Annotated in this window: 91 protein-coding genes (2 of these 91 running past the window's edge); 50 read left to right on the top strand and 41 right to left on the bottom strand. The window is 45.3% G+C overall.

Going from position 1 to position 115,343, the window contains the following annotated elements:
* The 4 genes from DF182_RS23285 to DF182_RS23300 all read left to right on the top strand — a co-directional run.
* Positions 1-585 carry the 3' portion of a fasciclin domain-containing protein gene (locus DF182_RS23285; RefSeq protein WP_113618187.1) on the top strand. The gene continues 417 nt to the left of window position 1, outside the view, so 585 of the gene's 1,002 nt are visible here — the last part of the coding sequence; the start codon falls outside the window, past its left edge; its stop codon occupies positions 583-585.
* A 27-nt stretch (positions 586-612) separates the two neighbouring features.
* Positions 613-3,873, top strand: a complete 3,261-nt coding sequence (locus DF182_RS23290) for a TonB-dependent receptor (protein ID WP_113618188.1) — start codon at positions 613-615, stop codon at positions 3,871-3,873.
* Between the two features lie 25 nt (positions 3,874-3,898).
* Positions 3,899-6,085, top strand: coding sequence for an IPT/TIG domain-containing protein (locus DF182_RS23295; RefSeq protein WP_113618189.1), 2,187 nt, complete (start codon positions 3,899-3,901; stop codon positions 6,083-6,085).
* A gap of 221 nt (positions 6,086-6,306) precedes the next feature.
* Positions 6,307-8,046 (top strand): tetratricopeptide repeat protein, encoded by a 1,740-nt coding sequence (locus DF182_RS23300; protein WP_113618190.1) that lies wholly within the window; start codon positions 6,307-6,309, stop codon positions 8,044-8,046.
* 100 nt (positions 8,047-8,146) lie between these two features.
* Here DF182_RS23300 and DF182_RS23305 read toward each other — a convergent pair whose 3' ends face one another.
* Positions 8,147-8,578, bottom strand: a complete 432-nt coding sequence (locus tag DF182_RS23305; protein ID WP_113618191.1) for a hypothetical protein — start codon at positions 8,576-8,578, stop codon at positions 8,147-8,149.
* Between the two features lie 288 nt (positions 8,579-8,866).
* Positions 8,867-9,652 (bottom strand): AraC family transcriptional regulator, encoded by a 786-nt coding sequence (locus tag DF182_RS23310; protein ID WP_113618192.1) that lies wholly within the window; start codon positions 9,650-9,652, stop codon positions 8,867-8,869.
* Between the two features lie 141 nt (positions 9,653-9,793).
* Between DF182_RS23310 and DF182_RS23315 the strand changes: the two genes are divergently transcribed.
* The 4 genes from DF182_RS23315 (at position 9,794) to DF182_RS23330 (ending at position 15,510) form a co-directional block, all read left to right on the top strand.
* Positions 9,794-11,131: a TolC family protein gene (locus tag DF182_RS23315; protein ID WP_113619699.1), complete on the top strand. Its 1,338-nt coding sequence runs from the start codon at positions 9,794-9,796 to the stop codon at positions 11,129-11,131.
* 5 nt (positions 11,132-11,136) lie between these two features.
* On the top strand, positions 11,137-12,201 hold the full coding sequence (locus tag DF182_RS23320; protein WP_113618193.1) for an HlyD family secretion protein: 1,065 nt from the start codon (positions 11,137-11,139) through the stop codon (positions 12,199-12,201).
* A complete protein-coding gene (locus DF182_RS23325; RefSeq protein ID WP_113618194.1) occupies positions 12,194-13,783 on the top strand; it encodes an MFS transporter in 1,590 nt (529 codons plus the stop codon). Before DF182_RS23320 ends, DF182_RS23325 begins: the two co-directional genes overlap by 8 nt.
* A gap of 164 nt (positions 13,784-13,947) precedes the next feature.
* Positions 13,948-15,510, top strand: coding sequence for a GMC oxidoreductase (locus tag DF182_RS23330; RefSeq protein ID WP_113618195.1), 1,563 nt, complete (start codon positions 13,948-13,950; stop codon positions 15,508-15,510).
* On the opposite strand, the gene DF182_RS23335 is transcribed toward DF182_RS23330, so the two are convergent.
* Genes DF182_RS23335 through DF182_RS23360 form a run of 6 tightly spaced genes read right to left on the bottom strand, consistent with a single transcriptional unit; the run spans position 15,507 to position 22,301 of the window.
* Positions 15,507-16,346 (bottom strand): alpha-1,2-fucosyltransferase, encoded by an 840-nt coding sequence (locus tag DF182_RS23335; protein WP_113618196.1) that lies wholly within the window; start codon positions 16,344-16,346, stop codon positions 15,507-15,509. The genes DF182_RS23330 and DF182_RS23335 overlap by 4 nt on opposite strands.
* 25 nt (positions 16,347-16,371) lie before the next feature.
* Complete coding sequence (locus DF182_RS23340) at positions 16,372-17,814, bottom strand: LicD family protein (protein WP_113618197.1); 1,443 nt, start codon at positions 17,812-17,814, stop codon at positions 16,372-16,374.
* A 35-nt stretch (positions 17,815-17,849) separates the two neighbouring features.
* The gene (locus DF182_RS23345) at positions 17,850-18,590 is read right to left on the bottom strand and encodes a glycosyltransferase family A protein (RefSeq protein ID WP_113618198.1); all 741 of its coding nucleotides are present in this window, start codon (positions 18,588-18,590) and stop codon (positions 17,850-17,852) included.
* A gap of 27 nt (positions 18,591-18,617) precedes the next feature.
* Positions 18,618-20,528, bottom strand: a complete 1,911-nt coding sequence (locus DF182_RS23350; RefSeq protein WP_113618199.1) for a galactosyltransferase-related protein — start codon at positions 20,526-20,528, stop codon at positions 18,618-18,620.
* Entirely contained in the window at positions 20,503-21,267 is a 765-nt protein-coding gene (locus tag DF182_RS23355; protein WP_113618200.1) for a galactosyltransferase-related protein, read from the bottom strand. Before DF182_RS23355 ends, DF182_RS23350 begins: the two co-directional genes overlap by 26 nt.
* Positions 21,264-22,301, bottom strand: a complete 1,038-nt coding sequence (locus DF182_RS23360; protein WP_113618201.1) for a hypothetical protein — start codon at positions 22,299-22,301, stop codon at positions 21,264-21,266. The genes DF182_RS23355 and DF182_RS23360 overlap by 4 nt, the downstream gene beginning before the upstream one ends.
* 1,045 nt (positions 22,302-23,346) lie before the next feature.
* On the opposite strand from DF182_RS23360, the gene DF182_RS32160 reads away from it, so the two are divergent.
* The 10 genes from DF182_RS32160 (at position 23,347) to DF182_RS23400 (ending at position 34,821) form a co-directional block, all read left to right on the top strand.
* Positions 23,347-23,541, top strand: coding sequence for a hypothetical protein (locus DF182_RS32160; protein ID WP_147243521.1), 195 nt, complete (start codon positions 23,347-23,349; stop codon positions 23,539-23,541).
* 108 nt (positions 23,542-23,649) lie between these two features.
* Entirely contained in the window at positions 23,650-23,844 is a 195-nt protein-coding gene (locus DF182_RS32165; RefSeq protein WP_147243522.1) for a hypothetical protein, read from the top strand.
* Positions 23,845-23,953: 109 nt separating this feature from the next.
* Positions 23,954-24,142 carry a TIGR04149 family rSAM-modified RiPP gene (locus DF182_RS32895; protein ID WP_113618202.1) on the top strand — a complete coding sequence of 63 codons (189 nt, stop codon included), beginning with the start codon at positions 23,954-23,956 and terminating at the stop codon, positions 24,140-24,142.
* Positions 24,143-24,219: 77 nt separating this feature from the next.
* Entirely contained in the window at positions 24,220-25,422 is a 1,203-nt protein-coding gene (locus tag DF182_RS23370; RefSeq protein WP_113618203.1) for a TlpA family protein disulfide reductase, read from the top strand.
* 33 nt (positions 25,423-25,455) lie between these two features.
* Positions 25,456-27,096, top strand: coding sequence for a vitamin K epoxide reductase family protein (locus tag DF182_RS23375; protein ID WP_113618204.1), 1,641 nt, complete (start codon positions 25,456-25,458; stop codon positions 27,094-27,096).
* Positions 27,097-27,189: 93 nt separating this feature from the next.
* Positions 27,190-29,382 (top strand): peptidase domain-containing ABC transporter, encoded by a 2,193-nt coding sequence (locus DF182_RS23380; protein WP_113618205.1) that lies wholly within the window; start codon positions 27,190-27,192, stop codon positions 29,380-29,382.
* A 53-nt stretch (positions 29,383-29,435) separates the two neighbouring features.
* Positions 29,436-30,722, top strand: a complete 1,287-nt coding sequence (locus DF182_RS23385) for an HlyD family efflux transporter periplasmic adaptor subunit (protein ID WP_147243523.1) — start codon at positions 29,436-29,438, stop codon at positions 30,720-30,722.
* A gap of 4 nt (positions 30,723-30,726) precedes the next feature.
* Complete coding sequence (locus DF182_RS23390; RefSeq protein WP_113618207.1) at positions 30,727-31,749, top strand: hypothetical protein; 1,023 nt, start codon at positions 30,727-30,729, stop codon at positions 31,747-31,749.
* Positions 31,746-32,984, top strand: a complete 1,239-nt coding sequence (locus tag DF182_RS23395) for a glycosyltransferase (RefSeq protein ID WP_113618208.1) — start codon at positions 31,746-31,748, stop codon at positions 32,982-32,984. The genes DF182_RS23390 and DF182_RS23395 overlap by 4 nt, the downstream gene beginning before the upstream one ends.
* A gap of 52 nt (positions 32,985-33,036) precedes the next feature.
* Positions 33,037-34,821 carry an aminotransferase class I/II-fold pyridoxal phosphate-dependent enzyme gene (locus DF182_RS23400; RefSeq protein WP_113618209.1) on the top strand — a complete coding sequence of 595 codons (1,785 nt, stop codon included), beginning with the start codon at positions 33,037-33,039 and terminating at the stop codon, positions 34,819-34,821.
* A 52-nt stretch (positions 34,822-34,873) separates the two neighbouring features.
* Here DF182_RS23400 and DF182_RS23405 read toward each other — a convergent pair whose 3' ends face one another.
* Positions 34,874-35,734 (bottom strand): glycosyltransferase family 10 domain-containing protein, encoded by an 861-nt coding sequence (locus DF182_RS23405; protein ID WP_113618210.1) that lies wholly within the window; start codon positions 35,732-35,734, stop codon positions 34,874-34,876.
* Between the two features lie 196 nt (positions 35,735-35,930).
* On the opposite strand from DF182_RS23405, the gene DF182_RS23410 reads away from it, so the two are divergent.
* A complete protein-coding gene (locus tag DF182_RS23410; RefSeq protein WP_113618211.1) occupies positions 35,931-36,767 on the top strand; it encodes a hypothetical protein in 837 nt (278 codons plus the stop codon).
* A 79-nt stretch (positions 36,768-36,846) separates the two neighbouring features.
* Here the strand turns inward: DF182_RS23410 and DF182_RS23415 are convergent, their stop codons facing one another.
* Complete coding sequence (locus DF182_RS23415; RefSeq protein ID WP_113618212.1) at positions 36,847-38,217, bottom strand: FAD-dependent oxidoreductase; 1,371 nt, start codon at positions 38,215-38,217, stop codon at positions 36,847-36,849.
* A gap of 179 nt (positions 38,218-38,396) precedes the next feature.
* Here DF182_RS23415 and DF182_RS23420 point away from each other — a divergent pair, with 179 nt between their 5' ends.
* Positions 38,397-40,007 carry a hypothetical protein gene (locus DF182_RS23420; protein ID WP_147243524.1) on the top strand — a complete coding sequence of 537 codons (1,611 nt, stop codon included), beginning with the start codon at positions 38,397-38,399 and terminating at the stop codon, positions 40,005-40,007.
* A gap of 64 nt (positions 40,008-40,071) precedes the next feature.
* On the opposite strand, the gene DF182_RS23425 is transcribed toward DF182_RS23420, so the two are convergent.
* From DF182_RS23425 to DF182_RS23440, 4 genes are all read right to left on the bottom strand, one after another.
* Positions 40,072-41,892 carry a RagB/SusD family nutrient uptake outer membrane protein gene (locus DF182_RS23425; RefSeq protein WP_113618214.1) on the bottom strand — a complete coding sequence of 607 codons (1,821 nt, stop codon included), beginning with the start codon at positions 41,890-41,892 and terminating at the stop codon, positions 40,072-40,074.
* 11 nt (positions 41,893-41,903) lie between these two features.
* A complete protein-coding gene (locus tag DF182_RS23430) occupies positions 41,904-45,308 on the bottom strand; it encodes a SusC/RagA family TonB-linked outer membrane protein (RefSeq protein WP_113618215.1) in 3,405 nt (1,134 codons plus the stop codon).
* 221 nt (positions 45,309-45,529) lie between these two features.
* Positions 45,530-46,510: a FecR family protein gene (locus tag DF182_RS23435; RefSeq protein WP_113618216.1), complete on the bottom strand. Its 981-nt coding sequence runs from the start codon at positions 46,508-46,510 to the stop codon at positions 45,530-45,532.
* 91 nt (positions 46,511-46,601) lie between these two features.
* Positions 46,602-47,195 carry an RNA polymerase sigma-70 factor gene (locus DF182_RS23440; RefSeq protein ID WP_113618217.1) on the bottom strand — a complete coding sequence of 198 codons (594 nt, stop codon included), beginning with the start codon at positions 47,193-47,195 and terminating at the stop codon, positions 46,602-46,604.
* A gap of 282 nt (positions 47,196-47,477) precedes the next feature.
* Here DF182_RS23440 and DF182_RS23450 point away from each other — a divergent pair, with 282 nt between their 5' ends.
* Together DF182_RS23450 and DF182_RS23455 are read left to right on the top strand one after the other, a co-directional pair.
* On the top strand, positions 47,478-47,858 hold the full coding sequence (locus DF182_RS23450; protein WP_245957523.1) for a nuclear transport factor 2 family protein: 381 nt from the start codon (positions 47,478-47,480) through the stop codon (positions 47,856-47,858).
* 144 nt (positions 47,859-48,002) lie between these two features.
* Positions 48,003-48,434 (top strand): SMI1/KNR4 family protein, encoded by a 432-nt coding sequence (locus tag DF182_RS23455; RefSeq protein WP_113618219.1) that lies wholly within the window; start codon positions 48,003-48,005, stop codon positions 48,432-48,434.
* A 67-nt stretch (positions 48,435-48,501) separates the two neighbouring features.
* On the opposite strand, the gene DF182_RS23460 is transcribed toward DF182_RS23455, so the two are convergent.
* Both DF182_RS23460 and DF182_RS23465 read right to left on the bottom strand, forming a co-directional pair.
* Positions 48,502-48,891 carry a RidA family protein gene (locus DF182_RS23460; protein ID WP_113618220.1) on the bottom strand — a complete coding sequence of 130 codons (390 nt, stop codon included), beginning with the start codon at positions 48,889-48,891 and terminating at the stop codon, positions 48,502-48,504.
* A gap of 79 nt (positions 48,892-48,970) precedes the next feature.
* Positions 48,971-49,537: a Crp/Fnr family transcriptional regulator gene (locus DF182_RS23465; RefSeq protein WP_113618221.1), complete on the bottom strand. Its 567-nt coding sequence runs from the start codon at positions 49,535-49,537 to the stop codon at positions 48,971-48,973.
* Positions 49,538-49,597: 60 nt separating this feature from the next.
* Here DF182_RS23465 and DF182_RS23470 point away from each other — a divergent pair, with 60 nt between their 5' ends.
* Positions 49,598-50,155: a hypothetical protein gene (locus tag DF182_RS23470; protein WP_113618222.1), complete on the top strand. Its 558-nt coding sequence runs from the start codon at positions 49,598-49,600 to the stop codon at positions 50,153-50,155.
* 35 nt (positions 50,156-50,190) lie between these two features.
* Here DF182_RS23470 and DF182_RS23475 read toward each other — a convergent pair whose 3' ends face one another.
* The 3 genes from DF182_RS23475 to DF182_RS23485 all read right to left on the bottom strand — a co-directional run bounded on the left by DF182_RS23475 (position 50,191) and on the right by DF182_RS23485 (position 52,488).
* Positions 50,191-50,646, bottom strand: a complete 456-nt coding sequence (locus DF182_RS23475) for a RidA family protein (RefSeq protein WP_113618223.1) — start codon at positions 50,644-50,646, stop codon at positions 50,191-50,193.
* Positions 50,647-50,711: 65 nt separating this feature from the next.
* Positions 50,712-51,428: a LytR/AlgR family response regulator transcription factor gene (locus DF182_RS23480; protein ID WP_113618224.1), complete on the bottom strand. Its 717-nt coding sequence runs from the start codon at positions 51,426-51,428 to the stop codon at positions 50,712-50,714.
* A gap of 1 nt (position 51,429) precedes the next feature.
* Positions 51,430-52,488 carry a sensor histidine kinase gene (locus tag DF182_RS23485; protein WP_211327192.1) on the bottom strand — a complete coding sequence of 353 codons (1,059 nt, stop codon included), beginning with the start codon at positions 52,486-52,488 and terminating at the stop codon, positions 51,430-51,432.
* 145 nt (positions 52,489-52,633) lie between these two features.
* Here DF182_RS23485 and DF182_RS23490 point away from each other — a divergent pair, with 145 nt between their 5' ends.
* Positions 52,634-55,078, top strand: coding sequence for an outer membrane beta-barrel family protein (locus DF182_RS23490; RefSeq protein WP_113618225.1), 2,445 nt, complete (start codon positions 52,634-52,636; stop codon positions 55,076-55,078).
* A 121-nt stretch (positions 55,079-55,199) separates the two neighbouring features.
* On the opposite strand, the gene DF182_RS23495 is transcribed toward DF182_RS23490, so the two are convergent.
* The 8 genes from DF182_RS23495 to DF182_RS23530 form a co-directional block, all read right to left on the bottom strand.
* A complete protein-coding gene (locus DF182_RS23495) occupies positions 55,200-56,717 on the bottom strand; it encodes a pyridoxal phosphate-dependent decarboxylase family protein (RefSeq protein WP_113618226.1) in 1,518 nt (505 codons plus the stop codon).
* Positions 56,707-57,651 (bottom strand): sterol desaturase family protein, encoded by a 945-nt coding sequence (locus DF182_RS23500; protein ID WP_113618227.1) that lies wholly within the window; start codon positions 57,649-57,651, stop codon positions 56,707-56,709. Before DF182_RS23500 ends, DF182_RS23495 begins: the two co-directional genes overlap by 11 nt.
* Positions 57,652-57,687: 36 nt before the next feature.
* The gene (locus DF182_RS23505) at positions 57,688-59,541 is read right to left on the bottom strand and encodes an IucA/IucC family protein (protein WP_113618228.1); all 1,854 of its coding nucleotides are present in this window, start codon (positions 59,539-59,541) and stop codon (positions 57,688-57,690) included.
* A 2-nt stretch (positions 59,542-59,543) separates the two neighbouring features.
* Positions 59,544-60,134 carry a GNAT family N-acetyltransferase gene (locus DF182_RS23510; protein WP_113618229.1) on the bottom strand — a complete coding sequence of 197 codons (591 nt, stop codon included), beginning with the start codon at positions 60,132-60,134 and terminating at the stop codon, positions 59,544-59,546.
* 2 nt (positions 60,135-60,136) lie between these two features.
* Entirely contained in the window at positions 60,137-61,471 is a 1,335-nt protein-coding gene (locus tag DF182_RS23515) for a lysine N(6)-hydroxylase/L-ornithine N(5)-oxygenase family protein (RefSeq protein ID WP_113618230.1), read from the bottom strand.
* A 212-nt stretch (positions 61,472-61,683) separates the two neighbouring features.
* Positions 61,684-62,343, bottom strand: a complete 660-nt coding sequence (locus DF182_RS23520) for a response regulator transcription factor (protein ID WP_113618231.1) — start codon at positions 62,341-62,343, stop codon at positions 61,684-61,686.
* A gap of 82 nt (positions 62,344-62,425) precedes the next feature.
* Positions 62,426-63,136, bottom strand: a complete 711-nt coding sequence (locus tag DF182_RS23525) for a hypothetical protein (protein WP_147243525.1) — start codon at positions 63,134-63,136, stop codon at positions 62,426-62,428.
* A gap of 20 nt (positions 63,137-63,156) precedes the next feature.
* On the bottom strand, positions 63,157-65,565 hold the full coding sequence (locus tag DF182_RS23530) for a TonB-dependent receptor (RefSeq protein ID WP_113618233.1): 2,409 nt from the start codon (positions 65,563-65,565) through the stop codon (positions 63,157-63,159).
* A 297-nt stretch (positions 65,566-65,862) separates the two neighbouring features.
* Between DF182_RS23530 and DF182_RS32170 the strand changes: the two genes are divergently transcribed.
* From DF182_RS32170 to gcvH, 6 genes are all read left to right on the top strand, one after another.
* Complete coding sequence (locus tag DF182_RS32170) at positions 65,863-66,045, top strand: class I lanthipeptide (protein ID WP_147243526.1); 183 nt, start codon at positions 65,863-65,865, stop codon at positions 66,043-66,045.
* A gap of 132 nt (positions 66,046-66,177) precedes the next feature.
* Positions 66,178-66,738 carry a hypothetical protein gene (locus tag DF182_RS23540; RefSeq protein ID WP_113618235.1) on the top strand — a complete coding sequence of 187 codons (561 nt, stop codon included), beginning with the start codon at positions 66,178-66,180 and terminating at the stop codon, positions 66,736-66,738.
* Positions 66,739-66,880: 142 nt separating this feature from the next.
* Complete coding sequence (locus tag DF182_RS23545) at positions 66,881-69,679, top strand: TonB-dependent receptor (RefSeq protein WP_113618236.1); 2,799 nt, start codon at positions 66,881-66,883, stop codon at positions 69,677-69,679.
* A 10-nt stretch (positions 69,680-69,689) separates the two neighbouring features.
* Positions 69,690-71,102 carry a hypothetical protein gene (locus DF182_RS23550; protein WP_147243527.1) on the top strand — a complete coding sequence of 471 codons (1,413 nt, stop codon included), beginning with the start codon at positions 69,690-69,692 and terminating at the stop codon, positions 71,100-71,102.
* Between the two features lie 18 nt (positions 71,103-71,120).
* Positions 71,121-72,554: a metallophosphoesterase gene (locus DF182_RS23555; RefSeq protein ID WP_113618238.1), complete on the top strand. Its 1,434-nt coding sequence runs from the start codon at positions 71,121-71,123 to the stop codon at positions 72,552-72,554.
* Positions 72,555-72,719: 165 nt separating this feature from the next.
* Positions 72,720-73,103: a glycine cleavage system protein GcvH gene (gene gcvH, locus DF182_RS23560; RefSeq protein ID WP_113618239.1), complete on the top strand. Its 384-nt coding sequence runs from the start codon at positions 72,720-72,722 to the stop codon at positions 73,101-73,103.
* 166 nt (positions 73,104-73,269) lie between these two features.
* Here the strand turns inward: gcvH and gap are convergent, their stop codons facing one another.
* From gap to DF182_RS23585, 5 genes are all read right to left on the bottom strand, one after another.
* Positions 73,270-74,292 (bottom strand): type I glyceraldehyde-3-phosphate dehydrogenase, encoded by a 1,023-nt coding sequence (gene gap, locus DF182_RS23565; RefSeq protein WP_113619702.1) that lies wholly within the window; start codon positions 74,290-74,292, stop codon positions 73,270-73,272.
* 86 nt (positions 74,293-74,378) lie between these two features.
* Positions 74,379-76,847: an outer membrane beta-barrel protein gene (locus DF182_RS23570; protein WP_161964232.1), complete on the bottom strand. Its 2,469-nt coding sequence runs from the start codon at positions 76,845-76,847 to the stop codon at positions 74,379-74,381.
* A gap of 65 nt (positions 76,848-76,912) precedes the next feature.
* Positions 76,913-78,166, bottom strand: a complete 1,254-nt coding sequence (locus tag DF182_RS23575; RefSeq protein WP_113618241.1) for a sensor histidine kinase — start codon at positions 78,164-78,166, stop codon at positions 76,913-76,915.
* Complete coding sequence (locus DF182_RS23580; RefSeq protein WP_113618242.1) at positions 78,163-78,852, bottom strand: response regulator transcription factor; 690 nt, start codon at positions 78,850-78,852, stop codon at positions 78,163-78,165. Before DF182_RS23580 ends, DF182_RS23575 begins: the two co-directional genes overlap by 4 nt.
* Positions 78,853-78,973: 121 nt before the next feature.
* Positions 78,974-79,732: a DUF2314 domain-containing protein gene (locus tag DF182_RS23585; protein ID WP_113618243.1), complete on the bottom strand. Its 759-nt coding sequence runs from the start codon at positions 79,730-79,732 to the stop codon at positions 78,974-78,976.
* A 183-nt stretch (positions 79,733-79,915) separates the two neighbouring features.
* On the opposite strand from DF182_RS23585, the gene DF182_RS23590 reads away from it, so the two are divergent.
* The 5 genes from DF182_RS23590 (at position 79,916) to DF182_RS23610 (ending at position 83,702) form a co-directional block, all read left to right on the top strand.
* Entirely contained in the window at positions 79,916-80,920 is a 1,005-nt protein-coding gene (locus DF182_RS23590; RefSeq protein WP_113618244.1) for an alpha/beta hydrolase, read from the top strand.
* Between the two features lie 145 nt (positions 80,921-81,065).
* A complete protein-coding gene (locus DF182_RS23595) occupies positions 81,066-81,785 on the top strand; it encodes a pirin family protein (protein WP_113618245.1) in 720 nt (239 codons plus the stop codon).
* A 23-nt stretch (positions 81,786-81,808) separates the two neighbouring features.
* On the top strand, positions 81,809-82,117 hold the full coding sequence (locus tag DF182_RS23600) for a response regulator receiver protein (RefSeq protein ID WP_113618246.1): 309 nt from the start codon (positions 81,809-81,811) through the stop codon (positions 82,115-82,117).
* 12 nt (positions 82,118-82,129) lie between these two features.
* Positions 82,130-83,065 carry a ring-cleaving dioxygenase gene (locus DF182_RS23605; protein WP_113618247.1) on the top strand — a complete coding sequence of 312 codons (936 nt, stop codon included), beginning with the start codon at positions 82,130-82,132 and terminating at the stop codon, positions 83,063-83,065.
* 19 nt (positions 83,066-83,084) lie between these two features.
* A complete protein-coding gene (locus tag DF182_RS23610; RefSeq protein WP_113618248.1) occupies positions 83,085-83,702 on the top strand; it encodes an alpha/beta hydrolase in 618 nt (205 codons plus the stop codon).
* Positions 83,703-83,714: 12 nt separating this feature from the next.
* Here DF182_RS23610 and DF182_RS23615 read toward each other — a convergent pair whose 3' ends face one another.
* Positions 83,715-84,296, bottom strand: a complete 582-nt coding sequence (locus DF182_RS23615) for a Crp/Fnr family transcriptional regulator (RefSeq protein ID WP_113618249.1) — start codon at positions 84,294-84,296, stop codon at positions 83,715-83,717.
* 103 nt (positions 84,297-84,399) lie between these two features.
* On the opposite strand from DF182_RS23615, the gene DF182_RS23620 reads away from it, so the two are divergent.
* From DF182_RS23620 to DF182_RS23660, 9 genes are all read left to right on the top strand, one after another.
* Positions 84,400-84,975, top strand: coding sequence for a sigma-70 family RNA polymerase sigma factor (locus DF182_RS23620; protein ID WP_147243528.1), 576 nt, complete (start codon positions 84,400-84,402; stop codon positions 84,973-84,975).
* Between the two features lie 80 nt (positions 84,976-85,055).
* Positions 85,056-86,039 carry a FecR family protein gene (locus DF182_RS23625; RefSeq protein ID WP_113618251.1) on the top strand — a complete coding sequence of 328 codons (984 nt, stop codon included), beginning with the start codon at positions 85,056-85,058 and terminating at the stop codon, positions 86,037-86,039.
* A gap of 27 nt (positions 86,040-86,066) precedes the next feature.
* Positions 86,067-89,537, top strand: a complete 3,471-nt coding sequence (locus DF182_RS23630; protein ID WP_113618252.1) for a TonB-dependent receptor domain-containing protein — start codon at positions 86,067-86,069, stop codon at positions 89,535-89,537.
* Between the two features lie 13 nt (positions 89,538-89,550).
* Positions 89,551-91,242, top strand: a complete 1,692-nt coding sequence (locus tag DF182_RS23635; protein ID WP_113618253.1) for a DUF4397 domain-containing protein — start codon at positions 89,551-89,553, stop codon at positions 91,240-91,242.
* 16 nt (positions 91,243-91,258) lie between these two features.
* Positions 91,259-92,563 (top strand): hypothetical protein, encoded by a 1,305-nt coding sequence (locus tag DF182_RS23640; protein ID WP_113618254.1) that lies wholly within the window; start codon positions 91,259-91,261, stop codon positions 92,561-92,563.
* A gap of 11 nt (positions 92,564-92,574) precedes the next feature.
* Positions 92,575-93,708 (top strand): fasciclin domain-containing protein, encoded by a 1,134-nt coding sequence (locus DF182_RS23645; protein ID WP_161964233.1) that lies wholly within the window; start codon positions 92,575-92,577, stop codon positions 93,706-93,708.
* Between the two features lie 37 nt (positions 93,709-93,745).
* Entirely contained in the window at positions 93,746-94,951 is a 1,206-nt protein-coding gene (locus DF182_RS23650; protein WP_161964234.1) for a fasciclin domain-containing protein, read from the top strand.
* A 13-nt stretch (positions 94,952-94,964) separates the two neighbouring features.
* Complete coding sequence (locus DF182_RS23655; RefSeq protein WP_113618257.1) at positions 94,965-95,954, top strand: fasciclin domain-containing protein; 990 nt, start codon at positions 94,965-94,967, stop codon at positions 95,952-95,954.
* Positions 95,955-95,964: 10 nt separating this feature from the next.
* On the top strand, positions 95,965-99,249 hold the full coding sequence (locus DF182_RS23660) for a TonB-dependent receptor (protein WP_113618258.1): 3,285 nt from the start codon (positions 95,965-95,967) through the stop codon (positions 99,247-99,249).
* A 74-nt stretch (positions 99,250-99,323) separates the two neighbouring features.
* Here the strand turns inward: DF182_RS23660 and DF182_RS23665 are convergent, their stop codons facing one another.
* The 4 genes from DF182_RS23665 to DF182_RS23680 all read right to left on the bottom strand — a co-directional run bounded on the left by DF182_RS23665 (position 99,324) and on the right by DF182_RS23680 (position 108,250).
* Positions 99,324-100,916 carry a RagB/SusD family nutrient uptake outer membrane protein gene (locus tag DF182_RS23665; RefSeq protein WP_161964235.1) on the bottom strand — a complete coding sequence of 531 codons (1,593 nt, stop codon included), beginning with the start codon at positions 100,914-100,916 and terminating at the stop codon, positions 99,324-99,326.
* A 19-nt stretch (positions 100,917-100,935) separates the two neighbouring features.
* A complete protein-coding gene (locus DF182_RS23670; RefSeq protein WP_211327193.1) occupies positions 100,936-104,049 on the bottom strand; it encodes a SusC/RagA family TonB-linked outer membrane protein in 3,114 nt (1,037 codons plus the stop codon).
* A gap of 571 nt (positions 104,050-104,620) precedes the next feature.
* On the bottom strand, positions 104,621-105,700 hold the full coding sequence (locus DF182_RS23675) for an acyltransferase family protein (RefSeq protein ID WP_113618261.1): 1,080 nt from the start codon (positions 105,698-105,700) through the stop codon (positions 104,621-104,623).
* Between the two features lie 90 nt (positions 105,701-105,790).
* Positions 105,791-108,250 (bottom strand): SEL1-like repeat protein, encoded by a 2,460-nt coding sequence (locus DF182_RS23680; RefSeq protein ID WP_113618262.1) that lies wholly within the window; start codon positions 108,248-108,250, stop codon positions 105,791-105,793.
* Positions 108,251-108,808: 558 nt separating this feature from the next.
* Here DF182_RS23680 and DF182_RS23685 point away from each other — a divergent pair.
* From DF182_RS23685 to DF182_RS32555, 3 genes are all read left to right on the top strand, one after another.
* Positions 108,809-109,144 (top strand): hypothetical protein, encoded by a 336-nt coding sequence (locus tag DF182_RS23685; RefSeq protein WP_113618263.1) that lies wholly within the window; start codon positions 108,809-108,811, stop codon positions 109,142-109,144.
* Positions 109,145-109,558: 414 nt separating this feature from the next.
* Positions 109,559-110,044 (top strand): hypothetical protein, encoded by a 486-nt coding sequence (locus tag DF182_RS23690; protein ID WP_113618264.1) that lies wholly within the window; start codon positions 109,559-109,561, stop codon positions 110,042-110,044.
* A gap of 122 nt (positions 110,045-110,166) precedes the next feature.
* A complete protein-coding gene (locus tag DF182_RS32555; protein WP_153260012.1) occupies positions 110,167-110,307 on the top strand; it encodes a hypothetical protein in 141 nt (46 codons plus the stop codon).
* A gap of 81 nt (positions 110,308-110,388) precedes the next feature.
* Here DF182_RS32555 and DF182_RS23695 read toward each other — a convergent pair whose 3' ends face one another.
* On the bottom strand, positions 110,389-110,688 hold the full coding sequence (locus tag DF182_RS23695; RefSeq protein ID WP_113618265.1) for a thioredoxin family protein: 300 nt from the start codon (positions 110,686-110,688) through the stop codon (positions 110,389-110,391).
* Positions 110,689-110,779: 91 nt separating this feature from the next.
* Complete coding sequence (locus tag DF182_RS23700) at positions 110,780-111,745, bottom strand: helix-turn-helix domain-containing protein (protein WP_113618266.1); 966 nt, start codon at positions 111,743-111,745, stop codon at positions 110,780-110,782.
* 177 nt (positions 111,746-111,922) lie between these two features.
* On the opposite strand from DF182_RS23700, the gene DF182_RS23705 reads away from it, so the two are divergent.
* Positions 111,923-112,675: an ATP-grasp domain-containing protein gene (locus DF182_RS23705; RefSeq protein WP_113618267.1), complete on the top strand. Its 753-nt coding sequence runs from the start codon at positions 111,923-111,925 to the stop codon at positions 112,673-112,675.
* Here the strand turns inward: DF182_RS23705 and DF182_RS23710 are convergent.
* Positions 112,637-113,857 carry a TCR/Tet family MFS transporter gene (locus DF182_RS23710; protein ID WP_113618268.1) on the bottom strand — a complete coding sequence of 407 codons (1,221 nt, stop codon included), beginning with the start codon at positions 113,855-113,857 and terminating at the stop codon, positions 112,637-112,639. The two genes, DF182_RS23705 and DF182_RS23710, sit on opposite strands and share 39 nt — an antisense overlap.
* Before the next feature lie 204 nt (positions 113,858-114,061).
* Between DF182_RS23710 and DF182_RS23715 the strand changes: the two genes are divergently transcribed.
* Entirely contained in the window at positions 114,062-114,274 is a 213-nt protein-coding gene (locus DF182_RS23715; protein WP_262511119.1) for a GNAT family N-acetyltransferase, read from the top strand.
* A gap of 42 nt (positions 114,275-114,316) precedes the next feature.
* Here the strand turns inward: DF182_RS23715 and DF182_RS23720 are convergent, their stop codons facing one another.
* Positions 114,317-114,676, bottom strand: coding sequence for a hypothetical protein (locus tag DF182_RS23720; protein ID WP_147243529.1), 360 nt, complete (start codon positions 114,674-114,676; stop codon positions 114,317-114,319).
* Positions 114,677-114,809: 133 nt separating this feature from the next.
* Here DF182_RS23720 and DF182_RS23725 point away from each other — a divergent pair, with 133 nt between their 5' ends.
* A protein-coding gene (locus DF182_RS23725) for an RNA polymerase sigma factor (protein ID WP_113618271.1) crosses the window boundary here: on the top strand, positions 114,810-115,343 show its 5' portion. Its footprint extends 120 nt past the window's final position; only the first 534 of its 654 coding nucleotides appear in the window; the start codon lies at positions 114,810-114,812; the stop codon falls past the right edge of the window.

The following is a 115,343-nucleotide window of genomic DNA, read 5'->3' on the forward strand; positions in this document are numbered from 1 at the left end:
AAAGGTAAAGATACCGTGCTGACGATCAATGGCAGTCGGCTGCTGGCCTCCTCCATCAAAGCTTCCAACGGACAGGTCCAGGTAATTGACCGCATGCTGCAGCCTTATTTGTACGGGACTATAGGAGATGCCATTGCGGCGGAATCCTCCCTGACCCTTTTCTGGCAGGCCATTCAACGTGCCGGCCTGGTGGAACTGCTGAACGGGAAGACGCCTGTTACCGTGTACGCCCCCAGTAATACCGCCATGATAAGCAAGGGATACACCACCGTGGAAGCGATCAACGCCGTGCCTGTAGCAGAGATTGCCGCTTTCGCAAAATATCACATTGTAGCAGATCGCCGCTTTGTGAATGACTACATCCTGACAACAGCTGCCGGTAAAACTACTGCTACACAGGGGATGCTGGATAATAACTCCGTTGCTGTAAAGCTGATTCCGGATTTGCAGAAGCCAGGCGCCTTCACTGGCATCAGGCTGAGAGGCCCCGGCAACAATACGGATGTAAATCTGCTCAAACAGGATGTGATTGCAGGTAACGGTGTGTTGCATATTGTTGACAACACCTTACGCATCACGCAATAATCATCATAGATATTTAAGATCTCAGACATGCAAGTTTTTACATTTAAACATATACACTTCTTCTTACTGCTGCTGATGCTGCCTTTTGCGGTACTGGCGCAGGAAACAGGCGGTGGCCTTACCGGTAAAGTACAAAACGCAAAAGGAGAGGCCTTGCCAGGCGTGACGATTATTGCCGTCCATGGCCCGTCAGGAACAAAGTACCCGATCATCACAGATAACGCTGGGCGCTACCGTATCAACGGAATGCGTATCGGCGGCCCTTATAAGGTAACCGCTACCATGATGGGTATGGAGCCTCAGGCTATTGAAAATATTACCGTGAAGCTCGGAGAACCGCAACTGCTGAACATCACGCTGGCAGATCAAAGCACCAAACTGGGTGAGGTAGTGGTGAAAGGAACAAAAGCGGGGCCGCGTGCCAATAACTTTGGCGCGGGTCAGAATATCAGCAGGCAACAGCTGAACAACATGCCCACCGTGAACCGCAGCATACAGGATATTACCCGTATGGTGCCACAGGGTTCGAAAGATAACAGTTTTGGAGGTACCAACTTCAGGTATAACAACGTAACGATTGATGGGGCCATCAATAACGATGCGATCGGCTTCAGCCCTTCCAGTGGTGGACAGAGCGGTACCAGTGGGCAGCCCGGTAGCAGCACCCGTACCAACCCCGTTTCCCTGGATGCTATCGAAGATATGCAGGTATACCTCGCACCTTACGACGTGAAGATCGGTAACTTCACCGGAGGCAGCGTAAATGCCGTAACCCGTAGCGGTACCAACACTCTCACCGGTTCCGTATATGCCTATGGCCGCAACGCAGCCATCACCGGAAAAGATAAAGTGGGAACACTTGGTAAAATGAACAGCGACTTTGAAGATTATCAGGCAGGTATCCGCCTCGGTTTCCCGATCATCAAAAACAAATTATTCTTTTTTACCAACGAAGAAATTACACGCCGTACCGAACCTACACAGCTGATGGCCGGTAAAGATGAAACCAGCCACATTCTCAGCGCTGCCGATGCAGACGCTATCCGCAACGAAACGATCAGCCGCTATGGTAATATCTTCGATCCGGGAACAGCAGGCAGTTACAATACCAACTCCAGGTCAACCAAATTCTTTAACCGCCTGGATTGGAACATCAACGACCGCCATCAGTTATCGGTACGTAACAATACCATCACTTCCAGCGCTGTACATATGGACCGCGACCAACAGGATTTCCGTTTCAGCAGTATGGCATTCAAACAAACCAACAACCAGAGCAGCACGGTACTGGAACTGAAAAGCCGTTTCAACAATGCCTTCAGCAACAGCTTTGTAGCAGGTTACAGCACCGTTCATGATTACCGCGATCCACTCAGCGACCCTTCGCTGCCACAGGTACAGATCATGGGCCGTACTCCCGGTACTACTATCTATCTCGGTACTGATCGTGAAGCGTCTATCTTCAATATGAAACAACGCACCATTGAAATCAGCGATAACGTAACACTCACAAAAGGGAAACATACTTTCCTGTTCGGTACGCACAATGAGCTGTATCATATCGACTATGGTTTTGTGAACAGCTGGAATGGGAGGGTAGACTACCTCAGCATTGAGGACTATCTCCACAACAATCCTTACCGTGTTCGCGGCAGCTATAACTATGTAAACAATAATCGCGATTACATCCGCGCAAATCCGGGTGCAAGGTTTAATATCAGCCTGCATAGCGTGTATGTGCAGGATGAAATCCAGGTAAATGATAAACTGAAACTGATGCCGGGTTTACGTGCAGATTATACCTGGTTGCCGGAAAAGCCTGCGTTGAGTGAGAAAGTAACTGACTCACCTGCTGATCCTTACTTCGGTTCTACCTATACCTATACACCGCTGAGCCGTATCGGTAATAAGTTTTTTGATAAGGTTAAGATTTCACCACGACTGGGCTTCCGTTACGACTGGATGGGCGATCAAAGTCTGATCCTGCGTGGTGGCGCTGGTTTATTCACTGGCCGTATACCTTTCGCATGGATTGCCTATGCTTATTACAATAACGGTATCGGATATGGTTCGTTTGATCAGCGTGCAGACCAGAAGCCTTTCGCTCCCGGTTCAGACGCCATCAAACCGGGGCCTGACGGTATCGCCGGCTTCATCAAAGACAATGGGACTATCATCAATAACCCCAACGCAGGAAAAACGCAGGTGGACCTGGTAGATAATAATTTCTCCATGCCACAGGTGCTGCGTACCAGCCTGGCTGTGGATTACACTACCCGCAATCAATGGAAATTCTCTGTAGAAGGTATTGTGACGAAAGTGCTGAAAGATGTATTCTTTCAACAGGTAAATATCAGCGATAATCCAAAATATTATGGTTACGATAAAAACCATGAGCAGCCTGTTTATTCAGGTACCATCAACCCGGCGTTTTCCAATGCTTATCTGTTGAGCAATACCACCAAAGGTTTCCGTTATAATATAACTGGTACCATTACCAAAACATTCCAGTCCGGACTGTATGTATCTGGTAGTTATACTTTCGGAAAAAGTAAAGACATGTTCAATGGTATCCGTAACTCTATGGAATCCAACTGGCAGCTGAATCAGGCGCTGAGCCCTAATAATGCAGCGCTGGCGTATTCCAACTTCGATATCAGACATCGTGTAGTCCTCAACGTTAACTACAGAAAACAATGGAATAAAGTGCTGGTGACTAATCTGGGGCTGTTTGGTACCGCGCAATCCGGCAGTCCGTTTACCTATGGTATTGTAAACAACAGTGTGCAGGGGCTGCCGCAACAGGTGAGCCTGGCCTACATACCCACAGCAGAGGAGGCGGTTAAATTCTTCCGCGATGCGAATGGTCAAACGGCTGAACAACAGGCGGCAGCATTTAATGCCTACGTAGAAGGTAACGACTACCTGCGTACCAGGAGGGGATTGTTTACAGAAAGAAATATGGGGCGTACACCATGGAATATCCAGGCAGACCTGCACATTGCACAGGAGTTTCATATTCCTGCCCTGAAAACGCATTACATCACTATCACTGCCGATATCATCAATTTCACCAACATGCTGAATAGAAACTGGGGACGTCAATATTTCTCTCCCAACACGTTCAACAGTACTGCTTCTGTAGGGCTGACACCTACGCTGTATCCGCCGGCGCAAGGCAAAGAGGGGTATCCTGTTTACAATTTCGCTGATCCGGGTAAAACATATTCTATCGATTACTTCGGTTCACGTTATCAGATGCAGCTGGGTGCACGCTATACTTTTTAATAAAAAATCTATAACATCCTGACAGATGAAAAAGATCATCACATATTTATTCAGTCTCGTGCTGATGGTATCTATTGGTTTGATGGAAGCCTGTAAGAAGAACGACCAGCCAATAGCAATACCCCTTGCTGTCAGCAGCTACTACCCGAACAGTGGCAACGCAGGCACGCTGGTAACCATTCTGGGTACCGGCCTGTCGGCAAAAGGGAAGGTTATGTTTGGAGATAAGGCAGCTGAAATGCTGAACTTCAACGACACTTCCCTGGTGGTACGCGCACCGGAAAACGGGCAGACAGGCAAACTGACTTTTGTTACTGCTGATAAAACCATTGAGATCGGCAACTATACATACCAGAGCCTGAGTGTTCACGGCTTCTTCCCAATGAACGGCTCTTCGGGTATGCAGATAAGGATCAGTGGAGAAGGGTTTGGCAATACAAATTCCCCTGCTGAAGTGACCATCAATGGTATCAGCGCGAATGTTGTGAGTGTTAGTGATACGCTGATTGTGGCAGAAGTGCCGGAGAAGGCTGGTAGTGGCCCTGTAAAGGTAGTGGTGAATGGAAAGACATCTTCCGGTGCAAACTTTCGTTTTCAGTCGGTTACGGCGATCAAACCACTCACTGGTGGCGTCGGTACTAAAGTGACCATATCCGGCGAAGGTTTTGATGGCGCAATAGCCGGCAACATTGTTGATTTCAACGGTAAAGCGGCGAAAGTACTGGAAGCTTCAGCTACTAAACTTGTGGTGGAAGCGCCTGCAGGCGTAGCAAGCGGACCGGTAGCGGTTACCGTTAACAATCAGAAAACAATAGGTCCGGCGTTTACATTAGTACCGCCGCCTACTATTGCGTCTGTGACGCCGTTGAGCGGTCCTAAAGGTCTTGATATGACGATCAATGGTACTAACTTCAGTACTTTTCCTGATGAAAACATAGTAACGATCAATGGTACCACCGTTCCGGTGAAAACGGCTACTGCTAACAAACTTACGCTGATACTTCCTGGTGGAACCGGCGATGGTAAAGTGAATATAGCTGTGAATGACCAGAAAGTAGAGGGTCCGCAGTTTAGAGATCAGAATCTGGGTATCACGGTGGTAAACCCTGCTACCGGTCTTGCAGGTACGAAAGTAACCATCACCGGTGCCGGTTTCAGTACCGTAGCAGCTGAAAATATTGTGACCTTCAACGGCGTTCAGGCTACCGTGGAAAGCGCCACTGAAACATCCCTGATAGTCACCACTCCAGCCAGTCTTACTTCCGGTCAGTTGGTCGTAAAACGCGGCACATTGGAAGCACAGGCACCCAATGAGTTTTTCCGAGCGGGAGTACAAACATTGTTTGGTGGCCCGGGAACGGGTAGCTTTATCAGCTATACATCCACCAGTATTGCGGTAGATTCCAAAGGGAATGTATATGTGGCCAGTCGTTCTGACGCCACGATTCGTAAAATCACGCCTGATGGTCAGGATGCTATCTGGACAGGTACGCTTAATGTTTTTGGTAGCAAAAACGGCACGCTGGCAGAGGCAACCTTCGGTAGCATCAACAGTATTGTGATCGATGCAAATGATAACATGTATGTATCTGAAAGCGGTTCCAGTAATAATATCAGGAAGATTACGCCAGCGGGTATTGTTTCTACCTGGAAAGCAGGCCTGAGCTATTCAGGACAGGTATTCCTGAATAAGGCTGGTGAAGTATACATTACACAGATGTATTACGGTATCCTGAAAGTGCATGCAAATGGTGCCACAGAAAAAATATTTGGCGCCACCGCTTCAGATGTTTGCCGCCCTACCATTGACTGGGCAGGTAACATCTATTTTCTCAACGATGACTATAACCCGTATTTATCATTGGTTCCCCCTGCAGGAGCTGCTATCATGCAGTATATTGGTCAGTCATCCGACGGTTACCAGGATGGTCCGCGTTCGTCTGCCCTATTGGGTTCCGGCCTGTCAGGTACCCTGCTTGACCTGGAAGGAAATTTGTTGATTTGGGATAAATGGAACTATAGTATCCGTAAATACACCCTCGGCAATGGAGAGGTAACTACGATGATGAAAGCCACAAGTGGTTACCAGGACGGTAGCTTTGATCAGGCAAAATTCTCTGCAGGCATTGGCGGTTTGGCTATGGGTAAAGATGGCAGCATCTATGTACTTGATATCAATAACGCCGCAGTGCGCAAGTTATTCCTACGATAGAAACACTTTATTGCATAGCAAATTACATTCGATAAATGGTAAGACCCTGTCTGTTCTCAGACGGGGTTCTTTAATTTTCACCTCATCTGTTAATATTTCATTTTTACAATCAATTTTGTAAATTAGGGTGGGCTAAAAAACACGTTATACCTATTCTGTAGTAGTACGTTCAAAGTAATGCGGAGCTTATGCAATAATAAATCAACCAAAATAAGCTTCTAATGAAACCAAACTATCTAACACTCATCTCCATTTTCCTCCTTGTTGCGTGCAATAACAGTACTAAGACAAGGGGAAGGCAGGCAACCGGTAAAAAAGCGCCGGATATTGGCTGCTATGTCTCCAGGATAACAGACAAAGCCTGGTATACATCGGGTAAAAAGGCGCCTAAGCTGGAAGGACTGGAAGGTATCAATTTCAGGATTTCAACACACAACAAGGAAGTGCAGGAGTATTTTAACCAGGGAATGATGTTGCTTTATGGCTTTAATCATGCAGAAGCGGCGCGGTCTTTTTTCGAGGCCACCCGGTTGGATTCCGGCTGTGCCATGGCGTATTGGGGATATGCTTATGTACTGGGGCCTAATTACAATGCCGGCATGGAAGAAGATAATTTTCAGCGTGCCTATGAGGCAGCTGTTAAAGCGAAGTCGCTCTCTGCACAATGTACTCAAAAGGAAAAGGCACTTATCCATGCATTGGCTTCGCGTTATGAAATGCCGGCTCCATCAGATCGAAAGCCCCTGGACATAACTTATGCAGCAGCCATGAAGAAAGTATATGCTCAATTTCCGACCGATCCGGATATTGGAGCATTGTATGCTGAGGCAATGATGGATATCCATCCATGGGATTTGTATGAAAAGAAAACGAAGAAGCCCCGTGCCTGGACGCCGGAGCTGCTTGCGGTGCTGGAGCACCTGATCAAAATTAATCCCGGACATCCGGGGGCGCATCATTTCTATATTCATGCGCTGGAGGCATCTGCCACTCCTGAAAAAGCACTGGCAAGCGCCCGATTGCTGGATACACTGGTACCCGGATCAGGACATCTGGTACATATGCCTTCTCATATTTATATCAATACCGGCGACTATCATGCCGGTACTCTTTCTAATATACATGCTGTGGAAGTTGACAGTGTTTACACGGTAGCCTGCCATGCGCAGGGGGCGTATCCGCTTGGGTACTATCCGCATAATTACCATTTCCTGGCGGCGCTGGCTACGCTGGAAGGTAATTCAGCACTGGCATGGAAGGCCGCACAAAAACTGCAGGGACATACAGCAGCCGATATTATGCGTTTGCCCCGATGGGGTACCTTGCAGCATTACTATACTATACCGTATTACATTGCGGTGAAATTTGGTATGTGGGATACTATTCTTTCTATTCCTGCGCCGGATGAAGATCTGGTGTATCCGCAGGCAATCTGGCATTATGCACAGGGTATGGCATTTTTGGGAAAGAACAGGGTATCCGATGCACAAAAGGAGCTGGGCCGCCTGCGGACATTGGCTGCCGACTCTGCACTTCAACACCTTACTATCTGGGATATAAATACCACGGCGGATCTTGTGCAAATAGCCGTAAAGGTATTATCTGCCGGAATAGCAGGAAAACAACAACATCCGGATAGCTCCATTTCTTTACTTAAAGAAGCGGTGGCTATAGAAGACAATCTGAATTATAACGAACCACCCGACTGGTTTTTTTCTGTCAGGCATTACCTGGGAGCAACACTCCTGGATGCAGGGAAATACAGTGAAGCGGAAAACGTTTACCGTAAGGATTTACAAACATGGAAAAAGAACGGATGGGCATTGATGGGCCTATATCATTCGTTAACCGCTCAGAAAAAAAACGAGGAGGCAGAGAAAGTGAAGTCGGCATTTGATGAAGCATGGCGATTTGCGGATGTTGACATTGTATCGTCTTCAGGTATGTATATGACAAAATAAGCGCCTGCTAAAGTTCCGTTGAATAAGCGGTTGCCTCAAAAAGTCATTAGAGGCAACCGCTTCAATTTTTGAGCAAAGCAGTGGTTCATCCGGGGAATCGCTATCTGCAGGGGCCATTCACATCCGCGATCCTTCTGTTAGACAGACTCTCCTCCAGCGCTCTGCGCACCATCTGTTGTACGTATTGTTGTCTCTCGGATGTGGAGGCTGTTGCCAGATTGCCCTGCACAGTGGTAGCAGCAATGGTAGAATAGCCGTTCACGTCATTGATATCTATCTGCCAGGTACGGCCGCCACCAGCAATTACCCCCATTACTCCGAGGTGTACAGTGCCGAAACTTATCCTGAACGGAGGCAGTCTCCAGATATCAGCAAATGTCAGCTGGCTAACAACATTTTGTGCATCTGCGATATTTGCAGTAGATACATTGCCCGCATAATTGGGGATTGCATTCTGAGGAGTGATGGAAATGGGACAATTAGGGTCGCCGGCCATTACATCAGGACCAAGGGGTTGTCTTTGTTCTGTCATAGTGATAGTTTTAATTATTAGAAAATGGTATTCTCATTAAGATAGGTTCCGATACTTAAACTATAGTGCTGACTGAAACGAATGGTGAAGGAAAGTGATCACATTTTGAAGATAGTTACATAATATGTTTATCTGGTTGTTTGAGGGTTTGAATAAACATGATCTAACCGAATTTAAATAAAAAATAGGTTAACAGGATGATTTCCGCATTATTTTACATATAATAAATAATTATATGCTATTTATTCTTAATCCTTGTCGGTCTTTCTGCATTTGTTCGATGGCGATCTAATTTTTTCTGAAATCCGTAGGCCGCGAATGTGTAAACTCCTGGAAGGTATCGCTGAAAGAGCTGACAGAGGTATATCCTACGGCATAGGCTATATCACTCACCGGGCGCGATGTCTTCAATATCATTTCTATCGCCTTTACCATCCTTAGTGTTTTCAGAAACTGCAGAAAGGAAATCTGTAAAGCCGACTGAAACAGCCGTGACATAGTGCGCTGGCTGATATTGAAGTGTTTGCTAACACTCTCCAGGGTCAATCTTTCTCCTATATTTTTCTCCAGGTATTTAATAATATGCTGCATCTGCTCATCATCGGTGGTGGGCAGAATGATGGGCAATGCCTTGTTATTCAGCTGTGGCAGCAGCTTTTTCAATGAAACCAGAAACTCAAAATTATAATCCTTACGTGTTACATGATAGCCATCCCAGCGCTCGGTGTAATTAATCATCTGTATCAGCAACTCACTGGCCGGGTAAATACCGAGCTGCGTGTAAAACGGATCCGAATCATCATCATGTGAATAAAAATATAAGGATCGCAGGACGGTCGCGGAATAGCCTATCCGCAAAATATGCGGCACTCCCTGTGGTATCCAGAAAAAATACCTGGCAGGTACTACATATGTCTTGTAATTTATCGTAATATAAGCGATGCCTCCCTCCACATAACTCAGCTGTCCTTTATTATGTTTATGTAACGGAATCAGCTTCTCCGACTTCTCATGCATGACAAATACGGCATTCCGCTGTTTATTAATCTCCGGTAATGAAGCGATCAGACCCATGACTCAACATTTTTATCCTGCGGCGAAGGTAAATATTTAAATTGGCCGGAATGATGAAAAGATTGACTATTTATCTGAAATGACAAATTGTATCCTGTAATAATTTTGCAACCGGATATTGATGATAGATATCTGTTTTTTATGAATCACAAACATCGGATTATTGCCACAGGGCTATTCCTGGCAATTCATTCATTAAGCGTTCACGCACAGGAGCACACAACGGCAGTAAATGATACCCTTAAAATTACATTGCCAGAGGCCTGGCAGAAAGCAGAAGCCTACAGCCGCACAATCGCCATCAAAAAGAAAGCTACGGACATCGCCGGAGAAGAAGTAAAAGATGCGAAGATGGAAAGACTACCGGAACTGGGTGTAATGGGCAGCGCAGAAAAAGCGACGAATATTCCCATCTATGGCAACGGTATCTTCTCAAAACCTACCAGTCAGCATGAAGTAATACACACACTTTACAAAGCCAGCGCTGATTTTTATCTCAACATCTACAACGGGAATAAGTTAAACCTGAAAATTGAAGAGGATAAAGTTCTGCATCAGCTCTCCGGTATCCGTCAGGAGGAAGCTGTTTCCCAGATACGTTATCAGACAGCAGCGCTGTTCCTGGATTTACAGCAGGCACAGATCTTCAGGGAACTGATTCTGAAAGACATCGCTGACCAGGAGAAACAACTGGCAGAGATCAGAACATTTCATCGTAATGGAACAGTCCTGAAAAGCGATGTACTCCGTGTAGAGCTGGATCTCTCCAAACGCAAGCTCACACTGGTAAAGGTGGAGAATGATATTCTCATCGCGAATCAGAAACTGAATATTATACTGGGAGAACCGGATGACCAGCTGCTTCGCCCGGATTATACAGTGATGGCGGCGGATACGGAGTCTTACAAAAACTATCTCGCTGCGGCGCTTCATCATTCCTATATATATCATATCTCGGAGCAGCAAACAGATCTCAGCCGGATTCACTTACAGCAGGTACGTGCTAATGTACGCCCCAAAGTGGGCCTGTACGGGGATTTCTGGTACGCCAATCCGCAGATATTCCTGTATCCGTATAATCCCAGCTGGTATTCTGTGGGCATAGGCGGGGTGAAGGTATCCTTTCCTATATCTTCCCTGTATCACAATATGCATAAGGTGAGTGCCGCAAAACTGGAACTGGAGAAGGAAGAAGAAACGCATAAGGATACAGAAGATAAAGTACGGCAACAGGTGAAAGAAGCATTTCTTCGTTACAGGGAATCCCTGGTGCAGATTGATGTGGCTACAACCAATGTAACCCGTGCGGAAGAAAATGCCCGTATCATTAAAAGCGCTTATTTTCATCAGGCATCCCTCGTGACAGATCTCCTGGATGCAGATGTACAGCTGCTTCAAACCCGCTTTGAACTGGCGGCGGCAAAAATTCTCTCCCAGAATAAATACTACTTACTCCAGCATATCACAGGTACGCTATAATTAAAATGAAAAAGAAACATTTAGTCACAGACAGACTGATCACCAGGATCACGGGCTGGATGGCCGGTATTATTGTCCTCGCGCTGGCCGCATGGGGAGTACTCACTATCCGCTCCTGGTATCTGTATGAACAAACCAATGATGCCCAGGTACAGGAATATGTAAACCCTGTCATAGCAAGGGCCGGCGGCTTTATCGTTGCCGTGAAATTTGAGGAAAACCAGGTCGTGAAAAAAGGAGATACCTTGCTGGTGATAGATAACAGAGAGTATGCGTTGCAATCTGAACAAACGGTAGCGTCTATACGTAAATCAGAAGCCCAGCTGCAAGTCCTGGAAAGTAATATTCATACACTGGAGAAAGCAGCCAGCGCTGCCAATTCCCAGATCGATGGTGCTAAAGCCAAGGTATGGAAGCAGGAGCTGGAATACAAACGTTATAAGGAAATGTATGCCGATGAAGCAGCTACAAAACAGCAGCTCGAAAACGTGCAGGCAACGCTGGATGTCAATAACAGTGATTATAAATCCGCCCGTGAAAATTTTGAAGCGGCTACTTCCCGTATAACAGACGCCCGTGCAGAAAAACAGGTGGTGGAAGCGGAGATAGTCCGGCTCCGGGCTTTGCTGGACCGTCATAACCTGGACGTGGAATATACGGTGGTAAGAGCAGCTTACGACGGCCGTATGGGCCGCAGAACAGTGGAGCCGGGACAAATGATCGATGCCGGTGAAACACTGGCCTATATCGTAAATAATGAAACAGATAAATGGGTAGTGGCCAACTATAAAGAGACACAGGTGTCTCATATGCGTGTAGGCGACACCGTTAATATTGTAGCAGATGCCTTTCCTGATGAACAATTCAAAGGGACAGTCATTTCCCTGTCACCCGCTACCGGCTCCAGTTTTTCCCTGCTGCCGCCCGATAACTCTACCGGTAACTATGTAAAGATTGTTCAGCGTATACCAGTGCGTATACGGGTGGATGGTGAAAGAAAAGATATTGACCGCCTCAAAGTGGGCATGAACGTGAATGTCTTTTTGCCTAAAAAACAGCATCATGGATAATTCCATTCCCATATTCAGGCCGTGGACGCCGGAATGGCTGATCAAGATCATGCTATTTCTGCTGATATTGCCTTCTATCGTGATATTTTTCCTGCCCATGGCCAATATCAATGCGGCTGCAGGGTATTATGGCAGTGAGCCGGCGGATATACAATTTGCGGTGGCACTGTTCTACGCGGGATATGTGGGCTTCTATAGCCTGGAACGCCGGTTTTTCGTATATATGGCAGCGAAGGAGTACTTTATTGTATTTACCTTTTTGCAGATACTGACCTGCTATATCTGTTATCTTACCAACGATCTCCACATATTTTTGCCGATACGTTTTGTTCAGGGAATGTTATTTGCCTGTACGGTCAATCTCTCTTTGTCACTGATGTTTACCCGATTGGGAAGTGAAAGGGCCAGGGAGATCAGCTTTTCTGTATTCTTCGGATTTCTGCTCTGTGCCACGCCTTTCAACAACCTGGTAACAGCGGACCTGATCGATGCAGTTGATTTTAATGCGGTGTACAAGGCGGCAATATTTGCCTATCTGCCATGTCTGTTTCTTTTGCTGATAACGATGAACGGGGTGAGGCTTAATGTCCGTTTCCCGCTCTATAATCTCGACTGGAAAAGCTTTTCCCTGTATAGTATTGTCCTCTGTCTCTTCGGTTATATCATGATTTACGGACAGGAATATTACTGGCTGGAAGATCAGCGTATACGCTACAGCGTTATTGCGATTGTGGTGTTGCTGTTGATTTATATCGTGAGACAACGGCATATGCGCCGGCCTTATGTACACCTGAAAATATTCCGGTACCGGAATTTTAAGGTGGGGCTGCTGGTGCTTTTTATTATGTATATCTGTCGTTTTGCATCCGGCATTACAAATACTTTTTATGCTGTTGTGCTGAAGTTTGACCCCATGCATGTTTCGTATATGAATGTGCTCAATATCATAGGACTGTTACTGGGTGTTATTATTGCCTGTGCGCTGATTTTGCAGAAGAAACATATCAGATATATCTGGGTGCCTGGATTTCTGTTGTTGCTGGGGTTTCATATCCGTATGTATTTTCTGTTTGATGTGCAGGCAGATGAATTCAACTATTATTTACCATTGTTGGCACAGGGCCTTGGCGTGGGGCTGATTATGGTGCCGACTATCGTATACGCTATTTCTTCTGTTCCAACAGCTATGGGGGCTTCGGCTTCAGCGGTATGTCTGGCGGTGCGTTATCTGGGCTTTTGCGTAAGTATTGGATTAATTAATTTCTTTGAGTTATTCGGAAAGAGCAGGCATTACAACGCATTCCAGGACCATCTTACCAAACTGGACCCGGTCGTCAGGCAGACCCTGCGTATGCAGGCGCATAAACTGGAAGCAAAGGGAATGGTAGCAGGAAAAGCCATGCGGGCCTCAGATAAACTGCTGGTAAATGCTGTGAATACACAGGGCCAGATACGTTTCGCTATGGATTATTATGAATTGATGTCGTGTTTAATTGTTTTGACGCTGGTACTGATACTTTTGTTTCCGTACCTGAACCGGACAGCAGTTTATCTGAGATCCCGCAGGCTTTCTCCTGCTTAATAAGAGCCTAATCATACATGTGTTAATAAATCGCCACAGAAAAGCCGGGGACGTCTCTTGAGACGTCCTCTTTTGTTGGTGTAAAGACTGAAATCTCCCGCTTACAGTGTTTCTATGACCGCAGTTGTATTGCCTATCTTAATGATGGATCTAATTTGTCAATCATGTCATTACAATACGATTATGTGATCATTGGCAGCGGCTTCGGCGGCTCTGTCGGCGCGTTGCGGCTTGTGGAGAAGGGGTATAAGGTGCTTGTCATTGAAAAGGGAAGGCGGTTTAAGGACAAGGATTTTCCTAAAACGAACTGGGATCTCCGTAAATGGCTGTGGGCTCCATTGCTGAAATTCCGTGGGGCATTCAGGATCTCTTTTTTCCGCCATGTGGCTGTAATGCATGGTGTGGGCGTTGGAGGTGGCTCGCTCGTGTATGCGGCGGCGTTACCCATGCCTCCTGCAGGATTCTTTTATTCCGGTCACTGGCAAGGGCTGGCCGAATGGGAACAGGAGCTTAAACCGTTTTATACAACAGCCAGGCGTATGTTGGGGAGTGCACCTAATCCCCGGTTGGAAACCGGCGATCATATTATGAAAGACCTGGCCACAGAAATGGGAAGAGCGGAACATTTCAGCAATACGGAAGTTGGCATATTCCTGGGAGAACCCGGGCGGCAGGTCAAAGATCCCTATTTTAATGGCCTTGGCCCCGATCGCTCAGGGTGTACTTTTTGTGGTGGCTGTCTTATAGGCTGCCGGCATAACGCCAAAAATTCACTCGATAAAAATTACCTCTACCTGGCACAGCAGGCAGGTGTTGAAATAATGGCGGAAACAACAGCATACGATGTAATTCCTTTGGATGGCGCAAATGGGGCTACAGGATATGAAGTAAAGTTTAAAACAAAAGGCCATCGGCAAAAAATAACCTCACATGCAGTCATATTTGCCGGAGGAGTATTGGGAACAGTAAACCTGTTGCTGAAACTAAAAAACACTTCGTTGCCCCGGTTATCCTCCATGGTAGGGGAGGGCGTTCGCACCAATAATGAGAGTATTGTGGCCATGGTCAATTATAAACAGAATAAGGACCTTTCCCGGGGCGTGGCTATCGGATCGGTTTTAAAGCTGGATGATACTACTTATGTGGAGCCTTTCAGGTATAACAAAGGATCCGGCGCCTGGCGCCTGTTTTTATTGCCTTTTGCGCATGCCAATACTTTTGTTGGAAGAGTAGGACAGATACTTATCGATCTGCTCAGGTACCCATGGATAAATTTAAAGACGCTGTTTGTGGATGATTTTGGCAAACGCACACAGGCACTGCTTTTTATGCAACAGGGTGAACAGTCGCTACGGCTGAAACGCGGTTGGCTGGGATTAAAGTCTGTTTTAAAGAAAGGGGCAAAGCCCACTCCCTTTATGCCGATGGTAGGCGCATTTGCACACCGGTATGGACAGAAACTGGAAGGAAAACCCTACATGTTAAGCACGGAAGCATTGTTGGGTATTCCTTCCACGGCTCATTTGCTGGGAGGGGCTGTTATGGGACGTGATACTACAGAAGGAGTAATCGATAAGGACAATCATGTTTTCGGCTATGAAAATATGTTTGTTTGTGATGGAGCCATGATATCCTCCAATCCAGGCGTTAATCCATCGCTGACAATAACCGCTATAGTAGAAAGAGCGATGAGTAAAATAAAACCCAAATCTCCTGTAGTTAGCTAAAGTGCTATCCAGGAAGGAGGTGTCAGGTCTTTGGTGTCGATATTTTCAACGGCAAACCATTGACGCGGATAGATGACTGTTTTTCCTTCATATTGGCATAGCCAGGCTGCCCACCAGGCAAAGGAACTATTGGATATAATAAAATGTTTGCAGTTTATCATGAGTTGCAGATAGAACTGAAATTTAGCATCATAATATTCTTCTGTTACAAAAAAGACATTTTTTGATTGATTAATATGGGCTTTACACCAGGGGATATCATCAGAAAAAACAAAATAGAACGGATCGGTAATAGTATGGTCGTAAAACAGGATACTCCGGGAAATATATTCAGCACTCACCACGCCATGCAATTCAAGATTATTCAGATAATCACCCCGTCTTACATTGATCATGACCGCATTAACAGACCGGATCTTTTCTGCCAGCCCCAGCCATTTACCACTTAATACTGTTCTAAACTGAAAGTCTTCCCGGATAATAGCCGTTATGGATTCAAAATATTTATAGGATTGCCAGTAACCTTCTGTGATAAGTATGCTGGATGACGGGTCGTCTTCATCTAATACATGTAGTGCTTCTTCATTAAAATGGAAATGATCTTCCTGAAGTTCATACACCTCTTTAACGTTGGAGTAGTGCTCAATTTTATCCTCCTGCAAAATGTTTTCCCCTAATCTAAAGATGTCCAGGTCAAATGTTCTGTTACATTGGGGGTGATTATAATAGCTTTTGTTAAAATACAGCGGCACTTTATATTTAAGTGACAGGAATCTCCCAAATGCATACTGAAACATTTGGTTTCCAATGCCACCTTTGAATCTGATAACGATCATGACAATGTTATTTCTCTTATGTATTTTATATTTCGAGCAGATTAATAAAAGCCTTCTTGTCCTCCGTTAGTTGAGACATCAGCATGAATCCCAAGCCTAACAAACCTTTGGTGGTATAGTCATGAATGTCGCAAAAGGAGATGAAGGGTCTGTACTCCATGATGGGTGTTGTTGTCAGGAATGTTGTCAATGATCCATTGATGTCTTCTGCAGACAGGAGTGTTTCATTGTGAAGATGTAACAGGTACTTGTGTTTTAACCGATGAAGGTGAGTTATATTGGTTTCATTTTCCTGAATAAGCATTTGCCGCTGGCATTCGTCGGTATAGCTGTTTTCCGGCAGATGATTTTTCCATTGCTTCAGATCTGCTGTAATGGGATTGTTGAACAGCTGAAGCAGGACACTGATTTCGAAGAGTGAAGACGGCTTCGTTTGATCAGGGGCCCAGATAAGCTCCGCTTGTTTTTTTAACAGAGAGAGCTGGGCCAGATTATCCAGGGCGCCTCTTCTCTGGAGTAGGTAGGCCAATATCGACAACCGATCTGAGTGGCTTATGTTGGTATCAGCTGCAACACTTTCCAGGTATTGATCAATATCATGAAGATCATCTGCCGGAATATCCAGGAAATTATGCTTCGCCAGATATTCCAGTCCCCAGCCAATTCCGCATAGACCTGAAGAAAAACCTATTCCTCCTCTACCATCAAGTTGTGCAAGCATTTTGTCCAGTAACAGGGAATAATAATTGAAGTATAAAGCATCTCCTGTGATGCGCCAGTAATGAGCAAAAAATATGGCGTATCCGGTGGTGCCGTCAGCGAGGCCAAAGGAGTGCTCATAGTGTGAAGCACAATAGAGAATGTCAGCAATACGACTTAATGCATACCGATATAAAGTGGCTGTATCAGGGGCCATGGTAATGCCTTCATCCATCTTTATCTTTTCCAGAACAACTTCTTCGTGAATAATATTCAGCGGACTATTCCAGGCCGACCATGTTTTATCCGGAACACGATAGTTTGGGCCATACATAGCCTGACAATATTCTTCGCTCTTTACAAGGACATTCACTTCCACGCCTTCAAACATGACTCTTTTACAACCTGATAGTATAATGGAAGGTTCGTACGCCATTAGTCTTAGCGCGTTGCTGTATAGCCGGTGGAGGATTTCGACAATTTTATCTTCATAGGGATAGAACAGGTAAATGTCAACATCATCTACTACTATATTGGTTATTTTGTTTCCCCAGTAATAACGTCTCGATACCGGTAGCAGAGCAACAAGTTGTTCGGCAGCAGCCTCGTTATTGCAGTATATGCCAATGTCAATATCGTTGTCATGAGGAATGATGCCATTATCTCTTACATAGCCCAGGCAAGATCCACTGGCCAGGAACCAGTAAACGCCTGCTTCGTCTAATTTTTTAGCTGCTTTTCTCAAAGATTCAATTAAGTATTCGTGCATAACTATCGCGTGTTTTGGGTGTGGATGGAAGTTGTTTAGAAATAACGGCTGAAGGGAGGCTTAGACCTTATACATTGTTCTGCTTCTTTTTGCAGCAGTGCCTGTGCTTCCGTTGCATGTTCATTGTTTTCATGGCGCCGGTAACAATAAAGTACCTGGCTGCAGGATTGGGTGTTTTCAAGTCCTGCAATCTCCAGTAGTGGTAACATCAGTGCCATATCTCCGGTAAACGTCAGGAAATCACCATTGTTATCTTTGAATGCATTGGCTGATGGGTCTTGCCGGAGTAATTCCCTGAATACTTTATACCTGAATGTTTTCAGGTGTGATGCTTTCCAGTCTGCCTTTCTCAGATCCTGAAAATCACTTTCCGAATATGCATGACAGTGGCCCAGGAAGCCGTAGTTGTCTATGTATTGCCCATAGGTAACCAGTGCTCCCTGATTGTGGTAGTAGTTGACGACCTGTAGTGAATATTCACCGATCAGAAAATCATCACCATCCACGATGGCAATAATATCTTCATCTTCAAAATCATTATTAGTTAAACAAGACCATATATTCTTTAAGGGGCCATATCTTTCAGGATTATATTTCTTGCTGATATAATCAATATCATCAGGAATCAGATCAGAAGTGCCATCATCGGAGCAATCATCCAGGAAATGAACTGTATACAAATTGTATTGCTGGGATAATAAGGCCTGCAGGCAGCGTTCAATGTGGTTCCGTACATTCCGGAAAGGAACAATAATGTGTATATTAAATTCTTGCATGGATTAAATATTCAGAAAAACAGATTGTTATAACTTTTTTTGCCAGTTGAAAAGTTGTTTGTCGAAATCTCTGCCCCAGTCCGGATTGATGTAATGATGTGCTGGCGGATGAAGTATTTCTTCGCGGAGATGTTCATTCAATCGTCTCGCTTTTAACGAACGTTTGGCATTCCCTTTTTTATCCATTTCACGGTGAATGACGATGGCATTGTTGCTGTAAATCTCTTTTATGCCGATACCCTGCAGTTTTGCCCTGAGGTTATCGTCTTCACCTCCCCAGGTTGCATAGGACTCTGTATATCCGCCTACTTTTTCCAGATGTGCTTTGCGCATCATAATACTGCCGTAGGGCTGAAAACTGATCTGGCCGGCGTTTTCGGCGTTGATTTCTTCATTAAAATCCATGAATGTCACTTTTCCAATGGCATAGTAATGTTCCCTTCCGGCCATCTTATTCCAAAGAATGGAGATCACATCCGTATGAAGTTCACATTCAGGATCTATTACCATCACTGTTTCATAAGCAGCATGTCTGATTCCTACGTTCCAGGCCTTGCAAGGGTTTCGCCAAGGATGCTCCTGTTCGTTTACAATCACTTTCCAGTGGATGGATGGGTAGTTGCTAATGAGCTGCAGGAGGCCTTCCTGTTCACTAGGTTCATCCATGACAATAATTACCTCTATGCCTTCCCGTTGAAAATAAGGTGCGTTTACAGGCAACACTTTACTAAAATCAGCCAGTTTCCTGTAATAGGAAAGAATAAGGCTAACCCTGAAAGGAGCAACAGTAGCTGGTATTACACCGGATGCCGGTGGCTGAGCGGTAAATAGTCTGTTGATAGATGGATGGATATGGTCTTCCTCCGCTACCTTGGTGCGCAGGGTACCATCGGTGGGATGAGTGGCCCCGAGGATTTTTTTAAAGGTATGTATAAGAAGATCTGCTGACGGGATATGATTTACGACCGGCAGTTTGATAGTCTTGTCATGTGACTCAAAATCCTGGAAGAAAAAGGTATCTGGCAGGATGACAGGAACATCGTGTGTAGTTACCTGTGATAGAAGAAAGTGATTACGTGCCCCCGGATACAGGATTAATGCAACATCGGCAATGTCGAAAAAAGGGCTGATCAGATGTAAAGGAAGACTGCCAATAAACGTAATGTCTTTCCAGTGGCCATATCCAGCGGACAATCCATCTCCCGGTATATTGTCACCGGCTATAATAAGTTTTGCCTCTGGCAACTCGTTTTTTAAACGGGCAAATGCTCCAATTACCGCCTGCAGACATTCTTTGTTGTTTTCTTCGCAGATGTAAAATATAATGCTGTTGCTGTTATGGATACCCAGATTCCGGAGGAGTTCTTCTCCGGAAGGTGCATGGCCTGATAAACGCGGCGCCGGAACAGGCAACAAGCATAGTTTATTTTCCGGAAAAGAATATTCATCTGCCAGGGTGTTGAACATTAATTTGCTATTGCAGACAATGGTATCTGCCTGATGGATGAAAGTTGCTTCGGTGGCTTTCTCTCCATGAAGTAATGTATGGAACAGTGAGGTGGTATCCATATCATAGATGATATGACTTTCCATATATTCCTTGATAATACTTGCCAGATAAGCCAGCTCGGGCTGATTAATATAAAAAATGTCGGCCTCTGTTACTTCAAAGTACTGGTCTATCAGGCAACAGGCGGCAAACAGATAGGTAGCCGGGATTGTAGAATCAGGCATCTCCTGTAGCGGAGAGGGTATTTTCAACAGACTCTCCCCGTTGGTGCGTTCCAGTGAGATATGACTGATTTCACGGGTATTCAGCTGTATTTTAATAACCGGCAGGTTAGCGCTTTGCGCCGCAGAATGGAATGAGAAGATGTTGGACATTTCTGCGCGATTATTATCAGTAATGCCTTCAATATGGAGGAAGAATATTCTCATTATTAAATCCCATTAAAGTATTTAAGTAAATATGCTGGTTTTGTTTGGAGTAGTCTTCGCTGTAGGGTCTTGAATTAACTCCGCGTTCATGATATAGGTGATACAAAGGGCCGGGTAGCCTGATGATACGGGCACCCTTCTTTTTTAGCCGATAGTACCGTTCCTTGTCTTCCGGCCCCCAGCCCAGCAATTGTTCATTTTCAAAGCCATTGTCAAGGGCCCATTGGCGATTTATTCCGATGATTCCTCCAACGGTTCCCTTAAACCAGGGCGTACTGGCGTATGGATATTGTTCAAACCATTGGAAGTTGTTTATCTTCCTATAGATATTTGAATAAAATTTGTTCACCAGGTAAGAACGCCCGTCAAATGGGTATACCAGTGCATGTGGATGTAAGCGAAGCAGTGCTGCTGCTCTGCTGATATTTTCCGGAGGAACGATGATGTCCGTATCATAAAAGAAAACGATTTTCTGTTGCGCTTTATTCAGCAGCATGTTCCTATACCGGGTGAGATGTAGTATTTCCTGCGAGTCTTCCACAAATTCATAGTCGGCGGCAAACTGTGTGATGGTAGCGGGAGATATCCGGGAAGTTGTACCCGTTTCAAGTATGGTGATATTCGTGCTGAAGTGTTGCCGGATAAAGCTTAAAATAGTAACAAGGTTGTTTATCCGGTCGTTACTGTCTATTCTGCAAAAGATCAGGAAATTCACATCGTTCATATCCAGTTTCGTCATGAGATGAATGGGTTTTCCGTAAAAAGATGAATTGCTTTTGCATCCCAATAATAACCGGGTAGCTGTTGATGTGCCGGCATTGTAATATCCAGCAGCAGATGGCCTGATTCGGCTAATTGTATCAGTTGTGTGGAAACGGACTTTCTTCTGCTGTTGTTGTTCAGTAATAAAGTGCTTTCCAGTGTTTGACAGGCGTTTAGAACGAGTTTGTTTCTGAGCACAGTCATTTCTGTTGAATCAGCCTTTATCTTCCGCTGGAGTAGGGCATAGGTGCAGTTCCATTCCTGTTCATATATGTCCGCATCATCGATGAGCATATTTGTATCCGGAAAGGGAGGCGCCGGTATTGTATGGAGGAATTCAATTGTTAAGCTTGCAAAATGATCCGCTGCCGGCAGGTGATTTTTAACCTGGTGTAGTAATGACAGGAACGGTGATTGGTAATGAGAGATCTCCGGGAGTTCTTTGTGCTCATTTAATATGTCCATTACTTTGTTGATGATGAGCAGTAGAAACTCGTCTCTCATTAATAACTCCACCTGATTGTTTTCCGAAACAGACTTATAATGTTCCATAATATAAATCAGGCTGCTGAGTAAAATGTTCAGCTCCTCTTTGATATTATTACTATCTCCTCTGGAAATACGTTCAATTTCGTGATGCATGCTCCTGTCAATGAAAGAGACCATCTCTTTGGTGTTTTCCATATCGAAGAACTGTTTCCTTTGCAGGAACATAATCATCCATCCTATGCCAGTGAGACTGTTTAGTAGATCCGGATTGGTGGTGTCATGCAGGATGGCTTCCCCGAAAATGCTGCTGATGGCATGGATGCCGAAATGTCCATATGATGGTTTTTCTGCTAGTACAGCATAACGGCAACAAAAAGCTGCGGCGAGTAATTTTCCTTGTAACCCTACTGGCTGAATTGATTGTATGTTTAACACTAATACCTGTGCAATACGGTCCAGTAGTTCATTGTGTGACAGACGGGTATGGGCAGGATATATATGATCTCTTTCTTCAGTTTTCATGACTAGATTTAAAACAGGATGGATTGGTAAGAAAAAAAATCAGATAAAAAGGGTTTGTAGTTGAGATCTTTTCTTGTTCACTAATATTATATGATCAGGTTAAATATTCCTGTATGGAATAGGGTATAAAAACTAATTGCTTGTAAATATATAAACTTTCAATTAACAAACTATTGAATCTAAAATTTCTGAATAAAAATGATAATTGCTGTTGCGTTTTTATGAATCGAATGTGTTAAAGGTATATTAAGTTGTGTGCTTTCTTATCAAGGGAAAATAATTTTTCATTCTCTGTAATTCAATGTGGTAGCATGTTTTGTTGGTGTTGTGTTTTATGTGATGATAAGTAATGTTTGTTTTTGCGGGAATGAATTATTTTTTTTCTGAAAAAAAAGTATCTTTAAAAAAGTTTACAAACACTATCCGAAAATTTACAATTAATTGTACCAATACCCGTAAAAACAAAAAAAGTTAATCTGCAATCTGAACAATGATGAAATCTACAGTGTTAATCAAACCCGTTAGTAATAAATCGATTTTATAGGAAGACTTTATGATAAAAGGTAACGATGAGAGAGAGCTATAAAGTTTTCATGGAATGTCTGTGCCCATCCTGTTTTTCTGCGAAAGAAATTCCGGATATACCTGGTGTAAGTCATGTTGAACAATAGTATGTAATTCCGCGAACGCACGCAGCATATTGGAGTATCCATGAATTTCCGCATTGCCGAACAATGATTTTTTAATTCAGTAAACCCGTTTAAAAATACCGTTCATTCGTCTGTTCCGGACAGACGATATTGGCAGCGTTTTTCCTGCTGTAGCCATTTCGTATATAATAATTCTTTTCATATAGGTTGTCTGTTATGCTGCACTGGTGGCCGCACAGGGAAGCGTTGTGCATATAATTTTATGCATACAGGATACCTATGTCTCATCATATTATAAGATTGTTGGCCGACAAAGAGTTGCTTGACTGTTTTAACACAAGATAGGGCATGCCGTAACCCGATTAAATGAGGCGTTATTAAGAAAACTTCAAAGTATGAAAAAGAAATTAAGCCTGAATCTGGGAAACATCAACGAAATGATGTCAAGAGAACAAATGAGAACTGTAATCGGTGGTAGCGATTGCGACTACGGTAACAAATGTAAGGGTACCTGCGAAAATGGTAAAACCTGCGCAGTTTCCCCAGCATGTACTCAGTGCTCCTGCGGAGATGGTGGCAAAGGCTGCTAATTTGTATCATATTGTAAGATCGTTAGCCAACATTTAGCTGGCTGACGATTTAATAGAGTGGGTCCGCTGTGATCCCAATAAACGAGGTATAACTTTAAAATATTAATCATGAAAAAGAAATTAAGTCTGAATCTGGGAAACATCAACGAAATGATGTCAAGAGAACAAATGAGAACTGTAATCGGTGGTAGCGATTGCGACTACGGTAACAAATGTAAAGGTACCTGTTCAGAAGGTGTAACCTGCCGTGTTTCTCAGGCATGCACTCAGTGCTCCTGCGGAGATGGTGGTAAAGCCTGCTAATTCGCATCATATTATAAGATCGTTAGTCAGCATTTAGCTGGCTGATGATCTTATAAAGGGGGTATGCCGTAACCCGAATAAACGAGGTGTAATTTTTAAAATATTAAGTATGAAAAAGAAATTAAGCCTGAATCTTGGGAACATCAATGAAATGATGTCAAGAGAACAAATGAGAACAGTGATTGGTGGTAGTGGTTGCGACTATGGTAATCCATGCGCCGGTACATGTGCTGATGGATCCGCTTGTCGTGTTCCTCCTGCATGCAACAAGTGCAGTTGCGGAGATAAGCCCTGCTAATACTATTCTATACATCCGGTCTCTCCTATGAGGGGCCGGATTATCATAAACAATAAACTTCCAACGGTTTTAATCCAGTGAAAAAATCGCTACTGTTATTCTCTCTTTTTATCCTGTTTTGCGGCAATGTTGTTTCCGCACAGAAGAAGTTTTCGCTCAAACTGCATGTTCCTTCCGGTATATCTCCGGAGCGGCTGGAAATATTCTATAATACTGGTAATAGTCGTGTAGTTGTTAAACCGGTATTCAATAACAATAAACTTACTATAGCCGGTGAGTTCTATACAAAATATGCCAGTGTCTCCATTAATTATTATTCTTCAGATAGGGAGGTGTTATACGGTAATGACTTCTGGGTTACGGAAAAACCAGCTGTAATAACATTTCCTGAAGTTGCTGTTCCTGCGAAGGATTCATCTGCCTATGAGCAACAATTGCTGGTGAGTCTCCGGCACCCTGCATTAATAAACGCAGGAGATATAGGAAGGATGGGAGATGATCAGCTGAATAACTTCCTGGCTGCTGCCAGAAAAGAGGTAGCTGCTTATGGGGCCGCTCATGCTGAAAAAATTGAAGATAAGGATAGTGAAGAAAGAAAGATGTATTGTGAAAAACTGCAGGCGGTGGAGAGCCGGAAAATCCAGTTCGTTACTGAGAACAGCCAGTTGTACTATTCCCTCTGGTTCTTTCTGAATGACCTGGTGTATGCCGGTCAGACAGTACCCGAAGGATATAAAGGGGTAACAGTAGATAGTCTGACTTCTTTATTTAACCGGATCTTCCCGGATGATGCAAAAAACTCATTTGAAGGAAAGATGATCAGAAAAGTTTTGAAGGGGAGGGCACTGGAAAAAGGTGCTCCTGCAGCATCATTCTCGGCTCTTGATTTAGGTGGGAAAAAGATTTCATTGCATACATATAAAGGGAAATATGTGTTGCTGGTTTTCTGGGCAACATGGTGTGCGCCCTGCATTGCTGAGTTGCCTGCCATTAAGGAAATAAGAAGCACCTACAGTACAGATGAACTTTGCATCATTTCAGTGTCACTGGATACAGATATCCCTAAACTAAAAAAATACATAAAAGATAATAACATGAACTGGCTTCAGATCGGCAGAGATGAAAATCTAATCAGTACCTATGGTGTGAGTGGTATTCCCAGTGTCTGGCTAATAGACAAGGAAGGAAAAATCGCTTATAAAGACAAGGAAGAAAGTGCTGACTACAATAAGTTGCCAGTATTGAAAAACATATTGAAGGAACATTTGACCGCTAAGTAATTAATAATATTTTATCGAAACTCTATCTAGCCAATGGCATATACTTTTAATACCCAGTTGAAATCGGTAGCGAGCAACTTTGCTAAGCTGACAGGTGTGAAAATCACCAGGGATAAAATAGAATCGGATATTGAAGTGAATCCGTATTATCCAAGCCTGTTATCGTTAAGCGATACCTTCTCGAAGTTTAATATTCGGAATAATGCTTACAAGATCCAAACAGATGAATTCGAACAGTTTGATATTGCAACGCCGTTTGTAGCATTTGTGAAATTCCCTGAGACCGGTGAAGATTTTATTGTTGTGACGAAATTGACCGAATCAACAGTAAATTATATATACAGAGGCCAGAAGGAAGAGTCGATTTCGATGGGCGCATTTCTGAACAGGGACTATAGCAATGGAACGCCTAAAGTATTCTACAAGGAGGTTGTATGGATAGCCGAACCGGATGAGCAAAGCGGTGATGCGGAATATAAGACAGCATTAAAGAAGGAACAAGCCGGTCAGTCGAAGAAAACGATATTGGCTGCTGCCTTACTTTTTCTGGTAGCCCTGTTTGTTTCTTTTAATGTGAATGGTAATGTGCCACTTGTACCTTTTCTGTCAGTTGCTATGCTTAAGATCGTTGGGCTGTCGGTAGCGGCAGTTTTGCTGATGTATGAAATTGACAAGAATAATGCTTTCGTAAAACAAATTTGTTCTCTCAGCAAAAAAACAAATTGTGAAGCTGTTCTTAGTAGTAAATCTGCTAAAATAGCGGGTATAAGCTGGGCTGAGATAGGTTTCTTTTATTTCGGCGCCACTACTATCGGGCTGCTGATGCCCAACCTGTCATTTGAAGCGAAAGTAGGATGGGTTGCAGTGGTGAATGCGCTTGCTGTTCCTTATATTTTCTACAGTATCTATTTCCAGTGGAAGGTGGTAAAACAATGGTGTCCGCTCTGTTTGGCCATACAATTGATACTTGGCCTGGAGCTTATCTGGAGCCTGGCGGTTTATTGGAGAGACCCTATTGCCCTGAATGTTGAACTGCCAACGTTGCTGGTTATACTTTTCTCTGTCATGCTGCCTGTCGCCGGATGGTACCTGTTGCAACCTAAGCTGAAACAAATGAATGACCACGATCTGTACATGAATGCTTATAAACGCTTACAGTATCACCCGGAAGTATTCAAACATTTGCTTCGCCTGGAAAATAAGGCGCCGGAAGGATGGGAGGATATCGGCATCAATCTGGGAAATCCTGATGGGAAGCATGTTGTCATCAAGGTTTGTAATCCGTTTTGCGGGCCTTGTCATAAAACGCATCCTGTATTGAAAGAGCTGTTAAGAGTTAATCCTGATGTCCGATTGAAAATAATTTATATTAACAGAAAGGATGAAGCAGATATTGCCAATAAAACCATCGGCCACTTGTTAACCATTGCAAAAAATAACCCGTCTGAAATACAACAGGCGATGAATGACTGGTACACTAATGAAAGCCGGGATTACGAGGCCTTTGCAGCTAAACATCCGTTGACAATAGATACCCGTCTCCAATCTGAAGAAATTGTAAAAATGAGTAGCTGGTGTGATCGCGCACTCGTTACACATACGCCAACTTTTTTTGTTAATGGGTACCGGCTTCCGGAAAACTATAATATCAGTGAACTGAAAAATTTATTATAACATATAATAACCATCAGCAGTGGTGTAATACCACTGCTGATGGTTTTCAGCTGACAAGCGTCACTACTTAGAAAAAACCTGTGTTGTTATACAATGAGTTTCCCTTTTTATTTTCAGTATGATGCAATGGACTGCGGCCCAACTTGCATAAGGATGATTGCCAGGTTTTATGGAAAGGATATTGGTATCAACAGAATCCGGAACTTGTCAAATATCAATAAGGAAGGTGTTTCATTGCTGGGGATCAGTGATGCGGCAGAAAAGATCGGGTTTAAAACACGCGGTGCTAAAATCACCTTTGACCAGCTGGATAGTGATGCATCATTGCCATGCATCCTGCACTGGAAAGAAAATCACTTTATTGTACTTCCTCCACAGAATTATAATAAGAACAAGAAGGGACAAAAGATATTAATTGCTGATCCCGGACATGGATTAATAAAAATAGATAAAGAGACTTTTCTGCGAAACTGGCTTGGTGCGAGCGATAGCGGAGTCGTTTTACTCCTGGAAACAACGCCGGCATTCTTTCAGCAGGAGAATGATCCCGGTACCAAAGCCTCCTGGAGTACTTTGTTTTTTTACCTGAAAGACCACCGCAGGTATTTCTTCCAGATTTTCCTGGGCTTGCTGCTAGGAAGCCTGCTACAAATGGTTTTCCCTTTCCTGACGCAAGGGATCGTTGATAATGGTATTAATACCGGCAACCTTCATTTCATTTACATTGTATTGATTGCACAGCTGGTGCTGTTCTTTAGCCGAACGGTAGTGGATTTTGTCCGTACGAGACTATTGTTATTTATCAGTACGCGGATTAATATTTCCCTGCTGACAGGATTCTGGCAGAAATTGATGCGGCTGCCGCTCTCTTATTATGATACCAAAAAGACCGGAGACATTCTCCAGCGAATACAGGACCAGAACAGGATTGAACAATTTCTGACAGGAGGAAGCCTCAATATCTTTTTTTCTGTCATCAATATTTTTATCTTTTGTATCATCCTGTTTATCTACAACAGTAGCATTTTTCTGGTCTATACTGCCGGTAGTATTTTGTATTTCCTATGGGTTAAACTATTTCTGAAATACAGGCGGGATCTTAACTATAGACGTTTTGCCGTTGCGTCCAGGGAGAATATGGCCACTTTGCAGCTTATCCACGGAATGCAGGAAATTAAACTGAATAATGCAGAAAAACAATTCCGGTGGAAATGGGAAACCGTGCAAGGGCAGCTTTTTAACCTTGGTTTCAGGAGTCTCACTTTAAGCCAGTATCAACAGGCCGGCGCTTTTTTCCTGAATGAAGGGAAAAACATTCTGATAACATTCCTGGTAGCAAAAGCAGTGTTGGATGGTCATCTTACGCTTGGGGCGATGCTGGCCATTCAATATATCATCGGTCAGCTGAATGCACCGGTAGAACAACTGATTGGCGTGGCGCAGAGTTTTCAGGATGCTAAGATAGCATTGGAGCGCTTGCAGGAGACACATATGGTGGAAGATGAAGAACCTGATCATACAGATTTTATTACGGACCTGCCTGCTGACAAAAGTATAAATATCCGCAATCTTTATTTCAAGTATCCGGGAAGCGATAACGAACCTGTATTCAATGGGATTAATCTTAGTATCCCTGCTAATAAAATGACGGCTATTGTTGGGATGAGTGGAAGTGGTAAAACAACCTTGCTGAAAATTTTACTGAAATTTTATGATAACTATCAGGGAGAAATCAAAGTTGGAGAAAGCAATTTTAAATATATAAGCCCTTCTTACTGGCGGAGTCAATGTGGTAGCGTGATGCAGGAGGGATATATTTTTAATGATACCATTGCGAGGAACATTGCAGTCAGAGATGAAAACCCTGACAGAAAAAAACTGCTCAAGGCCTGTGAAGTGGCAAACATCCTTCAGTTTATTGAATCGCAAGCTAAAGGCTTTAATACCAATATCGGTGCTGAAGGAAATGGCATCAGTCAGGGACAACACCAAAGGCTGCTCATTGCCAGGGCTGTTTATAAAAATCCGGAATACATCCTGCTTGATGAGGCTACCAATTCCCTGGATGCGAACAATGAGAAAGTAATACTGGAAAATCTCTCCACCTTCCTTCAGGGAAAAACAGCGCTGGTGGTGGCTCATCGTTTAAGCACCGTTAAACAGGCTGATAAGATAGTAGTCATGGATAAAGGACAGATAGTAGAAGAGGGCACTCACAAGGAATTGATCATGAAGAAGAGTTACTACTATGAATTGGTAAAAAATCAGCTTGAGCTGGGAAACTAAAGAATATGCTGAGCAATAAAACTGGTTATAATCGCACAAAAGTATCTGATGACATGAATCATGAAAATCCGGCTTTTCATGATTCATCAATGGCTGTGGGAGAGATGCTTTCGGCAAATCCGGGATTCCTTGTCCGGAATGGAATAGGTATCTTCTTTGGCATAATTACCTCGCTGTTTGCGCTGGCATGGTTGGTGAAATACCCTGATATTGTATACGGCCATGCAAAAATGGTAGGCGTCAATACACCCAAACTGATTGTAGCAAAGACTTCCGGGAAACTGGTATTCTTATCTAATCTGAATGGTAAGCAGGTAAAGAAAGACGAGATAATCGGTATCATGGAAAGTACTGCTGAGGCAAGTGAAGTGATTAGCCTCTCTCAACAGATCGATTCCGCTATCTTTTACCTGCAAAAGAAAAACTATATCCGGTTAAATCAGCTGCTGCAATCAGATTACAGCCAGTTAGGAGAAGTGCAGTCTGCTTATCGGGACTTCATTCACAGTTATCTGCAATTCCGTGATTACATCCAGAAAGGAGCTTTCATCCAGAAACGAATGCTTCTGGGGCAGGAACTGGACAATATCACCCATGCTCATAAAAATCTGTTTCAGCAGGAACAACTTTATCAGGAAGATACCAAACTGACTCAAACTACGGTGGATGTTAATACGCAGCTATTGAAGGCAAAGGTTATTTCTGAACTGGAATATCGTGAACAAACCAGTAAACTGATTAATAAGAAATTATCCCTTCCTCAGATAAAGGCTGCATTAATTAGTAATGAAAGAGAACAAATTGTAAAGCAAAAGGAGATTGTTGAACTCGATAATCAGATTGTGATGCAGCAGACAATTTTTCTGGAATCACTGAATAATTTTAAAAATGATCTTGCTGAATGGAAACGGAAATTTTTGTTGACTGCTCCGGTGGCCGGAACCCTGGCTTATAACGGGTTTATTCAGGAAAATGAACATCTCCAGGCAGAGCAGCATGTAGCATATGTTGTGCCGGGCAATAGTGCTTATTATATGCAGATGGTGATACCGCAGGAGAACTTCGGAAAAGTGGCGGTAGGGCAAAAGGTGCTACTTAAATTTCCTTCCTATCAATGGGAAGAGTATGGGAGTATACAGGGTAAAATTGGGTACATATCTCCTATACCAACTGATAGTGGATACCTTGCTGGTATTGTACTTCCGGATGGTTTGAAAACAAGCTACAACAAGACTTTATATTTCAGGGATGGTCTGGTGGCCAGGGCTGAAATCATCACCAGTGATGCCAGGTTGCTGGAAAGATTTTACCGGAACTTCCTGAAAAATTTTAACAGATAGGCTTATGCTTGAGAAGGTATTAAAAAGGATGACGAATGTTTTATTGGTTGAGTTGTCCGATGTTCAGTCTGATATCAAAGGCAGCGTGAATGCCATTGATATGTTTTTTAATTACAGTGCATGGACGGGAAAGGAATGTTATTCCGGATTTGCTTTCGGTATGTTGGAAAGTCTTCTTTGCAAAGAATGGAAAGAGCTGGAGGATGCTAATATGGGCTTTGAAAATGGTGTTACCAGGATCGCCTATGCTATGTTGTTATGGGTTCAGCAAGGTGCTTTCGATGCGCCTATCAGTGATTGGTTATACCCTGTTAACCAGGAATTATTCGGAAGGATTATACCTGCCGCCGGATCGGCTAAGTCCGGCTATTCGTTGTCGGATCTCTCTGGTATTGCATTGTACTTATCAGCGGCCTTATCATCTTTTAGCTATGACAGGCAGCATCAGTCAGACATCAGGGCATGTCTGGCCGAATGTCTGACCAATATTAAGTTGTTGCAGGAACAACAAGTAGATGATCATCTTAATCCGGTATTGTTAAAACGATATTTTCAATTAAGTCAGCATAATAGTCATGATGCGGAGTTGAATAAGATCATTACTGAAATATGCAGTGTTGTTCAGGTGCAAGTCACAAAACAATGGGAGAATGAAAACAACACGATTAATATTCTTCGTGATACCAGGTTGTATGAAATCCTGGGCTATGCAGATATGCTGGGTATACACCTGCCTGATAAACCGTTGGCGGTATGGGATGCCGGATACCTGGAAGAGGTGTCGGGTCTGATGCAATTACATCAACTACTTCAGGCGGTTAATGCTGCCGCAACACTTGATTACAAATTACTATCGTTGACCAGGGAGGAGATACACAGTCGTCTCATTGATTTGGTGGATGTGGCAGATCGCATCATTTTAAATGAAACGGCCGGCCGGTTAATTGAGGAGTCTGACCCTTCCGGAGTACTACCTGGATTAACAGAAAATTGTATGATGCTGCAAAAAATACTGAGCCAACGATGAAATACAACGTTTTTTTTATAACAGCAGAAGGGGTTTCGTTGAATTATGGCATTGGAAGTTACAGAGAGGCGCTTACCTCGCAGTTAGCTTCAGGCGATAATGACATGACGGTTTTTGATATCACGATCAAAAGTACCACCATTCAGGAAGTGACATCTGTTGTTTCAGGAAACATTACGCGGATACTTATACCGGCTCCCCATAACCCGCATTCCAATGACAGGGCCATTAGTACGGAATATGCCTGGGCTATCATCTGTATTTTACAGGATTATCTCACTGATCCTGATGTCATCAATATCTTCCATCTTAATAGTGTGTTGGAGACCAATATTGCCAGAGTTGTAAAACAGCAGGCCGGGCTGAATAAAGTGGTATACACGATGCACCTTTCCCTGTGGGCTAGTTTTTACCAGGGAGATATGGATAAGTTTATGTTTGAATGGCAACAAAGGGAGCAGCTTAGCAACAGTTCAATTGAGTCGATATTAGAGGAGACAGAACTGTGTAGTGTCGTCGATCAGATAATATTTCTAAATCCCGCCACCCAAAAGATAGTTAGCCGGATTTATGAGATACCGGATAATAAATCGGTGTTTATTCCTAATGGATATCCTTCTGCAGCAGATGATCATCTGCATAATTTACATGCACTGAGACAGGAGCTACAGATACCTGATGAAAGGAAAATATTATTGTATGTGGGGCGACTGAGCTGGTATAAAGGCCTGGATGAGCTGTTGCGGGCATTTAAAATCCTCTGGGAGAGCCGGCCGGATACGCATCTGGTCCTGGTAGGAGGTGATGATATAGACCAATTTAAGGAATATGTTACTGGTATTGAGGGCAGTGTTACGTTCACCGGGAGGATAGACAGGCAAAAGGTTGCAGCATTGTATAAACTCGCTGATTTGGGGGTATTCCCTTCGTTAAGGGAAGAAAGTAGTTATGTTATTCTGGAAATGATGAGCCATGGATTGCCACTTGTTGTCAATAATATCAGTGCTTTTGAGCATATGCTGCAACACAATTTATCTGCCTGTAAAATTAATCATGAAGGAATGAATAAGGACGAAATGATTGTTGCCTGGGCTGAATCTATGCTGTACTTATTAAATAACCCCGAATGGGCTAATCAATTGGGGCAGCAGGCTGCCTATAAAGCCAGTAATTACTTCACATCCGCTATAATGGCGGATAAAACCAGAAGGGTGTATATAGACTCCGTTAGCTAACGGTCACCTGGTTAAGATTCCGGAATATAAAGTGTAAGAAAAGTAAAAAGATATGCAGGCAATTATTTTAGCAGCAGGACTAGGGTCAAGAATGGGGCTGCTTACCGAAGGATGTGCTAAATCCATGTTGATGTTTAACGGCCGGCCGATACTCAGTCATCTGCTTGAAAACCTTGTGGCGGCGGGCGTTCATAAAGTGGTCCTTGTCATCGGATATCAGGGAGAGGCGATCAGGGAGTTTGTCGGAGATTCTTATAAGAATATGGAGGTCGAATTTATCACCAACCTGAATTATGACAAGGCAAACAATATCTATTCCATGTGGCTATGTAAAGATCACCTGATGGATAATGACAGTTTGATTATTGAAGGAGATCTGATATTTGACAAGGAGCTGCTGCAACCCGTATTAGCTTTGGGAGACAACGTTATAACTGTTTCAGACCTGATTCCTGGTATGAATGGAAGTATTGTTGAAATGGATCATGCAGATGAAATATACTTATCCAAGACTTTTAATACTGTTAAACCTGACACCAGAAAATACAAGACAGTTAATATCTACAAATTCTCCGGCAGTTTCTGCAGGGATGTTTATATTCCCTTATTGGACAAAGCAATCAGGGAAGATCAGGTTCAGCTGTTTTATGAGGATATCCTTACTTCGGATATTGTAAATAAGTATTTTCAGGTGAGTATTACCAGCAAACAATGCAGATGGATGGAGGTAGATACGCCGATGGACCTTGAACTGGCCTCTCTGATGTTTGCTGCTCCCGGAGAAAAATATGAAGCTATAAGTCGCATGTATGGCGGTTATTGGAAAATTCCATATATCAAGGATCATTATTATCTGACTAATCCTTATTTTCCTAATGAGGTACTGATGGCAGAATTGAAGAGGAATTTTGAGCATTTGGTAATGAATTATCCCTCAGGGCGTAACTATATTGATACCTTATGCGCCAATATGCTCGAATGCCCCAAAGCCTACGTCACCGCGGGAAACGGAGCTTCTGAAATAATTAAGGTGCTGATGGATAAATTGCCGGGCATATCAGGAGTAGTAGTACCTACCTTTAATGAATATCTGTATGCAGGTGAAAAAGAAAAAGTGGTGGCACTTGGATCGGCTTCAATGGATTTCGAGATAGACCTGCCGGTACTGATTAAGTTAAGTGAAAATGTAGATACGCTGGTATTGGTAAATCCCAATAATCCGACCGGTAAAATAATTGAGCGGGAAGTTCTGATGCAATTGCTGCTGCATCTCAGGAATGAAGGAAAATGCCTGGTGGTGGACGAATCATTTATTGATTTTTCGATAGATGCTTCGTTGCTGGAGGACGCTATATTATCGGCATTTGAGAACCTGGTTATTATTAAAAGTCTTGGTAAAAGCTTTGGTATTCCCGGATTAAGAACAGGCGTGATTGTCACGGCAAATAGTAAATTGCTCCAGGAGGTGAGGGCCAGCCTCCCGCTTTGGAACATTAATTCCATTGCAGAGTATTTCCTGGAAATCTTCCCTCGATACAGAAAACAATATCTGTTATCATGTGAGCGTCTTAAAGCAGAACGGGACTATCTGTTTGAGCAGCTGGGAAAAATCAGGTTTCTTTCTCCGCTGGCCTCTGAAGCCAATTTTTTCCTTTGCAGGGTGTCTGAAGAGTTGGACCCCGCTGATTTATGTGAGAAGCTGCTGGACCGGTATAATATTCTGGTGAAGAACTGTAGTGGTAAACCGGGTTTTGATAATAACAGCAACTATATCAGAATAGGGGTGAGGAACAGAGAGGATAATGATTATCTGATCAATGCCCTTCTTACTTTTTAAGTGGCCTTTCTGTATTTTATCCTGTGAAGGTAAATACAGAAAGGATTTTTATCTACAGTTTACATGCTTTGATAACATCCTGTCCGCTGGCTGCCAGCCAGATAATGTTCAGCGGATTAAGATCCCGTAACAACCGTTGCTTTTGTTCCCTGATATACGGAATCCGTTGTTCCCACTCTTCATCATTGATAGCCTGAATGATTCTTTCGGTGGCAGTGACCGGGTCTTGTACATTAATGCGTATAAAGGAGCGTGGGTCTATAAAGTCTTCGATATTTTGACATCCGTCATAAAAACACAACGCTTCTGCTAAAATCGGGTCTGTGAGTTTCTCGGTAAAATAATTATCGATAAAAGTATTTTCGCAGGCAAAGTGGTATTGGTAGTCCCAGAGCCCATCGTATTTATTTGTAAGTTCTCCCCGGTATGCATGAATTTTTTCAAAAAAGTGATTGGTGTATTTCTTGCCCCATAGATCAAATCCTTCATTGATTTTTTGACTCAGGTGATAGATGACCTGTAAACGAAGCTGGTGTCCTTCCATGTATCCGAGCTCGCTGGTGACGGCAGAAAGTAGTTCACTTTTGGGAACGCCGGTGTTGCTGAGATGTTTGATTTCTTCGTCAGGGATATTGCCCCAAAAAGGGAGATGCAGATATACAGGCACTTTGCCAGACTGATCTTCGCCCTGTATATGCGCAGACTGGGGTGGTTCTGTAAGTAAGGTAACCGCTTTCTCTTTGTTGTACTCTTTTAGCGACGGGTGAGGGCTTGTCAGAATGACTAAAACATCATAGTCTTCATTGGTGACCAGTTGCATATCTTTCCATTGTGCCTTTCCAAATGCGTATCTGCTTAATTGTCCCAAAAGCGTAGAATCATCGTCCCAGAAACAGGTTACTCTTACTTTCATGTATGCTGCTTTTATAGCTTATAAATATCGAAGGCTTCTTAAAATTATAAAAATAATGAACGGAAGCGGTTTTATACAAGAACCGATCTGAAATAAATGTTATTAGTTGAATTCCCGATGATTAACCTTAGTTTTGCGGGCTGGTAACAACCAGAAAAAACCACTGAATTTATATATATCATAAAATACATTGCGCATGCCCTTGACGAAAGTTTTGATCACTATTAAAAGTTACCCCACCATATCTTCCCATTATGATGAACAGCTTAGCATCGCCGGGTTCAGAGAGGATGGTACTTTTATCAGAATATACCCCATTCCGTTTTCAAAAAAGACTTACGAAGAACAATACCAGCTGTATGACTGGATAGAACTGGATGTAGAGCGCAATACCACAGATTTTAGATTAGAGAGTTTCCGGCCGGTAACGGTAGAAGCACCGGTGAAAAAGATAGGGCATCTGGGTACAGAAGATCATTGGAGCGAACGGAAAGCTATTGTGCTGAAGAATGTATACCGTGATCTGTCTACATTGGCGATGGAAGCAAAACACGAGGCATTTTATACTTCGCTGGCGGTCTTCAAACCGTTACGTATAATCGATTTTGTGATAGAAGAAACAGAACGGGAATGGGATGCAACGCGGTTGGGTAAATTACAGGAAGAGAAAAACAGCGGCCGGGTATTTGAACAGCCGGAAGATCCTTTTGCCGTAATGGAAAAGCTGCCGTATAAGTTTTCATTCCGTTTTACAGATAAGAGAAATGAAGAGATTACTTTACCAGTGGAGGATTGGCAACTGGCTTCCCTGTATTGGAAAATCCTGAAAAAGCAGCATGGCGCCGGAAAAGAATTGAAAACGCTTAAAGAAGTAAAAAAGAAATATCTGCAGGAATATGCCAGGGGCACCGATCTGCATTTCTTCCTGGGGACTACACAAACCATACATGCCAGTAGCAAACAGCCTTTTACGATTGTTGGGCTGTTTCAACCGACGGAGCCGCCGACAGTGATACAAGGCAGTTTATTTTAGGGCAATGATGAAAATAGTGAACTACCTCCGGAAAGTATATTACTTCGCGGAGGTAGTTTTATGAATAGTCATAGAGACTTTATGCGCTAAATTGTTCCTCTCTGGTCATGTGCTCCCATACGCCTCCATAGCCCGCTGCCTGAAGCAACTGGTATATTTTTTCATTGAAGAGTTCATGAAGCGGGTAAAAGGAAGTGCTTACAAGCCATATCAGGCCAAATATCTCCATTTGATTTTGTACCACTGCAAATTCCAGGATCTTGTCCAGGAATGCCTGAGCAAACGCTATATTCTTCAGCGGTTCTGAATAGATATGCTGAACAGCCGGATGTCTGAGGTCAGCAACAGCATTGATCCACCATGAAGGCTCAATAATGTGCTGTACTGCTTTCAGGTAACTGACTTCAAAATCAGGGATGGGCTGCAGCTGGTTTTTGCTTAACATTGTTTGCAGCGATGCTGCCTGCAAAGCTGCTACGGTTATACCTGTTCCATATATTGGATCAAAGCTGCATAATGCATCGCCTATTACCAGCAGCCCTGCCGGCCAGTCTGGCATTTTTTCATAATGCTGACGGAAAACCTGCTTCATCCGGTATCCTCGCGGGGCTTCCAACGGTGTGGCTGTTCTTAGTATACCAGTAAGGACATCGTTGTTTAACTCGCTTAATTCCTGTTCAAAAGCCTCCGTGGTGGTAGGCGGATAAAGGCCGCCTATGTTGCCAAGAATGATTTCCATTACCTCGCCTTCCATGAAAGAAACCACGCAGGTTGGGGTGTTACCGTTTTTTCTTTTCTCTATATGTAACAGGTCCCAATGAGGTATCTGTTCACCCGGAATGGAATAATGACGGGTGCTATATCCTATATCAGTGGTCAGTATCTCTGGCTGCGGCACTTCATATCCGTAACGTTTTAACCAGTCCGGCAGATGGGAATGATAGCCTCCTGCAAATACTACAAGGTCTGCACTGAGCTCAACAGGCAGCTGCTGTTCTCCTCTTCCTGTGATACCGCATATCCTGTTTTCCTGTGATACAAATTTCAAATCGGTGACTGTCACGCTGTTTAAAAAGGAGATATTGGCCAGGCGCTGAACGTATTGATGGATATGCCATTCCAGCATTGATCTGCTGCAGGCGGCATCTTCAGTTGGCGTTTGAAGATTGATATGACCGAAAGGGTAGTCAAATAGTATTTCCTTTCCTTTGCTGTTATGGGCGCCATTCTTTAACAATGTTTCATTCAGCCCTGGAAATAACTGCTCCAGGATCATCCTTCCTTTGGGGGTAAGATGATGCGGATGACGGGCCTGTGGTGTTCCTGGCCTTGGGTCCGGAGATGTGGAAATTTTATCCCGATCAATAATGGTGATTTCTTCATAAAAATCAGCCAGCACTCGTGCTGTCATTAATCCGGCCATGCCGCCACCTATGATGATTGCTTTCATTTTTTTTTGATAAATTTCTGCTACCTCCGCTTCCTTTGTTTGTACAATCCGGATTCGTTTTTGCGTAATCCGGATTTCGTGCCTGTCACCTTGTAGTATATATGATATGGCCCGGTAGTGATTGTACAGTCCTTTTACATTATCTTCGGCTTGAATTAGATTAATTTTTTATTCATTCTATGAAGAATATGTTGATGGACCTCAGAAAGAAAATAACTGCTTTCTTAATTCCTGTTATATTGTTGGCAGCATGCAACTTTGGTAACAAAAAGCCGGGTAACAAACAACCAGGTGTAAACGCAGCCCATACGGATTCAGGGCTGGCAAAGAAGGCTGTGGATATGCCGGCCTTGTCTACCGAGGCTTATGTATCAGCCATCGTCAGCAAAAGAAAGGCCATTGCTGCCCAGCTGCCGGGTATAAATGCGGAAACGGCCGCCAAACTTTATCGTTCGCTGGCACTTTATGTAGACACCGCGCTGATAGGAATTTCCGCCAATGAAGCTAAATGGCTGGATGAATATGTCAGCTACTACTCGGAAGCAAAGAAGGCCGTGGTACCGCCAGCCAATGTACAGCAACGTATTCAGCTGCTGGCCACAGCGGAAATTGAACCATGGGGTATCGGAGAAGGATATACGGAACTGCGTACTGTACCTTCTTTCTATACACACTTATTTAAGAGCTCCCTGCCTGCTGATTATAGTATGTTCCTGCAGTTGAAGGCCGATGAAGATACCGTACTATACAGTGCAGATGCAGGATTGGCCGTGCCTTTCAATCTGGTTGGAAAGAGAGCCCTTAACTGGGAGAAGTTCCTGGATACTCATCCCAACAGCATCTTTGTTGCTGAGGCCAGAGAGCTTCATGAACGTTATTGTTATGATTATCTTTTCGGACAGGATAACACCCCATCATTTGACCATCGGGATAATCTTGGGTCACTATATCCGGAGAATAAGGCAGAATACCTTTCGTTTATACAACAGTATGGTGATACCAAAACCGGCCGCCTGGTAAAACAGTTTCTGGATAAGTTAAGCACCGCAAAAGAATATGATGAACTGTGGCGGTATATGCGGACTGCAATAGGAATGGCCTATTCCGGAGAACTGAGTCTACTGCCTGTTCAAACCGATTTTCTGGCCGGAAATATTCAAAGCCTGACTAAAAGAGTATACGATACCGTATCCACAGAAATAGGCATTGAAGGGGGCACCGCAGAAAAGATAGTGCGTAAGCTTGACTCCATCCTGTACTTTCAGCAGGATAACAATACCTACTGCGTAGCTATATTCACCAACAGGGGAAAGAGCGGCGGAGCGCCGATTTCAGGCTGGGTAGATGTATGGGCTTTCAAAAAAACAGATGGGCACTGGCAAACTGCGGCTTATCTGCTGAACGCCGGCGGCGGAGGAATGTATGGCAATTCCGGTTCTTTTGATAAGCTTATCAGGATGGGAACGCATACCATCGGTATCGTAGTATCCGGCGGCATCACGCATATGGGAAGTAGTGTTTCCTGGGATGACGTGATAGCATTTCAGGGTGAGAAGCTGTTTCCGGTATTGGATATTGTTACGCAGAATGCTTATGATGCCGGCAGCGGTCTGCAAAAATGCAGTAACAATAAATGGATATTACAGCATTCCGGCCAACAGGAAAATTATGACCTCGTGATTTTTCCGGGTAGCTGTATCGGAGGAAATACACCAATGGACAGGATTACGGTGCCTTATAAAAAGGGACATTATGATATCCCTACAGCATTTCAGGATAGAGGACTCTGATCCATACATTTCAACTATTTAATAAAGGCGCCTGATCATACGATCAGGCGCCTTTATCGTTTTATTAGTAACCCGGAAACTGCATCAGTACCTTGTTTCTGTCTATCTCGCTTTGGGGGATGGGATAGAAATAAAATTTGTTCTGCCAGTTTGTTCTGGTAAAGGATACTATCCTTTTATGAAACTCCGGATCGGAGAGGGATGTTCCTTTTTCTATGTTCATACCGTGAAATGCGCCGCCCTGGTGCTGGTCGGGGTCATTGGCCACTTTCCAGCGGCGGACGTCCCAGTAGCGGTGGCCTTCAAACATCAGTTCTATGCGGCGTTCCAGGCGTATCTGCCTGCGCATTTCATCCTGTGATAAACCAGGCTGCAGATCAGGGAGCCCACCTCTGTTACGGATTTTGTTGAGGTATTTGAGGATGTCAGGATTGCCGGGCCCGTATTCATTGAGGGCTTCGGCGTAGTTGAGATAAATTTCACCAAGCCGTATCATCATGGCCGGCCTTGAAAAATTTCTGCCTGTCCGGAAATCGGTATTGGGATGGATGTTCTTACGGGCGGTATAGCCGGTAGAGGGCCAGTCGCGGGGAGCGCCGTTTTTGCCGGAGTTGCCCGTGAAGAAAAATTCGACCCTTGTCTGTCCCGATTCAGGTACCACCGGTACTACAGCACCATTAAAAGTCACATCTACATAAAAGCGCGGTTCGCGGTTGGTATACATGTTATAGGTTCCGCTGGCATAATAGGGTGTGGCGCTACCTGTAAACCCATCTTCCGTATAGCCGCTGCTGTTATCACTGATGACTTTACCATTGGCCATTCTGAAAATATCCACCTGTTCCTGTGTGACGGCAATACCGTTCCAGCCCTGGCCGTTGGCGCAGCGCGGAGAGCAATGTCGTTCCCAGTTGCTTACATGGGCGGAGGAAGTACGTATCCATATGGCTTCTTTCTGCCAGCCATCGAAGAAGAGGTTGCGGCAGGAGAGGAAGGCGGCACGGAAAGGGTCCGGATCGGCCACTGTATATAATTCCCAGCGGTTGAGATCTATGACGGCTTTGGCGGCATCAGCAGCTTTTTTCCATCTCTCTTTATCATACGACTGATTAAACAACGTGGTACCATCCGTATTTTTAAACGAAGCGAGTTCGGTGTTGCCATTGAACAAAGGGCTGGCGTGATACAGCAGTATCTGCGATTTTACGGCCAGAATGATAGGCTGTGTGATACGTCCGGTTTGTGTTACATCAGCCTGGGTGGGATCTACGGGGTTCACATGTTGTACCGGCACATCGGGGAGGGCTTTGTCCATTTCGGAAAGTACATATGCGGCACAATCATCCCAGGTGCTGCGGGGTATTTGAAAATTATCTTCGGGCAGCCTGGGTGTTTCACCCATCAGTACTACAGGGCCGTACTGGCGCATCAGCAGCCAGTAGTAGTAGGCTCTGAGGAAGCGGGCTTCAGCCTTGTACTGTTTTAAAAGTCTGTCGCCGCCAGGCAGGGCTTTGATCTCCTGGTTCTGATCGGCGTTCTGCAGGAAGATGGCTGCCTGCCGGATGGTCTGGTAATAGCTGTTCCAGTAGGAGGGGTTGGCGTTGTCGGGTGTGATAGCGCCGGAGTTGATGCCGGGCTGTACCCAGGCATAATCGGCTTCGTCGCATTGTCCGGTCCAGGGAACGCTGTAAGGCTGGTTCCACATATCGGGCATGGGGTTGTATAGCCTGGCGAGCCATTGTTCTGTCATGGCGCGGTTGGTGAATACGTCCTTTAATGTGGTGATATTGTCGGGGACGGTGTCCAGGTAGCCTTTTTTGCAGCCGGCAGCAGACAATAACAGCAGGAGTAACAGGACTATATGTTTGTGGTATGAATGAGTCATGATGTTATGTTTTATTTGAAACTGGCGCGGATACCGAAGTTGTAAGAAGTGGTGTTAGGATAGGCGGTGCCTCTGCCGTCGCCCAGTTCCGGGTCCCAGATCTTCCAGGGCGAGATGGTGAACAGGTTGGTGCCGTTAACATAGGCGCGCAGGCTTTTGAGGCCGTAACGCTGCAGTTTTTTCATGCTGAAGGTATATCCCAGCTCAGCACTTTTCAGACGGATATAGTCGGCGCGTTTGAGCCACCATGTGCTTTCGTAATAGTTGGTGGTGATATCCTGGCGGGTAGACATACGTGGATAGAAAGGCCTGTTGTTGGGGTTGTCGGGTGTCCAGCGATCGGTGGCTGCCGTATATAGGTTCCCGATAGTAGGACCTTCATAGAACGGGTTGGTACCATGACCGCCGCTATACATAAAGTCCACCAAAGCTACACCCTGGAAGAAGAGGCTGAGGTCGAAGCCTTTGGCGCCCACGCTGAAGTTGAGGCCATATACGATGCGGGGCACAGGGCCATAGCCAATGGCCTTCTGGTCGAAGCTGTTGATGATACCATCACCGTTAAGGTCTGCATATTTGATGTCCCCGGGCCGTACATCTCCTGATTGTTTGGGAGATTTGGCGATGTCTGCTGAATCGGTGAAGAGGCCGAGTGCCACATAGCCGAAACGCTGGTCGATGGTCTGACCGGTGCGGTTGAGCCATGGATACTGCCATGGGGGAAGACCATCATATACATTTTTGTTGATGTTGAAGTTGAAGTTACCCCTGAAAGCGACCCAGTAGTTTTGGGAAAATGATTTGTTATAGTCGACGGTTACATCAATCCCTTTGTTTTCTGTGATACCGATATTACGATAAGGTATATTGCCGGAAGTGTAACCGGAAGAATAGGGGATGTCGTACTGCCGCAGGAGGATGCCTGTTCTGCGTTCGTTGAACAGTTCCACGATCAGTGACAGTTCATCCCGGAATGCTTTTATTTCGATACCCAGGTTCTGACGTTTGCCTGTTTCCCAGCTGACTTCTGATCCGATCTGATCTTCTTCCAGACCTCCGAAGGAAGTAGTATTTCCGGGGACGCCAAACGTATATCCGAGGCCGTTATCGCTTTTTATCCGTGTGAGGAAGAGGAAACGGGAGCCGGTATTGCTGTTGCCCGACAGCCCATAGGTATAGCGTAGTTTAAGATAGGAGATCACATTGCTGAGTGGTGCGAAAAAGTTTTCATTAGATATTACCCAGCCTGCACCGAAGGAGGGGAAGAGGCCGTAGCGTTTTCTGGGTGTGAAATTTTCGGAACCGTTGTATCCGAAGTTGGCTTCTGCAAAATAACGGCTCTTATAGCCATAGGTAGCCCTGCCGCTGAGACCTCTTACACGGAAGGGAATCGAGCTGATAAGATCACCGGCATCGGCATCAACGTAGTCAGACTGATTATATAACAGTAACGCAGATACGTCGTGGTCGCCGAATTTTCTTGCGTAGTTCAGTGCTGTTTCTGTATAAAAACGGCGGTCACCGCCTCTTGAAACATCGAAGCCCAGTACATTGGAGCCGGGATCAACGATCCTGGTAAGCAGGTTGCCGGCAGAGTCGCGGCCGGTAGCGTAGTAGGTCTGCACTTCCCTTTTTCTGTTGAGGTTATTCCAGCTGTAAGAATCAAATGCAAACATACTGGTGAATGAGAGCCCTTTCAGTATGAAGTCGAGCTGCTGCCTTACTCTGATATTGGAACGGATGGTGTTGCGGTATTCGGTAGCATAGCCCGACTGGGTAAGGTTACGGTAGGGGCTGGGGTAGCTGCCACCGGGGATCTTGGGCCATTGTCCGTTGGAATATTGTGGTGGTATCAGGTGGGGCGGTACCTGTGTAGCGAGATTAAACAGTGCGCCTGTGCCGATACCGGGGTAGTTACTATTGATGATAAAGCCGTTGACACCTAGTTCCAGCTTGGTGGTTTTGGTGATATTGGCGTCTACATTGGTGGTGAAGTTGTAGCGGTCCAGTTTGATGGATGAATTGTAGGATTGTATGTTATCGCGTTTCAGCAGGCCTACTTCGGAGTAGTACCCGGCAGAAATATAATAGGTGGCGAACTCGGAGCCGCCGCGTACATTGAGGTTGGCTCTTCTGTTCTGGCCGTATTCATTAAACAACACCTTGAACCAGTCTACATTGGGATAGAGGTCGGGGTCTTCGCCGCTGATATGTTTCTGTATTCTGTCTTCAGTATAGAGGGGTGTTCTTCCACGCATAGTGAGGCCTTCGTTGTAGAGCCGCATAAACGTTGGCGCATCTACGAATTTGGGCAGCTGTGTGAATTTGGTAACGGCCTGGTTAAGCTCTATGTTGATCTGAGGTTTGCCGGGGCGTCCTGCTTTGGTATTGACGAGGATAACACCGTTGGCGCCACGGGTGCCGTATACAGCGGTGGCGGAAGCGTCTTTCAGTACGGTAAAGCTTTCCACGTCTTCGGGGTCGAGGTCGTTGATGCTGCGGTCTGGCACACCGTCAACGATGATGAGTGGTCCGCGTGGGCTGGAGCCGAAAGTGGAGATACCGCGTATCCATATATCAGATCCATCGTAGCCGGGTTCGCCGCTGCGCTGAACGGCTACTACGCCTGCCAGGCGGCCGCCGAGGGCGTTGGTGAGGCTTCTCACGGGCAGCTTCAGTTCTTCCGGTTTGATGGTAGACTGCGCCCCTACGAGGCTGATCTTTTTCTGTGCGCCGAAGCCTACCACCACCACTTCATTGAGTCCTCCTTCTTTGGCCAGCATCTCCACATTGATGTCCACTCTGTTGCGGACACTGATCTGTTGTGCCTGATAGCCGATGTATGAAAATTCGAGGGTGTCAGTCGGTTCTACGTCCAGTTCATAGAAACCTTTGTCGTTGGTGGTGGTACCTGTAGGCGTCCTTATTATTTTAACAGTGACGCCTACCAGCGGCGCGCCGAGTTTGTCTTTCACCGTGCCGGAAACTTTTACCTTGACTGCTGGTTTGTGAACAGGGGCGGGGCGCGGTTCGGCAGGTGTAATGATATATTGTGAGGGACCGGTCATGCTGAGGGTGAGGTCGTAGGACTGGAGTATCTTTTGTAAAGAGGCGATGGCAACAGAGGCGCCGGTATTGAGGAGTTTATCCGGCAGAAAAATATTCTTTGCATATTTTTCATTCATGGCTATACGCAGCTGGTATTTGGTATACACTTTTTCCAGTGCGTCTTTCAGGGATATGACCTGGCTGGCGGGCCCTGTATCAGCGGGGATATGTTTGCGGTGTTGCTGGAAATACTGTTCCGGAACGCTGGTCACGGCATCCTGTGCCTGCGACGAGGATGCTGTAATGCCCAGTAACAGGCACAGGCCGGCCATTCCCTTCAGGCAAAGCCGTAGAGATCCAAATTTCATAACGGATAAAATTTAGGTTAAAGACTACATAAAGTGGTATATGAATGCTGTAGGATTATTTCCGGGGCGTACATCTGCCCATAGGAAAAGATTCCTTTCCATCAGAAAAAACAAAGTCACTGTTCCCGCAGGATGACCTGCGGCGATCGGGATTTTCCGGATATTTTTTTCTGCTTAAAAAATGATTTTGCTAAAGTCTGGTTTTGTTTTGAGCGCGATTTTTATTTTGGTTGAATAATGATCCGGTTACTATCTTTTCTGACATCAGCTTCCAGCATACCTGCCAGTGACTTGCACAGGCTCAGTTCATCTGTTATCAGTACGCGGCCGCTGATGCTTGTATTCCGGAGTTTTTGCGGTTGTAATATTTCTACATGATACCCGTAGTTGATCTGCAATAATTCTTTAATTTCCTCCATGGAGGTGTTTTCAAATTTATAATCACCATCTTTCCAGGCAGCAAACAATTGTGCGTTAACGCTATCCATCTGAAGCTGGTTGTTCACTACTGTTACTCTTTGTCCGGGCCGTACCAGCATTTCCTGGCTGTGGGTGCTGGCTTTTACCATTCCGGTGTTGACTATTACGTTGGCGCTGAGTGGATCATCGTTCACTGTAAATGAGGTCCCCAATACCATTACGGTGATACCGGGAGTATGTATTCTGAAAGGCGTTGCTGTATTTTTCACTACTTCAAAGTATCCGCTGCCGTTCAGCCACAGTTCACGCAGACCGTCTTTTACGTTGCGGTACTGGAGGGAGCTGCCGGGCTTTACCCAGATGCGGGTGCTGTCGGGCAGCACAATGTGCTGTACGGTTGGCTTCTGTGATACCAGGGTGATGAGTGGCGGCTGCCCAGGCTGTTTTGTCAGCACGTAGGCGGCTATTCCTCCTGCGATCACCAGCACCAGTAATACCGCTGCGTATTTTAGCCAGTGCAGGCGCCGTACGGGGTTCGCTACATCTGTGGACTGCTGCAGTTGAGCCGCTATCTCGAGCCAGCGTTCATCCGTATCCTCGCGGGTAACTTCTGACACACGCTGCTGGTCCAGTATATCCTTGACCTGAAAATACAGCTCACGGTTGCCGGGAGCAGCTTCCAGCCAGGCGGCCACCTCGGCGGTTTCCGCAGGGCTGGCCTGGCCATCGATAAACTTTATCAATATCGTGTAATCCAACCCGTTAGTATTATTAGGTGCCATTTCATATAATTTAGACGAGAAAGGGATAAAAACTACGTACTGTTTTTTCTGAATTTTTTTTACCGGGAGAGAAAGTTAATATAAGCGCTCCTTAAAACAGCGTAATGGAGGAGAGGAAAGTGTTGGCTTTGCGTATGAGTCCGCGCAATTGTTTGATAGCTTTGTACAGCTGTGTTTCTACGGTACGTGCCGAGATACCCATTGCTGCTGATATTTCACCTGTTTTGAGTCCCTGCTGGTAACGCAGTTTCACCACTTCACGGCATTTGGGAGGCAGGGCCTCTATGGCCTGCCATACACTGGCTGCCAGGTTATCTTGTTGGAGCAGGCTTTGCCGGGGGCCGTCAGGACTGAAATAATCCAGCTCCGCTTCGCTGAGCCCGGGAATAGTGGCATTCACATAACGCTGATGCACGGCCTGCTGCCTGATATGATCAAGGCAACCATTGTGTACGCTGCGGAAAAGATAACTCCTGATGCTGGTGCTGATAGAAAGAGAAGGGCCTTTCCGGTATAATTGTATAAAAACATCCTGAATAATATCTTCTGCAGTTTCCCGGGTCACATACTTACAGGCATAGGCCAGCAATGCAGCATAACACGCTTTAAATACAGGTTCAAGCGCTGCTGCATCATGCTGTGCCGGTGTCCCGGTTTGTCGTGCTTCATCTACAGGCTCCCCCATAGCTTATTAAAGGTATTTGTAACAATTATCCAAGATAATGACAATAATAATAAAATACAAACGCGTTGTGCCCGCGTTTGAAACGATAATATAGCGTTTATCTCTGATGTCACCGGATTGAACTGAGCCTGTTTTTTTTGTCCATATCACCCCGCGATAAAGTCCATTTAACCCCGCATCGGCGAAATATTTAAACCATAGCTTTGTTAATAATATCTCATAATAAAAACAAAACAGGGGGATCATCGCTAAGTATAATTTTCACCCAAAAAAAATAAAATAATGATAACTACATCCAAAAATGTACTGACTACACAGGAAGTGGCAGCCCGCTTCCATGAACTGGCCCAGCAAGAAAAATGGTTTGAGATACAGGAAGAATTTTTTGCGGAGAATGTGAAGAGTATAGACCCTGCCGGCTCACCGTATATGGGATATGCGGAAGGCAAAGCCGCTGTTCGCAAAAAAGGAGAAGACTTCGTACAACGGATCACGGCGCTTCATCGTGCTTATACAAGCGCACCACTGGTAACCGGTAATCATTTTGTGGTAACAAGAGAGATAGATATAACTGTAGAACCACACGGAAGAATACAGCTTAACCAGATCATGCTGTATGAAGTGAAAGATGGTCAGATTATACTCGAGCAGTTTTTTTACTAAGGAAGAGATCTTTATGAAATTAGATAAAAGGCGTATTTTCCGGGATTAAAAGCATCCTCCATGATACGCGATATCCCATTTTTTAAAGAAGAACTGCTGTTTGAAGATAGTTGGGAGCCGCTTACCATCGCGTAAATAAACACCTTGTTTCCCGAAGCGTTTGAGGGGAAAGCTGATTTTTTGAAGTTTTACCTCGCCCGCAATGGTGGCTATTTTAGAAAGGGATGCAGGATTTATAGAGATCATTTTTATGATGTGTCCAAAGATGGATATACTTCTGTAGAAGTCGAATCATTTCATTTTATACCCCGGTATCCAGGCGACGATTCTCCTTTCCTTCTGGCAATGAATATGGTATGGGAGCGAAAAGCAAAATACTCTTCAGCTTTAAAGGACTTCTGTAAGTCCCATGTTCCTTTTGCCGGTGATGGCAGTGATAATGATTATTGGCTGGATCTGCAAACCGGACTTATTAAATCAATAAGATGGGAAGAAAGCGATCATCCGGATGATGCTATCTTAATTGCTCCATCATTTTATGAATTTTGTACGCACCTGCAGGCAGGTAGCAGATAAATTAATATCTCTCGCAAACAAAGGCCTGGTATTCTTTACCAGGCCTTTGTTTGTACCATGTCAGTGATTATTTCACTACAGTGGCTTCCAGTTCGACGTTTAATGTTTCAAAAAGGCCTTTTACTTCCAGTACGGTGGACGCTTGTTGGATGCCATGTTTGGCTATCCAATCCTGAAAAACATCAAAGCAGGTGAAAAGCTCTGCAGTGGAAGTGGAGTAAATATTTAACCGCACAATACCCTGGCATTCGTAGCCCGCTTCTGTGATTACCTGTTCCAGGTTTTGCAGGGCCTCAATAAGCTGAGACCTCATATCGGCGGTACTGGATCGTCCGTTTGCATCTACTGCAGCCTGTCCTGAGCAGTAAAGTGTTGCTGTTGCCTGTTTTATTTCCACGGCCTGCACATAACTGCGCTGGTCCTGCCATTGCCAGGGGTTAATGATTCGTTTTTCCATTTGTCTGTTTTTAAGTGAAAAAATGTACCCGGCAAAGATGAGGACAGTGCATATTTTTTTCTTGTGACAAACATCACAATTATGAGCGCCTAAGTCTGCTAAGGGTTTCCCGGGAAACGCCCAGATAGGAAGCCAGCAAGGTTTTAGACACTCTTTGGAAAAGCGATGGAGATCGTTTAAGCAATTGTTCGTAGCGCTCCTTAGCATTGGAGGTCAGGAAAGATAAGATGCGCTGTTGAGATGCGATATGGCCGGCATTGGCTTTCCAAAGGAAAAAATGTTCCATCTTATGAAGACCCGCACATAATTGCCGGTAATCATCCAGCGAAAGACAGTACACCGTGGTATCTTCGATACATTGTAAAGCCAAGGTGGCTTTGGTTTGTGTGAAATAAGCCAGAAAATCACTTTCCCACCAGTCTTCCATTGCAAAGGAAACAATATGCTGGTTACCTGATTCATCGCCATATACCAGCTTTACCAGCCCGGATATAATAAAATAAGCATGCCCGACTCTTTCTCCCTGCTGGATAATAAACTCGCGTTTTCTGAAACTTTTTGTGGTGAAGTGAGTGCATACAAAAGCAAATTCATCATCCGTCAGTGCTACAATCTTTTCTATATGTTGCCTTAGTATTTCGTGCATGGGTAAGCTAGTGTATTGAATTACTAAAAATAAGCCGATATTGTGAGATAATGTTGATCCATGGACAATGAATACTTCAGATCTCTTTCCGTTGAGCTGCTCTCCGAAGCTGGCTCTTATCGCAACTACGAAGAAACAGACCCATTTCCATCCCATAAAACGATCATCCAGCCGCTGCTGAAGAATAGTTTTTACGGCTGTGTGTTCGGACTGAAGAAAGACTCAGCGCTGTATTTATCAAACGCTGATATACTCATCAGTGACAAGGGAAAATTCAGATTCGACCTTTCCAAAGAATGTGTGGCCGGACATGAATACCTCTGGAATGTCAGGGGCTGGGAACGTGGCTCTATCATCATTTTGCTGAAGAACGATGTCGATTTTTCTGAAATATTCAAGCATACTTATAGGCCCAGTTTTAGCAATAACCCTAATGCGGGAAACAGCCTGTCCGCCATCAAAAAATGTAAAGCTGAAGCGGCATTGGGAAATGTGGCAATCTGTTTTCCAGCTTCCAACGGCAGCGAATGGATGCAGATCTATGCGACTGGCGTGGGTTGGGAGCGTATCCTGCAGCAGGCGGAGGCCAATTGTCAGCAGAAGGAGTATTATCTTTAAACTGAATGTTAAAAAGCTGGTTTTTAGTACCCAGCCTACTTTTTAGAAATAATAGCCGTTGCCTCAATTTCTACCAATATATCCTCCCTGAATAATTTGCTGACTTCAACGAGCGTGCTGGCTGGCAGATTGGCGGTCTTAATAAATTTATCCCGCACGTCCCGCACGGCCTGTATCTGTTTTACATCTGTCAGGAAGTAGCCGAGTTTGACAATATCGTTGAGGCTACCACCAGCTTCTTCCAGTATATTTTTGAGATTGAGAAAGATCTGTGTTGTTTGTGCAGCCACATCTTTGCCGGCCAGATTACCTTTGGCGTCCAGGCCTACCTGGCCAGAGGTGATAACCATTTTACAATGACCCAGATCGATGACCGCTGCATGGGAGTATCCTTTAGGAGTGGCCAGGGTAGCAGGATTCACCAGTTGTACATTTTGAGAGAACGCTATCGTTGAAAAAAGCAGAGACAGGATGAAGAATACGGGTTTCATACAGAGTGATTTTACCGCTACAAAAATAACTATTCGATGCTGCAAATATGCTGCAGTTGGCATGTTTACCGGAAGTGCTCCATCAGATCCCTGCGGTAGGTATTGCCGATCGGTAAAATGGTGCCGTTGCCGAGGTGTAGCTCTCCGTAAGTTATCTTCTGAATATGCTCCAGTGCAATGATATAGGACTTATGTATCCTTTTAAATCGTTGTTTGTCCAGTTTCTGCTCAATTTCCGTAGTGGTCATCGGAGTTAAATAAACCTTATCCACGGTGTGTACCTTTACGTAGTTGCCCCAGCTCTGTACATGTGTGATATGCTCCAGTTGTATCCTGATAATTTCCCCATCTACCTTTAACATCAGAGAAGAAGGTGAGGCCGCGGTAACGGGCGCCTCCGGCTGGGCAGTATTTACCGGCCTGTATCGTTTTAATACTTTGTGGATGGCGGCAGTGAAGCGAGGCAGGTCAATGGGTTTGACAAGATAATCTACAACCTGGTATTTATAGCTTTGTAAGGCGTATTCACTATAAGCGGTGGTAAGTACTACCAGTGGCGGATCAGGCATGGCTTCCAGCATATCCATGCCCGTTATACCGGGCATATTGATATCCAGAAATATCAGGTCTACCGGTGTTTTATGGAGATATTCCATGGCCTGGATTGCATTGTAGAAGGATGCGCTGAGGCTAAGGCTGCTGAAGGATTTCAGGTAATGCTCCAATACCAGGTGGCCGCCTTCTTCATCATCTATGATAATACACTTCAACGGTACTGTCATCTCAGTATGGGTTTAGTTTTAAGGTAAGACAGGTCCTGTATTCCTGTGTGGTGGAAGATGTCTCAAAATGATATCTTCCTTTATACAATAATTCCATTCGTTCCCTGATGTTCACCAAACCAATACCGGTGGAATAGGTTTTAAGCGATTCATCAGCGATGGAATTGACGATGTGTAGTTTTAATGTGTTATGGGCGACGGTGATGTCAATATGTACAAACCATTTGTTAGTAATCGTCAGGCTGTGTTTAAATGCGTTTTCTACCAGGGTAATAAGGAGCATAGGGGCAATCTTATGCTGACAGACAGGATCACGCAGTTTCGGAAACCGGAATGCGATCTCGCAGCGTTTGCCGATACGCTCTTTCTCCATGATGATATAGTTTTCAATGAAATTGACTTCTTCACAGATGCTGACATTCGATTTTTTGCCGTTTTCCAGCTGATAGCGCATGAGGTTGGATAACTTGAGAATCAGTTCTGGTACCCGTTGTGGCTCTGTGAGGCTCACTCCATAGAGGTTATTGAACGTGTTGAAGAAAAAATGCGGATTCATCTGTGCGTGCAGCAGCTTAATATTCATTTCGTTGAGCAGTAGCTGAGCTTCATGTCTTTTCCTCAGCTCTAAGGAGTACTTCCGAATCAGGAAAAAAGACATGATAGTACTGGTGCTGATGATACACAGTGCACAACAGTAGGTGAGTGACAGTAGAATGTCGGTGTTTTGATAAAGCTCCGGCTCTATCCAGTAATAGTCCGGTAAAAAAAGGGTGAGCGCCCCCAGCATGGTAAATGCCAGGCCGAATACTGCATATCGAAGGTATCTTTTGTCGAGGAATAGCGGGAAAATAAAGAACCGGTGAAATTGCGCCTGGGCATATAAAATCAGAAAGAAGACCAATCCTTTGCTGAAACCGATGAATGTATCTATCTGCATCATCTCATGCAGCATGGTCAATACATACATGGATAAAAAGCATACCAGCTCCACAAAAATGTTCTTATGATACCACTTCTCCTTTTCGGCGATGTCCATTAATACTGCATTTATACCCTTCAAAGAAACGATTTTTCTGTCCGGCGGGCAAGAATTAATGATGAACTGAGTTGGTCACTTAAACCTCCTGTTTGCTCATTTAAATTTCAGCAGGTCTGAATACTGGCCTTTATTTGGGCTGTTTTTTATCCATCAATTATAAGCTGAAATGTTTAATGTAAGAATCTTCGTATTTATAACCATGCTATTACTGGCCGGCAGTTTAACCCACGGTCAGACTACCTCAAAAACGATTACCATCAAGGGTGCCCTGGCAGATTCCTTAACCAAAGCCCCCATTCCATTTGCCACGGTGGTAGTTACCCAAACCGATAAGAAGGTTATTCAATCCACTTTAACGGATGAAAAAGGCAGTTTTTTGCTGAAAACACCGGAAAAGACCAATTTGGTATTGTACATCACCTATGTCGGATACAATACTTACAGCGCCGCAATTGCTCCTGTTGCCGGCCTGGCTGATCTGGGCCGTATCTATCTGGCAGCCAGAACAGGAGTATTGAATGAAGTGGTGGTAAATGGAAAAAAGCCCATCATCCAGAGTATGGGTGATAAGCTGATCTACAATGCGGCATCAGATATCGGTAACAAGTCAGGTTCCGCTGAAGATGTACTGCGTAAAGCGCCCATGGTTACCGTTAGCCCCGACGGGGAGATAAAATTGAGAGGGAATGGAAATATTAAAATTTTGTTGAATGGACTCCCTTCCGGTTTGCTAGCCAAAAATCTGAAAGAGGCGCTGAAAATGATCCCCGCCAGTTCTATAGAATCGATAGAAGTGATCACTTCCCCTTCTGCTAAATATGAGGCGGAAGGCGCTGCCGGCGTGATTAACATCACCACGAAAAAGAAAATGAATGGTACTGGTGGCAGCATCGACCTGAGCGCCGGCAACCTGGAACAAATGGTGAGCGGTAGCCTGAACATGACCAAGGGGAAGTTCAGTGTTAACCTGAACCTGGATGGTGGTATGGAGAAGGCCCGGACGGTTACTGACCTGGACAGGACCTCCTTGTCAGACGGGATTTCCATTGGCCGCCTGATTCAAACGAATGACGAAACACAAAAGTCCAAAGGTGCTTTTGGTATATTGGGAGTGGAATACCGGGTAGACTCTTCACAGAAAATCGGCGCCAGCGTATCTTACTGGAATGGCAACTGGCCCTCTGAAAGCCAGATCAATAGCCTTTATTCAGATAAAAAAGGAGTAACTGCGTATAACCAGTACAGTGAGCAGAAGGGGCAGGTGAACTACACAGAGTTTTCATTGAACTATCAAAAAAAATTCAAACGCCCTGCACAGGAACTGCAGTTAGTCACTCAATATAGCAAGGCCAATGAGCAAGCCAGTTATATGACAGACCAGTTCGACCTTTCCGGGCAACGTTATTTCCGGGAGATAAGTCCTAATACAGGCTATAATAAAGAATTCTTTTTTCAGGCCGATTATGTGCAGCCACTGGACCGTGCCGGTAATCATCTGCTGGAAGTAGGTGGCCGCTACAGTAAAAACAATTCCAGCAGCGACTATACTGTTTTTACCAACAACTACATACCCGGCAGCGCAATTATGATAGAAGATCCTAGCCGCGCCAATGTGATGTCTTATTTCCAGGATATTGCAGCGGGTTATCTGAACCTCAAAATCAAAACCCGGAAGGACTGGCAGTTCAGGCTGGGAGGGCGTTATGAGCATACCAGCCTCGGTGGCGATTTTAAAGGCCCGCAACCCTCTTTCCGTAGTCAGTTCAATAACTTTGTTTCCAGTGTCATGGTCAACAAAAGGATCAACGATATCCATGACCTGAAGCTGAGTTACACCGAGCGTATCCGCCGGCCCTGGATCTGGGACCTTAACCCTTATGTCAATGCCAGTGATCCCCGCAACCTGACCTTCGGTAACCCGGAGCTAAGGCCCGAAATCAACCGGATGCTGGAACTAGTACATAACTATACGGCGCCTTCCGGTTTTAACCTGAATTCAAGTCTTTACTTCCATTCCAATAGTAATACGATTGAATCGCTGAGAACAGTGGACAGTTTGGGTATCTCCCGTACAACACAGCAAAACATCGCCTCCAACAGGCGTTTGGGTGGTAATGTCTTTACCGGCCTGCAGTTTAATAAAAGCTGGACCATGACCTTAGGCGCTGAGTTCTACCATGTATGGTTCAAAAGCAAAGCCCTTAACATCGGGAATGATGCCAGCTTTTATTCATTCAGCATCAATAGCGCCTATGAGCTGCCGAAAGATTTTACACTGCAGTTTTCGGGAGATTATAGCAATGGGTATGTTACCCTTCAGGGACGGACTACCGCTAACTACACCTATCGCTTGTCTGCCCGCAAGGAATTCTGGGATAAAAAAGCCGGTATCACGCTGAGCTTCAACAACCCTTTCCAGCAATCATTCCTGCAACGTAGTACTGCCACGGCCCCTTCCTTTAACAGTAACACTACCTCCTGGTACTATAACCGGTCTTTTTCTGTAGCCTTCAGCTGGAAGTTTGGAACACTGCGTTCCAGCGGTGATAATGAGAAAGAGATGGAAGAAGGAACAGGAGAGAAAGGCCCGCGCAGAGGCAGAAGTCATTAGTGTGTGATTAGAGGATATGATGCCCCCTGAGCCTTCAGGTATAGTTACCTGGAGGCTTTTAAATTTAATAAAGACCGGTCCTTTCAAAGACCGGTCCCTATTGGCAAAAGGTCCTTCTTTATTATCCTTCTATCAGACTATATCCTCTGGATTTAATAGCCTCGAGTATTGTACGTATATCCGCTACCGTAGTAACAGGGTTGAGGATGGTGAACTTCAGGTAGAAGTTCCCGTTTACTTTGGTTCCGGCCACAATGAAGGCGCCTTCAAAGAAAAGCGACTTCTTAATAGCCTGGTTCAGGGCCGACAAATCTGTTTTCAGGGAGCCTGGTTTAAAGCGGAATACCAGTATGCCCAGGTCTGAACTGCTGAGCAGATCAAAATCAGGGTCCTGTTGCAGGAGGGCTGCAGTAGCAGCTGCTGTGTCGATCATCATATCGGTATATATACCGAGTTTGTGTTTGCCCATGATCCGCAGGGTGCACCAGAGTTTGAGCGCATCGAAGCGGCGGGTGATTTGGGTGATGGATTTGTTGACCTGTGCAGGCAGCTCGTCATAGTCCTGTTCTTCAGGGTTGAGGTAGTCTGCATGATGTTTTACCAGCTCGAGGGTTGATTTGTTTTTTACAAGAAGGGCACTGCTGCTGATAGGTTGGAAGAAGGATTTATGGTAGTCTATCGTAATGGAGTCTGCGAGTTCTATGCCGTCGAGGAGGCGGCGGTGTTTATTGGAGAGCAGTAGTCCGCAGCCATAGGCAGCATCTACGTGCATCCATAACCGGTAGTCTGCCGCGATGGCGGCGATGGATTTTAATGGATCGATATTGCCGAAATCCGTGGTGCCGGCGGTGGCCACAATAGCCACGGGGATGTTACCCTGATTAAGCTGCTCGTCGATAGCGGCTTTCAGGGCTTGTGCATCCATGCGGAAACGTTTGTCTGTTGGAACTTTCACAATGGCCTGTTCTCCCAATCCCAGCAGGGCCGCATTTTTCAGGTTACTGAAATGTGCTTTGTCGGAAGCGAAGATTCTGAACCGGTGTGCCTGCGGAGGAAGGCCGTCTTTTTTGATCGAATGCCCAAGTGTATTGATGGCGAAGTGATCACGGGCCAGCAGAAGTCCCATCAGATTGGATTGTGTGCCACCCGAATTAAAGATGCCGTCAGCATGGGTGTAGCCTATTTCCCGGGCTGTCCAGTCGATGAGCCTTCGTTCGATGAATGTTCCGCCGGCGCTCTGGTCGTAAGTATCCTGTGAAGAATTGATGGCACTGATGATCACCTCTGCTGCCAATGCAGGGATCACCACCGGGCAGTTGAGATGAGCAATGTATTGAGGCAGATGGAAAGCTGTTGCGTGTTTGATATAGATCTCGTTGACTTCTGTCAACAGTTCATCATAATCAGCCAGCGGAGTATCAAGATTGATGCTGTATACGGCATCCTGTATAGTTGCGGGCTTAATACCGCTGAAAGGCTGTCTGGTATTGTACAGGAAGTCTATCACTTTTTCACGGGCCTTTTCCACTGCCTGGAAGTATTCGGGGCCTGTTTCCTGATAAAAAATATCTTTCAGTAGTTTATTGGAGGTGCTTGCCGCAGGGGCGGGAGCAGCGAAAATAGTCTGATCAGTATGCATATGTATTATTTTTTTTCTTCTTTTCATCCTGCAATGCTTTCCAGCCTTCTGCGCGGTATTGGGCGGCCATTTTACCGCCATCGATATGGTTCCAGCCGGGAGGCATTATCAGATAAAGGAGTTTGTTTTTGAATCCTGGCGCGCGTTTTATATCGGTCCAGAGGTCGCGCCACAGCAGTAGTTGTACCTGGAGGAGGTTTTTGCTGTTGATGTGTTCATTCAGCAGGCCGTATACCGGTTTAACCTGATCTATCTCTGTTTGAAAGGTGCGGAAGATCTTGTCCCATATGGAGAAGGTTTCGCCATAGTTCCTGTCAAGATAGATGGGGTTTTTAGCATGATGTACTCTGTGTACGGAAGGGGTGATAAATAGAAACTCCAGCCATCGCTGTTTACCGGCTATATCGTCAAAATGATCATTCACATGTTCATACAGCCCATAGAGTCTTGCAATCGCTTCACATATAAAAATCATAAACGGATCAAAACCCAGTATCGGTAGTCCTATAACGGTGAGGGGCATATGAATAAACCCCAGAAAAGAACCCCGTACGGCTACTGTCAGTTTCATTTCTTCTGCAGTATGATGAACGCCATGTATACACCAAAAGAACCTTACCTTATGCCCCAGGTAGTGCACCAGCCAGAACATAAAATCATAGGAGAGGTAAGCCAGTATCCAGACATACCAGGCATAGCCGGCTGTGAAGAGGCGGTGTTCGTACATCCACATCATCGTACCAAAAATGATGAACTTACCAAGGAAGAAGTAAGGAAAACTGTCCAGCACATAAGAGAACACGTTGACCCAGCCTTCCCGGTTGCTTTCCATTTTTTTAGTCACCACGAGTATTATCCATTCCAGTATCACAAGTCCAAGCACAATGTAACCGAAGGTGCTCGTTATTTTCCCCAGTAGCAGCGGGAGTGTCATAGTGTTGTTTTATGGTTTAAGAGAATAGGTAGTACATTAGATCTTACCCTGAGCGCTGGTTAATAGGGTGGAGGTGGCAGGGCGTTTAAACGGCGTGATAGGATTCTGTAGCATGCCGGCGAGTTGCAGGCTGCCAGCGGGATCGGCCAGGTCTACCATCTGGTAATGATTACGCAGCTGCAGTCGGTTCAGACAGGAAAGCATAAATTCCGGCATAAACATATCATATCGCTCAAATTTATCTGCATGCTGCGGATGATCTATCTGGTAGGCATACACGCAGTCGGCCACCTGCTGCCAGAAGGCTTCTTCCGGATAATCACATTTTGTGACCAGGATATTATTCAGGAAACGGAAGAAACAGTCAAATACATCCGTGAGGATACTGAGTATTTTCAACGCTTCGGGAACGGTGACGCATATACGCCTTCCCTTCTCCGGAATGTCAGTATTCATACGGAATACGCTGATCTCTTCCGTGATATCTTTCATGATGGCTTTCACCGGTACATGGTTCTCCAGCACCAGGATGAGGTTTTCGCCATGTGGCATAAACACCAGGTCGTGTTCATAAAAGCAGTGGAGCAGGGGCGTAAGATAAACGCGCAGATAACATTGCAGCCATGCCTGTACAGAAAGGCCGGAAGCTGCTATCAGTGCGGGTAATAGGGCTTTGCCGTCAAACTCAGTATGCAGGAGGGCGGCCATGGTCATCAATTGCTCACCAGGTTGCAGCACTTTAGCCGGACTTTCTCTCCACAAACCTGCCAGCATTTTATTGTAGGGCACGTGTTTGCCGAAAGGCTCGTAATACATATTGCGATAGCCTACGGCGGCCACTTCGCATAGCAGGTGGAAGCCGCATTGTTTCAGGTACGGATCTGCGCCTACATACTCCCGTATCCAGGTAGTAATAGGTGGGGTACTGTCCATATAGTAAGGCGTGAGCCCTCGAACAAAACCCATATTCAGAATGGAAAGTGCTGTTTTGGTATAGTGTTTTTCCGGATGGGTAAGATTATAGAAAGTGCGGATGGACTGCTGTGCATTATACTCATCAGGGCTGTAACCGAGGCATACCAGATGCTGATTGGCAAGGTCGGGAGCGCAGATGATGGCCAGCTTGTTGTACCACTGCCAGGGATGTACGGGAATAAAAAAATAATCATCTGCTGAAAGCCCTTTGTCAGTGAGTTTTTCTCTGAATGATGCCAGTACTGCTGTTCCCAGTTCATCTTCTATCAGTTGGTGGTATGGAAGTTCATCTACGGCATTATAGAGGGTCCTGCTTTTGTGGCCTGCCAGCCAAACGAGTTGTATGGGCTGATCAGCTTCCGGCGCATATTTCCTGTAATCATGGGCATCAAAACCTATGCGGCCATTGTTGGCTATAAAGCAGGGATGGCCGGAGGTCATGGCATGTTCGATATCCTGGTAACCTGATTGTACAAGTGCTTCTATGGAGGGCCTGGACTGGCTCATCGTGTAGGCGCTGCCGTTAAGGGTGCTGGTAATTTCTTCGAGGTAGGCCGGTAGATTTTCCGGGCTGATATTGAGCAGGCTGCTGAATTCCTGTATCAGCAGGAGGCTGTCCAGTGGCTGCTCCTGACCGTTATTTACTTTACGGATACTTTCCTGGTCAATGGACCAGTGATGAAGATGGAGTATGCTGGCTCTGAAAAAATAAGTGATGGCTGATTCAGGTGCCTGTAGCTGGTAATGGGACCATTCCTGTTCGTCGCTGATCCATTCCGGCTGTAGCAGCAGCTCATGAGAGAATTCGCTGATGATTTTAGCGACATGTAGCCTGTTGACACGGGCCCAGATCGCTGGTTGCAGATGGCTGATCACCTGTTCGGGCGTGTGAAGGATGGTTTCGTTGTTATACATGTTCAGTTGTTTTTCTTTGCCTGAAAATATTGCGATCGGGTACAGAAGGCCAGGGCAGCGGTTTTGTGCGGCAACTGTATCTCCTTTACATAAGTAAAGCCCGCGCGTTTGTTGAGACGATGGATTTTTTCGTTATGGATATCCGGTTCTACCACTACTCTGTCGTGATATGGATTTTCAAACAGGAAGTCCATGATGATGCTGAATACCTGCCAGGAGAAGCCAGGGATGCGTTGTTCCGGAGGACCCAGCAGGATATGCATACCTACATCACCGGGCTCGGGGTCGTAGTGACTGCCGATCGGATCGTGTGCAGGGTCATAGTATTCGCAGAGGAATGTTGTTTTGCTATTGATCTTGCCTATCAGTGCCGCAGCGTGTTCGTTATGACAGATAGTGGTGTATTCTGCTAATACCTGTTTGTATGATTTGTCGGTCATGCCCCAGTAGCGGGCATAGGGCTGTGTTACCCATTGATAGATCTCCGGGGTGTCATGGGTGAGGTCCATAGGCCACAGCTCTACAAGTCCCAACGGATGATTGTTATCCTGATAGACAGGCATGATATGTAAGGGGGCTGTTGCTTTTTTCATGATCACAACTGATGAACGGGTTGGAAATGGGTATGTGTCAATTGGGATTCTTCTCCGACTGCAAACTGCTGGAAGGCAATCCGTTTTTCGATGGGGTATACTTCACGGCCCAGCATCTCCCTGATAATACAGGCGTTACGATAGCAGCCCATTCCCAGGTCGGGTGTTACAAAGCCATGGGTGTGCAGTTCGGCATTCTGAACAAAAATTTCATGGTCGTTGGTGTCTATTGTATAGTTTCTGTTGACAATGTAACGTCCGCGGTCATCGAGCCTTATTTTATGCATGACAGGCTCCATAAAATCAGGGATCTGGTAAGTATAACCTGTGGCGAGTACCAGTCCAGAGCTATGATGGGTATAATGTTTTTCTTCTTCTTCCTGAAAAAAAGTAAGGTTGAATGAATCGGTGTTATCATGGTACGATATTTCCTGCAGGTCTGCATTGGTGCGTAAGGAGATATCAATGTCCGATACTAGTTTTTTAGCATAGATGGTATCGAAGATGGCCCCGATCAGGTCTGTGTTAATGCCTTTGTAGAGATGTTTCTGATGCTGCAGCAGGTGATCTCTTTTGTGTTGTGGAAGACTGTGGAAGTAATCAACATATTCGGGAGAAGTCATCTCCAAGGTGAGTTTGCTGTATTCCAGCGGGTAGAACCTCGGAGAGCGGGTGATCCAGTGCAGGGAGTAACCGTAAGTGTCGATGTCCTGCAGCAGGTCCATATAAATTTCAGCTGCGCTCTGACCGCTGCCCACAATAGTGATGGATTTTTTGGATTGCAGTGTATGTTTGTTGGGAAGATAATTGGCGGAATGTACAGCCTGATGCATGAATTTTTTACAGTTGGCGGGCACATATGGTACGGTGCCGGTGCCCAGTACAAGTTTTCTGGCTTTTATCACCACAGGGGCGCTGGTGGGCGTTGTACAGGTGAGTAGATAAATTTTTTCGTTTTCATCATAATCAATTCTCTCTACTGTTGTATTAAAATGTACTTCCGGTAGTTTACGGATAGCCCATTGGCAATACTGATTATATTCATTTCTGAGTATTTTGAAATTTTCCCTGATGTAAAAAGCGTATATCCGTCCCTGTTCTTTCAGGTAGTTGAGAAAACTGAAGGGGTTGGTAGGATCTGCCATGGTAACATGGTCTGCAAGGAAAGGAACCTGCAGCGTAGTGTCCTGCATGAGCATACCGGGGTGCCAGTTGAATGCAGGCCTTTTGTCGAGAAATATTCCATTCAGGTCGGGAATGGAATGGGTAAGGCACGCCAGTCCGAGGTTAAAGGGGCCAACACCAACAGCCGCAAAGTTATAGATCATTCTGTTCATAGCATTTTCATTTAATTGATAGCAGGGTATTAAAAGTACGTGTGCCCGATAACGTTATCAATCGCCTTGAACTGGTAAAAACCTGGTAGGATGCGGGTATCCTGATTACCATGATCATGGTATAAATGCGGTGTTATGACAGTAGGGGAAATAAAAAAACGGACAAGACCGGGAGGTGCTTGTCCGTTTATGTGGTTGGGCCGCAGTATGGCTTATGGAGAGCGTTTAACGATACCCGATTCGAGTGCATAGTTGCACAGTTCAATAGCAGAGTGCAGTTGTAGTTTCCGCATGATATTTCTGCGATGCGAATGAATAGTATGTTGGCTCAGATGCATGATGCCGGCGATTTCTTTATTGGATTTTCCGCTGGCTATCTGGCGGATGATTTCTGTTTCCCTGACAGATAAGCCTTCCGGAGGAGAAGCAGGAATAGAAGGAGTGCTTTTTCTGTCTGCCAGTAATAAGTCGAGGGCAAAGGTACAGAAGAACTTTTCGCCCTGAATGGCGCCGATGATGGCCTGGCGGACATCTATCTTCCTGCACTCTTTCGTCAGTACGCAATAAACGTTACTGTCGAGTAGTTTGAAGAGGTCCGTTTTTTTCTTCTGGCTGGATATGAGGATCACCTTGCATTCCGGTATAACAGACAAGGTGCCAAGCAGTTCATCAGCATCAAAGTATACAGGATCATAATCCAGAATGAGTATATCCGGGTGAAAAGAAAGAAGGGCAGGCTTCAGTTCTTTACTGTTACCTGCCTCTTCTACCCTGTAGTTATTTTGAAGCTCTGTCAACAAACTTTTAATTCCTTCTCTGTAAACGGGTTGAGCATCTGCCAGTATAATACGAGTCGAGTCTGTACTGTTCATAATGCTGATAAAACAACCAGCCCGGACCTAAGTCCGAGCCAGCAGTGTATCTTCACGATAGTCTTTTTAAACGGCATGCCGATTATTTGATTACATCCTTGCAATAGGTAATACAGTGCCATACGCGTTCATAAGGTTTTCCTCCGTGTTCTCCTTTTTCATCTTCCGTGAAAGTGCCTTCCAGCAGGTATCTTCCGTTCCAGGCCGGTACATATGTAAACGCCTCTCCGGACTCACCTTTTATTTTTTTGGTCCAGCCAGTGGGTGATTGGATGGTCAGCTCTGTTTTAGGCAGTGTATTTTTTGTTTTATGCTGCAGGGATACTTTTTCAGCTACGTTCACCTTTTTGGTGGCGGGTCCGCTGGTCAGCAATACAAAGTCATTTTCTTTCAGGTTGTTAACTCCTTTGTCGTTATTTACCTGAACAATGCCCTGCGCATAATAATGGATCTTACTGCCACCGTATATTTCCTGAACGGTATGATCGATGTACAGAATATAGGCGCCATCGGTGGCGGGGGTAAAGGTCGCTTTAAAATGATTGCCTGCGGGTGTACATTCCAGTTGTTGTTTTTTACCGGAAGGATCGATCAGGTAAAGGTTGAAGGCTTTCATGTTGCTGAACCAGTGCTGAAGAGAGTCGCGTTCGTTGTCGGCATATTCTCCCAGAAATATTTTTACTTCCTGGGCTTGTCCCTTGCGGCCGTAGACGGCTGTTTCGATCCAGAGTGCATGCCCGAAAACGGTATACATGCAGCAGCATAACATTGCAGAGAAAAATAGTTTTTTCATATTATTTTCAGGATTTAAGATTAAAAACGATATCCGAGGCTCATCCTCACGTTACGACCGGGTTCTGTCTGCCAGTAATAGATTTTGTTTCCGTAGTTGTCGGCGGAAGGTGCTCCGGTGTAGAGGTATGCGTTAAGTACATTGTTGACCAGCATATTAATGCTGAACTTATTCACGGTATATGCCAGCCCTGCATCCATTCTGAAGTAGTCGGGCAGGAAGTTTTCACTTTTATCATATACCTGTCCTGCAACACGCCCGATTTGGTATTGATAACCGATATTGGCACGAAGTCCTTTTAAGGCGCCGTTTCCGAGGGTATAGGTAAGCCAGGTGTTCTGTATATGTTTGGCAATACCGGGAACATAGTTGCCTACCAGTTTGGCATCTGCATCTTTGGAAACGATACCGTCGGTATAGGCATAGTTGACAACCAGGTTAAGCCCTTTCACCACTTCTCCCTGGAAATCGGCTTCCAGTCCTTTAATGCGCTGCTGGCCGTTTTGACGGCTGTATATAAACTGGTTGGTAGTAGGATCTCTGTGTTCCAGATCGGTTGTCAGCACATTGTTTTTAGTGATCTGATAGATGGCAACAGAAGAGGTAAAGCGGCCGTTGAACCAATCCCGTTTAATACCAAATTCAATATTGTCGCCTGTCATTGGATCGAAGGCTTTTTTCTGCCAGTCGAGGCCGGGATTCTGGATGAAGCTCACATCATATACACCATAAACCGCACTATGTCTGTCCAGAGAATAGCTGATACCGAAGCGGGGCGTGAATTTGCTGTCTTTGTTGGTACCATCGTAGGGGCTCAATACGTTGTTGGTGGTATATCTACCGGCCAGGGTTACACGTAGCTGATCATTGAAAAAGCCGATCTGGTCCTGGAGGTATACTGCATTGTAGCCATAGTTGTATTGAACACCACGGGTACGGATATCTGCAGAGCGGTCCCATTTAGGCTGAGTAACGGCACCATGATTAGGTTTGTAGATGTTGAAGGGAACATCGCCGAAAGACGCGGCCTGTGCCCAATCGGCGTAGTAATTACTGTATTTCATATCTACGCCGCCGAGGATATTGTGTGTGACAGCTCCTGTGCGGAAGGTGCCGTTCACAAATACCTGCGCTGTTTTATTCAGGCCCAGTGCATCCCATATGCTGATGTTTCGTTGAAGCAGGCTGTCATTGTCCTTGATGGAAAACCCTGATGGCCACATACTCTGGCCGATTTGTTTATAGTGGAAGAAACCGAATTGGGCAGTCAGTTTCCAATCCGGAGTAAATTTATGTTCATAGAAGGCCATGACACTGTTGTCGTTGATTTTAGTAGGGGCCATGTTGCCTTCAATGGTGGTGAAGTTGGTGGGCAGGTCACCATAACCACGTTTGGAGAAGGAATAGTTTCCGCCGATAACCGGCAGTTGCATATACTGCAGGTTGTATTCCAGGGTGATGCTGTTTTTTTCGTCTATCAGATATTTTAATACGGGGGAGATGCTGTACCGGTTGGTATAGTCAAAATCACGCCAGCCGTTTTTCATTTCACCAGCCAGGTTGAGGCGATAAAGCAATGATCCGTTTTTGGATAGTTTGCCGTCCAGGTCAAGGGTGGTGCGGTAGTTGTCGTAGCTGCCCAGAGAGAGGGACACTTCACCCTGACTCACACCGGTAGGTTTTTTGGTGACTACGTTGTACATGCCACCGGGTTCTCCGTTAGACATCATAAAGCCTGCAGGGCCTTTAATAAACTCAATACGGTCTACCATGCTCATGTCTTCCGTAAGCGGGCTCCAGGAACTGATAAACACATTCATGCCATTGCGGAGTGAGTTGGCGCGGGAACCACGGATCTGTATGTTGGAATACATATCCCAGTGGCCCAGGCGGGAGGCGCCGCTCACATTCCTGGTCACGCCCTCCTGCATATTATAGATCTGCTGGTCTGCCAACACCTCTCTGGAAACTTCGGCAATGCTCTGTGGTATTTCTACCAGAGGAGCATTTAATCGCAGTGAATTGGAAGGAGTAAGAACTGTATATTTATTATAGTCTCCTACAATGGTCACTTCTTTCATCTGCTGGCCTGAAGCGCCCAGGCTGATGGTTATCTGGGAGATTTTGTCGGTCTCTACTTCCACGTCCTGAAGTACTTTCTCATATCCTATCAAAGAGATGACCAGCGTGTATTTCCCTGGTTTTATTTTTTTGATGACAAATTCACCATTGGCATCGGTGAGCGCGCCATGGTTGGAATGATCTATTCTAACGGTAACATATGGTGCAGGCAAGCCATCTGAAGTCATTACTTTTCCTTTGATTGCGGAGAGAATGTCTCCCGCTATTGCCTGGCTCCGGGCGGTTAACAGGACCATCATAAACAGCAGTACTTGTTTTACCCGCGGGCGCAGATAGAATTGTTTCATCGGCTTTTTTCTTTTTTAGTGTAAAAGTATACCGCGGTAAAAAAGTAGCATTTGCGAAGCGGGAAATTGATTTACGCAATCAGGAAAAATCGATAAAATATGTTATTTATTAATTATGTGTTGGTTCGGGAAGTAAATGATACTGTCAGGTTTGCTAATCAGTGTAATAATATCACTGCGGTTATTTTTCTGTGGATGTTCCTATCTTCAGCATCCTGTAAGAAATCTCTGTCATGCCAAACCCTCCTGATATTTATTATTACCATCAATAATCATCAAACCCACAAATCCACAAACATGAAAAAGAAAAAACTGTCCTTGTCCAAAAAATTGTTCGTTCAGAAAGAAACTATTAGCCTGCTGTCCCAGGAACAACAACATGGAGTAATAGGTGGAGCACGTACTACCTATGGCTGCCCTACCTGGTTACCTAATGCGGGTTGTTTAACAGAGACTACCCCACAGATCCTTTGTATCTAATTAAACATTTTTCCTGTACGAAGAAGCCGTCTCATTTTTGAGACGGCTTCTTCGTTTATATTCTGTTTTATGTTTTTAAATATTATCATTTTATATATTTTTGTCTGCAAAAAACTTACAGAGGAATATTGAATGATGAAAGAACAATACAACGAGTTTGCTTCTATTGCTGTATGCTATAACGATAAAATACGCCAGGCAGATGTTTTTCATGAGCCAATTCGTAGAGAAATGTCAGTTGTTGACAAGGTTGTAAAAATGATGGAATGGAATCAGCTCAATTATGATCAAAGGAGAGAATGGCGGGTGAACATGCTGAATGCGGCAAAGAATATGGCAAAGAAGGAAGGAATGTCTTTAGAGGGATTCAAATATGACGAATTGTTTTGTATGTGGGATGAAAGATTGGCTATGGCAATCAATATGCTGGATCAGCTTTTAAAAGAAGAGTCAGATACTACGGAGCGAAAATTGTTGTTCAGGTTGCATGCTATGTTTCTGGCTGAACAATATTTTCTTAATATTGACAGGATGTTTGAAAAATCTTATCACAATGATTATTATGTGATGGTTGACGTAATGATCGATTTTTCAGAAAGTAAGTATGCTGATAAGATAGGTATTGAAGATCTTAAAAAATGTTTTGTATACATGTATAAACATTGGGAGAAACGGCCTTATCAGGAAGTGTGAGCCTCTTCGTATGTAATTCTGGAAACATTCTGGAGAAATTGTTAACGAAGCATGATGAATTAATTATGTTTACGTGAAATCCATCGTCCCTACTATGTTCTGAGGTAATAACTATACACATTTGCAGTGTTAAAATAAACATATGGCCACTGCAAAAAAATTTACAAAACTAATTTTTTCAGCATTTCTTGCATCTTTCACCCTTCAGGCTTATTCACAAGTGATTAAAGGTCGGGTCACAGATGCGGTAACCGGTGAACCCTTAGTAGGTGCCACCGTCGTTTTAAAAGGTCTTTCCGGCAAGGCCATCGTGAAGCTGGATGGCTCCTTTCATTTTAAAAACCTGAAACCAGGCGCCTATGAACTGATGGCTACCTATATCGGTTATTCAGTGGCGAAGGCTGGCCCTGTGCATATCAAATCAGATAATGATATAGAGGTGGTGGATATCCTCGCCAAACCATTGCATAGCGAGCTTTCAGGAATCACCGTAGTGGGCAGCTCCCGGAATGATGAGTCAGGAGCACGGCACCTGGAACAAAATGCTAATCAGGTAGTCAATATCCTGTCCTCCAAAACACTGCAACTGCTGCCTGATATCACCGTCGCCAATGCGCTGCAAAGGGTCAGTGGTGTGACCATCGAAAAAGGAAGCTCCGGAGAAGGACGTTATCCTATCATACGCGGGATGGATAAACGTTATATCAATACCCTCGTCAACAATATTAAAATCCCCAGCCCTGATAATAAAAGCCGCTTCATCCCGCTGGACCTTTTTCCTTCCGAACTGCTGGAGCGGCTGGAAGTCAGCAAAAGCCTGACACCCTCTATGGAAGGTGATGCCATCGGAGGTACCATCAACCTGGTTATGAAAGATGCTCCAGCGACTAAACTGCTGCAGGTAAATTTTTCAGGCGGTTATAACAACATCTTTGCAGACCAGCCTTTTCAATCCTTCTCCAGCAGCACCATGAACAAACGGTCGCCCAACCAGATCAACGGCCCCGCTTATGCTGCCAGTGAATCCGAGTTCCCGCTGGGACACCTGAACTATACTCCTAAATCAACACCTATCAATACCACAGCTGGTCTTACCATCGGTAACCGCTTTGGCAAAAATAAAGAGCTGGGCGTTATTTTATCCGGTAGTTATCAGAATCAGTACAGAGGTACCGCTACTTCCGTATTTACCACCGCTACCACACCCAACGTAGACAATATCCCTTCCTTTGAATTTCTGCGCGAACGGAAATATTCTACCCATACACAACGTATAGGCGTTAGCGGTAAGGTAGACTATCGCTTCAACCAGAGAAACAAAATTTCTCTTTTCTCTACTTATGTTAACCTGGATGATAAACAGGTGAGGGAATCGTATGATACTACGAATGCCATTAACCAAACCCTCTCATACTCCTACAGGACTACCTGGCAGTATCAGTCTATTTACAACGCCACTTTACAAGGTGAACATCAGATAACCGGCAGCAGCAAAATAGACTGGTCCGCAGCATATTCCATCGCCAAAAACAGCATCCCGGATCAAACCTCCTTTTCTCATGGCGGATTAAGCGTTGATAGAACCGGCAGCAAAGTACAACTGACCGGCGACGACATCTTAAACTCCATGGACCGCAACTGGATGAAGAACAGCGATAAGGACCTTTCCTTTTATGCCAACTATACCAAAGCAACAAAATTACTGAACCGGTCTTTTGAACTGAAAGCAGGTGCTTTGTACCGGAATAAACACCGTGATAATTTCTACAACTACTATACGCTGAATCCATTGCGCATGTCGGGGAACAACCAGCTGTTCACCACTATTGATGCAGCGAAATTTACCTTCATCGGCTCTAATGCCACTGCGCAACTGAACGGTAACAACTACACGTTCAGCGAAGATGTCTCTGCTGCTTATCTGCAGGGTAAATGGCAGCTCACACATCAGTTGGAAGCATTAGGTGGTGTAAGGCTAGAACACACCAAACAACAATACAATACACAGCTGCCAGCCACTGCAGATTATAAAGACGGTACCATTTCCTACACCGACCTCTTGCCAAGTCTGCAACTTAAATATCAGCTGTTCCGTAATCAGACACTGCGCCTTTCCTATTACAAAGCCATCGCCAGACCTCAGTTTTCTGAACTGATACCAGATGGCCCCGATAACTATGAACTGTTTAAGGAGAGAGGAAATCCTGAAGGACTGCAGCATTCCACTGCACATAACTTCGATTTCCGGTATGAGCTCTTCCCCGGTAAAGCAGACCAGCTGTTGCTGGGCGTGTTCTATAAAAAAATCGATGACCCCATCGAACTTTCTGTAAGGAAGTTTGGCTACAATTCCCAGGTGTTTAAACCTGTCAACATTGGAACAGCGGCTACCAACTATGGATTTGAAGCGGTATTCATCAAATACATCGGCTCTTTCGGTATCTCTGCCAACTATACCTATACCCACTCCAGCATTACCAACGACAGTATGCTGTACAAATACAGAGATCCGCAGTTAGGTATCACTGATAAATACATATCAGAAACAAGGCCCATGCAGGGACAGGCCAATCACATTGGTAACCTGTCTGTATTGTATAAAAACACGAAAACAGGAACAGACCTGCAGGTGGCGGTGGTATATACCGGTGAAAGACTGGCTATCCTGAATACCTATGCAGGCCTGCATTACTGGCTGCAACCCACCACTCAGCTGGACCTTTCCTTTGAACAAAGAATCTATAAAAAACTGACTTTCTACGGCAAGATCAATAACCTGACCAATACGCCTACCGTTACCAGTATGCACATCCCTTACAACAACTATCTGCAGAAAACCAGTGTGCCATTAAGCCAGCAGTCAACTCCTGATGATAAGATCGTTGTGCAGAAAGACTATTACAAAACATCCTTCTTATTTGGTTTCAGATACAAACTTTAAAAAAAGCAGTATGAAGCATAATATATTCAGTATCGTTTCTCTTCTGACCTTATTGGCGTGTACTGCGGCATGCAATAAAGTGGCAGATACCAAAGACCTGTATAAAGCGCCACAGGCGATAGCTTCCCCGGTAAGTGATGCGGTATGCCTTGGGTCTGATCCGTTGAACAACGCAGTAAAAGGGACTATGCTGGCAGGTAAGACCTATACCGTGTGTGGCGATATCTTCATTAATGAAAAAGATACCCTTATCATCCAGGAGGGAGTAACGATCAAGTTTACAGGAAATTATGGATTAGGTGTCAGAGGGACACTCATTTCACTGGGTACCCAGGAAAAGCCCAATCTGATTACTTATCCGGGTATTACCAAAACAGATACCTATGGCGCAGACCCCAATCAGGACCCGGCTCTTCGTGGTAAATGGGTAGGTATTATCGGTGGCGCTACCTGTCCGCTGATGGTGATCAAATGGACCCGCATTGAATTTGGTGGCGCCGCTATCCCGGCTGCCAGCGGCATCCGCCAGATTTATACCAGCCCTTATCCGCTGTTTTTCCAGAATCCTCACGGCGTATTTGTAATGGAAGACTCTTGGATATACGGCAGTGTAGATGATCCGCTCAGAATTTTAGGTGGTAAAGTGTCTATCATGCGTAACACCTTTGAAAAATGCGGATACACCGGTGGTGAGGCCATGAACGGCAAAGCCGGCCTGAGAGGCGACTTCGCCTATAACCTCTGCATCGGTATGGCTACCAACGGCCCCAAACTTTCCAATGCCGGCGCCATTGCAGGCGTGCCTAACAGTAACATGCGAATCTACAATAACACCATCGTGAACTGCGGATACAGAAGATCATCAGCAGGACGCGGCGGCTCTGTCAACTTTGAAGAAGGTGCCGGCGGAATGGCTTACAATAACCTCATCATTAACTGTAAATTCGGTCTGAGGGTGGTACAAAATCCTATCGCCGATACAGCTAATCTGAGCTACGGTTACAACTATACGTATACGGATTCTATGTCTGTAGCCAACAATATTTATCCTACACAGGCGATCAGTGTATGTATCAGTAAAGCACCTGCTACTGACTTCCCGGCTCCGGCTTCTTTTCTGCCGGCCAACTGGGTACCTGGTGCTACCTATGCAGCCAATCCAGCCATACTGGGAGCTAATAACCCGCAGTTTGTGAATGGGCCCTGTCCTTTGCCTGCTGGTCTTAACCTGAGAGATATTTCTTTTGTAGGTAAATATGATTTCAGACTGAAACCCACTTCACCCTGTATCGGTAAAGGTTTTACCGCATTCTCGCCCAGAGCTGATGTACCGGTACATCCCATCTATGGCGCTACCGAAATCACCCCGCCGGGAAAAGATATCGGATGTTATCAGTTCAACGGCTATGGCAACAAACACTAATCTAAACCGCGAATAATAATGTTGAAGAGGACGTATTGTTTATTTTTTGGCTTGTTTCTTCTCACTAAAGGAATCAACGCACAAACAAATCATTCTTTTATTACACCGCCCTACCTGCAGATAGGCTACCAGCCTTCAGCCACTAGCATGGAACTGTTGTGGCATAGCGCCGACAGTATTGCTAACTGGGAGGTAGAGTATAAAACAGCTGCAGCAGGCAGCTGGCAGAAAACAGCCAGACCGGAAGCTACCAGGGTAGCCGTGGCCAATGTGAATACACATTTTGTATACAGAACACTTTTCACCGGCCTCACTGCTGGCAACAGCTTTAATTATCGGGTGTTAAAAAATAAAAAAGTAGTATTCACTGCTCAGGGCAAAGCACCCAAGGGAAAAGGCCAGCCTTACCGCTTTGTAGCTTTCGGTGATATTGGCGCCGGCACATCCAGTGCTAAAACACTGGCCAGGCAGGCATATGGCGTGAATCCCGATCTGGTAGTAGTACCAGGAGATATTGTATATGAAAGAGGATTGATATCTGAATATCGCACCAAATTCTGGCCGGTATACAATGCAGATACTATCAGCAGCGAAGGCGCTCCGCTGATGCGTTCCATTCCCTTTGTAGCGGCCTTGGGCAACCATGACGGTGATACCCGCGATCTAAACAGTTACCCCGATGCGCTGGCCTACTATAGTTTCTGGGATCAGCCACTGAATGGCCTGCAGGGAACAGAAGGAGGTCCGGTGGTACCGTTGATTAAAGCAACCGCTGAAAACAAAAAAGCCTTCGAAACCGCCGCGGGCAAAGCGTATCCTGTAATGGGCAACTTCTCTTTCAATTACGGAAATACGCACTGGACTTTCATTGATTCCGATACCTATGTTGACTGGACAGACAGCACATTGTTGAAATGGGTGGCTAATGACCTGAAATCAGCTACAGATGCCACCTGGAAGATAGTAGTGTTTCATCATCCCGGGTTTAGCTCCTCCAGGGACCATTTTGAACAACAACAGATGCGTTTGTTGTCGCCTGTACTGGAAGCGGGTAATGTGGATGTGGTATTGAACGGTCACGTACATAACTACCAGCGCAGCTTCCCTATGCATTTCAGACCGGATAAAAAAGGTACTTTACTGGTAGGTGGCAAAGACAACAAAACCATCCGCGGCCGCGTTGTGACCGGAAAATGGCAGCTGGACAAAACCTTCGATGGCCAGTCGCAAACCAAAGCCAATGGCATCATCTATCTGGTAACCGGCGCAGGTGGGCAGGAACTGTATAATGAAGATCAACAGGAGGATACCGATTCCTGGCAGAAGTTTACCTATAAATTTATCTCCAGCACACATTCCTTTACTGTAGCGGATGTAGATGGAAATAAAATCATATTCAGGCAGATGTCGGAAGAAGGAAAGGAAGTAGATAATTTTACCATCACCAAATAAATACAGCTTAAGAAAAGAGGGTGTCTCCTTGTTTTTACAAACATGGGAGATACCTTTCTTTTTTATCGCAAACGGATGTATCTGCAGGTGTATTTTAATTTTTTTTGATTAACAAATTGATCTGATCAATTATCGTACATTAAAGAAAATAAAAAAATAATTGCTATGTACCCTAAAGAATTACGTTATACCAGAGATCATGAATGGGTGTTGTTGAAGGATGGCACGGCCCTTATTGGTATCACAGAATTTGCTGCGAAACAATTGGGTGATATTGTGTTTGTGGAACTTCCGGAAGTTGGCAAAAAATTCGATGCCGCGGAGGCATTTGGAACAGTGGAATCCGTGAAGGCAGTAACGGAGGTATTTTCCCCCATTTCCGGTACTGTTACTGAAATAAACCAGGACCTTAGCGAAGATCCAGAGGATCTAAATACCGACCCTCATGCGAGCTGGATAATAAAAATAAAAGTGGCAAATCCTAAAGAGGCTGATAGCCTGCTGACTGCAGAGCAATACGAAGCCTATATCAAGGAAGGAGAAGCGTAATAAATAAAAAAAACTATTCTATAATCCTATGGACAGCTGATACATAGGCAAACAAAGTCGCTGTTGATATAAGCTACCACTAACAAATTTGAATCTATTTTGGGAAGAGCATAAAAAACGCAGCAGAATAATACTCCTGCTGCGTTTTAGACATTTTTATTGTGATTTATTTATCTATTGTTGTTTCGTGATGTTTCAATTCAGCAATGCGTCCCACTAAATCCGCGAGGCGGTTGGAATATCCGAATTCATTATCGTACCAGCCTACCACTTTCACCAGGTCTCCCACGATGGAGGTTAGTAAAGCATCGAAGGTACAGGAATAAGGATTATCTACGACATCTATGGATACGATGGGTGCTTCTGTATATTTCAGTACACCTTTCATGGAAGTGGCAGCAGCTTCCTTAAATTTGGCATTGATCTCGGCTACGCTTCCGGGTTGTTTTTTCAGCGTGCAGGTGAAATCAGTCAGCGAGCCATTTAAAACGGGTACGCGTATGCCTGCGCCGCCCATTTTACCTTCCAGATGTGGAAATATAGAGGTGATGGCTTTTGCCGCGCCTGTACTGGTAGGAATAATAGATGCTGATGCAGCCCGCGCTCTGCGGAGATCCCTATGTGGCGCATCATGCAGGTTCTGATCCCCTGTCATGGAATGAACGGTGGTAATATAACCATCTTTGATACCCCAGTTGTCATCTAACACTTTTACCATAGGCGCCACATTGTTGGTGGTGCAGGATGCATTAGATAATATCGGAGCAGTAAGATCTATTAAATGGTCGTTCACGCCCAATACAATAGTAGGAATATCTTTGTCTGATGAAGGCGCTGACACAATTACCTGCCTTGCGCCTGCCTGCAGATGCAGTTCTGCAGCTTTCCTGCTGGTAAATTTACCTGTCGCTTCGAGTACCAGATCTATATCCATGTCTGCCCATGGCAAATTCAGCGGATCACGCTCTGATAAAATACGGATCGGTTTCCCGTCAATAACCAGAGAATCGGCTGTGGCCTCTACACTTCCCTGATACTGACCATGTACAGAGTCGTACATGTAAAGATGTGCCAGTGTCGGAATATCTGCCAGATCATTTATCGCGATTACTTCAATTCCTGTTTTCTGCAGTAGCATACGTAAAGACATCCTGCCGATACGCCCAAAACCATTGATAGCTATTCTCATGCTTATATCTTTGTAGCCTGTAAAATTACCAGATATTGTACTAATAGCCAAAAGAACACTTGTTGTCTTTTTTTAATGCATAACGCTTAGTTCTCTACCGGTGGTTTAGTTAAAAAGTTTTCTGCATCCTTTGATTTAACCACTTTTATCTTCCCAAACTTATACATGAAGCTGACCCCAAAAGACCGGTAGGGGATATAGAGCAGGTTGGTAGCATTTAAATTGGCGGTTTCCTGAATAGTACGTTGTTTCAGATACCTTGCAAAGGGATTGACGGCCACAAAGCCGATACTGCCCTTATTATTAAACAGCTGTTTTTTAACCGCAAACGTATAGGAAAGAAAATCTGCCTGACGGCCCTGCCATCTTATCCCTGACTTATAATTGCCAAAAGCTTCTGCAATCAGGTCTTTCGTGATCTGCCAGCTGGTGTTCAGGTTCATCCGGTACTCAAAACCACTCATATTAGCAGGACTGGCATGGATATTATTGGTTTCCCGCCTGTACAGCTGCACATTAGGCCTGATCGTGATAATACGGCCTAGCACTATAGTGCCGGAGATATTAGTGCCTATCCTCGTTTCAGATGCGATATTGTCTCTCTGTGTTAAGTTCACGTTGTTATAGATCGCATCGCCAATGGTATATTCAGGATGAAAAGTGGTGTAGGATTTAATATCCGGACTGTTATGCGTGTATAACAACACGATGTTCAGATTATTATCGCCACTAAAATTCCGGTTATAGGCGAGTTTAAAATCATTCCCGATCTCTGGTTTCAGGAGAGGGTTACCCATCGTGATATTATGCGGATCAGCGAGATTGACAAACGGATTTAAGTCGCGGTAGTCAGGGCGCTCCAGACGATAGGCATAACTAAGGGAGAGCGTTTGCTGATTTTTAAAGGTATGTGCTATGGTCATTGATGGGCCTGCATTGCTGTAATCGGGGATAGCAGTCTGGCCAGCCTTATCGTAGGTGGCGTGGTTGGTGGTGTATTCCCAGCGGAAGCCTGCCAGCACGTTTAAATAGTGAAACAGGTTCATACTCCCGGAAACATATCCCGCATACACCTGACGTTTAAAAACGGAGTTATAGGACTGTTTATCATCGGGCGTCCATCCGCCATCAGCCGGATTATAGGAAAGGGCTGATGCACTACTGGAAAGTGTTTCTATCTCGGATTTCAAACCGGCCTCCAGCAGGAAATTAGCGGTAATGGGTTGGGCATAGTCAATGGCCCAGCTGTATAGCCGGTCGGTACCCGGATTATGACTGCCCGCGCCGGAAAATATGTTCTGATCATTGATACCATGCTGGGTCTGGGAATACGATGTCTGGTTATTACCATTGCTGTTATAGAGTATAATGGATAACTGCTGTTTATCCCTTTTGAACTTATGCCGGTAGTCAAGGGAAAGGTCCAGTGATCCGTTGTTAACGCGGGAGAGGGCGTTTCTGATGCTGGATGTTTCTTCCAGCAACCGGCCGTTAATATCCCTTGTATTATCATATTGTTGGATGATCCCATCGTTACTATTGCCAAAATGATTGTAACTAAGGGAGAACGAAATATTGTCTCTGGCGGTGGCGTCCCATTCTACTCCCAGGCCGGTCTGATAGCTGTTGCGGTGAAAATCATTTACACCATTTTGTTGCAGGTAGTATTTGTTGGTGGAAAAGGAGTCGGTGGCATTACGGTCTGTTGTGGTCCGGGTTTGGGACGTTAACTGTGCGCTGCCGTTGAAATAACCGGAAACAGACAGGTTATTGGCCTTATAATAAAGATTGACTGACCCGTTTTCGAGCCTGCTGCCAGCGGTAACATTTACGCTGCCGCCGAAGCCCTGTGTTTTATTTTTTTTGAGGATGATGTTGATGATGCCACCGGTTCCTTTGGCATCATACTTTGATCCGGGACTCGACATCACTTCTATGCTCTGGATCTGCGAGGCCGGAATCGTTTGCAGGGCGTCTGCAATACTCGTCCCGAAAATCGTAGAGGGCTTCCCGTTAATCAGGAACTGAACGCTGGGGTTGCCCAGCAGTTCCACGTTGCCGGAGGCGTCTACCGTTACCTGAGGAATCTTCCTGAGTACGTCTGTTACCATGCCTCCCTGCGAAGTTACATCGCGGTCTACATTATAAACCAAACGGTCTATTTTGTTTTCGACTAATTGTTTTTTGCCTGTTACCTCAACAGCATTAAGGGTTTTGCTGCCGGACCGCAGTAGTATTGTCTTTTCAAGAATGCCTTTATCGGTGGTCTGGATGGTCACTAACTCCTGGTAGGGCTCATAACCGGCATAACCTACCATAAGGCGGTAGGTTGCCGCCGGAACACGCTCCAGTACTACAATGCCGGTACTGTCTGTAAAAGTGGTGGCATAGTTTTTTTGAGTACCCGCTACTGTCAGTATGATAGTAGCCCTGTCCAGTGGCTGATGCCCAACGGCATCCCGTACCATCACTTTCAAGGATGTTGAAACCTGTGCAAAGCTGAATTGAATAAAAAGCAACAGTATTGCTGACAGCACTATTTTTCTGAACGACATAAAAATTACCATGATTATGCGTCGCAAATTAGCAGGCAATTCTGGAAGCTTTCTGTAGCAGGGTTTTACCAGTTAAAGGAAAAATGGTGCATCCCGTCTCTATATTCGTAGGAAGGGGATATCTGGGAGGAGATACATATCTGCCGTACAATAGACAGTCCAAGTCCGTTATTTTCGTTGTTAACGGTGTTTTTATAAAACCTGGAAAAAACCTTTTCTCTGTCGAGGGCGGTATCTGTTCCGGTATTGGAGATGCTGACAGACTTTGTGTCCAGGGAGATGGCAATGTTGCCGCCTGGTTTATTATGCCGGGTGGCATTGCTGAAAAGGTTATTCAGCAGTATTTCCAACAGGTCTGCATTCATTTTGATATAGGAATGACATACCTGAAGGCTATACGAAATTTCACTGTCTTCCCAGATTTCTTCAAACTGGCTGGCTTTCCGCTGTAAGCTGTCGTGCAATGCAATGTCCTGCTGATTGCTGAATTGGTTGTTCTCAATTTTAGTCAGCAGCAACAGCGACTGACTTAATCCGGACAGCCTGGTGACGGCACTGTAGGCTTCTGCCAGCAGTTCTATCTGTGTTTCTGTGAAGTTGTCCTGTTGTATCAGTACATCGAGTTTGGAGCGGATAATGGCCAGCGGTGTCTGAAATTCGTGGGACGCATTCTCCGTGAATTCTTTTAGTAAGTGGTATTCTTTACTGGCATTACTGGTCACCAATTGCAGATGTTCATTCATAATACTGAATTCATCAATATTACTTTTTTTGAACTCCACAGCTTGATGGTTGTTCAATCTGAAATTTTTCAGACTATTGAGGGTGCTGTAAAATGGCCGCCATAGCCTGGAAACAAAATAACGGTTGACAACAGCCAGGATCACTATGAGTAACAGGATCATGGTCATGGTGATCAATACAACGGTTTTGGTGATGTGTTTGATCCCTTCAAGCGGCCTGCTGATGATGATTCTGTAACGCTGATGATCGAGGCTGACAAAAAAAACGAGGGTACGGCCTATGTGTTTTTTGCCTTTCACGCGGATAGGTTCGCTGGCGTTGATCAGGTAAGGCTTGTCCACCGGGCTGCTGGCGGTATCTGTAGAAATCAGCAGATTGTCATACGTGGTAGCCAGTGGTAGTGCATGGTGCGTTTGTATATAGCTGTTGACCTTGTCCATCGTATCTTCCAGGTTTTCATCCAGTTCGTTGAGCAGCACGTTTTTGGTTAAAACATAACTGGCAATACCTGAAAGGACAAACAGTAAGGTCAGGATAAAAAAATTATGACGGTTGTAATGTACGATCAGCTTCATGCTGTCAGATTTTCTTCCACAAACTTGTATCCCATGCCATAGAGTGCTTTGATATAATCGGGACAGCCTTTGTCCATGAGCTTTTTCCGGAGATTTTTGATATGGGAATAGATGAAGTCGAAGCTGTATCCCAGCGTGGCATAATCTTCCCACAGATGGTCTGCAATAGCTTCTTTCGTGACTACGCGATTTCTGTTACTGATAAAATACAACAGCAGTTTGTATTCTTTTTTGGTGAGATGAATTTCTTCAGCACCGATTTTTACTGTTTTGTCGAGGATGTTAACAGTTAGTTTATCGAAGGAGATGATGTTGTTGCCTTCAAAACTTTTCCTCCGGATGATGGAGTTGATGCGGGCCGTCAGCTCTGCGAGGTGAAAGGGTTTGGTGAGATAATCATCTCCCCCCATTTCCAGGCCGGTTATTTTATCATCCAGCGAATTTCTGGCAGAGATGATGATCACGCCGGATGAGACTTTGCGCCGCTTCATGTGCTGCAGCAGCTCCAGGCCGCTGCCTCCCGGCAGGGAGATATCTAAAACGATGCAGTCATAGGAACAGGTGTCCAGCTTATCTTTTCCTTCAAAAAAATTGTAGGCAGCATCACATAAAAAATTGCTTTGCAGCAGATAACTATGGATGCTTTTTGTAAGTGGCTTTTCGTCCTCAATAATTAGTAATCTCATCGTTTGCAGGCTTAAAAGGGAATGTACTCGCCTTGCAAAAGTGGTTAATTAATTATTACTGAAGTATTAATTTAATATGAAATTTACCTGTCCGGGTACCGGACAGGTAAGCATGAATTTATCAGTGGCTGAGTAATGGAATGATATGTTCCCAGTTCAGCTGCCGGGCAAAGTCCAGGGCTGTTTTCCCATCCAGGGTCTTTGCATTTTTATCGGCGCCGGCTTCCAGCAGTACTTCTACGATGGTTTTGTTGCCAGCGATGGTCTCTTTATGTAAGAGGGTGTATCCCGCATCATCCTGCTGGGTGATCTCACTGGGGTGCTGCTGCAGAAAGCTGATGAAGCTGTCTTTCATATTCACGCTCATGGGATGTTCTGTCAGGTTGCCAGGATGTTCTTTTTGCCCGCGTACTAGCTGTATATCGTTATAATCGCCAAAATCGAGGTCCCATGCTTCATCGTGTTGCTGCCGTTCTTCAGGGCTCATGCCGGAACGCAGCAGTTGAACGGTAAAACCTCCATAACTCTTGCCTTCGGTGGCCAGCAGCCAGTCGCAGATGCGGGATAAGGGCGCTTCTACATAATCACCGTTCTTCACATTTTGTAGTCTGTCAGGTTCGTTGATCAATACACCGCGGACCGTCTCTCCATCAAAACTGATCTCGTTTACCCACATATATTCAACGATGGGTTTGCCGGGAGTGCCTGTCTCTTCCGAAAAGGCTATTTTAACGCAAGCGAAGTCCAGTGCAGGCACGATCCTGCGGGACTCCCAGGATAGTTCCCGCCAGCAGTATTTAAAGGTTTCCTGAGCTTTTTTAAAGGCCCCGAGCATGGCAGGGTCATCACCTTCTGAATAAAAAATATGCTTTTCTTCCATAGCGCTATATATCTGGATTTTTTGGATGCCATTGCAGCAAAAGCCATGCCTCATTGAATTAATAAACAGAATCATCTCTAAAACCGTTATCAGATAGGTTGCACAACAAACTAGTTACGTTTATCAGGAATATCAGCAGCAATCAAATCTATCATGGTTGCTAACGAGCTAAAATAATCTGACATGCAAAACCAAACCACCATCCCCGTTGCACCGGCCACTCCGCTGGACCCGGCTACTGATCCGCGGATAGAAAGTAATACCAGGACCTTCCTGAATGCATTGAATGCCGGTGATGGCAAGCCGATGGAACAACTATCTCCTGTAGATGCCAGAGCTGTTCTGACAGGCGCACAATCATCCGTACAGGTCGATCTTTCAGGTATCGAAGTTGCTGAGAAAACTATTACCCATGAAGGTCAAAAGGTCCGGCTTCATATTGTAAAGCCACAAGGCAAAACAGGGATACTGCCGGTGTTTATGTTCTTCCATGGCGGAGGCTGGGTACTGGGTGATTTCCCGACACATCAGCGGCTGGTGCGGGACCTGGTAGTGGCTTCAGAAGCAGCCGCTGTATTCGTTGATTACACGCCGTCTCCGGAGGCACATTATCCGGTGGCCATCAACCAGGCTTTTGCCGCTACGCAGTGGGTGGCCGCCCATGGCAATGAAATTGGCGTGGACAGCAAAAGGCTGGCAGTAGTGGGCAACAGCGTAGGCGGTAATATGGCGGCCGTCATCGCATTAAAGGCCCTGGAAATGAGAGGGCCCGCTATGAAACTACAGGTACTCATGTGGCCGGTAACGGATGCCAACTTTAACACCAGTTCCTACCAGGAGTTCGCTACCGGCAGATTCCTCACTAAAAACATGATGAAGTGGTTCTGGGAGAACTATACCCCAGATGAAAAAGACCGCCGCCAAATATATGCGTCACCGTTACAGGCTACCCATGAGCAGCTGAAAGGCCTGCCGCCTGCCGTGGTGCTGACGGCCGAAAATGATGTGCTACGGGATGAAGGAGAGGCATATGCGCGCAAAATGGATGAGGCAGGCGTAGCGGTTACTGCCATGAGATATAATGGCATGATCCACGACTGGGGACTGCTTAATCCGCTGGCCGCCATACCTGGCACGCATAGTGCAATGTTAATGGTGGGAAGTGAGCTAAAGAAAGCACTGGCATAATTGGTTTATTGAACGGCCTGAAGTTTTCAGGCCGTCTTGTTTTACCAGACGCCATTTTCTTAATCTATGTTAAGTCTGTTTCTTAACATAGTTCATCGGCCGGAAACGAAGGATGACTGAACTTTGTAGCATAAACAGTTTACCTATGGCACAGCATATTTTGCATAAGAACGAAAGCCGCGGTCATGATCACCTTGAATGGCTTGATAGCAAAAAGACCTTCAGTTTCGCGGACTATTACAATCCCAAGCGAATGAACTTTGGCGCCCTGAGGGTATTGAATGATGATACATTGGCAGGAGGGAAAGGATTTGGATCACATCCACATGATAATATGGAGATCATCAGTATTCCGCTGGAAGGCGGCCTGCGGCACGAAGATACCGCTGGTAATAAAAAAGTGGTCACCGCCGGACAGGTACAGGTCATGAGCACTGGTAGCGGCCTGTTTCACAGTGAATATAACAATAGTGATACGGAGACTGCTAAGTTTTTACAGATATGGGTATACCCGGAAACACTGAATACTACACCAAAATATACACAGATCACCTTGCCCGGGGCATCACAGGAAAACAAACTGTATGCATTTATACAACCAGGCCAGGAAACAGATACCGCCACCATCCGCCAGGATACCTGGTTTAGTATCGGAACCTTTGATAAGAATACGCAGCTCACCTATCAGACACATAAAAATGGTAACGGCGTGTATGCGTTTGTGATAGCCGGTAGTTTCCTTGTAGATGGTAAAGAGCTCTCTGAGCGTGATGGACTGGGCATTTGGGATACCACAGAGATGACTGTTCAATCGCTGTCAGAAAAAGCGGAACTGTTGCTCATGGAAGTGCCCATGGAATTTTAATCATCTTAAAAACTAATCTGGTTATGGATAATACAATCAGGATACTGGCAATTGGTTATGATGAACCTATCATGAAAGTGGTAGGCCGGCTGATAGACAGCCATGGCAACTGGCAGGGAACGGTTGCTATGTCCAGGGAAGAAGGCATGTTAAAACTACAATCGGGTTTTTATGATGCAGTGTTGCTTTGTGTAGGTGTTACAGAAGATGATGAAGCTGCATTGAATCAGGTAATGACTATCTCCAACCCGGACGCAAAACTAATACGACATTTCGGAGGCGGCAGCGGTTTGCTTGAAAATGAACTGCGCGCTGTATTTGATAAAAAATAAAAACAGACAAACATGAAAGAACAGATATTAGGCCTGCACCACATTACTGCTATCGCAGGCGATGCACAACGTAACTATGATTTTTATACCAAAGTATTGGGTCTGAGGATGGTGAAGAAGACCGTCAACTTTGATGATCCGGGCACCTATCACTTTTATTATGGGGATGAAAATGGTACGCCGGGCACTATTCTCACTTTCTTTCCCTGGGAAGGAATTGGTCAGGGCAGCAACGGCACTGGGATGGCTACAGAAATAGCCTACGCTGTACCGGCCGGCAGCCTCGATTTCTGGAAAGACCGTTTTACCCGTTTTAATGTTTCTTTCACGGAAGCACAGGAAAGATTTGGAGAGACATTATTACCTTTTACTGACCCTGATGGATTAAACCTTTCATTGCTGGTACCTCAGACCGCCGATAGCCGGAAAGGATGGGAAACAGCGGAGGTAAAACAGGATGTGTCCACTAAAGGATTTCACAGCACTACCTTGTCTTTAAAGAAAATAGATCCCACGGCCAAAATACTGACAGATATATTCGGTTACCGTTTATTATCACAGGAAGGCAACCGCTATCGTTTTATTACTGATGCTGTTGAAAACGCTGCTGTAATTGATCTGCTGGAATTACCGGACGGAAACCGTGGGCATAATGCTGCCGGAACCAACCACCACGTGGCTTTCAGGGTAGCTAACAATGAGATACAAATGAAATACCGGGAGAAAGTGCAGCTGAAAGGATTACAGATTACACCACAGATTGACAGAGACTACTTCTTCTCTTTGTATTTCAGAGAACCAGGAGGGGTACTTTTTGAAATAGCCACAGACAACCCTGGTTTTACTGTAGATGAACCACTGGCCGAACTGGGAAGCAACCTGAAATTGCCTAAACAGTATGAGCCGATGAGGACCGACATCGAGAAAGCGTTGCCTCCATTACACTAACAGAAAACGAAGATCAATCATGCATAAGGAAAATATTGTAACAGCAGGAGCGGAGCTTGCAACGGCTAAAAAAGCACTGATAATGATTCATGGAAGGGGAGCTTCCGCAGAAGATATCCTGGGCCTTTCCGGTCTCCTGAATGTGGCTGATTATGCATTGCTGGCCCCCCAGGCCACCAACCACAGCTGGTACCCACAGTCTTTTCTGGCACCTCCGGCACAAAATGAACCGTGGTTATCTTCAGCATTGGACATACTGAAGAAGCTGGTGGCGAACATACAGGAAGAAGGCATCCGGCAGGAAGATATTTATTTCCTGGGGTTCTCACAGGGAGCCTGTCTGACACTGGAATTTATAACAAGAAATGCAGGAAAGTACGGTGGTGCTGTAGCATTCACTGGCGGACTAATCGGTGATAAAATCTATCCGGAAAATTATCAGGGAACTTTTGAGGGCACGCCTGTTTTTATAGGCACCAGCAATCCTGATTTTCATGTGCCGGTAGAGCGGGTGAAAGATACCACCCGCATACTAAAAAGTATGGGTGCAGCCGTGACCGAAAGGATATACGATAACATGGGACACACCATTATCCGCGATGAAATAGACCTGGCGAATGAACTGGTATTCAGATAAGGAAGAGGTATTTTATTTCTTCTTCTGAATACCACTTCTCACCTTACTTAAAAATTCGGGTGATACGCCCAGATATCTGGCAATCTGGTTTTGAGGTACCCGCTGTACAATCTGCGGGTACTTTTCAACAAATGCCAGGTAACGCTGTTCCGCCGTTTGGGAAACCAGGCTGTGAAAGCGCCGCTGTAAAGCAAAAAGAGATCGTTGCACTAACAGGCGGAACAGTGTTTCAAACTTGGGTATCTTCTGGTAAAGTTCGTTTTTACTTTTGTGGTCAATGATCAGCAGCTCACAGTCTTCAATGGTTTCAATAAACATATTGGAAGGCTTCTGCTCCGTAAAGCTGTACAGATCGCTCACCCACCAGTCTTCTATAGCAAAGGACAAAATTGTTTCCGTACCATCATCACTTAAATAATAAGTACGGATGCACCCTTTCACGATATACGCTTCAAAATCGCATATTTCTCCTTCCTGTAACAGATAAGTACGTTTTCTCACCCGTCTGAACTTCAGCAGTGAATGAAACAACTCCCTCTCCTGTGGTGTGAGAGAAATACACTGATCTACAAATTTGTCAATCTGTTCAAACATAGCGGGTTAAAGATAAGTCAAAAATACGCCACTTAATAAATTGTTAACATACACCCTTACCCCTGTAACGCCAACTATTTTACTTTTGTCTTACTATCTGCTCATGGAATCTTCAACAACACACGATTTATTTAAGGAAATTTACCTGACATACTGGGATACCCTTTACCGGATTGCCTATAAAAAAATCGGTTACACACAGGATGCAATGGACATTGTGCAGGATACTTTTACATACGTGTGGCAGCAGTTTCCTTCACTACAGCTGGAAACACCGAAGGCCAAACCCTTTTTGATCACCTGCCTGTATTACAGGATATTCAGCTTTTTACGTTCCCGGGGGCTAAACGAAAAACACCTGCAACATTTTCAGGCATATCTGGAAAACGAGCTGCATACAGATCCCCATTACAACACCCAGGATATGGAGGCCGAACTGGAAGCCGTTAACATTGCAATCATGGGCGCACTGGATCAGATGCCAGAGCGGATGAAGCAGATATTTGTACTGAACCGTTATGAAAATAAGTCTATTGAAGAAATAGCCATGCTCTATGCTATTGCGCCCAAAACAGTGCAGAATCAGTTGAGTGAAGCCATGCGCCGCCTGAAAAACCTGGCAGATTCTTATCCCGCTACTGTTTTATTGCCGCTGCTGCTCCTGCTGCTGGAGGATTAAATCACCCGATGAGTTTTTGGTAACAATTTGTTAACCCGGGATACCCGGGATTTTTTCGGTGTTGTGCTCTAACTGTATGTATGGAGCCAAATTACCCGATGCTGAAAGATATGCTGGACCGCCTTTTTGAAGGGGAGGCCAGCGAACAGGAAAAAGAGATGTTCCGTCAGTGGATTATTTCCGTGGACATGTCCGACGCTGATACAGCTGTTGCAGCAGAAACGCTGCAGGCGGCAAAACAGGAGATGTTTTATCGTATCGTGGAAATGCCCCGGAATACGAAGCCGGAGACTCGTGTTCGTAAGATGCTAAAAACACTCACCATGTGGAAAGCAGCAGCTGCTATTATACCACTGGCATTTTTATCCTGGTTTCTACTAAACAGAATGGGTAAAAGCAGGCAACAACAGGAAATACATTATACCACTATTGCTGTCACCGAAAAAAATGTAAAACATATCACCCTGCCGGATGGATCGGAAGTATGGCTTAATGCCCGCTCCAGGCTGGAGTATGCACAGGACCGGTTTAGTAAGGACGTTCGGTGCGTACGGCTTACTGGTGAAGGCTATTTTGAGATTGTTAAAGATGATACACGACCATTTGTTGTAGCGTCGGAAAATATCGAAACACAGGTATTGGGCACGGGCTTTAACATAGAAACCTATCCGGGAGAAACCGAGATCAGGGTGGCACTGGTGCATGGTGCGGTATCTGTAAAGGATATACATACCAATACGCACACCCTGCTTCATCCCATGGAAATGCTGCGTTACTCCAAAGGCAGCAGGAAATGGGGAGTGGCACCCTTTTCTTCCAATAAGGTGCACAACTGGGTGCAGGGACACCTGATATTTGAAGAGCTGCCACTGACAGATGTATTGGACCGCCTGGCCTATAAATACGGCCTGTCGCTGCAATATGACCGGGAACTGGTGAAACATAAAAGCGTAACCGGAGACTTCGCTCCGGACAAATGGCAAACAGTATTAGACAACATTCTTTTTATACACAAGCTGAAATACATCACTAAAAACGGAACGGTATATATCAGCAAGCGGTAATTACACCCTTATCTAACAAATTAAAAAATGGATCACAAGATTAAAAAGAAATTGGCGGGGAGCCAGTTCTTTAAGGCTATTCTATTGACCCTACTTTTCCTGCAGCTGGGGCAGGCAAGCCGGGCGCAGCTAAGCAGCCTTAAACAGAAAGTGGACCTACACCTGGAAAATACCGATGCCCTGACGATCATTACTTCGCTGGCCAGTCAGTCGGGATGCTCATTTTATTATACAGCCTTGGAGTTGGGCAGGATCAAAGTAACATCCTATTTCGCCAACGGGACACTGGGACTGGCATTGCAGAAGCTCAAATCCCTGGCCCCGCTGGATTTTAAGGTGTCAGGAAATAGTATATCCGTACAGGTTACCCCCACGCATACGCCTGCTCATAAGGATACAACAGGTCGGCGCACTTATAAAGGGCATATCACGGATGCCAAAACAGGTAGGCCGGTAGCACATGTGGAAGTATATGCGCAGGAAAGCCATGTGTCGGCCGTTACAGACGGGAATGGTGATTTTATGCTGCAGACGCCTGCAACACAGGACCTCCTTATTTTCTCCAAAGCCGGATACGCCAGTCAGGTAATTACCGCGAATGCACAGACGGCATTAGACCTCAGGCTGATACCCGATAACAGAACACTGTCGGGCGTAACAGTATCATCCCGGCGACGGATGAACAGTGAAGCGGCCCTGCTCAATGAAAGACAACATGCAGCGGTAGTGTCGGACGGTATATCCGCAGAGAACATAGAGAAAACGGCCAGTATTACCACAGCCCAAGCCTTGCAGCGTGTTTCCGGTGTCACTATCACTGATGATAAATATGTGGCGGTGAGAGGGCTGGGAGATCGTAGTGTGATAGGTGAACTGAATGGGGTAAGACTAGCCTCTTCAGATCCCGATAGAAGTACTATTCCGCTGGACCTTGTACCGGCTAATCTGCTGGATAACATCGTCGTTTTTAAAACCCTGACCCCAGACAAGCCTGCAGACGCTTCCGGCGGTATTGTGGAATTAAAAACGCTCTCTATCCCAACTAAACAAACACTGGCCATCACGGCCCAGGCTGGCACCAACTCCGGTATAGGCGTAGGGGGTAAGGTAAACAGCTTTTACAATAGTGATATGGGTTTTTTAGGAGGAAAGATAAAAAATCATGATCTGCAACAGGATTTTATGGACCTCGGTAAACAATATCCCGGGGGGCTTTCCCAGCTGCAACAGCTCGCATCCGGTGCCCAGCATGATCCGGCACTTTTAACGGAAATAAACCGCATAAACGCCATCATGCACCACTTTGACCCTGTGCTCACCACCCGCTACAAAAAGGCGCCCCTGAATGGTATCTACAACATTACCTATGGTAATTCCTTTTCACTGTTCCGGCAACATCAGATTGGGCTTATCCTGAGTGGTAGCTATTACAACCGCTCTACAGACATCGCAGACGGTGTTCTGAACCAGTACAGCATCTATCAGGGAGTGATGACCGGCAACCCCGTGATCGATGAATCCAGGAACGTTCCCGCCTATATTACACCTAATACGCCCAACCTGGGCAAGTATGTGGGCTATCGCGAAAATACCGGCACACAAACACTGAACTACGGCCTGCTGGCCGGACTGGCTTACCGGTTTAATCCCAACCATGAAATCAGTTTTCAGTATATGGGTAACCGTGGTGGAGAAACGCAGGCCACCAGCCTTATCGGACAGTATACTTATGTTACCGGTTTGTCTGGCCCTGTTTACAGCAATATATATTCACTCCGTCAAACCTATCGTACTTTCAATACCTACAATCTTCAGGGAGAACATAAGTTAGGTGCCGGGAAATATGCGCCCCGCCTGAGTTACAATGCTGCATCCTCCAGGGCTACCCAGGATGATCCGGACTATCGTTTTGTAAACCTGGCAGACTACAGGCCCGCAGGTGGTGGTTTTTACCAGTTGCCCTACCCCGATGCGAACGGAGTACGTTACCAGGGTATCACCGATTATTATGCACTCGTATCCGGTTATGTCAACGGATTCGGCCCATACGGTAAAATACAGGCCGATCCCAATGGACGGCGCTTCCGTAATATGACAGAAACCAACTACAACTACAAAGCCGATGTGACCATCCCCTTTGGATGGCATGGACTGGACCAGGTATTTAAAACCGGTGTGAACTACCTGTACCGCGAAAGAAATTTTGATGAGAATGTGCTGACCTTGCCCGGCTCCAGCTTTTCCTCCCTGAAACAACATCCATTGTACCAGGTTTACGGTAACCTCGACAGGCTCATCGGATATGACCAGATTGGTATTCATCCGCTTACAGCTACTACGCCGGAAGGGATGCCACTAACAACAGGTTTTCTGTACAACATCAGAAAGTCCCCTAACAACTACACAGGCTTTTATGAAACCAGTGCTTTTTATGGTATGCTGGACCTCCATCTCATCAAGGACCTGCGTCTTACGGGAGGAGTGCGCTTTGAAAAAACAAATATCGGGAGTAAGGTAGATACCTCCGGTATTTATATCGATCCTTCTTTGTCGGAAGGTGGTATCAATCTGGTATATATCAATCCGGCTTCTAAATACACCACGCAGTACAAACCTTATTATTCAGCTAACCTGACCTGGTCGCTGCAGGAAACAATGAATTTCAGGCTGGGTTATGCTACCTCGCTGGCACGCCCGGAAATACGGGAACTCACCAACGTATTTGAATTTGATCCTTTCCAGCAGGCGCTGGTGGTAGGTAACCCCCGCCTTATCAATCAGCATACCAGCAGTTATGATTTCCGCTGGGAATGGTTTCCGAATAAAGGAGAAGTATTGGCCGCCTCCTTTTTTGCCAAGGAAATCAACAACCAGCTCGAAAAAGTATTCATTCAGCATTCTGATGGTGTAAACGCAATCTATCCCGAATTCCCTACAGTGGCCTATCAGAACAACCCTAATACCGGCCGCGTATGGGGAATAGAACTGGAAGTGGTAAAGAACCTGGGGCTGTTATGGAGTCCCTTGCGTTATTTCTTTCTGGGGTCCAATCTGATGATCGCCTCCAGCAATGTGCGCAAGAACAACGAGCGACTAGATGCTGCACGCATTATAGACCGGCAGTCACCTGAAAAAAGCCCGCTGTTTGAACAGGCACCTTATTCCGTCAATGGTTTCCTGAACTATGCCAACACCAAAACGGGTACAGACCTTACCGCCACATTCAACATGGTAGGGGAGCGGCTGATACAGGTGAATATGGACGGCTCGCCAGACCTCTACAGCAGACCTATGCCGGTACTCGATTTTGTATTCAGCCAGAAGGTCGCTAAAAGGATTGTGATAAAGGGATATGCCAAGAATATACTGAACAGCGCTTATGAAGAAGTATACAGTAACCCGGGCACCGGTGGAAAATACTATGGCACCAAATACATCAGAAGAAGTTATCGCCGGGGAACGGAATATATGCTGGGTCTGACCTACAACCTGTTCTAAAAAAAACTGAAACATGAATATAACAACTACAAAATCTTTTTATCATACAGTACTTGCCGCAATACTGCTGTTGGCCGCCGCTTGCAGTAAGGATAAGGCAGATGTGCGATCAGGCAATGAGCCCGATTACAGCAATATGGCCAGGTCAGGCGTCCGGCTGGTGACATTCAGTAAAACGGACGTCATGGTAAACGGCATGAAGGTAACCAACTGGTATGCCTCGCCTTTGAATGCCCCTGTGATAGGCGCTCCATATCCTACTCCCTATTTCCCGGCTACGGGTAAGTTAAGTGGTACCTGGTATCTGCCTCAGCAGTTCCTGGATAGTAAAGGTCAGGCCACCATCAAAACAGGTATTCCGCAAGGGCTGTCCATGTCTGATTTTATCACCGATTCTTTCCTGGTACAAGACGATTATTACCGGCCCTCGGATTATTATCTCAGTACCAGCGCAGCAGCGCATAGCGGGATATATAGTGTGACACAGGTACCGCGTACTACCGCTCTGCCATCAGATCCCAGCCATATACGGATACGACTGGTGAACCTCTGTACTTCCATGGGTAACGGTGGTAACAGCGGGCTAACATTAGCCTTTGCAGACGGTAGCCCTGTAAATAGCATCACTTCCGGCATCACCAACCATACCTGGTCTGATTATGTGGAACTGCCTTACGGCACTTATCAGTTTAAAGTACTGATAGATGGTTCCGGTTCGCAGATACCCGGAAAACCGCCAATACTGACCAATGCAACCTCCGAGGTCGATTATTCGTTGCAGGGTACTCAGGTATATTATAGTCCTGTACAAACTTTTCAGCCTGGCGGCGTATATACGGTAGCGGTAGGTATTACCCCGTCTGCTTATCAATTCAGGGAATATCCGCTCTATCCCAATTGTTTTTCGATCATTACTGACATCGCTCCGACAGCTAATCTTACCTATGGCCGGATACAGATGGTGAATGCTGTAGATGAAGGAGAACGTGGTTTGCAGATACAGATAGATGGAATGCAGCAGCCATCTGTTCCCTACGGCAAAGCAGGCAGTTATGTGACGCTTGTAACGGGAACGCATATACTTAAAGTAGCCGATGCCACCGGGAAAGGGATGATAGAGAAAAGTATAGATCTGAAAGGAGGAGATAACCTGACAATATGGGCCTATCCTACGGCTGGTAACGGAACAGCACTAACAGTAGTGTCTAATAATATGACCGGCGCAAGGACCAACGGAACGAATGCAGATGGTTCTGATGGTGCCAATAATCTCTACGATCCACTCAATTTTAATATGTTGGTACAGACCCGTTTTCTCAACCTTTGCCCGGACCTGCCGGAGGTAACCTTCACTACTACCAACGGGACGTTATTCAAAGAAGGGCTCTTTTCTGCTGCCAGGGCAGCACAACATCTGCTGCCTGGCATACCATCTTCTCCGCTGACAGTGCCATATCCTTATGTAGATCTGCGTGCAGTCACAGGAAGTGAAGTACAGGTATACCGTTCACAGCCAGGTGTGCTGCCGGGAGACAGAATAACTACCGTGCCGGAATTAACGCCCGCAGACTTTGTACGCATGCCCTCTTCTTTGTTCCTCAATGGGAGTTTCGGTGCTGAGCCTGGCGTATATACGGTAGCGTTAGTAGGGCGCAATAACGCCGCCCAGCATCCCAGGATGATCGTAATCAAACATAACCTGTAAATAAATACAAGTAATTATGATGCATTTTCATACTATTATAAACCGGTGGTATTGGCTGGTCTGCTGTCTGTTGATCATGGCCGGCTGCCGCAAAACAGTCTATAACGTGGTTCCGGACGCGGCTTATCTGCGGGTGTTTAATAGTCTTAACTATGACGTAAACATTACTACCAAAGACCAGCCACCTCCTTTTCTGGCAATGGTAATTGATCCGGAATATGACGCTTCGGGCCTGGTCACCGGAGGAAAGATCATCGGGGACCATCTGGACCAGCGAAGTCCTTACGCAGGGCCTTATCCGGCTAATGCGGGCAATACATCTTACAGGAATACAGAGTATCCCGGCAATAAAAAAGTGTTGGTAGGTCCTATACTCAATGGTATCAATCTATCCAGCTGGGCACAGATCCCTTCCGGAAAACATCGGGTGGTATTTTATAGCCGTCCTATCAGCGAAATGTCTTTTTTCGACCTGCCGGAACGCGATAGGAAAAACCTGCTGGTAGATAGTATCATTGATTTTACACCAGGAGAGATCTATACAATGGAGGTGTTGCAGAAAACAGTGTCCACGCAATATCCGTTACCAATTACGCTGTATCTGCGGCAGGAGCAGTTTACCAAACTGCCCTTTGCTGATTCTTTGTTGTATGTGAACTTCTACAATCTGAGCGCGGAAGGTTATGCCGCTGCCAATCCGGGTGCTGCCAACCGTGGTGTGCAGGCATACTTAAATGCTACAAACAAGTGTACCGCCTTTGGTGATACAATGAATATTTATTATTCGCTTTATAAAGATGATTGTCCTTATCCCTATATAGATGGTGCGCCTATTAGTCCTGCGCTGATACCAGGCTTCAACAACATATGGTTGAGGACCCTGATACGGTCTCATGTTTCAGGAGTGGCTCCTTATCATAGTGTTCCCATGTTTGCGGCCCCTGATACTACCGGAGGAATACTTAGCAGGGAATGGGAACTGTTTATTCTGATGAAGCCGGGTATGTTCCCTCTGCCTGGTCCTCTGGCGGTGAGCGGGGCTACCGGTATGGCACAGGCTAATCCTAAATTTGGAGCCATTGGCTGCAGTAACGGCAGCAATGATGGTAAAGGCACTACCTCCGCTGCTGCCAGAAGAAGTGTTCCCAAGGTATCGAACTCCAACTATGTTGCCAGCTGCTGGTTGCCCAACCTGATCAAATACACTGCGTCCGGTACTTATGCACAACGGTCTTTTGCTACCATTAGCACCATCGAAATTATCAATAACCAGGTGTACATGATGAGCGTACAGCGCAATTATCCGCCACCCATTAAATAATACCCATGCAAATGAATAAATGTAAATATATCTGTTCAGCGCTGATCGCTCTATTACTGATGGTTTCTTGCAAAAAGCCCGACTTTGAGACGCAACAGCAGGCAATGTCAACGGGTACTATCAATGATTATCTGAACAACAATTTTGATTTCTCCCTTTTCGCTGCCGCCGTTAGCAAAGCCGGACTGGCAGACAGTCTGGGCCAGTCAGGTACTGCTTTTACTGTGCTGGCGCCGATGAACAGTGCGTTTAACAAAGATGGTATCTATAACGCTGCCGATTTTGATGCATGGTCAGCTGATAGCCTCCGGTATTTTGTGAGAACACATGTATTGCCCGCTAAACTGTTTTACAGCAATATTCCTTTATCCTCAGATAACAGATATGTCAACCTGAATGGAGTCCGCCTGTATATTTCCCGCAGCAATGATCCAGCCGTAGGATTATCGGTAAATGGTGTAAATGTACAGCAACAGCCTTCTCTCAGCCCGGCCACTGCTGTTACATATGGTGCCGCCCAGCTGAATGGTGTGGTGTATCCGCTGCCCAATACAGTAAAGGTATTACCGGTGACAGTACAGGGATTTCTTTCTGCCCGGCCCAATCTTTCACATCTGGTGGCAGGCCTGAAAAAATTCGGCTACTGGGACCAACTGAGCACTGACGGGCCATTTACCGTTTATGCTCCGCAGGACTCCAGTTTTGAACGTCAGGGTATCACCCTCGACAGCATAGCCCGTATGGACGTTAGCTACTACGATCCGGTATTATTTGGTGGTTATTTCCTGAAACCTAATCACCTGTTTGTACTCGATATTGTGCAGTTGCCTCCTCCTAGTGGTATACTTTATCTGCCTTTTCAGACACCGGACCCTAACTATAAACTGATCATGTGTCAACAGACTTTTGGGAATGGTGTTGGTATCGCAACAACAGCTTCTACTCAAACCTCTACACTGATATCGGTAGGCCCTTTTGCGAACAATGTTTATGGCAGTCAGGGTACGCCCTTTCTGAATGAATCGAGGAACATCAATTTTCTTTACAAACTGCAAGGGACTTACATCAACTATACCTGCTCAAATGGCGTAGTACACCTATTGTCAGGTTTACTGGTAATGCCTTCCAAAGTGGTGAAGAAATAAAAAGCTGTCAAAACAAACATAACAGATGCTATTTTATATGAAGAAATATAACAACAGATCAGTGCTGCTCTTCCTGCAGCTGCTGATATTTGCTGCCTGCTCTAAAACAGAAGAACCACCCAGACCAGTAGGCAACAAACTGCCCTACGCCGGTGCCGGTATCAGTCTGGCCAAACTGGTAGATTCCATCCCGGAGGCTTCCATATATCGTGCAGCTCTCAAACGTACCAGGATACAGCCATATATGGATAGCCTGAGTGCAGGCAATCCCGGCGCCCCCTTTACGCTGTTTGTGCCTGCCAACAAAGCCTGGGAGTCGGCCGGGTATACCATGGACAATATCAATACCGTGCCGGCGGCCGAGTTGGACACCATCATCCGCTATCTGACCATAACAGGTGGGGTGCCTGCCAATACCAAAAACCTGATGGGGGAAACAACTTACTACCCGCTGATGTACAAAGACAGAAACATCACCCGGTCACAGGTGCCCACTCCTTTTTGGGCATGGACAAACAGATACTACTACTACCGGCTGATTGTTGGCCTGACAGACGGCGTGTTACGATTAAATGGCCGGACCGTTAGTAAAACTGCTGGTATCCAGGCCACTAATGGCGCCGTTTTTATGATTGATACCCTGATCACTAAACCGTTTTATGAAACCTACCAGGTGCTGAGCAGTGATACCAGCTTTAGTTTTTATATGGCCGCGTTGAAAAAGAATAATGCAGTATATGCCAGAAAAGGTCTGCTGAATTCATTCAACGATACTGCAGCGCTGGTATTGACAGTTGGTTCGGATTCACCTGGTTTGGATCCTTTTGCGATCGTCTTTGCACCGGATAACAATGCGTTCAGGAAAGCCGGATTTTATTCTGTTGCGGATATCAATAGTTATATAGATCAGTCAGTAGTAGCAGGTGCGGGCAATGTGGGACCGATGATGACAAATATGGATTCCATATTGATGCACCATCGTTTGCTGAGTGCATTTTCGGGTATTAATCCTGGTTATAGTTTTTTGTATACTATAGATTTACGCTATGGCCTGTATACAGTGAACCTGGGCAATGCGCCATCATATGGAGCGCTTATGGTGCAAAATAACAGCGGTCAGACTGTACTGCACCGTCGTGATGTGCCATCCGGCCGCGGTGCGATGATTATCAGCGCATCTGATAACACTACGCTTACCGGAGTGATACACCGGGTGGATAATCTCTTATTGCCTACTCCGTAAAAGAAAAACACATATGGAACTCAGAAGATTTTTTATGGGGCTGATGGCGGCAATGCCAATACTGGCTGGTTGTTCCAAAGAACATATACAACCAGATGACACTTATGCCAAAAAAGGTATTGCTGCTGTGGTAAACAGCAATTTCAGCCTGTCGCTTTTCAAATATGCCCTGGTGGCCACTACGTATAGTGATACTTTAAGTCAGCCCGGTCCCTATACCTTGCTTGCCCCTTCCAACGATGCTTTTAAAGCAATGGGGTTTTCTTCCGGTGCTGCAGTGATCAGAGTGATTGACTCTATGAGGGTCATCGTACCTTATCATATTCTTCGCGGTACTATCCGGCTCGACTCTCTGCCGCTGGCTTTTAACCAACCCTTGGGCGCTATAAACGGCCAGCTCGTGTATGTTACACACTGGATCAACAGCAGGGATACTGCTGTGGTGGTAAACGGAATCCGGGTAAGTACCCGTGACAAAGCGGCTACCAACGGGCTGGTGAATGTTACAGACGGGGTATTAAGTCCGTACACCTACACTAACGTGCAGATGGCTGTTTCAGGGGATCCGTCATTGTCTCTTTTTAACGCAGCCATTATCCGAAGCGGACTGGCAGCGGATTATCAATCCGGTGGCCCTTATACCGTGTTTGCACCAGCCAATACAGCTTTTAATGCAATTGGCATCCAGACAACAGACAGTATTTATAAGATGGACCCCGTCTATTTACAGGCGCTTGTTAAGGCACATGTTACCGCCGGAAGGAGTTTCGTTTATGATTATATCCTGAAGGCAGACATACCAACCAATAGTTATACGGAACATATGCTCAGCGGTATTAATACCACTATTACCCTTGTGGCCGATCCTTTACAGCCGGGCCGTTTCTCCGACATCAACATACAAAACGAAAATGCCGGTACGGCAAAGGCTTCTCTTCTCGGAAAGAACGTGCTGGCAGGTAACGGTGTGGTACACAGCATTTCCAGGATATTAACACAATAAACGCAAAGGTATGTTTCAATCAATACATAAAAAGATCTGCCACTTTTTGATAGTGGTTGTGGTCTTCCTATGCAGCATTTCCGCTGCCATGGCCCAACAAACAGACGGCAGTCTGATAGGGAAGGTCACCGACAGCAGCGGGCATCCGCTGGCTGCTGCTTCTGTTGTCGCTATACATCAGCCTTCTGGCACTACTTACAGTGCCGGTGCCGACAAAGCCGGCAGCTTTTTTTTACCGGGATTGCGCATCGGTGGTCCCTATAAAATCACTGTCACCATGGTGGGCAAAAAAACAGCCACCATGGAACAGGTAATCGTTCGCCTCGGCGAGCCGCAGCAGCTGAGCTTTGTGATGGAAGAGGAACAACGGCAGCTGGCTGAAATAGTAATACAGTCCACACCGGGAACACATCGTGCCAATACTTTCGGTACAGCACAAAACATCACCCGTACACAGCTGAGCAGTATGCCTACTGTCAACCGCAGCTTGCAGGATATCACGAGGCTGGTACCGCAGGGTTCCAAAGACAATGCTTTTGCTGGTACTAACTTCCGTTACAACAACATCACAGTAGATGGCGCCATCAATAACGATGCTATCGGCTTCAGTCCTTCTGCCGGCGGTATCACTGGCACATCGGGGGCTCCGGGCTCCAGCACCCGCACCAACGCTATCTCCCTCGACGCTATCGAGGATATGCAGGTGTATCTGGCTCCATATGATGTGAAAATCGGCAACTTCACCGGAGGTAGTATTAATGCGGTTACCCGCAGCGGTACCAACACACTCACCGGATCGGTATATGTTTTTGGACGTAATGCTTCCGTCACCGGTAAAGACAAAGCCGGTGCGCTGGGTAAAATGAACAAGGATTTTTATGATTATCAGGCAGGTGTTCGTGTAGGCTTCCCTGTTATCAAGAACAAATTATTTTTCTTCACCAACGAAGAAATCACCCGGCGCCAGGACCCTGCACAGCTGATGGCCGGCCAGCAGGAAACAGCACAGATACTCAGTAATAAAGATGCCGACGATATCCGCAATTTTGCCATCGGCCATTACGGTAATATCTTTGATCCGGGAACTGCAGGTGCATACAACAGTTATTCCAGATCAGAAAAGTATTTTAACCGGCTGGACTGGAACGTGAACGATCGTAACCAGTTATCTGTGCGTAACAATACCATCCTCTCCAGGGCCGTGAATATGGACCGTGATCAGATGGACTTCCGTTTCAGTTCTATGGCTTATCGTCAGGTTAATAACCAAAGCTCTACTGTGGCCGAACTGAAAACAAATTTCCATGGTGGTTTTTCCAACAGTCTGATTGTAGGATATACGACTATTCATGATTACCGTGACCCACTGTCTGATCCGGCACTGCCACAGATACAGATCATGGGCCGCACGCCGGGAACGACTATCTATCTGGGAACAGACAGGGAGGCCGCTGTCTTTAATATGCGGCAACGGACCTGGGAGATCACAGATAACCTGACCTGGCACCGCGGAAAACATACCCTGCTTTTAGGGACCCACAACGAATTGTATCATATCAGCTACGGTTTTGTAAACTCATGGAACGGAAGAGTAGATTATCTCAGCGTAGCCGATTTCCTGAATGGTAATCCTTATCGTGTAAGAGGTAGTTACAATTATCATAATAATTCAAGAGAGTACATTCTTTCTCATCCTGAGGCGGTATTTGATGTAAACATGCTGAGCACATACTTTCAGGATGAGATCAGGGTAACAGACCGCTTCAGGATCACACCAGGCCTGCGGGCAGACTACAGCCAGGTACCGCATAAACAGCCATTGAGCGACCAGGTGAGAACAGCATACGCTGACAGTTACTTTGATAACACCTATGCCTATACGCCATTGACTAACATTTCCAATAACTATCTGAACAAGATACAACTGTCTCCCCGTATTGGTTTCAGGTATGATATGACCAAAGACGGGCAACTGGTATTACGAGGTGGTGCAGGGCTGTTTACTGGCCGTATCCCGCTGGCTTGGCTGGGATATGCTTTCTATAATACTGGTATCAATTATGGAGCTTATGATCAAAAGGCCGATCAGCAGCCATTTGCACCGGGTAGTGATCCGTTAAAGCCAGGGACCAATGGCATTGCAGATTTTATTGCACAAAACGGCACGGCCGTGAATAACCCTAAAGCCGGGAAAACACAGGTGGACGTGATAGACAACAACTTCACCATGCCTAAAGTACTACGCACCAGTTTGGCACTGGACTACACTACGGCAGACGGTTTTAAAATGGGGGTGGAGGGATTGTACACCAAAACAATCCGGGATGTTTATTTCCAGCAGGTGAATATCAAAGACGATCCGCGGTATAATGGTTATGATGCAGGACATCAGATGCCGGTATACAGCGGCAGCATAGATTCCCGGTTTTCGAATGCCTATGAACTCAGCAACACCAGTCTGGGCTACCGGTATTCGGTTACGGGAACAATCAGCCGGAAGTTTGATGCAGGGATGAATATGTCGGTGGCATATACGTATGGACAGTCAAAAGATGCGTTTAACGGTATCCGTAATTCCATGGAGAGCAACTGGCAGCTGAACCAGGCTTTAAGCCCGAATAATGCCGGTCTTGCCTGGTCTAACTTCGATATCCGTCATCGTATTATTGTGAATATAGGTTATCAGCGGGCCTGGAATGAAAAGTGGACCACTCGTCTTAATCTGTTTGTGAGCGCGCAGTCGGGTAGCCCTTTTACCTATGGAATTGTCAATAACAGTCTGCAGGGGGTGCCTCAGCAGGTAAGCCTGGCTTATATCCCAGGAGAACAGGAGGCTATTCGCTTCTTCCGGGATTATACAGATGCTGCCGGCACAACGATCACTGCTGAGCAACAGGCGGCGGCCTTTAATACCTATATCGATGAGAATAAGTATCTGAACAGCCGGAGGGGGAATTTTACAGAACGCAATACAGGGCGTACTCCCTGGAATACCACAGCAGACCTTCATTTTGCGCAGGAGTTTCACTTTGCCAACAGCAGCCGGTTCGTCACTTTTACAGTAGATATCATGAACCTCACTAATCTGATCAGCAGTAACTGGGGGCGGGCATATTTTTCTCCCAATACCTTCAATTCCACTGCCAGCGTAGGATTGACGCCAGAGCTGTTCCCTCAGAAACAAAATATGGGCAATTATCCGGTATTCAGGTTTGCAGATCCGGGGAAGCCTTATGCAATAGATTATTTTAGTTCAAGAGTACAGGGGCAGTTAGGCTTGCGTTATTCTTTTTAAACACGGAAAACACAACAAACAAAACGGGGGCAGCTGGAAGGCTGCCCCCGTGCGTTAATCAGTGTTGTATAGTTTTAGTTGGAATTCACCGGTGCGGAACCGCTGCTGGGTGTGTTGAAGTCCAGCTCGTTCATGGGTACGTCCCAATAGTCGAGGTAGTTATACTCGATGGTCGCATTTGCATCCAGTTTATTATCAGGTTTTATAACCCAGGCGTTTTTACGGCCACCGCCCTGTGCAGCAGGTACAGTAACGCCCCATCTTCTGGCATCATAGAAGGATACGTTTTTCAGGAAAAGGCCGATTCTTCTTTCGATACGCAGTTCCTCGAGGGCAGCTGCCTGAGTAAGACCTGTACCGGACACGTGAGTGAGGCCGGAGTTCTGGTAGTCGCGTACGTTATCTACATGTTTTAAGCCTTCGTCGATATTACCCAGGTGGATGTTGGCTTCGGCCAGCATCAGCTCATTTTCTTCATAGGAGCAGGCAACAGGGACTTCGGCCAGGCCGGTGGTGGTAGAGGCCCAGTCACCGCCATCGGAAATCTCGAAAAGGTACCATCTGGTAGCATATTGTGCACCTCTGTTCCTTTCGTTGCCATAAGGTGCGTACGGACCATCAATGTTGCGGTCGTAGCGTTTATCACCAGCTTTGAAGTCCTGAATAAGGCGTTCGCTGACGTTGGCCCAGCCCACCTGCAATCTGTAAGGAGACCATGCGGTAGTGCCTACCAGATCGTTCACGTCTGCACTGCGCATGGTGAAGATCTTATCATCTTTTGCAATACCAGCGGAGGCCAGTGTTAAGATGTTGTTCCAGTCTGCACTGGTCATCTGTGCTGTCTTTTTGTTTACCAGCAGATTTCTGGCTTTATAGGTACTGATCTGTTTTTTCCATGCATCAGGGCTGATAATACCACCTTTGCCGGCAATAGTGAAGTCGGGAATGATACGTTTGAACAGATTGTTGTAAACGGCTATGTTGGTTATTTTGTTCAACTCAGCAATGCAGGCATCGAAGTTGTCGTTACCTAATTTCACCACCGCGTCGTGAGCAATGAAATCATGGCTCAGCAAGGTACCATCTACAAATTTATCAGCCTGTACACCGGCGATGTACATAGAGCCGATTCTGGAATAGGCAAAACCTTTCCACCAGAAGGCAAAAGCACGTACCACGGCTTTTTTGGTGGCTACTTCATCGGCACTACCGGTCAGTTTCAGGTCATTTTGAGTGGTAACGTCCAGTATCAGATTGGCCTGGTTGTTAACGAAGTAGAGTGCAGCCCATTCACTGTAGAAGGCATTGTCGGTACCAAATGAACGGTCGTTGCGGCTTTTAAGTTCTGTCGCCTGAGGGCCACCCTGGGGCGGCGTTAGCACGGTACCATTAGACAAAGTGATCTTTGTTACCTGGTTTACCCATCTCCAGGAGAAGTTACCAGCACTGATCGTGTAGCTGTCACCCATGATGTCATGGTTGGCGAGCGCCCGCCACCAGAAATTAAGACCGAATTTACTGTATATGCCAAGAGTACCCCTGATAAGACCTTCCTCTGTTTTTAACACAGCGGGATTCGGAGCGTTAGGGTCTATCAGGTCAAGGCTCTTTTTATTGCAACTTAAAAAGAGGGATGCTGATAATATTGCGAGAAATACTTTCTTCATGATCGTGAATTTTTGTTGTTTAGAAACCGAACGTAAGGCCAATTTGTATAGACCTGAGGTTAGGGAAGGAGTATACATCGATACCTCTTCTGAGCGGATTGTTTACCCTGGAACTGGCTTCCGGATCGAGGCCTGAATAGTTACTGATAGTGAAGAGGTTTCTGCCGGAAAGGCTTATCTGGGCATTGTTGATGAATTTATTGGTCAGGTACTTGTCCAGTCTGTAGTTGAGGGAAAGATCGCGCAGCCTTACGAAGGAGCCGTCTTCTACGAACACGGAGTTGGTAGCATTAGTGTTATAGAGGCTGTTGTAGTAGGCTACATATGCACCGGTCTGGCCGTTGATTGTAACGGGTTTTTCGAAGTCGCTGCTGATTTTATCGGCATACAACCATTGACGGGTTTGGTTATATACATCGCCGCCATAAGTCCAGTCAACCTGGAAGGAGAGCGTAATCTGGCTGTTGAAGGTAACAGTGTTGGAGAAGCTCATGTTGAATTTAGGTGTAGGGTCACCTATTTTTTTGTTCTCTGTGCCAAACATAACGGCTTTGGAAGTTTTGTTCACCACATATCCGTTAGGGCCTACTTCATAATTGCCTTTTACTGCAGTAGCGGGAAGCTGGTCGAGGCTGGTGAGCGGAGTCACACCAAAGAAAGCACCTACACTTTCTCCTTCTTTCAACACAAATTGGCCTTCACCGGATCCACCAATAGTGATCGGTTTATGATTGGAGATATAATCAACAATAGACCGTTGTTTGCCGAATCTTACACCAAAATTCCAGTACCATTTTCTGCTTTCCAGTACATCAAGGTCCAATGAAAACTGAAAACCATTGGATTTAATTGAAAGGGCATTGGTCAGGATACCGCTGGCACCTGTAGAAGGAGAGAGGTCAATAGCACGGATAACGTTGTTGGCCATTCTGTCCCAGTAGGTAGGATGGAATGCCAGTTTCCTGAACCAGGCACCTTTACTTAATTCGATACCAAAGTCAACACCTACTTCCACTTCTTTGGAGGTTTCTACGGTAAGGTCTGGATTGTTGAGTGTATTTCTCAGGATAAGATAGTTGGCATTTCCGATGGAACCTTTGTCAAGTGTGATCTGCCTGTCGTAAACACCTGGCTGGGTACCTGCTGCACCATAAGCACCCCTGATTTTCAGCTCATATATGCTGGGTATTTTTAACAACTCTCCCAGTCTGAAGTAAGCATCACCCCGACCGAAGGTGAATGGTTTAGTACCCCTGCCAAATGCGGAGGAGTAATCCACTCTCACACCGCCAGAAACACCGAACAAATTACCATAATCAACACGCTGATTAATCAGATAGCCATAGGTAACAAATTCTTCCCGTGTTTCATCGTTTGTTTTGGCCGCAGCATTGGCAAAAGTGTAGGGAGGAAAGGGTGCAAAACCTACGCCTTCCATGTATGTGTTGCCATACACCCGTTTACGCCAGTCATAGGCCACCTGTGTACTGGTCTGGATAGGCAGTGACCAGTTGAAGTCCCGTTGAAAATCTGTTTTAAGAAAGAGTGTCAACAGTGAGTTCTGAATAGTTTCATTATCTCTGTCGTATATCAGTTGACCCGTGAATGGATCTAAGCCTTTACCGGGAGTCAATGTTTTTTCCTGGTTATGGATGAAGTCAGAGAAATCATAACGGGAATAATCTATTCCGTATTTGTAGTTTATTTCCAGGTATTTAACAGGTTGATAGTTCAGGTCGATACCCTGCACTATGCGGCTGGTTTTAGCCTCGTAGGTCCGGTTGGTGAAAGAGTAATAAGGAAGTACGGAGTTGCTGGCCAGAATAAAGTTGAACGGATAATTACCCAGAGAATCCCTGTACAGCAGGTCTTCGAAAGGATAAGAAGCCATGGCAGAGCCAAGGCCGCTGTATATGTTATTCTGTCCGGTGATACCTCCGGTTGTATTTTTGGAGGTAAGGAGCTGGGTAGTGGTACGGATTTTAAGGTTCTTAAGGATATCTGCGCCCAGGTTCAGTGAAAGGTTGGTTCTTTCATAGTCTCCATTGATAGTACTTTTTTGTTTGAGGTTGGAGACGTTCAGTGCAAAATCATAACCTTCTTTACCACCGGATACATTAATGCTGTTATTATAGGTAGGAGCATTTTTTTGGAATATCTGATCTACGTGATCATATAAGGGCTCTTTAAATTCCTTATTGGTTTCAGTAGCAGGAGTGATGTCTCTGTTGGGTTGTGTCCACACTCCCCGGAAATCAGGTTTGATCCTTTTACCGGAAGGATCAATGATATATCCTTCGTTATCGGTAGGGTAGTAGTGTTTGGATATTTGTTTGAAGTTTCCTTTCAGTGCATTATCGAAGTTAACTCTTGAACTGAAGTTAACATTTACTTTACCGGTACGGGAACCTTTTTTGGAGAAGAGCTGGATAACACCGTTGGCGCCCTGAGCACCGTAGATGGTGGCAGCAGCGGCCCCCTGCACAACTTCCACCCTTTCAATGTTGGAAAGGTCGAGATCTGCGAGCCTGGAAGAGAGGTTGCTGCCTGAACCGTTCGTACTGTTGCTGGTGCTTATCTGCACACCATCGAGGAGTACCATCGGCTGGGTGCCTCCCAGTGAATTGATCCCACGCAGGATGATCTGTGCCTGCTGGCCTGGCTGGCCGGACACTGAAGATATCTGTGCACCGGCGATCTTACCAATAAGTGCCTGATCAATAGATGCAGCTGGCACTTTAGGCAGGTCTTTACCTGATAACGATTCTACTGAGATCGCTACTTTTCTTCTGTCGGTAGCAGCACCCACACCGGTTATGATTACTTCCTGTAATCCTTTGGAGTCAATGCGCAATACTACATCAATCTTTGATTTACCTTTGCTGGATACGTCCTGGTTGAGATAACCGATAGAGGAGAAACTTAAAGTGGCATTTTCACCTGCCTGTATTCTGTAGACCCCATCAGGTCCTGTCATGGTACCCACTTTGGTACCTGTGATGGTTACTGTTACACCTGGTAATGGTGAGCCATCTTTCTCATCTGTAACTTTACCGGTGATTGTTCGTGTCTGGGCATAAGCATGCACAATACAGCTGGCCATGAGCAGCCATGAGAGTAGCAAATTTTTCATGAGCAATTTAGATTTGATTATTCCTAGTTAACTGTTAAAGACAAGAATTACCCAACCATTTACGGGTACATGATTCCGAGGTTAGTAATGAAAATAAAAGGCAGACGAACCCGCTACCCTGGTATTGATCACTCACGAGGGATGTTGTGTAAATGGCAAAAAAAGTACTGCAGGCCAGGTGGGGCCTGAATGATGACATTGTATGTTTTGGCAATTATTCCATTAAAATGTGCAGGAAACTAAGTTTACTACGACGTACCGAATAACGCTCTCATCATAGGTTGTCCAGATTTTGGTTTAAATTAGATGAACGAATCTCTCTTTGGCCAGGCTTTAGCAACAGCACATTTATTTTGAATACGATATTTGTTATTTGCTAATCTCAGTATAGATCCGGTCCCCAAACAACTCCGTAATTAATAATTATAGGGTATTAAGGATTGTTGGGCATTAAGGAAAATGATATCAGATTTTGGTCTTTTAAGTATTAAGTATGTGACACACCAAATATAGAAAAAAGCTACGCTAAACAGAATAACACATTGATGTTATATGTGAAGTGACTGAAATGTTACCGCTTACGTTTAAGAAAATTTCTTACGGGTTCATCAAACAGCTTCATAGCGCCCCATCCAATACCAATAAGGATTACCACGGAAGTTGCGATGACAATCGTCAGTGTAGTCTGGTCTGGTTTACAGGTTTTCAGGTAGTGTGCAAAAATCCAGATGAAACCATAATGTGTCATGTATAATGGGTAGGATATCTTTCCGGAAAAAACGCATAGGCGCTGCAGTGAGGGTACTAATCTGGCTCCTGCACCCAGGGAAATCAGCAACGGAAAATAAAATAACACGATGAAAAGTTCTACTGCCCAGTTGTTTGGGAAATAAGGTACAAAAAGCCCCATGAGCAACAACAGTGTAAGACCCGGGAATCCGAGCCTGTTCCGGATGATCAGCCGGAAACGATATATCAGCATACCCGCCAGGAAAGAGTAGGAGAGCCGCGCACAGCCATCCATAAAAGAATCTTTTCCCCATCCGCCCATCAGATTACCGGCACGATGTGCTGTAAATCCCAGTGCTATCGCGGCCACAAAAGCCAGCACCATCAGCACATAACGGTTCACTCTCCAGAGTATCAGACCATAGAAAATATTGGCCACATATTCCCAGAATAAAGACCAGGAAGGTGCGTTAAAACTGAACAGGTTAAAATACCGTTCCGGCATTACCGGAAAAGGTATCAGCAGCAGAGAAGTGAGCAGGAGCAGTGCCGTTTTACCGAAGCCGTAGGCCGCAGGCGGAGCCATAAAAGGATCTAACAGGAAAGTGATCAAACCCATGACAGTGCCCAGTATCACCAGTGGATGAAGGCGTATCAGCCTGGCCCGGAAAAAGTCTTTAATACGCATCTTCTCCATACGGTCATCGTAGGCGTATGCGATCACAAACCCCGACAGGCAGAAAAAGAAATCTACCGCCAGAAATCCACGTCCTGCAAAGTTTTTACTGTAATCGGGAAACACGACTTCCATAAAATGGAATATCACTACTACTACAGCGGCGATTCCTCTGAGCCCGTCAAGGATCTCAAAATGTTGTCTGGTGGCAGGCGATTTTGCGGGCTGCACTTGTTCTGTTGTCATTGTTCCTGTTTCCATCTGTTCCTCCGGTATCAGTAAAGAATCCGCACAAGATAAGGTGTAATGACTTTATATGCAAACCCGCTGCGGGTGTCAGGAAATATCGAGCCCTGCATCCAGCGCCAGCTGTTCATGCTCACGGGCTTTGGCTTCGTCTTTTACGACATCGTTGTAAAGGTATAAGCGGCGCAGTTCGAGATGTGCATTGTCTTCGCCTAGTTCCGCTGCTTTGATGTAATAGCTGATAGCTTTGCGTGGATCGGCTTTGCAGCCAAGGCCCAGCTCATACAACCTGGCGAGGTTGATGGCGCAGTAACCGTCGTTGTTTTTAACGCCGCTTTTATAGGCGTCAAAGGCGTTGTTGTAATCTTCTTTCTCTTCAAAAAGATAACCTACGTAGCTGTGACAATCGTAACCGAATCTGCTGGCATATACAAAATGCCGGAGTGCTTTTTCGTAGTCCTGTGGCACTTTTTCGCCGTTATAATAAAGCATCGCAAGGTTATAATATGCATGCGGAACATGATGTGCAGCGGCTGTTTCGTACAGGTCAAGGGCCTTACGGATGTCGGGGGCGGTACCGTTGCCATGCTGATAGCAGTTGGCCAGTCCGTTGGCTGCATGCGGTGATCCGGCCTGTACGCCACGGGAGTACCAATCGAAAGCAATGGTTTTATCGATATATCCTTCCGCTGTTTCATACAGATAACCAAGATCATTCATGGCCTCTCCGCTACCTTTGCCGGCAGCCATTTTGTAATACCGGATGGCCTCTTCATACTGCTGTTTTTCGAATGCCTCAAAGCCTTTCTGGTACAGCAGGTCGGCAGGGACGGCATCGCCGGCCAGAGCAGTGAGCATAGCCAGTTCTTTTTCACCATAACGGTAACGCTCATCAGGACCTATTTTGGCCGCAATATCGGTGGGCGTCAGGGGGGTAATATGTCCATCGGAACCGATGCGGAAGGCTGCATCGGTGTTAATGGCCAATGTTTCCCATTTGTCCTCACCAAGCCAGATGACATCGGAAATAACAACCTGATATGCTGGTGGAACCAGTGGCTGACCCATAAAATAAAGCCCTTCCTTTTTATCTTTTGCAATGATATAGGCGTTTGGATAGACGTGATTGATACGATCGAAGCCCATTTCCAGTATCCATCCTTTTGATGCAGAATATACGCCGTATTTGCCCTGCTGACGGACAATCACTCCGTCTTCCAGGCCCGGTGCAATCTCCTGGTAAACGGTGGGCAACAGCTGTTGCCCTTCGGTGGTAGCAAGGCCATGCAGCTGCTGTTTCTTTTTGCCCTGCTGTTGCTCCTGTATGGTACGCAGCAGCGGTGAATGGTTGAAGGTTCCTGTCCATTCTACCCGGACCGTGTTGTCATCGCCTATTCTGGCGAAGGAGGGAGGAGTGTAAAAGTGTAATACACCAGAAAGATGAGGAGCCTTGAGCAGCGGCATGCCATCTACATAAGTTATCTCCATATCGGAATGGAAATCAAAGGGTAGTTTTAGCTGGCCTGCTGCATCCATAACAGCATATTTTCCATCCCTGCCGGCGGCATACAGCTGCGGATTTTCAGCAATGATGAGTATTTCATCATAGCCTGTCACAGGTGTTGTAATACCCGGTTGTATGAGATATTCTTTCCCGTTTACCTGTACTACGGCCACACCGTTAGCAGCATCGAAGGCATCATCAAAAATGATGTCTGTAACAGGCTGGCCCTGGCGGTTTACATAGCCGTATTTACCATCCCGTTTCACGACGGCTAGCGCTTCATTACCTGGGAAAACAAATACTTCATCATACCCGGCCGGTATGATGATATTCCCTGCTGTATCTTTCAGGCCCATCATGCCGTTTTCTGTGAAAGTCTGCTGTTCATCTTCTTTCTCTTCTTCATCATCAGCATAATATCCTGACTGTATCACTTCCCACCCATAACCATATACGTTGTTACTGAAAAACTCCCGGAAGGATTTAAATCCATAAGGATTTTTGCGTAGGTCCGGGCATTCATTGAGCAACGTAGGGTCGTTTGCGTTAATGGCAGCCTGAATGCATGCGTTGGTTTCCTGTATAAGTGACAATAATTCGGCTGCTTGTTCAGCATGAGGCTCGTTGTCCATATTAAACACGTCCCAGGCATCAAGGTGAAAGCTGTTGTAGCGGGCTTTTGTATCAAGGAAACTGAAGATTTTTTCTTTTTGTTCCCGGAAGTTTACAGGATCATCGGTCAGTATATCCGCATGTTGTTCTATAAAATCGTAAAAGCCGCTGAGGGTACGGATACCATCAGGACCGTCAGCATAAATGCCACCACTATCTCCATTGTATAACGGTGTTCCAAGATAAGGAGCGCCTGCAAACAAAGGATGGAGGAAAAAAGGGAATTCATATTTCCATTCCATCATCATCAGGTTATCGTTGCCATTGCCACCGATAACGGGTAAAAGCTGGTACAGAGTACCGTTTTCACGGGCTTCAGGAATGACGTGGTTTTCCGTGTTGTTAAAGTTGTAAAGATAGATACGGTACGACATCTCGAATATTTTTATTTTCCGCTCAGGTTCGTTGTGGACGGGTTATTTAACAAAGTGCCAAGATGTGTATTTTTGTGGCATTGGCCAAATTTTTTCTGGATGGGGGGCTCGTAGTAAAAAATACAGGCGTTCCCTGGGGATTTTCCTCATAAGGTAAATGGTACGAAATAAAGAGACAGATATAAAAGTTAAAAAAGGCTACTTTTACATCATCGTAACTGGTGTTGTTTGTAACAGGTTAGTTTAGTGGCCAATCTCAATTCAAAGAGACAGTTACTGTGGCATACAGTTTTGTTTACCTATAATGATATACTTATGAAAGGCATGTGAATGGTACCTAATGAAATACTCTGTATTGGCTAGTTTTAGCTGTTATATCCAATAAATTTTTTATACCTGTTTAAAATACCCTGGTAAATAACGGGGTGGCATATATTATTTTTTCCTGATGAGAAGTGTTTTTATCTCTTGCCTGCAGCAGCAAGAGAATGCTTCAAAAGGAGCCGCAGGTGATGTAGTAAAGAATGCTACCCAGAATAGTATTAATAAAATTCATAAATGAATAAAGTAAAGTTAGGTTTAACATTTGTTGTGATTGTCGGAATTATTGTTGGTGCTCTGTATTGGATTGCTAATAATGCGAGTAAATCAAAATCAGATAAGCTGGAGCAGATAAATAAAAGCTATGGCTACTCTAAAGGAATTATTATACGGAAGCAATCTTATAAAGGCCATAGTATAGAAGTAAAATATCAGATTGGAAGTAAGGAGTATCAGTATAATGGTGGATGGGATAGTAATCCTCATAATTTAGGGGAAGGAGATTCCATTAGTTTTCGATATGCCTTAGATACTCCTGAGTTGATAGTAACAGAATTGGATAATGGATATTAAGGATTTTGGTTGCTCTAAGTAAAAACAATAGACCGCGTCTACGGCTCTTTGCTCTATCGTGAATATGCTTTTTAGTTTTGTTATAAGTAATAGCCATATCGATGAAGTAGTAAATTTTTTCTTTCTCCTCCTCCGGTAGGGCTTCAATATCTTCTATTCTTTTAAGTAGTTTTTTATCCAGTACCATGCTGGTAGAGCCACCAATCAGGTAATTCACTGATGTTCCTACTCTTTTTAAGCTGCTTACGCTGCGTAGCAATATGTTCACCAAAAGTCATAAAAAGGTACTTTAAATACCCTGTAAAAGCAGGGGGGTAACAAATTTAGTTACTTATTTATGCTAGTCAAAATAAATGAGTATTGGTTGATTAAAACCAATCCATTACCAATTGGTACTATAAAATATTTTTCCACATGGGAACAAAACAAATCCGACTAGTCAAGTTACACATGAATAATAAACCTGTCTTTGTTTTTTTGCTTCTCTTGTTGGTGTCTATCAGCAGTTGCGACCTTATAGGTTATAGTAAAGCGATCAGTGAGCAGGCTGAAATGAGATTTAATAGGAGCCGGACTTTTATCAACAAAATTATGTTTAAGGGCAACGTTATAGAGAAGATCAATTGTGAAAATTGCGATCTAACAAACTATTTTATCAAAATTAAAATTGATTCAATTTCAGAAATACCATCTCTATCAAGAAGTAGTTATAATCCCTATTACGAATTTCAGTTGCAACCTCATCAGGTGTTGACGATTTGTGTATCGAAGGAGCTCTTTGATGCTGTTGAGCAGGGCACTGGTGTGTTGAAAAGTGCCAACAGTAGTAATTTAAGCTTTGATAGAAAGCAAATGTTGTTGATAGGCCAGGAAGATATGAAGTGGTTACCGCGCTCTTAACACTATATAACACTTCTCCCCCTATTCTGGCACGCTTTTATCATCTATACCTGCAGGAACCCAAACTGCTGCAGGGTTAAGGGCTCCGCCAACACATCACAACTATTCAAAAGCTTACGATCATGAAAATGTTAAAATTTCTCATCATAGCGATAGTATTGATCTCTGGTTTGAGCGGATGTCTGGTGGTACACGACAGACCAGGCTATTATCACCGCCCGTATTACCATCAACACTACTATGGGCATGGCTATTGGCGGTAAAAGAAAGGAGGCCGCTACCAACGGCCTCCTGAATAAACCACCTTGTTTTATGCTTTAAAAAACCAAACCGACCATTATACTTTATGGCTGAGCCGACAGCGCTGATTCCAGCGCTGTCTTTAGGTTACTTTCAGACAATACGCCTGTATGCCGCCATATTTCCTGGTTATTTTTCATCAGCACCAGCGTGGGCACTGCCATAATCTGAAAACGGGAAGTGAGGCCCTCTTCTTCATCAATATTCACGCGGGCTACCTGTAGCTGAGTGCTCATCTTTGTTTCGATGGCATCCACTATCGGGGATAATACTTTACAGGGACGGCACCAGGTCGCAAAAAACTGTAATAAGGTTGGTGAATCTCCTGTTGTTTGCTGACTCATATCTTATCATTTTATGCCAACAAAATTAGGATAGACCTTACCAGAAAAATGATACGATCCGCTGCACTTTTGGTACAAACGGCAGTTTTTATCAGGAGGCATGATGACGATGCTGCTGGCGATACTGCGCCGGCGTGATACCGGTATGTTTTCTGAAAAAACGGCTGAAATAGGATTGGTCTGCAAAGTTCAGATGCGTAGCAATACCGGCAATGCTCTCATTGCTCTGAATGAGCTGTGCCTTGGCTTCCGTTATCAGTTGATGATGAATGAAACTGCTGGCCGGATTACCAGTGATCTCTTTGACAGTATCATTCAGATAGTGAGGGTGAACGTATAATAACCGGGCGTAGTCCGTAACCTGCTTCCATTCCATGTAGTGGCGGGAGACCAGGTTTTTAAAAGATGCTACCAGCTGCTCTTTTCTTGGCAATGGTGTGGACACTTTGTTTTCGTGAGACAGATAAGCCCTCTCTGCTTCTATCAGCAGCACGTTGAGGTACAGACGTACTAACAGGTCGTCATTAAAACGCTGGCGCTGACAGTATTCTGTCTGCAGTTTCTGAAAGAGGCCCACCATGTCATCCATTTCTTCCCGTGATAAATCAATAAAAGGAGGGTGATCATGCTGAAAAAACGGATATTCATTCAGCTTCACCTGGTTTTTCAGGCATAACAGAAAATAGTCTGCATCAAAGATGCAGTGGTAGCCCCGGATGTCTTCACTCCAGTGATGAATGGTATGCAGCTGATATTCGGGGATAAAGTATAGCATGCCGGCGTTAAAGGTATAAGTGTGGGAGCCGATGGTCTCCCGGCTGCTGCCAGCTGTGAGGAGTACGGCAGTATAGAATTTCCGCCGGGTACTACTGAAGGAAGACTGTTTATGCAGTTGTTTGAGCTGTTCCAGTGTGGCGATCTCCAGAAAATTACTGGTCTGCCTGCCACTGGTATAGTTACAGGTATCACAAAAAGAATGATCCGGACTGGATAGGTATTCCTCCTTAAAATCCTGTGGATTGCTGACTTCGCGGAAAGTATTTTTTAGATAACTCATCTCATCACTTTATGGCGGCGGCAGCTAATCCGCCACGGTCCCGTTTGTATAAGGCAATTCCGCATTGCGCGGAATTGACAGTTAAAGGTACGGAAAAACAACTATTCAATTAAATTATTGAATAGCTGTTTGGGAGATGAACACGTTTGTTGTATTTTCCCAAGGCATTAGCATTCTATGAACAACACAATACTGCTGATTCCTGAGAAAACGGACATCGAATTTGAACAGATAGTGGCCGCCTGGACCCATAGAGGTGGCCAAATTAGAAGACTGGGTAAATACTGGATAAAAGATGAAGAACTGGTCCGTAGCAAAATTGCCATCTATGGCAATCAGGCCTTTGCTTTTGTGCTGGCCCAGATATACGGGGTAGACCTCCTTTCCCCGGATGATACCCTCATTGCCTCCTTAGAGCATCAATGGACCAAACGATCAATTACGCTCAGCACTGTAGGGCAAATCAGCGCAACAGCCTTCCCCGTTTTTATTAAGCCGGTGGTACCTAAAATATTCCCGGCCGGCATCTTCACAACACTGAATGCTTTCCTTCAGGCAACAACCGGACTGCCGGAAGATGAGGCGGTGATAGTGGCTGCAGCAGTGGCGCCTATCACAGCTGAAGCCCGTGGTTTTGTGCTGAATGGCCATCTGATCGACCTCGCCTTATATGAAGGAGAGGCCGACCTTACAGCAGGTGCCTTGTTTTTAACCGCTTTTATCCGGGAACACGGCCATCAGCTACCTGCTGCTGTAATTGTTGATATTGCCTGCAACCCGCAGACGGGCTGGTTTGTCCTGGAGTTTAATGCCTGCTGGGGTGCAGGACTCAACAACTGCGAGGCTGAGAAAGTGATGGATTGTATCATTTCAGCCACCATCCATCCTGCCTCACCGGCTGACCTTCCTGCGGGCGAAAGCTCTCAGTAATAAAACCAGACTGATGATCGTCATCAGGGCGGCCACCAGATACGGCATACCCGGAAAGTACACAGGTGCTGCGCTATGGGTAGCCCAGGCAAAACTGTTGGTCATCAGTGGTGGCGCAATCAGCGTGGTCAGTCCCATCAGGCTGCCGAGAGCCCCTTGCAGCTCTCCTTGTTCATTGTCTGGCATAGCGGCTGCCATAATGCTCTGCATGGCGGTACCTTGTACACTGCCCGCGATGTAAATAATCAGTGCCGGAAAAAGCACCCATTCCCAGGCGGTGAAAGCAAACAACAGATAGCCGGTGATCATCAGCAACAGGCCCATAACAGCCAGCTGCTTATCATTCAACACCGGAGTGAGTTTGTTGACCAGCCATGTTTGTGATATGATAGACAGTAAACCGACGAATGCGAGGGAATAACCTATCAGCTGATTGCTCCACCGGAATTTTTCTATGGTGAAGAAAGCCCACACGCTTTCCATGCTATGCGTGGCGATGGACACAAAGATCATGGAAAGGATCAGCGATTTTACCAGCGGGAAGCGGGACAGCTGTTGCAGCGCACCTAGCGGATTGGCTCTCTTCCAGTCAAACTGCCGGCGCAGGGCTTTGTGCAGTGATTCCGGGAAAAAGAAATAACCGAACATAAAATTGGCAAAGCTCATAGCTGCCGCCACTATAAACGGGGTATGGGTGCCAAACTGTCCCAGGGTGCCGCCTATAGCAGGGCCTATGATAAAGCCCAGTCCGAATGCGGCGTTGATAAGTCCATAGTGACGGGTTCTGTTTTCATCTGTACTGATATCGGCCACACAGGCGGATGCTACCGCATAACTGGCTCCAGTAATACCGGCAATGGTTCTGCCAACAAAGAGCCACACAATGTTAGGGGCAAAAGCAAGAAAGAGGCAGTCAATGGAAAAGCCTAATAAAGACAACAATAAAACGGGGCGTCTGCCATAGTGATCGCTTAAATTGCCCAGCACCGGCGCAAAAATAAATTGCATCACAGCATAGGCAAAAGCCAGCCATCCACCGTATCTGGCTGCTGTACTGATATCTGCATGAAGCAGATCACTGATCAGCTGCGGAAGTACCGGAAATATCAGACCAAAACCGGCAGTATCAATTACAACAACAAGGATAACGAAGAGTAAACCAGACGGATATACGGATTTCATATGTTAGATGACAATAAATATAAGTTAGGAAATAATCATGAAAAGAAGCCTGGCAATGGGAGAGGGCCAGGATAAAGAGGCGGGAGCCGCCGTATGTGTTTAATTATTGTCTCATGATACAGCGAAGGTAATGAAAAGCATCAGGATTTAATACAAGCGTCCGGGTGTTTTACGTTAAATTGTTTTCCTAAAGCCAATAGCGTCATCGGCCATACCGGCGGCGATCTCTGGTTTATCGGTGTCATGCCCGGAACACAGCGTCAGGGCATTGGCCGTCAACTGCTTCGGGAGGCGGTGGCCCATAGCGGGTGCCCTGTCTACCTCGAAACATCCATGAAGGAAAACGTGCAATGGTACAGGAAAAACGGCTTTGAGGTGTACCATTATGCAGACCTGTACATGCTGCGGACCGTCTGAACTCCGGGATAATGTTGGCTGCTACAGCCGAATAAAACAGTATTAGTTGGCCTGGTAACTATCGGGCAGAAAACGCTTTTTTTCTTCCCGCCACTTGATAAACATAATATGCTGGGCGAATTCCAGGAACTGATAGTCTTCTATCAATGCAGCCAGGGTTTGCTGCTGCTCTGGACTACGTCCTTCTCTTTTACGTGTCTCTTCATAGCGGGATAGCCCTTCCTGCAGGGAGCTGGTCATGGATTTTACCAGTTCCGGGAAGGCGGCAAAAGCCTCTTTCATGATAAGTTGACCTCTGGGGGTCTGTTTCAGCTCCTGTATACGCTGATGCGTCAGAGCCGGAAATGCAGTTCCTGTCATCTGAAAAGTTCGGCCTACGGTCATTGTTTCGATTTTGCTCATTTAGGTTAATCAGGTTAAACCAGGCACTTTATACCCGGCGATATGGATTAGAGTGCAGATTTCAGGAAAGGTTACAAAATGTGGACTTTTTTTGTAACTTATTGAGACTTTATTCATCTAATAACCGAATTCAATGAGTATCATTTCGCCTATTGACACGCTTACAGACAATGAAATCATTACCAGGGTACTGGCTGGGGAAAAAAGGTTGTTTGAGCAACTGATGCGTCGCCACAATACCAGCCTGTTCAGGATTGGGATGTCTTTCCTGAATAATGACATGGATGTGGAAGATGTGATGCAGACCACCTATATCAATGCCTATCAGCATCTGGACAAATTCCGGCAGGAGTCTGCCTTCGGTACCTGGCTGAAAAGGATTCTGATCAATGAATGCAGCCAGCATCTGAAAAAAGCGAAAAACATTGTCGGCGAAGATATCACGGGTATGGAACATCATCCTGATACTCCTAAAACCAAAGAAACGCCGGTGGATACAGTTATTAACAAAGAACTGGGTAAAGTGCTGGAAAAGGCACTTCTGAGTATCCCGGAGAAATACCGGGCCGTGTTTGTATTACGGGAAATAGAACAGCTGAATGTGGCAGAAACCAGTCAGGTGCTTAATATTTCGAAGGTCAACGTAAAAGTACGGCAGATCAGGGCC

The sequence above is a fragment of the Chitinophaga flava genome (assembly GCF_003308995.1).
Classification (GTDB): Bacteria; Bacteroidota; Bacteroidia; order Chitinophagales; family Chitinophagaceae; genus Chitinophaga; species Chitinophaga flava.

What these genes read in the sequence shown, in the direction of transcription:
- DF182_RS23290 (WP_113618188.1), top strand. Translation starts at nt 613, where the DNA reads ATGCAAGTTTTTACATTTAAACATATACACTTCTTCTTACTGCTGCTG.
- DF182_RS23295 (WP_113618189.1), top strand. Translation starts at nt 3,899, where the DNA reads ATGAAAAAGATCATCACATATTTATTCAGTCTCGTGCTGATGGTATCT.
- DF182_RS23300 (WP_113618190.1), top strand. Translation starts at nt 6,307, where the DNA reads ATGAAACCAAACTATCTAACACTCATCTCCATTTTCCTCCTTGTTGCG.
- DF182_RS23305 (WP_113618191.1), bottom strand. Translation starts at nt 8,578, where the DNA reads ATGACAGAACAAAGACAACCCCTTGGTCCTGATGTAATGGCCGGCGAC.
- DF182_RS23310 (WP_113618192.1), bottom strand. Translation starts at nt 9,652, where the DNA reads ATGGGTCTGATCGCTTCATTACCGGAGATTAATAAACAGCGGAATGCC.
- DF182_RS23315 (WP_113619699.1), top strand. Translation starts at nt 9,794, where the DNA reads ATGAATCACAAACATCGGATTATTGCCACAGGGCTATTCCTGGCAATT.
- DF182_RS23320 (WP_113618193.1), top strand. Translation starts at nt 11,137, where the DNA reads ATGAAAAAGAAACATTTAGTCACAGACAGACTGATCACCAGGATCACG.
- DF182_RS23325 (WP_113618194.1), top strand. Translation starts at nt 12,194, where the DNA reads ATGGATAATTCCATTCCCATATTCAGGCCGTGGACGCCGGAATGGCTG.
- DF182_RS23330 (WP_113618195.1), top strand. Translation starts at nt 13,948, where the DNA reads ATGTCATTACAATACGATTATGTGATCATTGGCAGCGGCTTCGGCGGC.
- DF182_RS23335 (WP_113618196.1), bottom strand. Translation starts at nt 16,346, where the DNA reads ATGATCGTTATCAGATTCAAAGGTGGCATTGGAAACCAAATGTTTCAG.
- DF182_RS23340 (WP_113618197.1), bottom strand. Translation starts at nt 17,814, where the DNA reads ATGCACGAATACTTAATTGAATCTTTGAGAAAAGCAGCTAAAAAATTA.
- DF182_RS23345 (WP_113618198.1), bottom strand. Translation starts at nt 18,590, where the DNA reads ATGCAAGAATTTAATATACACATTATTGTTCCTTTCCGGAATGTACGG.
- DF182_RS23350 (WP_113618199.1), bottom strand. Translation starts at nt 20,528, where the DNA reads ATGAGAATATTCTTCCTCCATATTGAAGGCATTACTGATAATAATCGC.
- DF182_RS23355 (WP_113618200.1), bottom strand. Translation starts at nt 21,267, where the DNA reads ATGACGAAACTGGATATGAACGATGTGAATTTCCTGATCTTTTGCAGA.
- DF182_RS23360 (WP_113618201.1), bottom strand. Translation starts at nt 22,301, where the DNA reads ATGAAAACTGAAGAAAGAGATCATATATATCCTGCCCATACCCGTCTG.
- DF182_RS32160 (WP_147243521.1), top strand. Translation starts at nt 23,347, where the DNA reads ATGAAAAAGAAATTAAGCCTGAATCTGGGAAACATCAACGAAATGATG.
- DF182_RS32165 (WP_147243522.1), top strand. Translation starts at nt 23,650, where the DNA reads ATGAAAAAGAAATTAAGTCTGAATCTGGGAAACATCAACGAAATGATG.
- DF182_RS32895 (WP_113618202.1), top strand. Translation starts at nt 23,954, where the DNA reads ATGAAAAAGAAATTAAGCCTGAATCTTGGGAACATCAATGAAATGATG.
- DF182_RS23375 (WP_113618204.1), top strand. Translation starts at nt 25,456, where the DNA reads ATGGCATATACTTTTAATACCCAGTTGAAATCGGTAGCGAGCAACTTT.
- DF182_RS23380 (WP_113618205.1), top strand. Translation starts at nt 27,190, where the DNA reads ATGAGTTTCCCTTTTTATTTTCAGTATGATGCAATGGACTGCGGCCCA.
- DF182_RS23385 (WP_147243523.1), top strand. Translation starts at nt 29,436, where the DNA reads ATGAATCATGAAAATCCGGCTTTTCATGATTCATCAATGGCTGTGGGA.
- DF182_RS23390 (WP_113618207.1), top strand. Translation starts at nt 30,727, where the DNA reads ATGCTTGAGAAGGTATTAAAAAGGATGACGAATGTTTTATTGGTTGAG.
- DF182_RS23395 (WP_113618208.1), top strand. Translation starts at nt 31,746, where the DNA reads ATGAAATACAACGTTTTTTTTATAACAGCAGAAGGGGTTTCGTTGAAT.
- DF182_RS23400 (WP_113618209.1), top strand. Translation starts at nt 33,037, where the DNA reads ATGCAGGCAATTATTTTAGCAGCAGGACTAGGGTCAAGAATGGGGCTG.
- DF182_RS23405 (WP_113618210.1), bottom strand. Translation starts at nt 35,734, where the DNA reads ATGAAAGTAAGAGTAACCTGTTTCTGGGACGATGATTCTACGCTTTTG.
- DF182_RS23410 (WP_113618211.1), top strand. Translation starts at nt 35,931, where the DNA reads ATGCCCTTGACGAAAGTTTTGATCACTATTAAAAGTTACCCCACCATA.
- DF182_RS23415 (WP_113618212.1), bottom strand. Translation starts at nt 38,217, where the DNA reads ATGAAAGCAATCATCATAGGTGGCGGCATGGCCGGATTAATGACAGCA.
- DF182_RS23420 (WP_147243524.1), top strand. Translation starts at nt 38,397, where the DNA reads ATGAAGAATATGTTGATGGACCTCAGAAAGAAAATAACTGCTTTCTTA.
- DF182_RS23425 (WP_113618214.1), bottom strand. Translation starts at nt 41,892, where the DNA reads ATGACTCATTCATACCACAAACATATAGTCCTGTTACTCCTGCTGTTA.
- DF182_RS23430 (WP_113618215.1), bottom strand. Translation starts at nt 45,308, where the DNA reads ATGAAATTTGGATCTCTACGGCTTTGCCTGAAGGGAATGGCCGGCCTG.
- DF182_RS23435 (WP_113618216.1), bottom strand. Translation starts at nt 46,510, where the DNA reads ATGGCACCTAATAATACTAACGGGTTGGATTACACGATATTGATAAAG.
- DF182_RS23440 (WP_113618217.1), bottom strand. Translation starts at nt 47,195, where the DNA reads ATGGGGGAGCCTGTAGATGAAGCACGACAAACCGGGACACCGGCACAG.
- DF182_RS23450 (WP_245957523.1), top strand. Translation starts at nt 47,478, where the DNA reads ATGATAACTACATCCAAAAATGTACTGACTACACAGGAAGTGGCAGCC.
- DF182_RS23460 (WP_113618220.1), bottom strand. Translation starts at nt 48,891, where the DNA reads ATGGAAAAACGAATCATTAACCCCTGGCAATGGCAGGACCAGCGCAGT.
- DF182_RS23465 (WP_113618221.1), bottom strand. Translation starts at nt 49,537, where the DNA reads ATGCACGAAATACTAAGGCAACATATAGAAAAGATTGTAGCACTGACG.
- DF182_RS23470 (WP_113618222.1), top strand. Translation starts at nt 49,598, where the DNA reads ATGGACAATGAATACTTCAGATCTCTTTCCGTTGAGCTGCTCTCCGAA.
- DF182_RS23475 (WP_113618223.1), bottom strand. Translation starts at nt 50,646, where the DNA reads ATGAAACCCGTATTCTTCATCCTGTCTCTGCTTTTTTCAACGATAGCG.
- DF182_RS23480 (WP_113618224.1), bottom strand. Translation starts at nt 51,428, where the DNA reads ATGACAGTACCGTTGAAGTGTATTATCATAGATGATGAAGAAGGCGGC.
- DF182_RS23490 (WP_113618225.1), top strand. Translation starts at nt 52,634, where the DNA reads ATGTTTAATGTAAGAATCTTCGTATTTATAACCATGCTATTACTGGCC.
- DF182_RS23495 (WP_113618226.1), bottom strand. Translation starts at nt 56,717, where the DNA reads ATGCATACTGATCAGACTATTTTCGCTGCTCCCGCCCCTGCGGCAAGC.
- DF182_RS23500 (WP_113618227.1), bottom strand. Translation starts at nt 57,651, where the DNA reads ATGACACTCCCGCTGCTACTGGGGAAAATAACGAGCACCTTCGGTTAC.
- DF182_RS23505 (WP_113618228.1), bottom strand. Translation starts at nt 59,541, where the DNA reads ATGTATAACAACGAAACCATCCTTCACACGCCCGAACAGGTGATCAGC.
- DF182_RS23510 (WP_113618229.1), bottom strand. Translation starts at nt 60,134, where the DNA reads ATGAAAAAAGCAACAGCCCCCTTACATATCATGCCTGTCTATCAGGAT.
- DF182_RS23515 (WP_113618230.1), bottom strand. Translation starts at nt 61,471, where the DNA reads ATGAACAGAATGATCTATAACTTTGCGGCTGTTGGTGTTGGCCCCTTT.
- DF182_RS23520 (WP_113618231.1), bottom strand. Translation starts at nt 62,343, where the DNA reads ATGAACAGTACAGACTCGACTCGTATTATACTGGCAGATGCTCAACCC.
- DF182_RS23525 (WP_147243525.1), bottom strand. Translation starts at nt 63,136, where the DNA reads ATGAAAAAACTATTTTTCTCTGCAATGTTATGCTGCTGCATGTATACC.
- DF182_RS23530 (WP_113618233.1), bottom strand. Translation starts at nt 65,565, where the DNA reads ATGAAACAATTCTATCTGCGCCCGCGGGTAAAACAAGTACTGCTGTTT.
- DF182_RS32170 (WP_147243526.1), top strand. Translation starts at nt 65,863, where the DNA reads ATGAAAAAGAAAAAACTGTCCTTGTCCAAAAAATTGTTCGTTCAGAAA.
- DF182_RS23540 (WP_113618235.1), top strand. Translation starts at nt 66,178, where the DNA reads ATGATGAAAGAACAATACAACGAGTTTGCTTCTATTGCTGTATGCTAT.
- DF182_RS23545 (WP_113618236.1), top strand. Translation starts at nt 66,881, where the DNA reads ATGGCCACTGCAAAAAAATTTACAAAACTAATTTTTTCAGCATTTCTT.
- DF182_RS23550 (WP_147243527.1), top strand. Translation starts at nt 69,690, where the DNA reads ATGAAGCATAATATATTCAGTATCGTTTCTCTTCTGACCTTATTGGCG.
- DF182_RS23555 (WP_113618238.1), top strand. Translation starts at nt 71,121, where the DNA reads ATGTTGAAGAGGACGTATTGTTTATTTTTTGGCTTGTTTCTTCTCACT.
- gcvH (WP_113618239.1), top strand. Translation starts at nt 72,720, where the DNA reads ATGTACCCTAAAGAATTACGTTATACCAGAGATCATGAATGGGTGTTG.
- gap (WP_113619702.1), bottom strand. Translation starts at nt 74,292, where the DNA reads ATGAGAATAGCTATCAATGGTTTTGGGCGTATCGGCAGGATGTCTTTA.
- DF182_RS23570 (WP_161964232.1), bottom strand. Translation starts at nt 76,847, where the DNA reads ATGTCGTTCAGAAAAATAGTGCTGTCAGCAATACTGTTGCTTTTTATT.
- DF182_RS23575 (WP_113618241.1), bottom strand. Translation starts at nt 78,166, where the DNA reads ATGAAGCTGATCGTACATTACAACCGTCATAATTTTTTTATCCTGACC.
- DF182_RS23580 (WP_113618242.1), bottom strand. Translation starts at nt 78,852, where the DNA reads ATGAGATTACTAATTATTGAGGACGAAAAGCCACTTACAAAAAGCATC.
- DF182_RS23585 (WP_113618243.1), bottom strand. Translation starts at nt 79,732, where the DNA reads ATGGAAGAAAAGCATATTTTTTATTCAGAAGGTGATGACCCTGCCATG.
- DF182_RS23590 (WP_113618244.1), top strand. Translation starts at nt 79,916, where the DNA reads ATGCAAAACCAAACCACCATCCCCGTTGCACCGGCCACTCCGCTGGAC.
- DF182_RS23595 (WP_113618245.1), top strand. Translation starts at nt 81,066, where the DNA reads ATGGCACAGCATATTTTGCATAAGAACGAAAGCCGCGGTCATGATCAC.
- DF182_RS23600 (WP_113618246.1), top strand. Translation starts at nt 81,809, where the DNA reads ATGGATAATACAATCAGGATACTGGCAATTGGTTATGATGAACCTATC.
- DF182_RS23605 (WP_113618247.1), top strand. Translation starts at nt 82,130, where the DNA reads ATGAAAGAACAGATATTAGGCCTGCACCACATTACTGCTATCGCAGGC.
- DF182_RS23610 (WP_113618248.1), top strand. Translation starts at nt 83,085, where the DNA reads ATGCATAAGGAAAATATTGTAACAGCAGGAGCGGAGCTTGCAACGGCT.
- DF182_RS23615 (WP_113618249.1), bottom strand. Translation starts at nt 84,296, where the DNA reads ATGTTTGAACAGATTGACAAATTTGTAGATCAGTGTATTTCTCTCACA.
- DF182_RS23620 (WP_147243528.1), top strand. Translation starts at nt 84,400, where the DNA reads ATGGAATCTTCAACAACACACGATTTATTTAAGGAAATTTACCTGACA.
- DF182_RS23625 (WP_113618251.1), top strand. Translation starts at nt 85,056, where the DNA reads ATGGAGCCAAATTACCCGATGCTGAAAGATATGCTGGACCGCCTTTTT.
- DF182_RS23630 (WP_113618252.1), top strand. Translation starts at nt 86,067, where the DNA reads ATGGATCACAAGATTAAAAAGAAATTGGCGGGGAGCCAGTTCTTTAAG.
- DF182_RS23635 (WP_113618253.1), top strand. Translation starts at nt 89,551, where the DNA reads ATGAATATAACAACTACAAAATCTTTTTATCATACAGTACTTGCCGCA.
- DF182_RS23640 (WP_113618254.1), top strand. Translation starts at nt 91,259, where the DNA reads ATGATGCATTTTCATACTATTATAAACCGGTGGTATTGGCTGGTCTGC.
- DF182_RS23645 (WP_161964233.1), top strand. Translation starts at nt 92,575, where the DNA reads ATGAATAAATGTAAATATATCTGTTCAGCGCTGATCGCTCTATTACTG.
- DF182_RS23650 (WP_161964234.1), top strand. Translation starts at nt 93,746, where the DNA reads ATGAAGAAATATAACAACAGATCAGTGCTGCTCTTCCTGCAGCTGCTG.
- DF182_RS23655 (WP_113618257.1), top strand. Translation starts at nt 94,965, where the DNA reads ATGGAACTCAGAAGATTTTTTATGGGGCTGATGGCGGCAATGCCAATA.
- DF182_RS23660 (WP_113618258.1), top strand. Translation starts at nt 95,965, where the DNA reads ATGTTTCAATCAATACATAAAAAGATCTGCCACTTTTTGATAGTGGTT.
- DF182_RS23665 (WP_161964235.1), bottom strand. Translation starts at nt 100,916, where the DNA reads ATGAAGAAAGTATTTCTCGCAATATTATCAGCATCCCTCTTTTTAAGT.
- DF182_RS23670 (WP_211327193.1), bottom strand. Translation starts at nt 104,049, where the DNA reads ATGAAAAATTTGCTACTCTCATGGCTGCTCATGGCCAGCTGTATTGTG.
- DF182_RS23675 (WP_113618261.1), bottom strand. Translation starts at nt 105,700, where the DNA reads ATGACAACAGAACAAGTGCAGCCCGCAAAATCGCCTGCCACCAGACAA.
- DF182_RS23680 (WP_113618262.1), bottom strand. Translation starts at nt 108,250, where the DNA reads ATGTCGTACCGTATCTATCTTTACAACTTTAACAACACGGAAAACCAC.
- DF182_RS23685 (WP_113618263.1), top strand. Translation starts at nt 108,809, where the DNA reads ATGAATAAAGTAAAGTTAGGTTTAACATTTGTTGTGATTGTCGGAATT.
- DF182_RS23690 (WP_113618264.1), top strand. Translation starts at nt 109,559, where the DNA reads ATGGGAACAAAACAAATCCGACTAGTCAAGTTACACATGAATAATAAA.
- DF182_RS32555 (WP_153260012.1), top strand. Translation starts at nt 110,167, where the DNA reads ATGAAAATGTTAAAATTTCTCATCATAGCGATAGTATTGATCTCTGGT.
- DF182_RS23695 (WP_113618265.1), bottom strand. Translation starts at nt 110,688, where the DNA reads ATGAGTCAGCAAACAACAGGAGATTCACCAACCTTATTACAGTTTTTT.
- DF182_RS23700 (WP_113618266.1), bottom strand. Translation starts at nt 111,745, where the DNA reads ATGAGTTATCTAAAAAATACTTTCCGCGAAGTCAGCAATCCACAGGAT.
- DF182_RS23705 (WP_113618267.1), top strand. Translation starts at nt 111,923, where the DNA reads ATGAACAACACAATACTGCTGATTCCTGAGAAAACGGACATCGAATTT.
- DF182_RS23710 (WP_113618268.1), bottom strand. Translation starts at nt 113,857, where the DNA reads ATGAAATCCGTATATCCGTCTGGTTTACTCTTCGTTATCCTTGTTGTT.
- DF182_RS23720 (WP_147243529.1), bottom strand. Translation starts at nt 114,676, where the DNA reads ATGAGCAAAATCGAAACAATGACCGTAGGCCGAACTTTTCAGATGACA.